85 protein-coding genes and 2 pseudogenes (1 of these 87 only partly in view) are annotated in these 99,551 nt (G+C 69.5%); 61 read left to right on the plus strand and 26 right to left on the minus strand.

From position 1 onward, the window contains the following. The 5 genes in view from ACWD02_RS37760 to ACWD02_RS37780 are tightly spaced (at most 9 nt apart) and all read left to right on the plus strand, a layout consistent with a single transcriptional unit that may run on beyond the window. Positions 1-93 carry the 3' portion of an ABC transporter substrate-binding protein gene (locus ACWD02_RS37760; RefSeq protein WP_451219796.1) on the plus strand. Its footprint begins 1,563 nt before the window's first position, so the window shows 93 of its 1,656 coding nt (coding positions 1,564-1,656); its start codon lies beyond the left edge, outside the window; it ends in the stop codon at positions 91-93. 9 nt (positions 94-102) lie between these two features. Beyond that, positions 103-1,050: an ABC transporter permease gene (locus tag ACWD02_RS37765; protein WP_451219799.1), complete on the plus strand. Its 948-nt coding sequence runs from the start codon at positions 103-105 to the stop codon at positions 1,048-1,050. Beyond that, complete coding sequence (locus ACWD02_RS37770) at positions 1,050-1,898, plus strand: ABC transporter permease (RefSeq protein WP_451219801.1); 849 nt, start codon at positions 1,050-1,052, stop codon at positions 1,896-1,898. Before ACWD02_RS37765 ends, ACWD02_RS37770 begins: the two co-directional genes overlap by 1 nt. 3 nt (positions 1,899-1,901) lie before the next feature. Further along, on the plus strand, positions 1,902-2,861 hold the full coding sequence (locus ACWD02_RS37775; protein WP_451219804.1) for an ABC transporter ATP-binding protein: 960 nt from the start codon (positions 1,902-1,904) through the stop codon (positions 2,859-2,861). Next, positions 2,862-3,659, plus strand: a complete 798-nt coding sequence (locus ACWD02_RS37780; RefSeq protein WP_451219807.1) for an ABC transporter ATP-binding protein — start codon at positions 2,862-2,864, stop codon at positions 3,657-3,659. It abuts the gene before it with no gap. Between the two features lie 231 nt (positions 3,660-3,890). Here the strand turns inward: ACWD02_RS37780 and ACWD02_RS37785 are convergent, their stop codons facing one another. Continuing rightward, entirely contained in the window at positions 3,891-4,094 is a 204-nt protein-coding gene (locus ACWD02_RS37785; protein ID WP_006138897.1) for a cold-shock protein, read from the minus strand. A gap of 312 nt (positions 4,095-4,406) precedes the next feature. Here ACWD02_RS37785 and ACWD02_RS37790 point away from each other — a divergent pair, with 312 nt between their 5' ends. Both ACWD02_RS37790 and ACWD02_RS37795 read left to right on the plus strand, forming a co-directional pair. Beyond that, complete coding sequence (locus tag ACWD02_RS37790) at positions 4,407-5,315, plus strand: menaquinone biosynthetic enzyme MqnA/MqnD family protein (protein ID WP_451219811.1); 909 nt, start codon at positions 4,407-4,409, stop codon at positions 5,313-5,315. A gap of 147 nt (positions 5,316-5,462) precedes the next feature. Continuing rightward, the gene (locus ACWD02_RS37795) at positions 5,463-7,175 is read left to right on the plus strand and encodes a serine/threonine-protein kinase (RefSeq protein WP_451219814.1); all 1,713 of its coding nucleotides are present in this window, start codon (positions 5,463-5,465) and stop codon (positions 7,173-7,175) included. A gap of 24 nt (positions 7,176-7,199) precedes the next feature. On the opposite strand, the gene ACWD02_RS37800 is transcribed toward ACWD02_RS37795, so the two are convergent. Further along, complete coding sequence (locus ACWD02_RS37800; RefSeq protein ID WP_451219817.1) at positions 7,200-11,909, minus strand: FtsK/SpoIIIE domain-containing protein; 4,710 nt, start codon at positions 11,907-11,909, stop codon at positions 7,200-7,202. Between the two features lie 309 nt (positions 11,910-12,218). Here ACWD02_RS37800 and ACWD02_RS37805 point away from each other — a divergent pair, with 309 nt between their 5' ends. The 6 genes from ACWD02_RS37805 to ACWD02_RS37830 all read left to right on the plus strand — a co-directional run bounded on the left by ACWD02_RS37805 (position 12,219) and on the right by ACWD02_RS37830 (position 16,399). Then, on the plus strand, positions 12,219-12,521 hold the full coding sequence (locus ACWD02_RS37805) for a WXG100 family type VII secretion target (RefSeq protein WP_365823753.1): 303 nt from the start codon (positions 12,219-12,221) through the stop codon (positions 12,519-12,521). 141 nt (positions 12,522-12,662) lie between these two features. Then, positions 12,663-12,986: a hypothetical protein gene (locus ACWD02_RS37810; protein ID WP_451219820.1), complete on the plus strand. Its 324-nt coding sequence runs from the start codon at positions 12,663-12,665 to the stop codon at positions 12,984-12,986. 3 nt (positions 12,987-12,989) lie between these two features. Beyond that, entirely contained in the window at positions 12,990-14,378 is a 1,389-nt protein-coding gene (locus tag ACWD02_RS37815) for a hypothetical protein (protein WP_451219823.1), read from the plus strand. A 23-nt stretch (positions 14,379-14,401) separates the two neighbouring features. Further along, entirely contained in the window at positions 14,402-15,100 is a 699-nt protein-coding gene (locus tag ACWD02_RS37820) for a hypothetical protein (RefSeq protein ID WP_451219826.1), read from the plus strand. 19 nt (positions 15,101-15,119) lie between these two features. After that, positions 15,120-15,746: a hypothetical protein gene (locus tag ACWD02_RS37825; RefSeq protein ID WP_451219829.1), complete on the plus strand. Its 627-nt coding sequence runs from the start codon at positions 15,120-15,122 to the stop codon at positions 15,744-15,746. 2 nt (positions 15,747-15,748) lie between these two features. Continuing rightward, a complete protein-coding gene (locus tag ACWD02_RS37830; protein WP_451219832.1) occupies positions 15,749-16,399 on the plus strand; it encodes a hypothetical protein in 651 nt (216 codons plus the stop codon). A 28-nt stretch (positions 16,400-16,427) separates the two neighbouring features. Here the strand turns inward: ACWD02_RS37830 and ACWD02_RS37835 are convergent, their stop codons facing one another. The 3 genes from ACWD02_RS37835 to ACWD02_RS37845 all read right to left on the minus strand — a co-directional run bounded on the left by ACWD02_RS37835 (position 16,428) and on the right by ACWD02_RS37845 (position 20,949). Beyond that, positions 16,428-17,948, minus strand: a complete 1,521-nt coding sequence (locus tag ACWD02_RS37835) for a hypothetical protein (RefSeq protein ID WP_451219834.1) — start codon at positions 17,946-17,948, stop codon at positions 16,428-16,430. Beyond that, entirely contained in the window at positions 17,938-20,259 is a 2,322-nt protein-coding gene (locus ACWD02_RS37840; protein WP_451219837.1) for a hypothetical protein, read from the minus strand. Before ACWD02_RS37840 ends, ACWD02_RS37835 begins: the two co-directional genes overlap by 11 nt. A gap of 429 nt (positions 20,260-20,688) precedes the next feature. Then, positions 20,689-20,949, minus strand: a complete 261-nt coding sequence (locus tag ACWD02_RS37845) for a hypothetical protein (protein WP_451219838.1) — start codon at positions 20,947-20,949, stop codon at positions 20,689-20,691. A gap of 271 nt (positions 20,950-21,220) precedes the next feature. Between ACWD02_RS37845 and ACWD02_RS37850 the strand changes: the two genes are divergently transcribed. Continuing rightward, a complete protein-coding gene (locus ACWD02_RS37850; protein WP_451219841.1) occupies positions 21,221-22,036 on the plus strand; it encodes a hypothetical protein in 816 nt (271 codons plus the stop codon). Here ACWD02_RS37850 and ACWD02_RS37855 read toward each other — a convergent pair. After that, on the minus strand, positions 22,026-23,054 hold the full coding sequence (locus tag ACWD02_RS37855; RefSeq protein ID WP_451219844.1) for a hypothetical protein: 1,029 nt from the start codon (positions 23,052-23,054) through the stop codon (positions 22,026-22,028). The two genes, ACWD02_RS37850 and ACWD02_RS37855, sit on opposite strands and share 11 nt — an antisense overlap. Beyond that, positions 23,054-23,737 carry a hypothetical protein gene (locus ACWD02_RS37860; RefSeq protein WP_451219847.1) on the minus strand — a complete coding sequence of 228 codons (684 nt, stop codon included), beginning with the start codon at positions 23,735-23,737 and terminating at the stop codon, positions 23,054-23,056. The genes ACWD02_RS37855 and ACWD02_RS37860 overlap by 1 nt, the downstream gene beginning before the upstream one ends. 190 nt (positions 23,738-23,927) lie before the next feature. Between ACWD02_RS37860 and ACWD02_RS37865 the strand changes: the two genes are divergently transcribed. The 4 genes from ACWD02_RS37865 to ACWD02_RS37880 all read left to right on the plus strand — a co-directional run bounded on the left by ACWD02_RS37865 (position 23,928) and on the right by ACWD02_RS37880 (position 30,463). Continuing rightward, positions 23,928-24,410 (plus strand): hypothetical protein, encoded by a 483-nt coding sequence (locus ACWD02_RS37865; protein ID WP_451219850.1) that lies wholly within the window; start codon positions 23,928-23,930, stop codon positions 24,408-24,410. A 238-nt stretch (positions 24,411-24,648) separates the two neighbouring features. Then, positions 24,649-25,290 carry a hypothetical protein gene (locus tag ACWD02_RS37870; RefSeq protein ID WP_451219853.1) on the plus strand — a complete coding sequence of 214 codons (642 nt, stop codon included), beginning with the start codon at positions 24,649-24,651 and terminating at the stop codon, positions 25,288-25,290. A 114-nt stretch (positions 25,291-25,404) separates the two neighbouring features. Further along, positions 25,405-29,928, plus strand: coding sequence for a DUF6531 domain-containing protein (locus ACWD02_RS37875; RefSeq protein ID WP_451219855.1), 4,524 nt, complete (start codon positions 25,405-25,407; stop codon positions 29,926-29,928). 40 nt (positions 29,929-29,968) lie between these two features. Beyond that, positions 29,969-30,463: an immunity 26/phosphotriesterase HocA family protein gene (locus ACWD02_RS37880; protein WP_451219858.1), complete on the plus strand. Its 495-nt coding sequence runs from the start codon at positions 29,969-29,971 to the stop codon at positions 30,461-30,463. A gap of 365 nt (positions 30,464-30,828) precedes the next feature. Here ACWD02_RS37880 and ACWD02_RS37885 read toward each other — a convergent pair whose 3' ends face one another. Beyond that, positions 30,829-31,701 carry a S1 family peptidase gene (locus tag ACWD02_RS37885; protein ID WP_451219860.1) on the minus strand — a complete coding sequence of 291 codons (873 nt, stop codon included), beginning with the start codon at positions 31,699-31,701 and terminating at the stop codon, positions 30,829-30,831. Between the two features lie 1,001 nt (positions 31,702-32,702). Between ACWD02_RS37885 and ACWD02_RS37890 the strand changes: the two genes are divergently transcribed. From ACWD02_RS37890 to ACWD02_RS37930, 9 genes are all read left to right on the plus strand, one after another. Next, complete coding sequence (locus ACWD02_RS37890; RefSeq protein ID WP_451219863.1) at positions 32,703-33,443, plus strand: RcpC/CpaB family pilus assembly protein; 741 nt, start codon at positions 32,703-32,705, stop codon at positions 33,441-33,443. Positions 33,444-33,460: 17 nt separating this feature from the next. Then, positions 33,461-34,297: a hypothetical protein gene (locus ACWD02_RS37895; RefSeq protein WP_451219866.1), complete on the plus strand. Its 837-nt coding sequence runs from the start codon at positions 33,461-33,463 to the stop codon at positions 34,295-34,297. Then, a complete protein-coding gene (locus tag ACWD02_RS37900; protein WP_451219869.1) occupies positions 34,294-35,604 on the plus strand; it encodes a CpaF family protein in 1,311 nt (436 codons plus the stop codon). Before ACWD02_RS37895 ends, ACWD02_RS37900 begins: the two co-directional genes overlap by 4 nt. 7 nt (positions 35,605-35,611) lie before the next feature. Further along, positions 35,612-36,652 (plus strand): type II secretion system F family protein, encoded by a 1,041-nt coding sequence (locus tag ACWD02_RS37905; protein ID WP_451219872.1) that lies wholly within the window; start codon positions 35,612-35,614, stop codon positions 36,650-36,652. Continuing rightward, positions 36,649-37,581, plus strand: a complete 933-nt coding sequence (locus ACWD02_RS37910) for a type II secretion system F family protein (protein ID WP_451219875.1) — start codon at positions 36,649-36,651, stop codon at positions 37,579-37,581. Before ACWD02_RS37905 ends, ACWD02_RS37910 begins: the two co-directional genes overlap by 4 nt. Before the next feature lie 79 nt (positions 37,582-37,660). After that, positions 37,661-37,912: a hypothetical protein gene (locus ACWD02_RS37915; protein WP_363212777.1), complete on the plus strand. Its 252-nt coding sequence runs from the start codon at positions 37,661-37,663 to the stop codon at positions 37,910-37,912. 103 nt (positions 37,913-38,015) lie between these two features. After that, positions 38,016-38,399, plus strand: a complete 384-nt coding sequence (locus ACWD02_RS37920) for a TadE family protein (protein ID WP_451219878.1) — start codon at positions 38,016-38,018, stop codon at positions 38,397-38,399. Then, on the plus strand, positions 38,399-38,905 hold the full coding sequence (locus ACWD02_RS37925; protein ID WP_451219881.1) for a TadE/TadG family type IV pilus assembly protein: 507 nt from the start codon (positions 38,399-38,401) through the stop codon (positions 38,903-38,905). Before ACWD02_RS37920 ends, ACWD02_RS37925 begins: the two co-directional genes overlap by 1 nt. Then, complete coding sequence (locus ACWD02_RS37930) at positions 38,902-39,363, plus strand: pilus assembly protein TadG-related protein (protein ID WP_451219884.1); 462 nt, start codon at positions 38,902-38,904, stop codon at positions 39,361-39,363. Before ACWD02_RS37925 ends, ACWD02_RS37930 begins: the two co-directional genes overlap by 4 nt. Before the next feature lie 290 nt (positions 39,364-39,653). Here ACWD02_RS37930 and ACWD02_RS37935 read toward each other — a convergent pair whose 3' ends face one another. From ACWD02_RS37935 to ACWD02_RS37950, 4 genes are read right to left on the minus strand one after another with little or no spacing between them, the layout of a single operon-like run. Then, positions 39,654-39,998 carry a hypothetical protein gene (locus tag ACWD02_RS37935; protein ID WP_365823695.1) on the minus strand — a complete coding sequence of 115 codons (345 nt, stop codon included), beginning with the start codon at positions 39,996-39,998 and terminating at the stop codon, positions 39,654-39,656. A gap of 33 nt (positions 39,999-40,031) precedes the next feature. Then, positions 40,032-40,646 carry a barstar family protein gene (locus ACWD02_RS37940; RefSeq protein ID WP_451219886.1) on the minus strand — a complete coding sequence of 205 codons (615 nt, stop codon included), beginning with the start codon at positions 40,644-40,646 and terminating at the stop codon, positions 40,032-40,034. 47 nt (positions 40,647-40,693) lie between these two features. Then, positions 40,694-41,791 carry a hypothetical protein gene (locus ACWD02_RS37945; protein ID WP_451219889.1) on the minus strand — a complete coding sequence of 366 codons (1,098 nt, stop codon included), beginning with the start codon at positions 41,789-41,791 and terminating at the stop codon, positions 40,694-40,696. Continuing rightward, positions 41,779-42,411: a hypothetical protein gene (locus tag ACWD02_RS37950; protein ID WP_451219892.1), complete on the minus strand. Its 633-nt coding sequence runs from the start codon at positions 42,409-42,411 to the stop codon at positions 41,779-41,781. Before ACWD02_RS37950 ends, ACWD02_RS37945 begins: the two co-directional genes overlap by 13 nt. 477 nt (positions 42,412-42,888) lie before the next feature. Here ACWD02_RS37950 and ACWD02_RS37955 point away from each other — a divergent pair, with 477 nt between their 5' ends. From ACWD02_RS37955 to ACWD02_RS37985, 7 genes and pseudogenes are all read left to right on the plus strand, one after another. Beyond that, positions 42,889-45,864 carry a BTAD domain-containing putative transcriptional regulator gene (locus ACWD02_RS37955; protein WP_451219895.1) on the plus strand — a complete coding sequence of 992 codons (2,976 nt, stop codon included), beginning with the start codon at positions 42,889-42,891 and terminating at the stop codon, positions 45,862-45,864. A 16-nt stretch (positions 45,865-45,880) separates the two neighbouring features. After that, the gene (locus tag ACWD02_RS37960; RefSeq protein ID WP_451219898.1) at positions 45,881-46,600 is read left to right on the plus strand and encodes a prepilin peptidase; all 720 of its coding nucleotides are present in this window, start codon (positions 45,881-45,883) and stop codon (positions 46,598-46,600) included. A gap of 71 nt (positions 46,601-46,671) precedes the next feature. Then, the gene (gene mqnC / locus ACWD02_RS37965) at positions 46,672-47,871 is read left to right on the plus strand and encodes a cyclic dehypoxanthinyl futalosine synthase (RefSeq protein ID WP_451219901.1); all 1,200 of its coding nucleotides are present in this window, start codon (positions 46,672-46,674) and stop codon (positions 47,869-47,871) included. A gap of 7 nt (positions 47,872-47,878) precedes the next feature. Next, the gene (locus tag ACWD02_RS37970; RefSeq protein WP_451219904.1) at positions 47,879-48,478 is read left to right on the plus strand and encodes an imidazolonepropionase-like domain-containing protein; all 600 of its coding nucleotides are present in this window, start codon (positions 47,879-47,881) and stop codon (positions 48,476-48,478) included. A 162-nt stretch (positions 48,479-48,640) separates the two neighbouring features. Beyond that, complete coding sequence (locus tag ACWD02_RS37975; protein ID WP_451219907.1) at positions 48,641-49,333, plus strand: demethylmenaquinone methyltransferase; 693 nt, start codon at positions 48,641-48,643, stop codon at positions 49,331-49,333. A 195-nt stretch (positions 49,334-49,528) separates the two neighbouring features. Further along, positions 49,529-49,597: pseudogene (locus tag ACWD02_RS37980) on the plus strand (zinc-ribbon domain-containing protein); the annotation flags it as partial. A gap of 306 nt (positions 49,598-49,903) precedes the next feature. Next, positions 49,904-52,204 (plus strand): hypothetical protein, encoded by a 2,301-nt coding sequence (locus tag ACWD02_RS37985; protein ID WP_451220039.1) that lies wholly within the window; start codon positions 49,904-49,906, stop codon positions 52,202-52,204. Between the two features lie 75 nt (positions 52,205-52,279). Here ACWD02_RS37985 and ACWD02_RS37990 read toward each other — a convergent pair whose 3' ends face one another. After that, the gene (locus ACWD02_RS37990; protein ID WP_451220022.1) at positions 52,280-52,777 is read right to left on the minus strand and encodes a GNAT family N-acetyltransferase; all 498 of its coding nucleotides are present in this window, start codon (positions 52,775-52,777) and stop codon (positions 52,280-52,282) included. A 127-nt stretch (positions 52,778-52,904) separates the two neighbouring features. Between ACWD02_RS37990 and ACWD02_RS37995 the strand changes: the two genes are divergently transcribed. Both ACWD02_RS37995 and ACWD02_RS38000 read left to right on the plus strand, forming a co-directional pair. Further along, complete coding sequence (locus tag ACWD02_RS37995) at positions 52,905-54,194, plus strand: geranylgeranyl reductase family protein (protein WP_451219910.1); 1,290 nt, start codon at positions 52,905-52,907, stop codon at positions 54,192-54,194. Positions 54,195-54,243: 49 nt separating this feature from the next. Beyond that, positions 54,244-54,570: a putative quinol monooxygenase gene (locus ACWD02_RS38000; protein WP_451219913.1), complete on the plus strand. Its 327-nt coding sequence runs from the start codon at positions 54,244-54,246 to the stop codon at positions 54,568-54,570. Between the two features lie 79 nt (positions 54,571-54,649). Here ACWD02_RS38000 and ACWD02_RS38005 read toward each other — a convergent pair whose 3' ends face one another. Then, entirely contained in the window at positions 54,650-55,465 is an 816-nt protein-coding gene (locus ACWD02_RS38005; RefSeq protein ID WP_451219916.1) for a C40 family peptidase, read from the minus strand. Between the two features lie 865 nt (positions 55,466-56,330). Between ACWD02_RS38005 and ACWD02_RS38010 the strand changes: the two genes are divergently transcribed. From ACWD02_RS38010 to recQ, 15 genes are all read left to right on the plus strand, one after another. After that, positions 56,331-56,690: an NADH-quinone oxidoreductase subunit A gene (locus ACWD02_RS38010; RefSeq protein ID WP_003992243.1), complete on the plus strand. Its 360-nt coding sequence runs from the start codon at positions 56,331-56,333 to the stop codon at positions 56,688-56,690. Between the two features lie 21 nt (positions 56,691-56,711). Next, entirely contained in the window at positions 56,712-57,266 is a 555-nt protein-coding gene (locus tag ACWD02_RS38015; RefSeq protein ID WP_160506582.1) for a NuoB/complex I 20 kDa subunit family protein, read from the plus strand. A gap of 29 nt (positions 57,267-57,295) precedes the next feature. Then, entirely contained in the window at positions 57,296-57,994 is a 699-nt protein-coding gene (locus ACWD02_RS38020) for an NADH-quinone oxidoreductase subunit C (protein WP_451220024.1), read from the plus strand. Further along, on the plus strand, positions 57,994-59,316 hold the full coding sequence (locus tag ACWD02_RS38025; RefSeq protein ID WP_451219920.1) for an NADH-quinone oxidoreductase subunit D: 1,323 nt from the start codon (positions 57,994-57,996) through the stop codon (positions 59,314-59,316). Before ACWD02_RS38020 ends, ACWD02_RS38025 begins: the two co-directional genes overlap by 1 nt. A gap of 38 nt (positions 59,317-59,354) precedes the next feature. Next, complete coding sequence (nuoE, locus tag ACWD02_RS38030) at positions 59,355-60,161, plus strand: NADH-quinone oxidoreductase subunit NuoE (RefSeq protein ID WP_451220027.1); 807 nt, start codon at positions 59,355-59,357, stop codon at positions 60,159-60,161. After that, positions 60,161-61,522: an NADH-quinone oxidoreductase subunit NuoF gene (gene nuoF, locus ACWD02_RS38035; RefSeq protein WP_365823666.1), complete on the plus strand. Its 1,362-nt coding sequence runs from the start codon at positions 60,161-60,163 to the stop codon at positions 61,520-61,522. The genes nuoE and nuoF overlap by 1 nt, the downstream gene beginning before the upstream one ends. Further along, entirely contained in the window at positions 61,519-64,032 is a 2,514-nt protein-coding gene (locus ACWD02_RS38040) for an NADH-quinone oxidoreductase subunit G (protein WP_451219923.1), read from the plus strand. Before nuoF ends, ACWD02_RS38040 begins: the two co-directional genes overlap by 4 nt. After that, positions 64,032-65,414, plus strand: a complete 1,383-nt coding sequence (gene nuoH, locus ACWD02_RS38045; RefSeq protein ID WP_451220030.1) for an NADH-quinone oxidoreductase subunit NuoH — start codon at positions 64,032-64,034, stop codon at positions 65,412-65,414. Before ACWD02_RS38040 ends, nuoH begins: the two co-directional genes overlap by 1 nt. Continuing rightward, positions 65,407-66,081, plus strand: coding sequence for an NADH-quinone oxidoreductase subunit NuoI (gene nuoI, locus ACWD02_RS38050; RefSeq protein WP_451219926.1), 675 nt, complete (start codon positions 65,407-65,409; stop codon positions 66,079-66,081). The genes nuoH and nuoI overlap by 8 nt, the downstream gene beginning before the upstream one ends. Then, entirely contained in the window at positions 66,078-66,893 is an 816-nt protein-coding gene (locus tag ACWD02_RS38055) for an NADH-quinone oxidoreductase subunit J (protein WP_451219929.1), read from the plus strand. The genes nuoI and ACWD02_RS38055 overlap by 4 nt, the downstream gene beginning before the upstream one ends. Beyond that, positions 66,890-67,189 (plus strand): NADH-quinone oxidoreductase subunit NuoK, encoded by a 300-nt coding sequence (gene nuoK / locus ACWD02_RS38060; RefSeq protein WP_016640174.1) that lies wholly within the window; start codon positions 66,890-66,892, stop codon positions 67,187-67,189. Before ACWD02_RS38055 ends, nuoK begins: the two co-directional genes overlap by 4 nt. A 14-nt stretch (positions 67,190-67,203) precedes the next feature. Beyond that, entirely contained in the window at positions 67,204-69,099 is a 1,896-nt protein-coding gene (gene nuoL / locus ACWD02_RS38065) for an NADH-quinone oxidoreductase subunit L (protein WP_451219932.1), read from the plus strand. 5 nt (positions 69,100-69,104) lie between these two features. Beyond that, positions 69,105-70,676 (plus strand): NADH-quinone oxidoreductase subunit M, encoded by a 1,572-nt coding sequence (locus tag ACWD02_RS38070; RefSeq protein ID WP_451219935.1) that lies wholly within the window; start codon positions 69,105-69,107, stop codon positions 70,674-70,676. Next, positions 70,673-72,337, plus strand: a complete 1,665-nt coding sequence (gene nuoN / locus ACWD02_RS38075) for an NADH-quinone oxidoreductase subunit NuoN (RefSeq protein WP_451219938.1) — start codon at positions 70,673-70,675, stop codon at positions 72,335-72,337. The genes ACWD02_RS38070 and nuoN overlap by 4 nt, the downstream gene beginning before the upstream one ends. A gap of 167 nt (positions 72,338-72,504) precedes the next feature. Beyond that, positions 72,505-74,481 carry a DNA helicase RecQ gene (gene recQ, locus ACWD02_RS38080; RefSeq protein ID WP_451219941.1) on the plus strand — a complete coding sequence of 659 codons (1,977 nt, stop codon included), beginning with the start codon at positions 72,505-72,507 and terminating at the stop codon, positions 74,479-74,481. 120 nt (positions 74,482-74,601) lie between these two features. On the opposite strand, the gene fahA is transcribed toward recQ, so the two are convergent. Next, complete coding sequence (gene fahA / locus ACWD02_RS38085) at positions 74,602-75,906, minus strand: fumarylacetoacetase (RefSeq protein WP_451219944.1); 1,305 nt, start codon at positions 75,904-75,906, stop codon at positions 74,602-74,604. A gap of 194 nt (positions 75,907-76,100) precedes the next feature. Here fahA and ACWD02_RS38090 point away from each other — a divergent pair, with 194 nt between their 5' ends. Together ACWD02_RS38090 and ACWD02_RS38095 are read left to right on the plus strand one after the other, a co-directional pair. Continuing rightward, on the plus strand, positions 76,101-77,366 hold the full coding sequence (locus ACWD02_RS38090) for a carboxylate--amine ligase (protein ID WP_451219947.1): 1,266 nt from the start codon (positions 76,101-76,103) through the stop codon (positions 77,364-77,366). Between the two features lie 50 nt (positions 77,367-77,416). Then, positions 77,417-78,619 (plus strand): FAD-dependent oxidoreductase, encoded by a 1,203-nt coding sequence (locus ACWD02_RS38095; protein WP_451219950.1) that lies wholly within the window; start codon positions 77,417-77,419, stop codon positions 78,617-78,619. A gap of 27 nt (positions 78,620-78,646) precedes the next feature. On the opposite strand, the gene ACWD02_RS38100 is transcribed toward ACWD02_RS38095, so the two are convergent. Beyond that, positions 78,647-78,994, minus strand: a complete 348-nt coding sequence (locus ACWD02_RS38100; protein ID WP_451219953.1) for a hypothetical protein — start codon at positions 78,992-78,994, stop codon at positions 78,647-78,649. 358 nt (positions 78,995-79,352) lie between these two features. Here ACWD02_RS38100 and ACWD02_RS38105 point away from each other — a divergent pair, with 358 nt between their 5' ends. Further along, a complete protein-coding gene (locus tag ACWD02_RS38105) occupies positions 79,353-80,171 on the plus strand; it encodes an HAD family hydrolase (RefSeq protein WP_451219956.1) in 819 nt (272 codons plus the stop codon). On the opposite strand, the gene ACWD02_RS38110 is transcribed toward ACWD02_RS38105, so the two are convergent. Both ACWD02_RS38110 and ACWD02_RS38115 read right to left on the minus strand, forming a co-directional pair. Further along, positions 80,168-82,156 (minus strand): CocE/NonD family hydrolase, encoded by a 1,989-nt coding sequence (locus ACWD02_RS38110; RefSeq protein ID WP_451220033.1) that lies wholly within the window; start codon positions 82,154-82,156, stop codon positions 80,168-80,170. The two genes, ACWD02_RS38105 and ACWD02_RS38110, sit on opposite strands and share 4 nt — an antisense overlap. 28 nt (positions 82,157-82,184) lie before the next feature. Further along, a complete protein-coding gene (locus tag ACWD02_RS38115) occupies positions 82,185-83,699 on the minus strand; it encodes a peptide MFS transporter (RefSeq protein ID WP_451219959.1) in 1,515 nt (504 codons plus the stop codon). A 253-nt stretch (positions 83,700-83,952) separates the two neighbouring features. On the opposite strand from ACWD02_RS38115, the gene ACWD02_RS38120 reads away from it, so the two are divergent. The 5 genes from ACWD02_RS38120 (at position 83,953) to ACWD02_RS38140 (ending at position 89,597) form a co-directional block, all read left to right on the plus strand. Further along, positions 83,953-84,963, plus strand: coding sequence for a polyprenyl synthetase family protein (locus ACWD02_RS38120; RefSeq protein WP_451219962.1), 1,011 nt, complete (start codon positions 83,953-83,955; stop codon positions 84,961-84,963). Between the two features lie 168 nt (positions 84,964-85,131). Further along, the gene (locus tag ACWD02_RS38125) at positions 85,132-86,082 is read left to right on the plus strand and encodes a CHRD domain-containing protein (protein WP_451219965.1); all 951 of its coding nucleotides are present in this window, start codon (positions 85,132-85,134) and stop codon (positions 86,080-86,082) included. Positions 86,083-86,331: 249 nt separating this feature from the next. Further along, the gene (locus ACWD02_RS38130) at positions 86,332-87,606 is read left to right on the plus strand and encodes a LolA family protein (protein WP_451219968.1); all 1,275 of its coding nucleotides are present in this window, start codon (positions 86,332-86,334) and stop codon (positions 87,604-87,606) included. Positions 87,607-87,697: 91 nt separating this feature from the next. Continuing rightward, positions 87,698-88,687, plus strand: a complete 990-nt coding sequence (locus ACWD02_RS38135; RefSeq protein ID WP_451219971.1) for an ABC transporter ATP-binding protein — start codon at positions 87,698-87,700, stop codon at positions 88,685-88,687. After that, on the plus strand, positions 88,674-89,597 hold the full coding sequence (locus ACWD02_RS38140) for an ABC transporter permease (RefSeq protein WP_451219974.1): 924 nt from the start codon (positions 88,674-88,676) through the stop codon (positions 89,595-89,597). The genes ACWD02_RS38135 and ACWD02_RS38140 overlap by 14 nt, the downstream gene beginning before the upstream one ends. A gap of 16 nt (positions 89,598-89,613) precedes the next feature. On the opposite strand, the gene ACWD02_RS38145 is transcribed toward ACWD02_RS38140, so the two are convergent. The 4 genes from ACWD02_RS38145 to ACWD02_RS38160 all read right to left on the minus strand — a co-directional run bounded on the left by ACWD02_RS38145 (position 89,614) and on the right by ACWD02_RS38160 (position 94,151). Beyond that, entirely contained in the window at positions 89,614-90,207 is a 594-nt protein-coding gene (locus ACWD02_RS38145; protein ID WP_451219977.1) for a flavodoxin family protein, read from the minus strand. A gap of 170 nt (positions 90,208-90,377) precedes the next feature. Beyond that, positions 90,378-91,319: a M28 family metallopeptidase gene (locus tag ACWD02_RS38150; protein ID WP_451219980.1), complete on the minus strand. Its 942-nt coding sequence runs from the start codon at positions 91,317-91,319 to the stop codon at positions 90,378-90,380. A 145-nt stretch (positions 91,320-91,464) separates the two neighbouring features. After that, positions 91,465-93,048: a hypothetical protein gene (locus ACWD02_RS38155; RefSeq protein WP_451219983.1), complete on the minus strand. Its 1,584-nt coding sequence runs from the start codon at positions 93,046-93,048 to the stop codon at positions 91,465-91,467. Between the two features lie 233 nt (positions 93,049-93,281). Beyond that, positions 93,282-94,151, minus strand: a complete 870-nt coding sequence (locus tag ACWD02_RS38160; RefSeq protein WP_451219986.1) for an AraC family transcriptional regulator — start codon at positions 94,149-94,151, stop codon at positions 93,282-93,284. 100 nt (positions 94,152-94,251) lie between these two features. On the opposite strand from ACWD02_RS38160, the gene ACWD02_RS38165 reads away from it, so the two are divergent. After that, positions 94,252-95,157, plus strand: coding sequence for an NAD(P)H-binding protein (locus ACWD02_RS38165; protein ID WP_451219989.1), 906 nt, complete (start codon positions 94,252-94,254; stop codon positions 95,155-95,157). A 14-nt stretch (positions 95,158-95,171) separates the two neighbouring features. Here the strand turns inward: ACWD02_RS38165 and rarD are convergent, their stop codons facing one another. Both rarD and ACWD02_RS38175 read right to left on the minus strand, forming a co-directional pair. Beyond that, positions 95,172-96,182 carry an EamA family transporter RarD gene (gene rarD / locus ACWD02_RS38170; protein ID WP_451219992.1) on the minus strand — a complete coding sequence of 337 codons (1,011 nt, stop codon included), beginning with the start codon at positions 96,180-96,182 and terminating at the stop codon, positions 95,172-95,174. A gap of 124 nt (positions 96,183-96,306) precedes the next feature. Then, on the minus strand, positions 96,307-97,167 hold the full coding sequence (locus ACWD02_RS38175; protein ID WP_451219995.1) for an NAD(P)H-binding protein: 861 nt from the start codon (positions 97,165-97,167) through the stop codon (positions 96,307-96,309). A gap of 159 nt (positions 97,168-97,326) precedes the next feature. On the opposite strand from ACWD02_RS38175, the gene ACWD02_RS38180 reads away from it, so the two are divergent. Next, on the plus strand, positions 97,327-97,641 hold the full coding sequence (locus ACWD02_RS38180; RefSeq protein WP_451220036.1) for a winged helix-turn-helix transcriptional regulator: 315 nt from the start codon (positions 97,327-97,329) through the stop codon (positions 97,639-97,641). A 46-nt stretch (positions 97,642-97,687) separates the two neighbouring features. Here the strand turns inward: ACWD02_RS38180 and ACWD02_RS38185 are convergent, their stop codons facing one another. Both ACWD02_RS38185 and ACWD02_RS38190 read right to left on the minus strand, forming a co-directional pair. Further along, positions 97,688-98,785 carry a 2-oxoacid:ferredoxin oxidoreductase subunit beta gene (locus tag ACWD02_RS38185; protein ID WP_451219998.1) on the minus strand — a complete coding sequence of 366 codons (1,098 nt, stop codon included), beginning with the start codon at positions 98,783-98,785 and terminating at the stop codon, positions 97,688-97,690. Continuing rightward, positions 98,778-99,551: pseudogene (locus ACWD02_RS38190) on the minus strand (2-oxoacid:acceptor oxidoreductase subunit alpha); the annotation flags it as partial. The gene ACWD02_RS38185 and the pseudogene ACWD02_RS38190, both read right to left, overlap by 8 nt.

The following is a 99,551-nucleotide window of genomic DNA, read 5'->3' on the forward strand; positions in this document are numbered from 1 at the left end:
CTCGTCGTCAGCGACAAGCTGACGGGCCCGCCCGCCTCACAGGCCTACCTCTACTACCCGTGGGCCGCCGAACTCGGCCTGAAGAAGGGCTAGGTGAGAGACGTGCTCGCTCGGATCTCACGTCGGCTCGCGGGTCTCGTCGCGACCCTCTTCGCCGCCTCGTTCGTCATCTTCGCCGCCGTGTACGCGGCGCCGGGTGATCCCGCGGTGTTCCTCGCGGGCGGCCGGGACAAGCTGACACCGGAGCGCCTGGCGCAGGTGCGCGCGCAGTACCACCTAGACGAGCCGCTGGTCGTCCAGTACGGCCGGTGGCTGTGGGACTGCGTCCACTTCGACCTGGGCCGCTCCTTCAAGTACAGCGACCAGGTGGCCGACCTGGTGACGGCCCGCTTCCCCACGACCCTGCAACTCGTCGCCTACGCCACGGTGTTGTTCGTCGTCCTGGGCGTCGGCGCCGGCATCCTGGCCGCGGTCAAGCGGTCCACGTGGGTGGACTCGGCGGTGGTCGGGGGCACGACACTCGCGGCCTCGGTGCCGTCCTTCGTGGCGGCCATCGCCCTGGTCTCCCTCTTCGGCGTACAGCTGGGGTGGTTCCCGGTCTCCGGCTCGGGAGAGGGCTTCGGCGGCACACTGCACCATCTGACGCTGCCCGCACTGTCGTTGGCGCTCGGTGCCCTCGCCATCATCAGCCGGGTCACCCGGCAGGCGATGGCGGACGCCTCCGCGTCCGACCACGTGGAGGCGGCCCGCGCATCCGGCGTGCCCGAAAGGGACATCATCCGGCGGCACGTCCTGCGCAACGCGCTCGGGCCGATCATCACGATGTGCGGACTCGTCATGGCGGGCATGCTCGCGGGCACGGTGGTCGTGGAGACGGCGTTCGGCATCAGCGGAATCGGCTCACTCCTCGTGGGCGCGATCAACACGCACGACTTCCCGGTGGCGCAAGCGGTCCTGCTGCTCATGGTCACCGGCTACATCGTGGTGACGACGCTGGTGGACGTGGTCCACCCGCTGCTCGACCCGCGCGTGAAGGAGGCACGGTCCTGATGGCTTCCACCGCAGCTGTGGGGCTCGCGCCCCTGGTCGTACGACGCCGACGCCCCGTAGGGGTGATGGTGGCCGCGGCCCTGCTCGGCCTGGTCGTCCTGGCAGCGGTGTTCGCACCGCTCCTGGCGCCCTACGCCCCCGACGCGATCGACCTCTCCGCATCCCTGGCCGGAACATCGGGCGACCACCTCCTGGGAACCGACTCATCCGGCCAGGACCTCCTGTCCCGCGCGCTGTACGGCACCCGCACGAGCCTGATCGCCCCGATCCTGCTCCTCGCCGTCGCGGCCGTGCTCGGTGTCACGCTGGGCGTGCTCGCCGCGTGGCGCGGGGGATGGGTGGACGCGCTGGTCTCGCGGATCACGGACGTGATGTACGCGTTCCCGGGCCTGCTGTTCACCGTCCTGATCATCGCCGTCTTCGGCGCGGGCATGACGACGTCCGTACTGGCCCTGGGCCTCGCCTTCACCCCCACGATCGCCAAGTACGTGCGCTCACTGGCCCTTTCGGAGGCCCGCAAGCCGTACGTGGACGCCTACCGGGTGCAGGGGATGGGCGGCGCGCGCATCTGCGTCGCGCACCTGGTCCCGAACCTGGGCCGCGCGATCCTCGGCTACCTGGTCGTCCTCTTCGGCGAAGCACTCATGTCGCTTGCGACCCTCTCCTACCTGGGCTTCGGCGCCCAGCCCCCGTCGTCCGACTGGGGCTTGATGGTGCAGGAGGGGCAGGCGGCCGTGGTCCAGGGCGCGCTGCTCCCGGCGCTCGTCCCCGGCACGGCCATCGCCCTGGTCGTCGTGTCCTTCAACGTGGTCGGGGTCTGGGCCGCCGACCGGCTAGGGAGGCAGTGACCCATGCTGCTCGATGTCGAAGACCTCACCCTGCGGGTGCCCGGAGCGGCCAGACCGCTCCTCGAATCGGTGTCGCTCACCGTCCGGCCCGGCGAAGTCGTCGGCCTGGTCGGCGAGTCGGGCTCCGGCAAGTCGACCACGGCGAAGGCGGCGCTCGGCCTCCTTCCGGCGGGCGCGACGACCTCGGGCTCCGTCCGGGTGAACGGCGCCGAAGTCCTCACCCTCAAGGGCGAGGCCCTGCGAACCCACCGGGCGCGGACCGTGGCCATGGTCCACCAGGACCCCCGCGCCGCCCTCAACCCGGTGCGCCGCATCGGTGACTTCCTGACCGAGCGCGGGGCGACCCGCGAGCAGGCGGTCGAACTGCTCGGCACCGTCGGCCTCTCGGACCCCGCACACCGTGTACGCCAGCGCCCGCACGAGCTCTCCGGCGGCATGCTGCAACGCGTGGTCATCGCGGGCGCGCTTGCCGCGGAGCCGAGCCTGCTCCTCGCGGACGAGGCGACCAGCGCCCTGGACGTCACGACGCAGGCGGAGATCCTCGCCCTCCTGCGCGATCTGCGGGCCACCCGGGACCTGGGCCTCCTCTTCATCACCCACGACCTGCACCTGGCGGCCGCGTACTGCGACCGCGTGTACGTCATGTACGCGGGCCGGGTGGTGGAACAGCGTTCGGCGAAGGCCCTGTTCGACACCCCGGCGCACCCCTACACACGGGGTCTGCTCGCCTGCTCGCCCACCCTGGGTGAGACGGCCCACACCCTCCGCCCGATCCCGGGCCGCCCGCCGTCCCTCTCGGACACGTTCCCGGGCTGCCCGTTCGTGGCGCGCTGCGGGGACGCGGAGGAGGCGTGCGAGACGTGGACTCCGGAACAGTTCCGGCTGGACGACGACGGGACGGTGGCCTGCGCGGTGGAGGCCATGCGTGCGACGAGCACCGATGCGACCGAGGTGAGCCGTTAAATGAGCACCGACCTGCTGACGGTGAACAGCCTCAGCAAGAGCTACCCCCTGCCGGGCGGCGGACGCCACCAGGCGGCCGACAACGTGACGTTCACCGTCGGGCCGGGCGGCTCCACGGGCATCGTGGGCGAATCGGGCTCCGGCAAGACCACGGTCGCCCGCATGCTGGTGGGCCTGGCACGCCAGGACTCCGGCACGGTGACGGTGCTGGGCCGCCCCCGCGAGGCCCGTACGCCCCGGAAGCGAGCCGCACGCCTGGCCAGGGCCAGGGAGATCCAGATGGTCTTCCAGGACCCCTACCTCTCCCTCGACCCCCGCCTCACCTCCGCCCAGTGCCTGCGCACGGCCCTGCGCCTGCACGGCAGGGACGAGGCCCTGGCGGCGGGGCTCCTGGACCAGGTGGGCCTCGGCACCCGCGAGGCCGGCGCCCGCCCCCGCGAACTCTCCGGCGGCCAGCGCCAACGCCTGGCCATCGCGCGGGCCCTGGCGGTGGACCCCCAAGTCCTCGTCCTGGACGAGGCGGTGGCGGCACTCGACGTGTCGATCCAGGCCCAGATCCTCCAGCTCCTCGGCGAGATCCGCCGGGACACCGGGGTGGCCCTGGTCTTCGTCAGCCACGACCTGGCAGTCGTCCAGCACATCACGGACGAGGTCCTGGTGATGCGCAGAGGCAGGGTGGTGGAACAGGGCCCCACGAACCGGGTGCTCACAGCACCGAAGGCCCCGTACACGACGAGGCTCCTGGCATCGGTCCCAAGGAAGGACTGGAACCCCGAGGAAGCACTGAGCGCCCCGTAAGGGGCGCGGGGAACTGCGCACCCAGCGCCCACCCCGTAAGGGGCGCGGGGAACTGCGCGCCCAGCCACAACCGGACCGGCAGAAAAAGGGGAGCCCAAGGCCCAGGGGCCAGAAAAAGGCAGGGGCCCCGCCTTCCGCTCGCGCGGGAGGCAGGGCCCCTTGGGTACTGCTATCCATGTCCGGATCAAGTCACCGGAACTGTCACACGCCCCACTCGCATGGGGCGCCCCACTACATGGGGGTGACGTTCTCCGCCTGCGGACCCTTCGGGCCCTGCGTGACGTCGAAGCTCACGGCCTGGTTCTCCTCAAGGGAGCGGAAGCCGTTTGCGTTGATCGCGGAGTAGTGGACGAAGACGTCGGGGCCTCCGCCTTCCTGGGCGATGAATCCAAAGCCCTTTTCGGCGTTGAACCACTTCACGGTTCCGGTAGCCATAAGCCCTCCTTGGGCCAAAGGGTTGCCCTGCTCCAGAACCTGCGATTGTTGAAACAACTGCATAAGTCTGAAAACGACGAGAGCCCGCGGGTCACATGCTCCGCAGGCTCTGTACTGCAAGGGAAACCAAACTGCAACTTGCGGCGAGCTTAGCACGCAGGCAGCCGAATGCAATAGGGGGCAAGATCACGTCACCCGGATGTTTGACGGACCCCCCAGAGGGGTTGACGGGCCAGGTCGAAAGCTCTTGACAAGTACGGGATCGGGGCCCCGCTTTCTGCACCGTACCGCAAGGGGGCTAGCCTCCCCGATGTGGACAATTCTCCCGTTGACGCCATCGCCGGGGAGGGCTCAGATCAGCTCCCCGGTCACCGCCGCACCCCCCGGCCGCGTGTCGGTCACATTCAGTTCCTGAACTGCATGCCTCTGTACTGGGGGCTCGCGCGGACCGGCACGCTGCTCGACTTCGAGCTCACGAAGGACACCCCCGAGAAGCTCAGCGAGCAGTTGGTGCGGGGCGATCTCGATATCGCGCCCGTGACTCTCGTCGAGTTCCTCAAGAACGCCGACGACCTCGTCGCTTTCCCCGATCTCGCGGTCGGCTGCGACGGCCCGGTGATGTCCTGCGTGATCGTCTCGCAGGTGCCTCTCGACCAGCTGGACGGCGCCAGGGTCGCGCTCGGCTCGACCTCGCGCACCTCCGTGCGCCTGGCGCAGCTGCTGCTCGCCGAGCGCCACGGTGTGCGCCCCGACTACTACACGTGCCCGCCCGACCTCGGCGTGATGATGCAGGAGGCGGACGCCGCCGTGCTGATCGGGGACGCGGCGCTGCGGGCCAACCTGATCGACGCCCCGCGGCTCGGCCTGGACGTATACGACCTGGGCCAGATGTGGAAGGACTGGACGGGACTGCCTTTCGTCTTCGCGGTCTGGGCGGCGCGCAAGGACTACGCGGCGCGCGAGCCGGCCGTGGTGAGCGCGGTGCACAAGGCGTTCCTGTCCTCGCGTGACCTCTCGCTCGAAGAGGTCGGCAAGGTCTCCGAGCAGGCCGCGCGCTGGGAGGCCTTCGACGCGGGGGTCCTGGAGAAGTACTTCACGACGCTCGACTTCCGGTTCGGCAGCGCGCAGTTGGAGGGCGTCGCGGAGTTCGCGCGCCGGGTGGGCGACACGACCGGGTTCCCGGCGGACGTGCGGGTGGAGCTGCTGGGGGCCCAGCGGTAGCAGGCGGGTTCCGCGGCAGGCGGCCCGCGCAGGACGCGGTGGGATTGCCGGGGCCGCCCGGCGTGCCCGCGGACTACCCTGAGCTGCAGACAATGCGCGCGGCTCGGTGGCCGCGGCCGTGCGGCGCGTCCGGGGGAGGCCTTCGTCATGCATCCGCTCGATCCCGGTGAACCGACCGTCATCGGGCCCTACCGACTGCTCGGGCGCCTCGGCTCGGGCGGCATGGGCCGGGTCTACCTGGGTCGCAGCTCGGGCGGCCGTACGGTCGCGGTGAAGGTCGTCCACCCGCACTTCGCGCTCGACGAGGAGTTCCGCGCCCGCTTCCGGCGCGAGGTGGAGGCGGCGCGGCGAGTGGGCGGCGACTGGACCGCGCCGGTCCTGGACGCCGATCCGGAAGGGGCGGTCCCGTGGGTGGCCACGGGGTACGCGGCGGGTCCCTCGCTCACGGAGGCCGTACGCGACCGGTCCCCGCTCCCCGCCCATTCCGTACGCGTACTGGTGGCGGGCCTGTCCGAGGCGCTCGCCCACGTGCACGGTCTCGGCCTCGTCCACCGTGACGTGAAGCCGTCGAACGTCATGCTCACGATGGACGGGCCCCGGCTCATCGATTTCGGCATCGCACGGGCTACGGACGGCACCGCCTCGCTCACGTCGACGGGAGTCTCCGTCGGCTCGCCCGGCTACATGTCGCCGGAGCAGATCCTCGGCAAGGGCGTGGCCGGGGCGGCGGACGTCTTCTCGCTCGGGGCGGTCCTGGTGTTCGCGGCGACGGGGGCGTCACCGTTCCCGGGCGACTCGTCCGCCTCGCTGCTCTACAAGGTCGTGCACGAGGAGCCGGAACTCGGGCCGCTGGAAGGGGAGCTGCGGGACGTCGCCCGGCAGTGCCTGGCCAAGGACCCGGCAGCACGCCCCGCGCCGAAGGAGATCGCACGGCGACTCGCGCCCTCGGGTGTGACCGGCCTGGTCGCGGCCGGCTGGCTGCCGGGCCCGCTGGTCGAACGGGTCAGCAGGAGCGCGGTGCGGCTCCTCGACCTGGAGACGGAGGGGGCCGGCGTCGCGGAACAGCAGTCGGGCCCCGTGCCGTTCGGCCCGCCGAGCGCACACGCCCCGGCGCACGAGGCACAGCGGAGCAACACGTTCGGCCCCCCGGACCCCTCCTACGCCCAGTTCCCCAGCCCCTCCACAGCCGCCCCCTCCACACCCACCCCCGCCCCTCCCGCGTACGTCCCCACACAGACGTCAGCGCCCTCGGGGACGCCCGGCAGGGTGAGCGTCTCGGTCGCCGCGACGTCCACGCCGGGCGGTGCCGACGGGCTTGGCCGCAAGGTCAGTTGCACGCTGGTCCTGGGGGTGGCGGGCGCGCTCGCCGCGGTGACGGTCGGGTCGGTCTTCGTCTTCGGCCTGCTCCCGGACAACGAGAACGACCGAGCGGGCGACGCGGGAGACCGGCCCCCGGCCGCGACCGCGAGCGAGCAGCCCGGAGGCGACGGCGCGGACCAGGGCGGCGACGAGGTCCCCGCCTCCTACCGCGGCACCTGGGAAGGCCAGGCGACCGCGGCGAACGGCGCCGTCCCGATGGGCACGTTCAGCCTCAAGGTCGAGCGCGGCAAGGTCGGCGAGCGCTTCGCCGTCATGACGCAGACCGACCAACTGGGCGGGAAATGCGCGGTGGACCTGACCCTGAAGTCGGTGACGGACAAGGAGATCGTGGCCGAGGGGAAGGGCCAGGCGAAGAGCGCCGCACAGTGCACGAAGAACACCCACACCGTGCGCCTGCGCCCGAGGGCCGACGATCTCCTGTACCTCTCCGAGAACGCGGAGTCGGGGAATCCCGAGGCCCGGATGTCCCGCGTGAAGTGAGATCTCCGGGCCCCGCCCGCTCCCTCACATCGGCGTGGTGACCGTGACCGGTTCCCCGCTGCCCGTGTGCAGGAGGCCCTTGCCCGGGGCGATGGGGCCGCCGACCATGCTCCGGGTCGTCCGGATGCCGATCAGTTCGCCGCTCGACGAATCCTGCGGGGAGAGCAGGATGCCCCGGCGGCCCTTCTTCGCCTCCACCTGCCAGCCGGAGAAGCCGCCGCAGACCTCCTCCTCGTCGCCGCCGATGATGAGGCCGAGGCCCCGCTCGGAGCCGCGCTGGACCAGGCGCTTGAACTCGCGCTCGGCGTCGCAGTCCTCCAGGACCTCGCCGTCGTCGATGATCCAGATGATCGGGTCCTCGGGCGACGCGTCCTCGACGACCTCCTTGAAGTCGTCGCTCTCGATGTCGTCGTCCTTGAAGACCTTCAGGATGCCTTCCTGGCCTTCCAGTTCGCGCAGCGGCGAGGGGCGAGGTGCGGCGATGACGAGGCGTACGCCCTGCGTCATGTACGAACGCGCCAGGTTCATCAGGGTCGTGCTGCGGCCCGACTTGGCCGGACCCGCGACGACGAACGTCGGCACGCCCTGCGCGAGGTCGGGACCGAAGCCCATGATGTCGTCGCCGCCGATGCCCGCGAGCGCCCAGAGCTTGGAGCGCGAGGCGTCCGGGTCCCGCATCTCCCACGCGTCGGCGAAACCGATGCGGCTCGGCAGGCTGTCCACGCGGAACGGCTTGCGGGCGCGCGGCACGTCCGCGTCCCGCACGGCCGCCGCCTCGCCGATCTCGGTGAGCGCCGCGGCCTGGCCCTGGCCCGTGGAGTCCTCGGAGAGGAGGGCGAACTGCGTCTCCGTGCCGTGCTCGTTCTTGAAGCCGCGGCCCGGCGGGATCTCCTCCGGCACCTTGCGCGCGTTCATGCCGAGCATCGAGAAGTCGGAGCGGTCGGCGAGCCGCAGGCCGTACTTGTCCTCGGTGAGCGAGGCCATGCGGCCGATGAGGACCTGGCGGTCACCGGTGATGACCAGGTGGATGCCGACGCTCGCGCCCTCGCGCATCATCGCCTGCAGTTCGTCGGTCAGCTCACCGTGGTCGTACTCGCCGAGGGTGGGCAGCCAGCCCTCCCAGCGGTCGAGGAGCACGACGATGTGCGCGAGCCGTTCCTCGTCGGGCACCGCGGCCCGCTGCTCGCCGATGTCGGCGAAGCCCTTGTCGGCAAGGAGGTCCTGGCGGCGGGTGACCTCACCCTTGAGCCGGGTGATGAGCCGCACCGCACGCTCGGTCTGGTTACGGCTGACGACGGCGCCGCAGTGCGGAAGCCGCGTCAGCGCGTTGAGCGCGCCGTTGCCGCAGTCGATGCCGTAGAGGTGGACGTCGGCGGACGAGTGCGTACGGGCGATGGAGCCCGCGATCGTCCGCAGGATCTGCGAGCGGCCACTGCGCGGGGCGCCGCCGATGAGCAGGTGCCCGAACGTGTCGAAGTTGACCGCGACCGGGCGGCGCGCCTGGTCGGAGGGGATGTCCTCGAGGCCGAACGGCGCGGGTGCGAGCGCGCCCGGCTTGTCGCTCGCGGCGGGCCGCGGGATCTCGTCGAGCTGGAGCGTCTCGGAGAGCGCGGGCAGCCACGGGCTGTGCTGCGCGGGGATCCCCATCGTCGCGTTCGCGTCGCGCACGGCGTCCACGAGGACCTTGAGGTCGGTGATCTCCTCCTCCTCGCGCGCCTCGGCCTTGGGCTTCACGAGTGCGGCACGGCCGAGGTCCTCCCACCCGAGCGAACCCGCCCACGGCGCGAGCAGCGCGGGGTCGGTGGCGCCGGGCCTGCGGCCACCGACACGCCCCGACTGGAAGGGGACGAGCGAGGCGTGCCCGAGGCGGACGTAGGCGCGGCCGGGCGTGCTCTTGGCGATGTGTCCCGCCGCCGGGTCGTCGATGACGTCGGCGGACTCGGCGCCGTCCGTCACGCGCAGGGCGATGCGGAGGTTGGTGTTGGCGCGGATCTCGGGCGACACGACACCGGAGGGCCGCTGCGTGGCGAGCAGCAGGTGGATGCCGAGCGAACGGCCACGCTGGGCGATGTTGACCAGACCCGTCACGAAGTCGGGCAGGTCACGCACCATGGAGGCGAACTCGTCGATGACGATGAGGAGCCGGGGCACGGGCGGGTGCGAGGGATCGCGGCGCACCAGATCCTGGTAGTCCTCGATGTCCTTGGCGTCGGCGGCGGCCAGGATGTGCTCGCGCCGCTTGAGCTCGGCGCCGAGCGACTCCAGGGCGCGCTCCACGAGGTGCGCGTCGAGGTCGGTGACCATGCCCACCGTGTGCGGCAGCTTCACGCAGTCCTTGAACGCGGAGCCACCCTTGTAGTCCACGAGGACGAAGGTCATGTTCTCGGGCGTATTGGCGACGGCCAGCGCCGCCACGATGGTCTGCAGCAGCTCCGACTTACCGGAACCGGTCGTACCGGCGATCAGGCCGTGCGGCCCGTCGCGCCGCATGTCGATGCCGAAGGGCCCGTCGTACGACTCACCGATGACGGCCATCGTCGACTGGCCGCTCACCTGCCAGCGCGCGGTGATCTGATCGGCCGTCGGCGGCTCCAGCTGGAGCACGTCGAGAAGCCGGCTCGACCCCGGCAGCGCCGAGTCCTCGGTCTCGCCGCTGATGTCGCGCAGCGGCGAGAGCGCACGGGCGAGGCGTCCGCACCAGGCGGGGGAGACGAAGTCGGGGCGTACGTCACGGATGCGGGCGGCGTCGGTCCGCTCGACGCGCAGCCGCAGTTCGAGGGGCTTGTCGGCGCCCTGCTCGTTGTCGTCGGCACTCTGGTGCCAGGCCTGGAAGGAGGGGAAACCGCCGGGAGCCGCCGGGACCGGCTCGGGGGCCGACGCGGTGGGCCGGGCCGGCAGGCTGATCTCCTCCGGCCGAGGCTCGGCGATCACGACGGCCTGGCACTCGCCCGGCAGGAAGCGCTCCTCGTCGTCGAGGCAGAGCGCGTACATTGAAACGGCGGGGCCCTCGCGCAGCAGCTTCACCACACCGGGCATGGACCGCAGCCGCCGGGACCCGTCCCACACCACGACGATGTCGGGGTCTCCGAAGGAGGCCGCGCCGCCCCGGTTGTTCTCCTTGGCGGCCTTCTGGCGGGCGGCGAGTATCTGGGTCAGCTCACCGATGCGCGAGCCGACGGTCTCGGCGTCCGTCCCGATCAGCACGTTGGCGTCCTGCGATCCGGAGGGCCGCGAGTGCGGCAGCCAGCGCGTCCAGTCCCAGGTCTCGCGTGCGGAGTTCTCGGTCAGGACGTAGAACTGGACGTCGAGCGGGCTGTGCAGGACCGCGCTCTGCGCGACCGCCCAGCGGCCGAGCGCCTGCGCGGAGTCGCCGGGTCCGGCCATGCCGATCACGCCGAGGTCGCGCAGCGAGAGCGCGACGGGCGCGTCCTCGATCTTCCAGGTGACCTCGCGCTTGTGGTCGTCCTGCTCGGGGTCGTCGAGGACGACCTCGGAGTCGATCCGCCCGGTGCCGACGCGGATCAGCAGATGGTCCCCGTCGGTCCGCCGCCGCTCCCACAGGCGCGTACGGGGACCGGTGCTGAGGGAGAGGATGCCCGCCGGGCTGAGGATGGCCTGCCGCTTGTCGAGCCGCTCGGCGACGAGGGCTTCCTGGGCGTCCCTCTCGATCCGCTCCTTGTGTTCGTTGTACTCCTTGACCTGCTTGGCATGGGACTTGCGCCCGTGCTTCTTGTCCATGAAGTAGTTGCCGAACAGGATCAGCGGGCTGAGCAGCGCCATGATCAGGTAGTACCAGCGCCCGAAGATCATCACGGATACGACGGCACCGACGAGCGGCGTGAGCGCCATCAGCCAGGGCAGCGGGCGCGCCTCGAAGTCGCGTACCGGACTCGGCAGCCTGAATTTCGTCTGACGCTCGGGGGGACGGAGTCGGGGCGGCCGGTTGTAATCAAGTCCGGCGCCGTCCTCCGACCATTTCAGCGCGGCATTGGGTGCCGTATAACGGTCGAGTTCGAAAAGGGTGTTGCCGACCGCGATCTGCGCACCGAGCGGCCATTCCCCTTTCTTCCACGTATTCCCGCCCGAATTGCTCTCGCGGTCACCATCGGCCGAGTCGAGCTCGTCATTCTTCTTCCTCTTCTTGCCCGGTTTGCTGCCCTTCTCGTTCTTCTCGGCCTCTGCTTCGAGTTCGTCGTACCTCTTGCCGTCGAGGGTCACGCCGCCTTTGTCACCATGTACGGCGACTTGGCAGGTGCCATCGGTTGCAACTGACAACGTCAGGGCGCGAGAGGGCAGTTCCGGGTCATCGACGCGGATGTACGAGGCGGGCCCGCTGCCGATGTCGTAGCGCCCGATCCCGAGCCGGTGCACCGCGCCGGCCGCGGGGCCGCCCGCGACGCGTAGTTCGACCAGACCGGTGGGCTCGCCGGGCAGGCAGCCCGCCGGATCGTGCAGGCTGACGACGGCGCCCTCGCGCAGCGGGGAGGTCCCGATCGTCGCGGCGGCGTCGACGGGATAGCCGTCCACGAAGACGATCGGCGCGCCGCCCTGGCCGGTGCCGGGCTGGAGTTGATGCCCGCCGATGGGGATGATCTGGGCGTCGCCGCCGCCGTACCCCACCTGTGCGGCCAGCTCCTTGGCGATGTCCCCCACGGAGGACTCAGGATCGGCGTCGAGCACGACGTCGGCGTTCGCGCCGCCGAGCGGATCGACGACGGTCAGAGTCAGGCGCACGATCGTCCTCCCCTTGAGCCCCTTTTGACCGCTTCCGGAACGCGGTCACAGCGGCTGGTCCACAGTGCCTGTGAGGCTGTCCACAGTGCCTGTGACGATAGCCGCTCCACCCTTCCCGCAGGCAACGGGCTGTGCACCAGCTCATAGCAGAGCTGTGACTCAACCGGGGTGTGCTCACTTCTGCCCCACCCGTAAGCTGCTGCACCAAGAGCGGAAGATCGCATGAACGGCCGGACGGCCTTCGCGCGGCCCGCACGGAGGAGCCAAGGGGGATGGCCCTGCGGCGAGTTGGATTGGATGTGAAGCCACATGGCCAAAGACGCCGATATCACCTATGAGGAGATGCGGACCGCGGCGGGCAAGCTGAACGACGCCAAGGACAAGATCGACGAGAAGCTCGACGCTCTCGAGCGTTTCGTCGAGAACCTGGTGAAGAACGGCTACACGACTCGCAAGGGTTCGCAGGCCTTCGAGGACTCCTTCAAGGAGTTCAAGAAGGGCGCCAAGGACACCATCGAGGGCCTCACGGGCATGGGCAAGTTCCTGACCAGCGCCGCGAAGGCGTACGAGGACCTGGACGACGACCTCGCCAAGGGCGTCAAGGGCAAGTGATCCTGCCCTGGGGCGCGTGAGGTGACCCCAGGACGAGTGATCCGGCCCTCGGGCAGGGAGCAACCCGGTGCGATGGACCGCCGCTTTCCACGGCGGCCCATCGCACCGGTCGTATGTCGTGGTGCGATACATGGGGGCGCTGTGGGTGGCGGTGGCGACCGGGCCAAGCTGGACCTTGACGTGATCAAGGGCATGGGTACCGGGCTCAACAACGTGAAGAAGGCCTTCGACGGCCTGGAAGATCTCGGTGGTCAGTACGAGGACGACTTCGGGAACGGCGATCTCGCCGACAAGTTCGGGGACTTCGCCGACAACTGGAAGTTGAGCCGCAAGAGGCTGACGGACGAGGTCGACGCGCTCGCGCAGATCGCCAAGGCCGCCGCCGAAGCGTACGAGGACATCGACCATCAGCTGGCCGAGGCGATCCGCGGCGCGGACGACCCCAAGTCGAAGAAGAAGGGCTGACCCATGGCCGGACGCCCACGCGATTGGCACCCGGTCGCGGACAGCGACCCCATCCCCGGCGACGCCGACCGGGTCGCGAACCTGGGGAAGAAGCTCCGCAAGACCGCCGACGAGCTCGAGAAGCAGATCAGGAACATCAAGGCGGTCTCCGAGGTGGAGGCCTGGGACAGCAAGGCCGGCAAGGAGTTCCGCGAGAAGGCCCAGGGCAACGTAAAGAAGCTGGAAGCCGCCTTCAAGCGCTACGACACGGCGGCGGACGCCTTCGGCAGCGAGGTCACCGAGGTCGGCGGCAGGTTCGACGACAAGCTGCACGCCAAGCCGAAGAACTACGCGTCGGACCTCAACCGGGCCCAGGAGATGGCGGACCTGGCGCTCAAGGAGGCCCAGGACGCGGACGAGCGCAAGAGCGCGAGTCAGAAGAGCCTGGACGGCCTGTCCGACAAGGACAAGGACAAGGGCGGCGGGGACGGGAAGGACGACAAGAAGAAGCTGGAGGAGGCGCGGGACGCCGCGGGCGACGAGATCGAGGCCGCCAGAAACAAGATCGCCCAGGCCAGGAAGGTCCGCGACGACGCGGCGAAGCGGGCACGTGACGCGATCGAGGATGTCATCGCGGACGACTCGTTGAAGGACGGGTTCTGGGAGACCCTCGTCGACGACATCAAGTCGGTGACGGAGCTGATCTCCACCGTCTGCGGAATCCTTTCGCTGGTGGTCGGCTGGATTCCCGTCATCGGGCAGGCGTTGGCCGGTGTGCTGGGCGCGATAGCCATGATCGCCACGCTGATCACCACGATCTGCACCATCATCCAGGTCTTCCAGGGCAACGCGGACTGGATGGACGTGGGTCTGGCGGCGGTCGGCTTCCTGCTGATGGGCGTGGGCAAGGCCTTCTCGAAGGTGGCGGGAAAGTTCGCCAAGAACGCGCTCGGCAAGATGGGCCGGGCCGGAAAGGCGCGGACCACGAAGCAGGTCACCAGGGCGAACAAGAACCTGCGCAAGCTCTCAGGCAAGAAGTTCAAGCTGGAGAAGGGCGAGGGCTGGAAGTCCCTCAAGGAGCCTTTCACCGAGCCGTTCTCGAAGGCCGCCTGGAGCAAGAATCTCAAGACCCTCAAGCCCGGCAGCGGAAACTTCGCGGCCGCCAGGAACGAGCTGGCGGAGCGGGGCGGCGGAAGTGCTTTCAAGGGCATCGGAAAGTCGTTCTCCATGGCCGACCCCGGTGTCGCGTCCGACCTGAAGGCCATCAAGTCGGGAGCGGCCGGACTCGGCAACTTCGACGTCAATGCCGTGAGCCAGATCTCGAAGACGGCCACGCGTCTGGGGGTCACCGGAGCAGGCATCACGCTGGCCGGCCTCGGCCTTGACGGTAATCTCAACCCGCTCGTGGCCTGAGCCCAGACCGAAGAAGGAACGCAGTGAACACACCTGACGACGACGTCCCGGCGCTGTCCGAGGACTTCGCGGTCCGCATCGACCTCCAGCCCGGCTGGGTCGACCTGACGCTGCGCGAGGCCTCGAAGGCCGAGGCGAAGGCGCTCGCCACGAAGACCGTCAACGAGCTCAACCCGCTCTCCCTGGAGATCGAGAAGAGCGCGGTCTTCGACGACATGGCCGAGCGGGCGCTCAACCTCAATGAGGACGCTCCGGCGCTGGCGGCCGCGTACTACTCCGAGAGCGGCGAGGGCCTGATCAGCCTCATGGTCGACTCGTACGGCGACGAGGGCGTGCCGCGTCCCACGGCGGACGAGGTGCTGCCCCTGCTCCTGGAGTGGGAGAACGGCGAGGTCGTGGGGGAGCCGGAGGTGACCCGCCTGGAGCTGGCGGCGGGCCCCGCGATGCGGGTCCAGGCGACGCTGAAGATCAAGCGGATGCTCGGCCTGGGCCGCCGCATCACCGAGTTCGTGAAGTACGCGGTGTTCCCGCCCGGCATGCAGAGCCTCGTCGTGGTGACGGCGACGTGGGAGAAGATCCAGCTGACGGAGGAGAACGCGCAGCGGGTCGACGAGATCGTCCCGACGCTGAGGCTGGGCCTGGTGGACGAGAACGGAAACGAGATCGGTGGCGGGACCGGAAACGAGACCGGCCCGAAGCCGGAATCCGGACACCCTGAGTGAATTCGAGAGCCAGAACCCGATGAAGAACGCCAGCGAATTCACTTCGCCGCCCTCCGACTACAACGTCATCGTCCCCGACGGCTGGTTCCAGTTGCCGCTCGCGCCCGAGCAGCGCGACCAGGGCATCATGGCGCTCGCGGACCAGCAGTTCCGGGGCGTGGACAACGCCCCGCACATCAAGAAGCAGTTCATGCGGGAGATGCAGCGAAAGGCCAAGGGTGCCTACGGCATCGGCGGCACGGAGCTCTACATCTCCACCCTGGCGGTGGGGCAGCTCCCGCTGGCCTCCTCGCTCCTCATCAGCATCCCCGGCCCCGACGAGTGGCCGAAGATCTCGGACCCCGAGGAGCTGGCGGAGCACCTGGCGAGCAAGGACGGTTCCGACGAGCCGGAGGACGAGACCGCCGAGCTGGGTGTGGTGACCCTGGCGGCGGCGGGACGCGCCGTGCGCCAGCGCCGCAGGGAACTGTCGGACGCGTCCGCCCAGTTGGGCAGCACCCTGCCGAACACGCTCGTCACGTACTACGTGCCGATCCCCGCCACCAAGAGCTGGCTGCTCCTGAGCTTCTCCACCCCCGTGGACCCGCTCGCCGACCAGATGGTGGAGCTGTTCGACGTGGTGGCCGGCACGCTGCACTGGGACTGACGATGACGCCCACCGACGGCACCCGCCGCTCCCGGACCCGCGACGGCTTCGGCATCGCGGCCTTCGTCGTCGTGCTCGCCGCCCTGGTCGTCGGCTTCCTCTGGGCGAAGGGTGCCTGGCGCGCGGTGATCCGCGAGGCCCCGGACCTGATCGCGGACTGGCCCGGCGGCCCCTGGGTCTTCGGCGCCGTGGCCGGGGCACTGGCGGTGGCCGGCGCGTACGGAGGCCTGGCACTGTCCGACCCCGCGCGGGTCACCGGCAGGGGCACGGTCACGGTCACGGGCACGGGCACGGGCACGGTCACCGGCACCGGCACCGGCACGGAAGCCCCGCGCCGAGTCGCCCGCCGCACGGCCACCGCGGTGTGCTGGGCCGTGCCGCTGCTCCTGACGCTGTACATCCTCTCGGCGCTCCCCGGCCGCAACTGCCGCTCCTCGTCCACCACTTGCCAGCAGGTCGAGGGCGCATTCCCCGCCCTCCTCGCGTACGCCGTCACGGCTGCGGCCGCGGCCTGGGCGACGCACCGCGTACGGGCCGGCCGCGCCGAACAGCGCCGAGCGGCCCAGCAGGCAAGGCTGCGCAAGCTGCGCAAAAAGGGCAAGGGGAAGAGCAGGGGAGCCGGGGCGGCAAGGGGAGCCAGGGGAGCCCGATAGGGGGCAGCGCCCGAGCGGTCAGCCTCTCCTAGGGTGACCCGCCCCCTCGCCCTCGGGGAAACTCCCCTCGCCCCACCCGAGCCGCCAGCCCCTCGTGTTCCGTGTCCCGGAGCAGGGATCCGTATCCCGTGGCTGCCCACAGGCTCTGCTCGGGTGGCACCTCGAAGTACGGGAGCGAACGGCCCTCGTGGATGTCGGTGAGCACCTCCGGGGCCCGGCGGGAGCGGACTGCCGTCGCGCATTCCTCGCACGCCGCCACGTGCAGGTGATCGCGGCGCCCCAGGGGGCGCCAGCGGAGGCGGAGATCCGCGCGCCCGTGCAGGGGGTTGAAGAAGCAGAGAGGGAGCGGCGAGCGAGCCGCGCCGTCCGCCGGGGCCAGCGCGTCCCGGCCCTCCGCGACCAGAGCGAGTACGCCCGCCAGGTCCGGCAGCCCGCGCGCCGAGTCCAGGACCTTGCTCGCGGCCGCGTAGGCGTCAAGTGCGCCCTGTAGTCCAGGTGTTGAGGCCGGGGCCGACTCCGCTGCCGCCTCACCCAGTGCGGTGACCTCCGCCTCCGTCCGGCGGCGCAACGCACCCTCGTCCGCCGTACGCGCCGCCGCGAACACCGCCTGGGGGAAGGCGAAGGGGGAGCCGGTCGCGCTCGGGTACCGGTTCGACCTGCCGCGCCCCCGACGGCGTACGCCCACGAAGAAGAGCCCTCCGGCGGCGAGCACCACCGCGAGTGCGAGTGCGAGTGCGATGGCGGTCGGCAGCGGCCAAGAACCGTCCTCCTCCTTCGCGGCCTCCGGGCTGCTGCCGCTCCCACTGCTGTCGCTCCCGCTGCTGGTCGCGTCGTCCAGGTCGGCCGTCGCCTCCTCGTACGCCTTCGTGCCGTCGCCCCGCGCGATCAGCTCGATCGCCTTCTCCGTCTGCTCGGCGAGCCCCGCGTCCTTCATCTCGGCCAGGAAACCGACGGTGCTCACCGCGTCGCGGGCCTGCTGTTTCTCCTCCGGCCACTCGAAACCGTGCAGATCGCCGGTCCACTTGTCGCCACCCGTGACGAGGATGAGCTCGCGCTGCGCGAGGCGGTCCCGTACGACCTCGGCGAAGGCATCGGACTCACCGTCGTACGCGTCGCCCTGGACCAGCGGCACCAGGGCCACCTTGATCGGCAGGCCGGTCTTCTCGATCTGCCGGACGAGCTGCTTCCGGCGGGCGGGTGGAACGGAGTCGGCGTACGCGGCGTCGACGTACACCGGTGACGTGCGCAGGGCGGCGGCGACTTTCTGGCCGGGGCTGGGGCTGGGGGCGTCCGGTGCTTGGGCGGCGGGGGTGGTCGGCGCCTGGGCGACGGAGGGCGTGACCGTGGCCAGCAGCGTGGCGAGGGAGAGGGCCATCACCGCCGCGAAGCGCGCCACCATGCCCGTGCCCGTGCCCGTGCCCGTGCCCGTGCCCATGCCCGTGCCCAGGCCGATGCCCGCGCCCGCACCCGCACCCGCGCTTACGCCCGCGCCAACGCCCCCTCGGCCGCCGATCGCGCCCTTCCGGCCCCTCGCCCGCTCACTGAACACCGGCGTACTCCCGTACCTCGCGGATGAGTTGAGGAACTCCGTTGACTATGGCGGGCAACGGCCCCGCCGCCTCCTCGTACGGCACACGCCCCGAGCGGCTCGCCCCCGGCAGCGTCAGCCGGAGTGTCCAGGCGAGGCGTGGCTGCACGCCGACCCTGACGCGGCACTCCGCGCAGACCGGGATGGTGCGCAGGCGCTGTTCGTCCGGCGAGTACTGCGCGTCGCGCCACCCCGAGGCCGGGCCGTGCAGCGGATTGAGCGCACAGCAAGGCTTGTCCGCACCGACGAGCGCGCCCCGGCCGACCCGCGCCAGGACGATCGCGGCGGCGAGGTCGGCGGGCGCGGTGTCGTCGTCGACGTGGCCGTCGGGGTCACGGTCGGCGAGGAGCGTCGCGGTGTCGAGGCAGTCCCAGACGCGGGTCCGGACGGCGGCCCGGAGCGTGGCTTCTGCGTCGAACTCGCGCGCCAGCGCGTCGAGTTCGTCACGAGCCGTCTGGCGCAGGTATCCGAGGGAGGGATTCGGCGGCGCCGTGAAGGTGAGGACTCCATCGGGCGAAACGGTGCTGACCGGCGCCTGCCTGAGCCCCGGCACCGCAAGGCGCAGCAGCCCGAGCACCGAGGCGACGACTACGAAGAGCAACGCCGCGGCGAACGCGCCGACGAGGAGACCCGGCCAGAAATCACCGGAGAAGAGCGGCGAGAGTGTTTCCTCCTCGACGGGCTCGGGGGCGTCGTCCATGCCGAGGGAGGAGGTCTCCGGGTGGGCGGTACGCGGCGCCTTGTCCAGGAAGGTGATCAGGTCGTCGAGCCGCTCGCCGAGCCGGTGATCGGTGGAGCGGTCGTCGTCATCGCCGTAACGGATGGAGTCGGGGATGTCGAAGGCGACGAGGTTCGCGTCGATGCGTACGTCGTAGGTGACGACGTCGATGGACCCGCCGAGAGGATCCGCGACGACGTACACGCCGTGGTCGCCCTTCGCTCCCAGCTTCTGCCGCACGGCCTCCACGAAGATCTCGGTCTCGCCCCCGGACTCGTCCTCGCTGAGCTGCGGCGCGAGGACGACGTGGACGGGCCCGCGGCCGAACTCGCTGATCCGGCCCCGTAGTTCACTCCGCTGCTTGGAGTCGAGGAGGTGCGGGCTCTCGGGATCGCTGTAGATCGGCCCGCCCTGCTTCAGCCCGGCGGCGACCCGCTCGACGCGGCTCGACAGGTCGGAGGCGATGGGCCTCGGCGAGGAGCCGGCCGTGTCCTGGTGGAAGGCGAGGAACGCGGAGAGGGCGACGGCCCCGGCGGCGAGTACGGCTACGCCGATTTCGACGCGGAAGGGCGTGAAGTAGCGCCGCGAAGCACCGAGTTGCTCACTGCCGCTGCCACTGCCACTGCCGCTGCCACGCCCATCGCCGCTCTCGGGGCCCGAGTGGTGGTGATGGTGCTGCTGCTGTCGGCTGCGCGATCGGCGTACGTAGCGCCGAATGTACGGGCTGAGGGCGAGGATCAGCAGCGGTACGCCGGTGAGGGCGATGCCTGTGGCGAAGGACTGGTTGTCGCGGTCGGTGGGGCCGATGTGCATCTTGTCGACTTCTTCACCGTTGTCGCCGCTGTACTTCTCGCGGGCGGCCTCCGCACGCTCGGCGGCCTTCTTGCTGCCGAGCGCGATGACGTCGGTGAACCGCTCGAAGCTGAGCAAGGGGCCGGCGTCGTAAGGGAGTTCATAGAGTGCCACGGTGGACGCGTCATCGGCGGGCGCCCGCACCCCGAAGGCGGCGGCGTCGGCGACGCCCATGTCGTCGACGAGCACATAGAGCCCGTCCCGCCCGAGCCGGTCATGCACGGCCGCGAGCAGCCGGTCACCGCCGTTGTTCTGGCTGGGCAGCACAAGAACGTAGGTGGGGACCTTGGTCCGCTTGGCCAGCTTCTTGAACTCGGGGGCGGTGGAGCGGGGAATCTCGCGGGGGAGTTGGTCGGTGACGTGGACGGGGTCGGAGCGGAGGAGGCCGGCGAGGGCGGCGGCTTGGGTGGGGGCGGTGCCGTCCTTCTCGGCGGGAGCCGCGAGCGCAGGTGCTGCCCCGCCGAGAAGGAGAAGGAGAAGGAGGGAGAGGGTGCAGAGGGTGGTGAGCAACGCGAAGAAACGGCCCCGCTGCGGCCGCCCCCGCCCGGCAACGTCGGCCGCCAGGCAGCCGACCCCGCCCACAGGTCTCACCTGTGCGACTCGCACCCGCGCCACGCTCGCCCGCGCCACTCGCACCCGCGCCACTCGCACCCGCGCCACGCTCGCCTGAGCCACTCTCCGCTGTGCCACCCCGTTGCTCATTGGCCGCACTTTACTGTCGCGACGGGAGCGTTTCCATGGGGGCTCTGTTACGGGAGGGGGCGAGGGAGCCGGCCGCGTATGGCTCCTTGATCTCCTCACCACCCGCTCCCGTGACCATGCTCTGCAAGCCCTCGCAGAGTCCTTGGGACGGGCTGACAACATCCGAGGACCGAATCGTGACGACGAAATCGCCGTCGGGGCCCCGCGTGACGAGGGGCGTACCGGCAGCGGAATGTGCGGCGGCGAAGGCCATGACCGTCATCCGCTGGGCGGTGGTGCGGGCCTCAGGATCGTGAAGACGACTCCTTGGCGGATCAGGCCGCGGAGCCGGGTGCCGCAGGGGCCGAGGTCGGGGAGCCCGGCGCCGGGAAGTCCTCCGGATCTCCTCTTCGTCCCCCACGAGTTCGTCCTCCACGGGTTCTGCGAAGCTCACCGTCCGGAGGACGGCCGCCATGATGTCGCAGAACTCGGTCCATTAGCGGCGCCGTACGTGTGCTTGCCGAGCTGCTTGACGCCGTAGCCCCACTCATCGGCGAACTCGTGCAGGTCCTCGACGAGCTTGCCCGCGCCGACGACGGAGCCATCCGTTCCACGGAGGGTGCGTCGGGCGGCGTCCATACGATCGCTGACCGTGGAAAACGTCTTCCGCAGCTCTTCGAAGATCGTGTCGTCGAGGCGTAGGTCGCTCACGTGGTGTCCCTCGGGTCCCGCTATTAGGCGGGCCGGGTGCTTGCTTGAGCGAAGGAGGGCTGAGGGAAGGTAATGCAACGCTGAATGTGAAGGGGCGGTGAACGGGCCTACGACTACTGGTCCTAGTGGGCCGCCCCCACCAGAACTTCTCCCCTCTCCCCTTGCCAACCTATGGCTTCCATTTACTTCAAGGTTTTCGGTATAGCTGTTGCTTACCGGAATAACGGCCCATCAGGCACCGGTAGCGGACGAACGAGGCATGCTCGGACCCATGGATATCCGCACAGTGGTGCACGGCTTCAAGAACGTGGCCCCCCTCCCCGGCCTGCCCGACGCATGGTCCTGGTCACCGGTACGCACCGTGAACTTCGCCGGTGCCCTCTCCGCCGACGGGCACCGCCTGCTGCAACTGAGCGGCCCCGACCCGTTCGACCATGAACTAGCCGCTGCCACCCTGCAGTTCGCAAGGGATCGTGAGCCGGAAATCTTCGCCCGCAACCCCCGTCTCGGCACGGCGAGCGGCTTCGCCCCGCCTATGGCTGCCGCGAGGGACGCCTTCGACGTGGTCGTTGGCGTAGCTCCCGAGGTCCATGGCTTTTACCGCGTGGAAAACCCCGACCTGACCCAGCACGTACGCCTCGTGTTTCCGGCGTACGCCCACGAGTTCTCCGGCACGGAGTCACTCCCCGAGTCGATCACGCGCTACCGCATGCTGCGGCTCGCGGACTTCGACCGCCGTAAACCGGTCCCGTACCTCAAGATGCGCTACGCCAACACCCGTACGCGGAGCCGGAGCACCAACCCGGGCCGGGGTTACAGCGAGGAGCACCGCCTAGCAGAGGAACTACGCCAACTGGAGAACGCCCCCGGCAGCTTCGTGGAGTTCGAGAATCGCCACGGGGAGGTGTGGCGGGCCGAGTGGCACGCCGGCCCGTGGCTCATCGCGGAGTGGGGCACATCAGCAGGCCCTCCGCCCGACCCTGACGCGGTCGACGCTGTCACGCCGCGCGAGATCGAACTGGAGGACCTGCTCGCGTTGGCGGGGGCACGGCTGCGCGCCGACCAGCCCCGTGTGATCAGCGGTTGACGGACTGCACTTCCTCGACGGTGACCGGCTGATCGTTACCGTACTCGCCGTCCGGGAGGTCACCTCCCGTACCGCCGGTGCCGGTCCAGGTGACGTCCCAGGTAGCGGTGGCCTGGAGGTTGAACGTCCCATTGCCGGACGAGCGCTGGTAGGTGACGCCGCAGGGCGGCTCCTCGTCCGCCTTGCCCTTCGCGTACGGCTCCCCGATGGAACCGTCGTCGTTCATCTCGCACTTCCCGGACGCGGGAATGCGGACGGCGTCTTCCGTACCCGGCTTGATGCTGAGCGCGGTCGGCTTCGCGGTCGTCGTGGCCTCGATGTGCAGACCGGGCACGTCGAGCGAGGCGGTGACGGACACGGGCTGGAAGTCCCCCTTGTCGAGCCACGCCCAGGTGGGGAGGTTCACCTTGGAGGGCCCGTCGGGGGCGAGGGTGACTTTGGTGCCGGGGACTTTGATCTGGTTGTAGGCGAGTTCGGCGAGGATCTCGGGCTTGATGGCCTGCGGCACATCGGGTGTCTCACCGTTCTCGACCCAGAACGGCTCCCTGTCGCAGGCGAACTGGTCAGCCATCGAGGCGTTGGGGTTCTGCTGGGCCCCCCACCACATGCCGTCCTTTTCTTTGTCGACGTTGTAGCCGTCCTTTGCGTACGCCTGGTTCTGGTCGGACATGTCGCCGAGCACGTCTCGTGGGGCGTCCGGGTCGTGCCGAGCGGTGAAGTAGAGCCGCTGGCGGTAGTCCCGGAACTCGCCGGCCTTCCACTCCGGCGCGTACCAGCAGGCAGGCGGCGTCCAGTTGGTGTCGACAGAAGTGATGGGACCGCCGCCCTTACCGCCGCCGGAGGACCTGTAGGTGATCTTCGCGAGGGCGGTCAGGGTGTCGCCCTCCTTCTTCGCCGAGGTGGTGCCGTTCGTGGGCCCGTCCTCACCGGCTGCCGCGGTGCCCGCGGGGCCGACCGCCACAAATATGAGCGATGTCGAGCAGGCTGCAACCAGCAGTGAAGCTCTGCGCGATGCCATCACCTGCACTCCTTCGCCTTGGTCGCCACCTCGACCTGCTTGGCCCGCCACAGTCCCTTGTTGCTGTCGGACGCGGTCATGAGGACCTGCCAGGAGTCGAAGTCACTGATGCTCTCCTCCGTGTGGTGCACCTTCTTGGTCTTGACTTCCTTGCTGTACAACTTGCTGCTGTCGCTGCAGAAGGAAACGACCGTCGACTTCTTGTCCTTGACCGGCTCGACCTTGATGTCGGTGAAGCGCATCTCTCCGGTGATCGTGAAGCCCGCGTCAACGCGCTGCTTGATCTGATCCTTGGCGTAGGTGAAGGCCGGGCTCTGGTACTCCGAGTAGAACTTGTACGCGGCGTCTTCCGTGTCCTGCTTCACGATCCCGTACCGGATTGCCTTCACGAAGTTCTCGGCGTCATTCGCGGCCGCGGTCTGGGCCGCGTCCGACACGTTGGCCTTCTCGAAGTTGAGGTCCACGCCGGAGGGGAACTTCATCTCAGGCCGATCGACGACGGCAGCCTCGTTCGTCTTGTCGCTGGGCGACGCAGACTTCTTCGAGCCCCCCTCATCTGCCCCGGCGATCTTGTCGTTGCCCGAGTCCTTGTCGTCACCGCCACCCCCGCATCCGGTCAGGAGCAGAGCGGTGGCAGCCGTCAGCGAGACGACGGCGGCGGGCAGGGCGCGACTGCGGTTCACGTATGACTCCCGGTGGGGCGACAGTTCTACAAGCCATCCGAAGGTACTGAAGTGGTCAATGCCTTCGCCAGGGTTAACTTTGCGGAGTAGTGAAAGTCTCGTGTTGCGAATGGCCGTACAAACCGGCCTAGTTCGGTCGTAGCCCGGACGTATGGCCCGCTCAGTCTTCCGGAATGGAAAGCTCCACCAAATGAAGTATATGCTGGCCGACTGGGACGACGAATGGCACGGCTTTCGAGTCGACCCACGTGAATACCTGGCGGTGCTGCCCACCCTCCGAGAAGCATTGCCCGATGGGGCATGGGCCTTTGCCTCCGACCCGGAGCACTACACCTTCTCCGGCCTCCGCTGCGTAAAGGACCTGGAGCTCACGAACATCACCCTCCCCGTGCAGACAACGCACGGCACGGGGGAGACGGCAGTACTCACATTCGCCCCAAACAAGTGGAAACACGACGAAGCCCTACGCATCGAATACACCGGCGTCACCCACTTCGCCATCGACTACGCGCGGTCGATCGACTGGACGCAGACAATCACCCTGCTACTGGACGAAGTCCTGCCGAGTGAGGCGGAGGACGGCGGCGTAACGCACGAACTGGAGCTGACGGACGCGACGATCACCATCCACTGTGCGGACCTGACGGCGACGTGGGAGGGCCCTCGCGGTTAACCCCGCCCCCGGCCCGCCGCGCGTGCACGGATTGCAGAAAAGTCCCAGCGAATCGCGGCGAACCGCTCCCCGCGGCGGGACTTTTCTGCAACGCACCCTTTCGCCGGGTCAGCCCCCGTAAGCCCCGGGCAGCGGAGCCTGATTCTGCCGCCTCGTACGCTGACGCCCAGAGCCGGCGGATGACAGAGACAGCCGACGCACGACAAAGACTGACGACAATGGGGACGGGGACAACAGCATGGCCCGCTACACCGAAGCTCAGACCATCGCCCGCGGCGGTTTCAGCATCAAGGTGCCCGAGACCTGGTGGGAGTTCGACGTCCGGCCGGAGTCGCGCGACGCCGGCATCCGGCAGATGATCAACGACCGCATACGCGAACGCCCCGAGCTCGAGCCGCACCGCAACACCTTCGAGGGCTTCCTGCGCAAGGCGTCCAAGGAGGCGTGGCAGTCCGGCGCCCTGTACTGCGGCTGCATGGCGGAGAGCTTCGGCGGCGACGTGCCGATCACCGGCTCGGTCACGGTCTCCCTGGTCGGCGCCCGTACGTCGAACGGTGACGTGATGCCGACCGACCCCGCCGCGATCGTGGCCCAGCTCGGCGTACGGGAGGCCAAGCGCGAGGGCGACACGTACCGCAAGGTGACGACGGTCGACATCCCGGGCGTGGGCCTCGCCGCGCGCACGTACGGCATCGAGGACGTCTCGGTCCCGGGCGACGACCGCACGATGCGCGTCGTACTGATGCAGACGTTCATCCCGGTGCCGGGCCAGGAGGGCAAGGTGGCACTGGTGGCGGGCAGCAGCCAAGTCCTGGACCTCGCCGACTCCTTCTTCGACATCTTCGACGCGGTGACCTCGACGTTCCGCTTTGCGGACTAGGCGCGCCAGGGGCCTGACGCTGCGGCCCTGCCGCCTTCCCGTATCCCGTACGCAGCTAGTAACTTCGCATGTGCGTACGGGTACTTGTGGGGCGGAAGCGGCGGGGGTTGAGGCATGGCGGGGAATCGTCCGGCGGATTGGCATGTCCTGGACCTGGACAAGGACCCAACTCCCGGCGATCCGCACCGCGTCCGCAACCTGGCGAAGAACCTGCACGACTTCGCCGATGACGTGTCGAAGGTTCTTCGCGACATCAAGGGGATGGCGGGTGAGGATGCGATCCTCACCTGGGCGGGCAAGACGGCGGAGTCCTTCACGGCGGAGTTCGAGGACGCGCCGGGCAAGCTGAAGAAGCTCAAGAAGAGCTACGAGATGGCGGGTGACGCCCTCTCCTCCTACTGGCCGGAGCTGGAACGCTCCCAGGCCCTGGCCGACAAAGCCCTCGCCCAAGGGCGCGAGGCGCAGACCAGCCTGAGCGCCGCCCAGTCCCGCCTGACCTCGGCCGACTCCTGGGTGGACCGGGCGGGCAAGGAAGCCGACAAGTACAAGGACGACGACGGCGGCAGCAAGGCCGGCAAGGACGTGCCCAAGCCCGACCCGGACAAGGTCAAGGCCGCCACCCGCAACGCCAACTCCGCCGAGAAGGCCCAGACCGCCGCCAAGTCGGACGTCTCCGCCGCCAAGAGCCACCTCGATGCCGCGAAGAAGATGGCCGAGGACGCCCGCAAGATGCGCGAGAACGCGGCCGGGACGGCGAAGAAGAAGCTCGAAGAGGCCTCCGACGCGGGCATCCAGAACCGCAAGTGGTGGGAAGAGGTCGGGGACTGGGTCACCGACAACTGGGACACCATCGTCGCCGTCTGCAAGGTCGTCGTCGCCGTACTCGGCGTCATCGCCATGATCATCGGCGGCCCGATCCTGGGCGCGATCGTCCTGATCGCGGCCCTGGTGGTCCTGGCCGACACCCTTCATAAATACGCGAATGGAGAAGCAGGCCTACTCGACGTCGCTTTCGCCGCCCTGGACTGCATCCCCGGCATGAAGGGCCTCACCAGCCTCCGCGGCCTCGCCAAGGGCATGAAGGGCTTGAAGAGCGGACTCAAGGGTCTGGCCCTCGGTGCCAAGGGGCTGGGGAAGGGCGCGCGGCAGGGTGCCCGGAGCATCAAGAAACTCTTCACTTGCGGTGACCCGGTGGACGTGTCCACCGGCGAGATGGTCATGTCCGCCACCGACGTCTCGCTGCCCGGCGTCTTGCCTCTCGTTCTCGAGAGGAACCATCGAAGCAGTCTTCGCTCCGGTCGCTTCTTCGGTCCGAGCTGGTCCTCGACGCTTGATCAACGCCTGTTGCTGGACGCGACCGGTGTCCGGTTCATAGCCGATGACGGAATGGTGTTGCACTATCCCGTACCTGATGCGGGCCTGCCGGTTCTGCCTGTGGAAGGCCCGCGATGGCCACTCGAATGGGATGGTTCTCAGGACGGCTGGATCACGGTGGGGCGCCCTGACACCGGGCTCACGCTTCGCTTCCGCCCGCTGAACGGCGGGGCGTCGGCCGAGCTTCCCCTGTCCGAGATCAGGGACCGCAACGACAACACCGTCAGGATCACGTACGACCGGGAAGGGATGCCCGTCGAGGTCACCCATCACGGCGGCTATCGGATCGGTGTGGCCACAGAAGCCGGACGCGTCACCGCGCTGACGCTGACCAGCGCCGCCGACCAGCCGACGCTGGTGCGCTACGCGTACGACGATCGAGGCAACCTCGCGGAGATCTACAACTCCTCCGGGGTGCCGCTCAGGTTCACCTATGACGCCCATCACCGCATCACGGGCTGGGACGACCGAATCGGCAGCTGGTACCGCTACACCTACGACGATGCCGGACGATGTGTCGCCTCGCGGGGAATCGATGGAATTCTCGACTACACATACGCCTACGACGAGGCGAATCGCACCACGACTGCCACCAACTCGCTTGGCCACCGCACTCGGTACAAGTTCAACGACGCATTTCAACTGGTCGAAGAGACGGACCCTCTTGGCCACCTCACGGCCAGAACTTGGGATCGGTACGACGCGCTCCTGACGCAGACCGACCCGCTGGGCCAGGTCACCGAGTTCGAGTACGACGACTTCGGCCGGACCACGTCGCTGCGTCTCCCGGACGGGTCGCTCACCGCGACCGAGTACGGGGCGCTCGGTCTGCCCGAGCGCATGGTGGAGGACGACGGCGCGGTATGGCTGCAGCGGTACGACGGTGGTGGCAACCTTGTCGAGGCGGTTGACCCGTCCGGGGCGGTCACCCACTTCACGTACAGCGAGCACGGGGGACTCTCGTCACACACCGATGCCGACGGCCATGTCCGCACCCTGACATCCGATCTCGCGGGCCTGCCACTGTCGTTGACCGACTCCCAGGGCGCCACCACCGCATGTGTGCGTGACGCTTTCGGCCGTGTCGCCGAGTTGGTGGACCCGTCCGGGCAACGTACGCGCATGGGCTTCACCATTGAGGGACGGCCGACCTTCCACGAGCACGCGGACGGCAGCCGTGAGACGTGGGAGTGGGACGCGGAGGGCAACGAACTCGCCCACCACGATCCCTTCCAGGGCACGACGCAACACGAGATCGGTGCCTTTGACCTGCCTGCGTCACGCCGGAACCCGGACGGCTCGGTACACCGGTACGTCTATGACACCGAACAGCGTCTGATTGCCGTGACCAGCCCGGGGGGACGTAGCTGGACATACGACTTCGATGCCGCGGGCCGGCTGGTCGCCGAATCGGATTTCGACGACGTCACCCGGAAGTACAGCTACGACGCGTCCGGCCGACTCACACGGCGGGAGAACGGGGCAGGCGAAGCCGTCGACTTCACCCTCGATGCCGTGGGGAACATCGTCGGACGCCACACACCGGACGGTGAGGTGTCCACATACCGTTACAACGCGGCCGGCCAGGTCACCTGGGCTCGGAACGCGAGCGCTGTAGTAGCCCTGGAGCGCGATCCGCTCGGCAGGATCATCAAGGAGACGGTCAACGGGCGGTCCGTTGTATCCCGGTACGACGCTCTGGGGCGCCGCACCGAACGCGGCACCCCGTCGGGGGCGGTATCCCGATGGGCGTACGACACGGAGAGCCGGCCCACCAGTTTGGCCGTCGGCCCCCACGCTCTGTTGTTCCGTTACGACAGCGTGGGCCGAGAGGTGGAACGCAGCCTGGGAACCGGGGCGCTCCTCGCTCAGAGTTGGCAGCCGGGCCATCACCTGAAGGAACAAAGCCTGCTCCGCACAGCCGGTCATGGTCACCTTACGAACGCTGGCGACCGCGGGGCCGATGTGCTCGAACGTCGGCGTTATGCCTACGCGTCTGGTGGCCTGCTCTCCTCAGTCGATGAACTGCGCACTGGTACGCGGGATTACACGCTTGACGGGGCGGGCCGTGTGACCGCCGTGGATGGTCCTTCGTGGCACGAGCGCTACGGCTATGACGCCATGGGAAACATCGCCGCCGCGGCGACGGGCACGTCCCCGGCCGTCGAACCGGACGTCCGGGAAACGCGGGGCACGCTGGTCAAGCGAACAGGCCGCTCGACATACGAGCACGACGCCGAGGGGCGGGTCGTCAGGCGCATCCGCCGCACTCTGTCGGGACTGCGGAAGATCTGGTCGTACGGGTGGAATGCCGAGAACCGGCTCGTGGCTGTCGAAACACCGGAGGGGGAGCACTGGACCTATGAGTACGACCCACTCGGCCGTCGTATCGCCAAACGGAATACCTCCGGGGGTGAAAACCCGGATGATCACGTCCTCTTTGTCTGGGACGGCGAGAACCTGGCCGAGGAGTCGTCCGCCATCAGCGGGGAGACCCGAACCTGGGAGTATGAGCCGGACTCGCACACGGCGGTCTTCCAGATTGATCAGAACCCCTCGCAGGACGCGTATGACGAAGAGTTCTATGCGATCGTCGCCAATTCGGTCGGGACGCCGACGGAGTTGGTTTCGCCGAACGGGGAGATACGTTGGCGGAACAATACTTACTTGTGGGGCGGGCCGGCAGGAACAGCACCCGCAGAGGTTTCATGTCCCTTGCGTTTCCCGGGGCAGTATCTCGACGCGGAGACGCAGTGGCATTACAATTTCGCGCGCTACTACGACCCTGAGTCAGTTCAGTACACGTCCCCCGATCCGCTGGGTCTGACACCCCAGGACAACAATCACGGGTTCGTCCTCAACCCGCTGGCATGGCTCGACGTACTGGGCCTTGCCCCCTGTGCGAAGACTTTGGCGCGCAAGGCCTGGCAGTTGCGCAACAGTCAGGGTGGATACCTCGTCTACCATGGACTTGACGCCAACCAGAACATCATCTACGCCGGCATCACCAACAACCTGGCCCGTCGAGAGGCCCAGCACATAGCCAAGAACTATGGGATCACGCAGCTCGTTCAGGTCCCCGGAGCCGCCGGCCTCAAGAAGTGGCAGGCCAGAGCGATCGAGCAGGGCCTCATTCACGATGTCCGTGCATCGGGGTTCAGCAGGAGCAAGAACGGTGTACCCATCGGGCAGATCAACTCCATATCGCCGAAGAGGTCGCATTTCAATGCGGCTCTGAGGTGGGGAAGAATATTCATGTCGTGACGTCTTCGGGCGTCATGGATGAACGACAAGGATGTAGCTAATGGCATTGAAGAAGATGAAGGGTCAGCGCAGGCAGCACGCGGCGGGTGACGTGTTCGTCCTCCAGTTGGAGGACGAGAGCTACCGTTTCGGCCGCATCGTCAAGGTCGGGGAGAGCACTCCTCAGGCGCGGTTCCCCGGTGGAATCCTCGCGTATGTCTATGACGTTCCGTCGGCCGATCAAAATCCCGACCTGACACAACTCACTCCGGACCGCCTGCTCATGCCGCCCTTCTTCACCATGGGCTGGGTTTGGTCCAAGGGGTACTTCCGGACGGTCACGCATGCGGAACTGACTCCGGATGATCTCCTGAAGCAGCACTGTTTCTATGACGCGTACTACAAGGACTACGTCGACGAGAACGATCGCCGCATCTCTGAACGTGCCGACCCTTGCGGAGTTTTCGCTCTCTCCAACTTCGAGTACTTCCAGCACGAAGTTGACGAAGCGCTCGCGGGTAATCCCGTGGTGGGACGTCACCGGGAAGAAAAGTAGGCCCCTGAACAGGTGGCGGTTGGCCCGCACCGCACCGGTCCGACGAGGTACTCCTGGATTCAAGTGGGCGAAAATTCCCGCATGGTGATGGCACGGCCCTGGTACGCATCGGCCCCCGTCGTGGCCGGGCTGCCCGGCGGATGCCGGTGACGCCCTGGAGCGGCCGCACGACAGGTCGGTCCGACCGGAGTTCACCGTGCCGCTGCCTGGCGGCTTCGCGCTTCTCGTGCGCTACGACAGCGGCGAAGACTTCACGACCACAGACATCGCGCTCACCGGTGGCGGCGGGCGGCAGCCGACGTAGGGGCTGGTGAGTCGGAGCTCGGCCCGACGGCAGCGCCGCCGGGCCGAGCCCGCAGCCGGCTCTAGCGGCGGTTCATCCCCCGCTTCACCTTCTTCCCCGCAGCCGACTCATCCAGCGTCTTCCACAGCTTCGACGAGCTCACCGACGTGTAGACGCCCGGGGCTCCCTGTGCCCCGCATCCGTCTCCGTACGACACGACGCCCACCTGAATGGGGGCCCTGCGGCCGGGGACGTTGCGGAAGATGGGGCCGCCGCTGTCGCCCTGGCAGGAGTCCTTGGTCTCGACTCCCGCGCAGAAGTTGACCTTTGAGTTGTACTCGGCGTAGCTCGTGCCGCATTCCGCGTGGGAGAGGATCGGGACCTTTACCTCGCGCAGGCGGTCCGGGGTGTTGGGGAGTTCCGTGTCCGTGTTGCCCCAGCCCGCGACCGTCGCCTTCTGGCCCGGGCGGATCAGGGCGTCCGTGCCCTGGGTGGGGAGGGCGATCGGGGAGATCCCGCGCACCGGCTTGCTGAGCTGGATGAACGCCACGTCGTACGCCTCCTGGCCCTTGAGGTAGCGCGGGTGTACGACCACGCCGTCCTTGGCGACGTTGCGTATCTGGCCCTGGCCGGACTTGGAGAGGACCGTGCGGCCCACTGCTACCTGGAGCTTCTTCGGCTTCAGGGGCTTGCCCGCGTCGTTCACCAGGCAGTGTGCCGCCGTCATGATCGTGTCCGCCGTCACGAGGCTGCCGCCGCAGAATTGGCGGTCGAGTGCGCTGCCGGACCCCTTGTCCATGACGGCCGCCATGAAGGGGTACGCGTCGTTGGATACCTCGGTGCCGCCGATGATCGCGTGCGCCGGCGTTGCCGTGGCGATCAGGGCCAGTGCCGCGCCCGCCGTGGCCGCGGCCGCGGCCGCTGAGGTGGAGGCGGAGGTGGACGCGGACTTCATCCGACGCTTCTTGGAAACTGAGTGAAAGGAAAGTCTCATGGGGGTTGAATTTCTCTTCCGTGTTGCGCAGAGCAGGAGTTCTTGGTTGTTCTGCACGTGAGACGGGTGATCGCGGGTGGGGGTTCATCGGGGGCCGGGCTTGTCGAGAGAAGAGGGGACGGCCGCGCCGTCTGAGCTGCCTGAGCCGCCTGTGCCGCCTGGGCCGACTGAGCCGACTGAGGCGGAGTTCGAGGCCCGGTTCGGGTATCCGCCCGGCTGCAACTCGATCGCCATCGCAAGAGGGTCGGAGGAACGGGAACCTGAGCGCCTTGAAATCGCGGAGGAGCGCTCTTCGCGCTCAGTCGGACCGACGGCGTGACCGTGTATCACCTGCCCCCAGGCCGAGTTGACGGGCAGACGTACCACTCGGCGCCCCCGTCCCCCGTGCCGGTCGAAGTCCTGGCCCCGAGCTTGCGGGCCTCCCTCACCTACGTCGAAGACCAGCTGCGGCAGCAGAGGAGCTGAACCCCGCAGCACCCCAGCGGTGCGTCACACATGGCCGAAGTCCAGGCACGTGGCCGAAGTCCAGGACATGGCCGAAGTCCCGACACATGGCCGAAGTCCAGCCAACCAAGACCCCCGGGAACCACTCCCGCCCCTCCACGCGTCATCCGTGCGGCTGATGGATCAGCTCCCCATCGGTCGCACAGTCCGTGGTGTTCCTCATCACCGCGCCCACCACCGCCCGTTGCGCAAACAATCGATATTCGCGTACGCACATCCTCCTCTCCGCCCGCGAACCCGGAATGCGTGGGAACCATGGAGTACGGATTGCGCGTGGATAACGATGAGGGGGACGGGCCGCAGCAGTCTTAACGCGCCTTGAGGGGCTTATGTGCTGCTGATACGGTGCGATGACTTGACACTGTGCCTGGGGCTGAATAGCCCGCCCGAGGCGGGCGAAGAGAGTCGCGAGTGTCTGAAAATGACCGAATCTTCTTGGGCGTGCGGGGAGCAGTTGCGTGAAGATCCAAGAGCGTACGGGGGCGGGCAACAGCCGTTCCGCCGCGCCGGTTCAGCAAGCGGTCGGTGAGCGCCTTCCCGCGCCGCCTCGCGAGCGCAAACCGGCACTCGCCGCCCTGGCCGTTCTGCTCATCCTCGTCGGCGCCCTCGGCGCCACCGTCCTCGTGCTGCGCGCGGGGGACCGGATCGAGGTCGTCAAGGTGACGGCGGAGATCCCCGCGGGGGAGTCCGTCGTGCGCGACAAGAACGTCACGTCCGTGATGGTCGCCGAGGACTCGGGCGTCAACTACGTCAAGTGGTCCCAGGTCGACAAGCTGGCGAAGCTCAAGGCCACCAACACGATCCCCAAGGGCGCCGTCGCCGTCGGCGAGATGTTCTCCAGCAAGAGCGGCCTGCCCGCGGGCAAGTCGGCCGTCGGTGTCTCCCTCAAGGAGGGGCAGTACCCCGCGGACGGCCTGAAGGCCGGCGACAGCGTGGACGTCTACCAGGTCGGCGACGACGCTTCCGGAGGAAGCTCCGGCGACAAGAGCACCGGCGGCTCCGCCGGATCGAGCGCGAGTGACTCGCCGATCGTCTCGGCCGCCCGTGTCAGCTCCGTCGCGGACAAGAGCGACGCCACCGTGAGCACCGGTGCCCTCGGCATCACGCTCCTGGTGGACAGCGCCGACGCCGCCGCCGTGACCAGGGCCGCGTCCGCCGGTGCCGTCTCGCTCGTCCAAGTGTCTCCCAACGGCAACTAGAGGCGAGTAGAAGAGACATGGCGCTCATTGCTCTCGCCGCGGACAAGGGTTCTCCCGGAGTCACCACCGCAGCCGTCGCGCTCGCAGCCGTCTGGCCGCGCCGCGTGCTCGTCGCGGAGACCGACCCCGCCGGTGGCGACCTGGTCTACCGCAGTGCCGCCGCGCACGGCGGCCCGCTCAACCCCAACACCGGGATGCTCAGCATCGCGGCCACCGCCCGTCGTGGGCTTGTTCCTGACCAACTCTGGGATCACACACAGCCGTTGAGCGGTGGGCTGGAGGTTCTCGTCGGGCTCGGAATCGCCGAACAGGCCGCCGGTCTCGCCGGGCTCTGGCCGACGCTCGGCCGCGCCTTCTCACAGCTCGCCGACTCCCCGAACGCGCCCGCCGACGTGATAGCTGACTGTGGTCGCATCAGTGGGGACACCCCGGCCGTCGAACTCTTCCCGCAGGCAGCCCTCGTGCTGCTCGTCTCGCGGACCGAGCCCGAGGCCATCGCGCGCGTACGCGACCGTGCCGCGGCCCTCGCCGCCAAGCTGCACGGCGGTTCGCGCGGGGCCGCGTCGCTGGCCACTCCGCTCATCGGCGTACTCCTGATCGCCGACCCCTCGACGTCCGCCAAGCTCGTGCACCAGGTCAACGACATGCTGATGGCCGCGCAGACCGGCGCCCGCGTCGTCGGCACCCTCGCCGAAGACCCGGCGGGAGCCGCGCAGTTGGCGGGCCGCAAGCGCGGACGCCTCGACAAGTCGATGCTGATCCGCTCGGCCCGCAAGGTCACCGTCGACCTCTACCAGCAGTACGGCGCCGCATGGGCCAACCCGACCGCGGGCACGCGCGGGGCCGGCCGATGAGCGTTCCCGTCGATCACCAGCTCGTGAAGCGGTTCCGGCAGGACGCCGGTGACCGCATCGCCGAGCAGCGCCGCCTGGACCAGGTCTCCGGCGTCACCCCCATGTCGGGCGAGGACGAGCGGCAGTACGCCCGCGCGGTCATCGCCCAGATCCTGGAGGAGTACGCCCGGATAGAGATCAACGCCGGGCGGACCCCGCTGGACGCCGAGACCGAGGAGAAGTACGCGGCCGCGGTGCACGCGGCGCTCTTCGGCGTAGGACGGCTCCAGCCGCTGCTCGACGACCCCGAGGTCGAGAACATCGACATCAACGGGTGCGACCAGGTCTTCGTCGGATACGCCAACGGCCGTGAGACCAAAGCCGATCCGGTCGCCGAGACCGACGAGGAGCTCATCGAGCTCATCCAGATCCTCGGCGCCTACTCCGGTCTCTCCTCGCGCCCCTTCGACTCCGCGAACCCGCAGCTCGACCTCCGGCTCCCCGACGGCTCACGTCTGTCGGCCGTCATGGACGTCACGCGGCGCCCCGCGCTCTCCATCCGACGTGCCCGCATGGGCAAGGTCTTCATGTCGGACCTGGTGGGCAATGGCACGGTGACCCCCGAGGTCGCGCACTTCATGGCGTGCGCGGTGAGGGCCCGCAAGAACATCATGATCGCGGGCGCGACGAACGCCGGAAAGACCACTCTGCTGAGGGCCCTCGCCAACGAGATCCCGCCGCACGAGCGTCTGGTGACCGTCGAACGAGCCCTTGAGCTCGGCCTCGACCAGTACGCCGACCTGCACCCGAACGTCGTCGCCTTCGAGGAGCGCCTGCCCAACTCCGAGGGCCAGGGCATGATCTCGATGGCGGAACTCGTGCGCAGGTCGCTCCGTATGAACCCCTCCCGCGTCATCGTCGGTGAGGTACTCGGCGACGAGATCGTGACGATGCTGAACGCGATGTCGCAGGGCAACGACGGCTCGCTCTCCACGATCCACGCCAACAGTTCGAGTGAGGTCTTCAACCGCATCTCGACGTACGCACTCCAGGCCACCGAGCGGCTGCCCATCGAGGCCAGCCAGATGCTCGTGGCCGGAGCCGTCAACTTCGTCGTCTTCATCCAGCGGCGCAACAACTACCAGACCGGCGGCAAGCTCCAGCGCATGGTGACCTCGGTCCGCGAGGTCAACGGCGTCGACGGCCGCGTCCTGTCCAGCGAGGTCTTCGCAGAAGCCGCGAACGGGCAGGTCGTCGCGCACGCGCCGATCGCCTGCATGGACGACCTGGCCGCGTTCGGCTACCGCCCCGCCGGGCAATGGGGGTGAGCACGACATGAACTCACTCGGCTCGATGGGCGGCCTCTTCTCGCTGCCCGTCCTGTACGCACTGGGCTGCGGCATCGCCGTCGGCGGCGGCCTCGCGGTCCTCGCTCTCGCGCTGCGCGGGCTGCCGGTGAAACCGGAGCACGAGAAGCAGAAGGCCAGCCAACGGATGAGCGAACTCATCCGGTTCGCGGGCCAACGCGGCTCGCTCGCCATCGGCGTGGGCCTGGTGGTGCTTCTCCTCACCCGGTGGGCGGTCGCGGGCATCGCGTCCGGCATCCTCGTCTTCTTCTGGGACAAGCTGTTCGGCGGCGCGGCGGAGGAGCGGTCGCAGATGCGCCGCGTCGAGGCCCTCGCCGCCTGGACGGAGTCCCTGCGCGACACCATCGCGGGCGCGGTCGGCCTGGAGCAGGCGATCCCGGCCTCGGCGCGGGCGGCGGCGCCCGTCCTCCGTCCCCACCTGGACGCCCTGGTGGACCGGCTGCGTGCGCGTACGCCGCTTCCCGAGGCCCTTCAGATACTGGCCGATGAGATCGACGACGCGTCGGCCGACATCATCGTGGCGGCGCTGATCCTGAACGCGAAGCTGCGCGGTCCCGGCCTGCGCCAAGTGCTCGGCGCGCTCGCCAAGTCGGCGCGCGAAGAGGTCGACATGCGCCAGCGCGTGATGTCGCAGCGCGCGTCGACGCGGCGCTCGGTGCAGATCGTGGTCGCGGTGTCGATCGCGTTCGTGCTGGGCCTCTCGATCTTCAACCGCGACTTCGTCTCGCCGTACGGCACGGCGGTCGGCCAGCTCGTACTCGCCTGTGTCTGCGGCCTGTTCGCGCTCGGCTTCTGGTGGCTGCGCAAGCTCTCGACGGTGGAGACGCCGGACCGCTTCCTGGTCCGGGACGAGCCCGGCGTGCAGTTCGTGCGGCCGCGGGGGGCTGGTGCGGGCGCGGTTCCCGGCGCAGGTGACCAGGCGCCCCTGCCGGGCCACGCCGGTCCGTACGGGCAGCCGGGTCAGCCCGGCCACACCGGCCATGCGAATCCCGAGGGGGTACGTCGATGAGCCTGACGATGCCGATAGTGATCGGCGCCATCATGGGCCTGGGCATCTATGCCCTCGTACGTGCCCTGATGCCCTCCAAGCGGAGTGCGGTCGCCACGGTCGCGCGGATCGACGCCATGCGGGCCAGGGGCGCGGCGTACGAATCACATCGCGCGTCCGCCGACAGCAAGGACGACTCGGGCCGGCTGGGTACGGCCCGGGCCCGCGTGGGTGCGAGGGTCGCCGACTTCTACCTGCAGCAGGGCTGGGAACAGCGCTCGCTGCGGGCCGATCTGGCGGTGCTCGACCGCAGCTGGGAGAAGTTCCTGGCGACGAAGACGCTGCTCGCGGCCGCGGGTGTCTTCTTCGGACCGTTCCTGTTCGCCGTCATCTGGTCGCTGGGCGTCGGCAACAGCCCGATCATCCCGGTCTGGCTGGCCCTGATGTTCGGCGCTCTCTTCTTCTTCCTGCCCGACCTCGAAGTGCGCCGGGACGCCGCCGACAAGCGGCGCGACCTGCGCCGCGTCATCGGCGCCTATCTCGACCTGGTGTCGATGAGCCTGGCGGGCGGCCGAGGACTCCCCGAAGCCCTGATGGCGGCGGCGGAGATCTCGGACGGCTGGGCGACGCAACGCATCCGGAACGCGTTGGCCGATGCCCGGATCACCGGCATCAGCCAGTGGCAGGCGCTCGGTGCCCTCGGCGAGGAACTGGGCATCGAAGAGCTCAAGGACCTGTCGGCCTCGCTCGCACTGGTGGCGGACGACGGAGCGAAGGTGCGCGAGTCGCTCGCCTCCCGCGCGGAGACGATGCGGCACCGCGAAATGGCCGAGATCGAGGGCAGCGCGGGCGAGAAGTCCCAGTCGATGCTCGTCGCCCAGCTGCTCCTCTGCGCGGGCTTCCTGGTCTTCCTCATCTTCCCGGCGGCGATGCGCGTGTTCCAGGTCTAGCGATCTTTACGGCGAAGGACGGGCCGGCCGACGGGGACGGCCCGACAGTCTCCCCCCACTCCTGAGAGGACAACTCACCATGAACGGACGGAACTTCAGTACCGGCATCCCGGCTGTCGACTTCCTGGTCACCTTCCTGCGGGGCCGCGTCGAGCGTGCCCGCTCCGGCGAGCTCGACCGCGGCGCGTCCGCGGTCGAGTGGGTCATCATCTCGGCGGTCGTCGTGGCGATCGTCGGCGTGGTGGCCGCGATCATCAACACCGCGCTCAAGGGCGGGGCCGACAAGGTCGGGGACTGCATCGAGGGCGCGGACGCCGGCAAGACCTGCTGATCGATCGGCTGACGGGGAGCGAAGGCGGGGACGAGTGCGCGGGTGCGTGAAGCGATGGGTACGCCGCAGGGTGGAGGCAGCCTCCGCCCGCGGTGAATCCGGCATGACCGCGATCGAGTTCGTGCTGCTCACCCCGGTGCTCTTCTTCATGATCTTCGCGACGGTGCAGTTCGCGCTGTACTTCTTCGCGGATCACGTCGCGCAGGCCGCGGCCCAGGCGGGCGCGCGCAAGGCCCGTGCGACGGCGGACGAGAACCCGGGCGGCTGGCGCGGCGACGCGCGCGACGTGGTCGACGCCTACATCCAGCAGCTGGGCCCGCAGTTGGTGATCAGCCCCGACGTGAAGACGATGGAGCCGAAGGCGAACACGGTCGGGGTGGAGATCACCGCGAGCGTTCCCTCGGTCTTCCCGGGCCTCGACCTGACGGTGCACGCGCAGTCGGCGGGGCCGGTGGAGCGGTTCGTCGAGGAGGGGGAGGGCGGCTGATGAGGAACGCATGGGCGGCTGCCCTGCGCCGCCGACGCGACGCGCTCGGCCGCGGGACGGACAGGGGCTTCGGGACGGACCGGGGCTTCGGGACGGACAGGGGCTTCAGGACGGACCGGGGCCTCTCCACCATCGAGGTGGTCATCCTCGCCCCGGTGATGATCCTCTTCATCTTGGTCCTGGTGGCCTTCGGCCAGCTCGTCGACGGCCGGGGGGCCATCGACGGAGCGGCGCGGGACGCGGCGCGTGCGGGATCGATCCAGAAGGATCTGGGCACGGCGATGGCGGAGGCGAAGGCGGCCGCGGAGGCGGACCTCGCGGACATCTGCTCGGGCCCGATCAGCGTCAACAAGACCAGCAACGGCTTCCAGGCCGAGGTCGACCCCTTCTTCACGGTGGAAGTGAGCTGCAAGGTGCGGGGCTTGGACATGATCGGCCTCGACGTGCCGACGACGCTGACGGCCAGCTTCAGCTCCTCGCTCGACCCGTACCGGAGGTCGGTGTGAGTACCTCTCGCGTGCTCGGGTGGGTCTCGTCCCGCCGGGAACGCCTCGACGACCGTGGCTCGGGCGCGGGCGCCGTCATCATCTTCGCGATCGTCTTCCTCTCGCTCTCGGCCTTCGTCATCGACGGCGGCCTGTCCATCTCCAAGCGGGAGAGGGCCGCGGACATCGCGGAACAGGCGGCTCGGTACGCGGCGCAGGACGTCGACCGCGAGGGCATCTACGAAGGCGCCAAGGGCGCCCCCATCAACTACGAGAACTGCGGCGCCCGAGCCCAGGCGTACGCCCGCTCGACGGACATGACCGCCGCGGACATCGCGGCAACCCACTGCGTGACGGCCAACGCGAACCAGGTGGAGGTCGAGGTCCAACTGACGTACAGCCCGGTGTTCACCGGCCTGTTCTACGGCGGTGATGTGACGGTGCGAGGGAGTGCGGTTGCGGAGAATGAGGTGGGTTGAGGGGCCTGAGGTGGGGTGCGGGCCCTGAGGTGGGGTGAGGGCCCTGAGGCGGGCTGAGTGGGCTGGCCTGAGGCCGTCCGCGTCCGCGTCCACATCCGCTTCCACGTCCACCCGGAGGGTCATCGGACTCATCCGACTTTCACTCCGCCGGTCGTCGCTCCTGCGGTGACTTCCGCCGGGTACGCGGGGTTTACCGCCTGTTCCCCTTCGGGGAGATACGGGAGCGGTCGGGGCGGGAAAGGTGGGCGGCGGGCTGCAGTTCCGGCAGTTCCGGTGCACGCCCGGCCCTGCTAGTCGCCCTCTCCCTTGCCCTTCCCCTTGCCGCCCTTCTCCTTCACGCCCTCCGAGACGTCCTTCGCCAGCTTGTCGTCCAGCTTCTTGAACTCCCGTACGACGGCGTCGGACATGTCCGCGAGCGCGGTCAGCTGCTGGGTGATGTCCTCGCGGCCGTCTTCCCAGTTGGACTCGAAGTCCTCGAGCGCGTCGTACACACCGCCGTCGCCGATGTCGTCCTTGTACGACTCGAAGGTCTTCTTCGTACGGTTCATACGGTCCTTCACGGACCGCAACCGGCTCCCGTAGTCCTCCAGATCGCTGAGCGGAAGTGCGAGGTCGCTCTTGCCCTTGCCTGCCATCCCGTGTCCCCCTCAGTCCGGCTCCGAAGACGATTATGACCTGTTCCGTGGTTCCGGGGCCGGGACAGCCTTTCCGGCTTCGGGCCAGTCCCCGCCGGTCAATGTCGCCGTCAGACGCCCCTCGTCGCGTTGCACCTCTACGTCCATGCCGCTCGCAGCGGCCTCGGCGAAGGCGGTGGGTGGGGTGGTGTCGCAGACGAAGACGAAGTGCAGGGTGTGGGGCGGGGTGTCGTGGTCGGGTACTCCGTCGGCGTCCAGTCGCAGGTTGGCCTGCCAGGCCGCCTGGCAGAGGACCGAGACGAACAGCCCGAGGAAGTCGGCCTTCGACAGGCCGTCGGCGTGGTCGATCAGGACCGCGACGTCCTTCGTCCCGCCGCCGTGGCCGTGGCCGTGGCCGTGGCCGTGCCAGTCGTGGAGGCAGTCCACGAGGGCGTCCCAGTTGTGGCCGAAGCAGGCAGGGAAGGAGAGCTGCCGGGCGAAGGCGGCGAACAGGGCCGGTGGCTCCCGCAGTTCCCTGCCGTCCAGGCGGATCACTCGGCCGCCCAGCTTCTGGAACTCGGCGGTCTCCGCGCCCAGCCATGGGTCGCCGTGCCGTGCGAAGACGACCCATGGTGCGCGTCGCCGGGTGAGGGTGGCGCCGGTGTCCATGGCGTTGCGGTCCTGGTCCTGGTGGAGGCGTGGAGGCCCCTGGGAGGTCAGCGGTTGATCGACTGGATTTCCTGCACGTCCATGTCCTGGGTCGTCTCGAAGGTGCCCTCCGGCAGCATGTGCTTGCCGTCGTTGTCGGAGCCCTCCCAGCTGATTTCCCAGGTGATCGACGCCTTGAGCTCGTACGGCTTTCCGTCCGTGGCGCGGAGGTAGTTGATGCCGCACGGCGGGTCCTGCTTCGACTTGCCCTTCGTGTAGGGCGTGCCGATGCTGCCGTCTTCGTTGATCTCGCATTCGCCGGACGCGGGGAAGGTTTCCGCGTCGGCCGTGCCGGGTTCGAGGTGCAGGCTCTTCGGCTTGGCCGTGGTCTCCGCCCAGAGGGGGGTGTTGGGAAGCTCCGCGCGGACCTTGACGTCCTTGAAGGCGCCCTTGTCCAACCACGCCCAAGTCGGCAGGTTCACGGTCGACTTGGCCTCCGGCTTCAGCTCGATCTTTGTGTCCGGGACCTTCACCTTGTCGTAGGCGTACTCGGCCAGCATCTTGGGGGTCGGTGCGTTCGGGTCGTTCGGGATCTCGCCCGCGTCCACCCAGAACATGATGCGGCCGCAGTCCCAGGACTTGGGGTCGGTGTCGTCAGGTGCCACTCCTCGCCAGAAGCGGCCGTCCTTGCCCTCGTTGTAGTCCTTGTAGCCGTCGGCAGAGCTGTTCGTCGGCTTGTTCATGTCGAAGTTGTCGGCCGGTTTGCCGTCACGGTAGTGGTCGGTCCACAGCCCCTTGCCCCACCAGGACTCGTGGATGCCGACATCGCCGCCGCCGTCCGTGTCGACGAACTTCTTCAGCTCGGCAGAGGTGAACGCGGGCTCGTACCAGCAGGCCGGGGGCTCCCAATTGGGGTCGATCGGGGCGAGGTTGCCCTTCTTGCCGCCGCCACCTCCACCGCTGGGGTACGAGAGCTGAATCGAGGAGACGCCGGCCGAGAGGGTTCCGTTCTTGTCGGAGTCGCCGGTCGGCTCCTGGGCCGGAGGCTGGGTGGTGCCGCCGGGCAGGTCGTCGGCGTGGGCGGTTCCCGCAGCCCCAAGGATCAGCGCTGTCGCGCCGACCGTGAGGCACCGCCACGCGCGAAGGCTCTTCGTCATCCTCGGCATTCCTTCACCCTCCCCTGGACCTCGATCTTCTGGGCCTTCCAGATCTTGTCCTCGCCCCTGGGCGGGCTCATCAGAAGGCTGAACTTCTGGTAGCTGTCGAGGGATTCCTTGCCGTAGTGGATCTTGCCGCCCTTGATGTCCTTGCTGAAGGACTTGGCCTGATTGCGGCAGAAGGTGACGAGTACGGCTTTCCCGCCGCTCAGCTCGGTGGCCTCGGACTCGTAGTAGCGGTCCGTCCCGGTGGGCACCCAGCCGCCGTCGATCCACGCCTTGATCTGGGTCTTCGCGTATCGGGACGCCTGCGCGCCCGAGTAGTACCGGTAGGCCGGGTCGTTCACGTCCTGCTGGACGATGCCGTGCTTGAGGGCCCGGACGTAATTGGCCGCGTTGTCGACGGCCTTCGCCTGCTTCGGGTCCGACGGTTTGGCGAAGTCGAAGACGAGCTTCAGGTCCTTCGGGACGCTGAGGTCCGGCCCCTTGCCGTCGGCCGACGCCGAAGCCGACGGTTTGGCCGACCCCTGCCCCGCCCCCTCGATCTTGTCCGAGGAGTCATCACCCCCGCCGCCACAAGCGGTAAGCAGCAGGGTTGCGCTCGCCACCAGCGTGGCAACGACGGGCATGGTGCGACGGGCCACGATGGCAGTCCCCCAGGTTCGGCAGTGTGCGACATGTGTGCAGCAGAGAATGGAGCCGATCGACGCTACCAGGCGTGGGTGACCGGCATTAGTGGGCCTTGTGAAGGTTCTCGCGGCCGGTGAGATGACGGAAGCGAACGGTCCCCAAGTGCTACGGGGGCGCAGCGAAGCCGTGCCGCAACTGTGACGCGCGGTGGTGAATGTCCCTTCTGGGCGGGCAGGCGAGGGCCGGGAGTGGGCCAGATCGGGCGTGAAGCGCTCAGGGGGAGTTGGATATATGGAGCAACTCGGGCCCAAACGGGCAGTCGGTGAAGTCCCTTACGTCCCCTCGAGAGCCGCTGCCCCTGTCTGACCTCCGGCCCCTTCCGTACCATCGCCTCAGTACGCTCGGCCCATCGCGGCACAGACCGCTGGCCGCTGATCCCTAACCGCTCCCTCTCAGAGGACAACAGGACACCCGCCATGGCGCGCACCACTTCAAGTTCGACAGGCGGCCCGTCGGCTCCACGGAACCGGACGCCGCAGCCGCTGCCCCGGCGTCGACGTACGTTCGGGGACTTCGTCAAGGCGTTCCTCGCCTTTGTCGCGTTGGCCGCGCTCGTCTTCGGCGTGCCTGGCGCCCTCGCGATCGCCGTGGGGTGGCCGCTTCCGGGCGGTGCGCCCTCGCTGGACTGGTTGCAGCAGGAGATCACGGTCGGGACGTTCATCAACGTACTGACCGTCGTCGTCTGGCTCGCCTGGGCCCAGTTCACCGCCTGCGTGCTGGTGGAGGTCAAGGCCGCGCTCTCCGGTGTGGGGATGCCGGGTCGCATTCCCGGCGCCGGCGGCAGCCAGCTCCTGGCCCGTCAACTCGTCGCCGCCCTGCTCCTGGTGGGCGCCACCGCCGCCAGCTTCGCGCCGGGGCTCTCGCAGTTCGGGCAGTCCCTGGAGGGGAACCAGAAGCCCGCCTCCGCCGCTTCCGCCCAGCAGACCCCCGGTGGTCTCTTCGGGCAGGAGCAGGCCGGCAGCGCCGCCAGTGCCGTCGCCGAGCAGGCCGAGCAGGCTGCTGACCGGGCGGGCAGCAGCGCCAAGGACGGGGACACGAAGTACTACCGGATCCAGCCGCCCGAGGGCCGTCACCACGACTCCATGTGGGAGATCGCCGAGCGGCACCTCGGGGACGGGCGGCGGTACAAGGAGATCTACCAGCTCAACAAGGACCGGGAGCAGCCCGACGGGTCCCGCCTGTCCGAGGCCAGCCTCATCCGGCCCGGCTGGATCATGGAGATGCCCGCGGACGCGCACGGCGGCGAGCTCGTCGAGATGCCCGACGAGGCGCCCAAGGTCTCGCAGGACGTGAAGGAGCAGATCTCCGACTACGCCAAGTCCGGGGAGCACCGGCAGGGTGGCGGCGCCCAGGAGCAGGGCGGCGGTCAGCAGGGCGACCGCGACACGGCGCACATCACCATCCCCGAGCAGCGCCCCTCCGAAGGCGCCGGCAAGGGCAAGCAGGAAGTCCCCGTCGTCAGCAGCGGCAGCGAATCCGAGGGGTTCTCCTTCGGGCTGCCCGAGGCACTCATCGGTGCGCCGCTCCTCGCCGCCGGGCTGCTCGGCGCGCTCGGACGCCGTCGCCGTCACGCGCTGTGGCAGTCGGCCATGGGTGCCGTCGGCGGGCGTCGCGGCATGGAGCCGCCGACCCCGACCGGGGGCGCGGCCGATGTGCAGGACGCGCTGCTCGTGGGGGCCGACCCCGAGGGCGTACGGCTGCTCGATCTGTCGCTCCGGGGCCTCGCCGCCGCCCTCGCCGAGGAGTCGCGGGCCCTGCCGACCGTCTACGCGGCCTGGCTCAGCAACGGCGACCTGCACCTCCAGCTCGCCCAGCCGGCCGGACGGCCGCCCGCCCCTTGGCAGTTGGGGCAGGACCAGACGTTCTGGATGCTGGCGCGGACCGATGCCGAGCGGTACGAGGATGTGGACACCGCCGCTCCCTATCCGGGGCTCGTCAGCCTGGGAACGCTCGACGACTCGCGGCTCCTGCTCAATCTCGAAGCCGTGCCCGGTGTCGTGTCGCTGAGCGGGCGCGAGGCCGACCGTGCCGCCGTCTTCGCCTCCGTGGCCGCCGAGCTCGCCACCAACGGGTGGTCCGACCGCATGACCATCACCCTCGTGGGCTTCGGGCAGGACCTGACGCCGCTCGCGCCCAACCGGCTGCGGCACCTCGACGACATCGAGGCGCTCATCGAGACGATGGAGGCCGAGACGCGGCAGCGGCGGGGCGCGCTGGGTGCCGCCGGGCACGACTCGGTCCTCACCGGCCGTACGGGGCCCGCCCAGCACACCCGCTGGGCGCCGCATCTGGTGCTGCTCGCCGCGGAGCCCGAAGGGGACGACGCCGTGAAGCTCGCCGAACTGGCCGCCGACGCGAGCCGGTTGGGCATCGGGTACCTCGTCGGCACCGAGTCCGGTGACCTGCCGGGCGCCGCGTGGGAGATGGAGATCACCCCCGAGGGCAAGCTCCTCGCCCCGCTGCTCGGCCTCGAGCTTGAGGCGCAGGCGCTGCCCGAGGCCCAGCAGCGTGCCGTGGTCGAGCTCTTCGTCGACGCCGACCCCGGCGAGGGCGAAGGCGGTGGTTCCGGTTCCGGTCGTACGGGCGCCGCTCCGCCGTTCCTCGTCGACGTCACCGAGCAGGGGCGGCCGGCGGTCTACGCACGCCTCGTCGGCACGTACGAGATCATCGGCCTCGACACGCCGGACGGCGAGCGCAGCCCGCTGATGCACGAGGCGCTCGCGCTGCTCCTGCTGCACCGCGAGGGCGTGCACCCGCGGGTGCTCTCCTCCGCGCTGTGGCCGCGCGGCGCCACCGAGGACGTACGGGACGCGCTCATCGAGCGGCTGCGGGAGTGGCTCGGCACCGAGCCGGACGGGACGCCGCGGCTGAAGGCGGACCGGAGCGGGCGGCTCACGCTCGCCAAGTCCGTGGTCTCCGACCTGGACGTGCTGCGGTCGCTGTACCACGAGGCCACTCAGGGGCGCGGGGCAAACAGCCGGGCCGTGCGTGGGCGGATGCTCACCGACGCGCTGGTGCTCGTACGCGGGCCGCTGCTCTCGGACCGGCCGCAGGGGCGGTACGGGTGGCTCACGCACGAGATCATCGACGCGCAGCTGCCGCTGCTGGTGGCCGACATCGGGCTCGCCCTCTCCGAGTTCCACCTGGAGAAGGGGCGCGCGGAGAAGGCCATCGAGGCGCTGAACGCCTCGCTGAATTCCGCACCCGGGGACGAGCGGCTCTGGAACGAGTTGCTGCGGGGCACCCACGCGGTGGGTGATCCCGCCCGGCTTCAGGCCGTCGCCGCCGATCTCGTTGCCCGGAGCGGGGCGCGGGGCGTGCCGCCGCGGACCGAGGCCCTGCTGGACGAGCTGCTGCCCGCCTGGCGCAGTGGCCTCACCGCGGTCAGCTGACGGGGAGTCGGCCCTCTTGTTGCTGATCATCGTTCTCGGCGGCGCCCTCTGGGGCGCCGCCGCCGGACTCTTCGTGCCCCGTGCCGCCTACCGGCTCTCCGTGGCGCCCGACGAGGACTGGCGTGCCGAATGTCCCGACGGGCATCCCCTCGGCGGCTGGATCGGGCTCGCGCGGTGCGGGGAGGGCACCCGCATCGGGCCGCGCGCCCTTACGGTCGCCCTCTCCACCGCCGTCGTCTGTGCCGCCCTCGCCGCCGCCACGGGCCCGCGGCCCGAGCTGGGGGCCTGGCTGCTCCTCGCGCCCTTCGGGGTGCTGCTCGCCGTCGTGGACTTCGGGGTGCACCGGCTGCCCGACGTGCTGACCCTGCCGCTCGCCGGGGCCGCGCTCGTGCTCCTCGGGGGCGCGGCGCTGCTCCCCGAGCACGCCGGGTCCTGGATCCACGCGCTGTACGGAGGGCTCGGGCTCGGCGCCGCGTACTTCGTGCTCTTCCTCATCAGCCCGAACGGCATGGGCTTCGGCGACGTGAAGCTGGCGCTGAGCCTGGGCGCCGTCCTCGGCTGGTACGGGTGGGGCGCGGTGCTGCTCGGCACCTTCGCCGGGTTCCTGCTGGCCGCGCTGTACGGGACGGTGCTCGTCGTCGCCCGCCGCGCCGGGCGCAAGACGGCCATCCCGTTCGGGCCCTTCCTGATCGGCGGGGCGTTCCTGGGGCTGCTCGCCGGGGCGTACGCCGCCTGACGTCGGGCGGCCGCAACCCCTGGCGTACGCTGAATCAGTCCGTCCAGAACCCTTACGAAAGGGACGCCCCGGTGACCGAGAAGGCCGACCTTCAGTCCGTCCTCGACCGTGCCGCCGCAGGTGGGCGGATCAGCGCCGAAGAGGCGCTCGACCTTTACCGCGATGCCCCGCTGCACGCGCTGGGCGCCGCCGCCGACGCCATCCGCCGCCGCCGGTACGCGGGTACGGAGCACATTGCGACGTACATCATCGAGCGGAACATCAACTACACCAACGTGTGTGTGACCGCCTGCAAGTTCTGCGCCTTCTACGCCGCCCCGAAGGACACCAAGAAGGGCTGGACGCGCGACCTCGACGACATCCTGCGGCGCTGCGCCGAGACCGTCGAGCTCGGTGGCACGCAGGTCATGTTCCAGGGCGGGCACCACCCGGACTTCGGCGTCGAGTACTACGAAGAGCACTTCTCGGCGATCAAGAAGAACTTCCCGCAGCTGGTCATCCACTCCCTCGGCGCCTCCGAGGTCGAGCACATGGCCCGCATCTCGAAGGTGTCCGCCGAGGAAGCGATCAAGCGGATCCACGCCGCCGGTCTCGACTCCTTCGCCGGTGCCGGCGCCGAGCTGCTTCCGGCCCGCCCGCGCAAGGCCATCGCCCCGCTCAAGGAGAGCGGCGAGCGCTGGCTGGAGATCATGGAGATCGCCCACAACCTCGGCGTCGAGTCGACGTCCACGATGCTCATGGGCACGGGCGAGACCAACGCCGAGCGCATCGAGCACCTGCGGATGATCCGCGACCTGCAGGACAGGACCGGAGGCTTCCGGGCCTTCATCCCGTACACGTACCAGCCCGAGAACAACCACCTCAAGGGGCGGACGCAGGCCAGCATCTTCGAGTACATCCGCATGATCGCGATCTCGCGGATCTTCCTCGACAACGTGGCCCACATCCAGGGTTCCTGGCTGACCACCGGCAAGGAAGCGGGCCAGCTCACCCTGCACTACGGCGCGGACGACCTCGGCTCGGTGATGCTGGAGGAGAACGTCGTCTCCTCCGCCGGTGCCAAGCACCGCAACAACCTGCGCGACATGATCGACATGATCCGCACCGCGGACCGCGTCCCGGCCCAGCGCGCCACGACGTACGAGCACCTCGTCGTGCACGACGACCCGGCGAACGACCCGACCGACGACCGCGTCGCCTCGCACATCTCGTCCACGGCGATCGAGGGTGGCACGGCTCACCCCGAGCTGAAGCTCCTCGCCAGCAACTGAGGCCGCCTTGCGCACACTTCATGTCGCCGACGGCACACCGGAGACGGCGGTCCTGGTCGACGGGGCGAGCGTCGCCGCCGTCGGCCCGTTCGAGGAGCTGGCCGCCGCGCACCCGGCTGCCCGCGTCCGCCGCTGGCCCGGCATCCTCACGCCGGGCCTGCTCAACCCCTACGGACCCGAACTCCTCGAAGCCACCTACCACCCCGACCCGCGCGAGGCCGGCCACCTCGGCACCGAGCCCATCGGCGGGGAGCGGGCGCGGGCCCTGTTCCGCATCGACCCGTCCCGCGTGGGCGCCAGCGCCCGCCGGGGCGTGCAGCGGCTCTTCGCGCACGGCACGGTGGCCATCGCGGGCGAACTGCGGGCCCGGCCCGTCGTCGACACCGTCCGCAGGGCGGGCCTGGCGATCGGACACCGCCCGCAGCGGCTGCCGGGCCCGGCGTCCCTGTCGCCGACCCCGCTGGTCCTCCTGCCGCCCCTGACACAGGGCGGCCCGGCCCGCTTCGCGATCTTCGACGTGCCCGACCGCGCCGAGCTGGTGCTCCAGGGCGCGGGAACGTGCGTGGCGACGGTGGTCGGCGGACGCATGGTGTACCGAGCCCGCTGAGGCAGCCCCGCAGGGGCGCATCAGGGGCGCGGGGAACCGCGCGAGCAACCACGACCAACCCGCACTCGCCAACCCGCACTCGCCAGGCAGCCCGCACCAGGCAGACACGACAGCGAAACGCCCGCCGCGGGCGAGCCGGCCGCGGCCTGCCACAATGGCCGGGTGACCCGAGCCACCTTGGACAAGCAGCCGCACGAAGTCGCCTCGATGTTCGACGACGTGGCGGAACGGTACGACCTCACGAACGACGTGCTGTCGCTCGGGCAGGCCAGGCTGTGGCGCAAGGGGGTCGCGAAGGCGGTCGACGCGCGGCCCGCGCAGAAGGTGCTGGACCTGGCCGCGGGCACCGCCACCTCCTCGCAGCCCTTCGCGCAGGCCGGCGCGTATGTCGTGCCCTGTGACTTCTCGCTCGGCATGCTGCAGGTCGGCAAGGCCCGCCACCCCTGGATGCCGTTCACGGCGGGGGACGCGACGAAGCTGCCGTTCAAGGACGACACGTTCGACGCCGTCACGATCTCCTTCGGCCTGCGCAACGTCAACGAGACGGTCCAGGCGCTGCGGGAGATGTACCGCGTGACGAAGCCGGGCGGCCGGGTCGTCATCTGCGAGTTCTCGCACGCGACGTGGGCGCCGTTCCGCACGGTCTACGAGGAGTACCTGATGCGGGCGCTGCCGCCGGTGGCGCGCACGGTCTCCTCCAACCCCGACGCGTACGTCTATCTCGCGGAGTCCATCCGCTCCTGGCCCGACCAGCCGACGCTCGCCGCGCGGTTGCAGGAGGCGGGCTGGTCGAAGGTGGCGTGGCGGAATCTGACGGGCGGCGTCGTGGCGCTGCACCGCGGGTTCAAGGCCTAGCCTTCGGACGGAGATTCCCGCGCCGTGAACCGAGTTGACGGGAACCAGCCACCGGGCAAGATGTGTCCGTTGTGATACGACTCCCCGCCGACGCGGCGGTGTCGACGCGAAGCCGCTCTTTCGCGTCGGGGCGCCGCGGGACCGTTCGGCGCGGGTCGGTCTTTCTGGTCATCTCCCCAATGACGGAGCGTTCCCATGGCGTCGCATTGCCCTCACTGCGGGGCACCCACCCCTGATGAGGCCCGCTTCTGCATGAAGTGCGGGCGAGAGCGTCCGCGTGACACGACGGTGGACGCGGGGCCCGCGGATCTGCCCGCGGCGGAGCTTGGGGTGCCGACCTCCGCGGACGCGGCGCCGGTGGAGCCTGAGGCCGGTGAAGGTGCCGGTGAACCCGCCGGTGAGCAAGCCCGTGAAGCCGCCGGTGAACCCGCCCGTGAATCCGCCCGTGAATCCGCAGTCGCGGCGTCGGGGCGTACGCCTGAAGGCACCCCCGAGGGGCCCGGGTTCACCGCAACTTCCCTTCCCGCGCCCGCACTTCCGCCGCCCCCGTCCCCACCCCCGCCCGCCTATGTGCCCGCGCCACCCGCAGGCCCCTCTCCGCTCGGTGCCTTCCTCGGGCGGGCCTTCCGCGGGGACTGGGCCGGGGCCGCGCAGGCCGCGCTGTGGCCGGTCGGTCTCGTGCTCGTCGCGGCCGTCGCACTGGCCGTTCCCTCCTACGGGCAGGGGGACGGTGACGTCGTCGTCGGATTCACCGACCGGCTCCGGATCGCCCTCGCGACGCTGCTCCAGGCCGTGGGCGGCGGCTTCGAGATCTCCGGGAGCGAGCGGCAGCAGTCGTCCCTCTTCGGCGGCGAGAGTTCGAGCGTCGACGTGGCCTTCGACGGCAGTGCCTCGCTGCACCTCATTCCGCTGACCGCCACCGCCCTGTGGATCGGGGCCCTCTACATCGGCGTACGCCTCCTGCGCACCCGAGTGCTGATGCGCACCGGGGGCCTCGGCGGCGGCACGGCCGGGCTTGAGGCCGCCGTACGCGTCACCCTGCTGGTGACCGCGGGCACGCTGACGCTCGGCCTCTTCGCGCAGCCCGAGATCGAGGGCGTCGAGCTCTCCTCGTCCCCGGTGCTCGCCGCGCTCGGCGCGCTCGTACTGGCGCCGGCCGTCTCCTGCGGTGTGCTGCACCGCGACGACCTGGCTCCGTGGCTCGCCCAACGCCCCAGCTGGCAGGCGGCGTTCCGCGCCACCGGCACCGCGCTGCGGGCGCTCGCGATCGTCCTCGTCGTCTGCTCGCTCGTCGCGTTCATCAGCCTCGCCCAGATCGACGACCTCGAAGGTCTCGCCGACCTCGACGACACCGATGTGTCCCCCCTGCTCATCGCCCTGCTCCTGCTGCCGAACCTCGGCATCGCCGCCCTCGGCCTCGGCTGGGGAGCACCGCTCGGCGCCTCGGTGGAGGGGAGCAGTTCGGCGTACGGCGGCGGCCGCGAGAGCGAGTCCTTCGGGCTCTCCGAGCTGGGGGACGTCACCAACGACTGGGCCGTCGTCGGGGCGCTGGCGCTCGGCCTCGTGTGCGCGCTGGTCCTCGGCCTGCTCGCCGCGCGGCGTTCCGCGCACCGGGGTGAGCAACTCCTCGCCGCCGGGATCTTCTTCGGGCTCTTCCTGCTCCTCGCCGGGATCGGCGGATTCGGCATCGACGCGACCGGCAGCGCCTCGTCGGAGTTCGGCGGCGGCGGAAGCGGGAGCGGCTCGGGCAACGGCAGCTTCGAGGCGGGCGTGAGCGTGCCGGACGCGCTGCTGTTCGGGCTGCTCTGGGTGTTCGCCGCCGCGCTCGTCGCGCCGTTCCTGCTGCAACTCGCGGGTCAGCGGCCGGGGGCCGGCGCGGTGCCGATGCCGCGGGTCCCGCCGATGCCGAGTGGCCTTGCGGGCGCGTCCGGCGCCCCCGACGCTCCCGGTTCCGTGGCCACCGCGCCCACCGAGAGCGCCATCGGTGTGGTGGGTCCGGTCTCAGGGGACGCGTCGACGCCGGGAGTTGCCCCGATTCCCGGAGCCACCCCCCAGCCCGCGTACGACCCGGCCGCGAACCCCGCCTACGCCCCCACGGCCTACGACCCCCACGCCTTCCAGCTGCACCAGCAGCCGCCCGCCCAGCCCGAGCCCCGGCGCACCGCCCTCTGGGTCGCCACGCTCACCGCCGCCTTCGTCATCGGCAGCGGCATCGCGGCCGGCGTCCTGCTCTGGCAGGACAACAACGACGGCTCCGCCGACAAGGCGGGCGGCAAGGACGACAAGCCCGCCGTCAGCCGCAGCCAGGACCCCACGCCGGCGCCGTCCCCCTCGGACACCCCGACGGACAGCACGGAGGACCCGGAGGTGGAGCCGAGCGCGAGCCCGGACACCGTGGACGACGCCCCCGGAGCACCCGCGGGCTTCGACCTGGTGTCCGACGTGAGCGGCTTCGAGTTCGCCGTGCCCGACGGCTGGTCCCGGCAGGGCGAGGAGCGCCCCGGCCAGATCGTGTACGCCGGGTCGACCGGCCCGGAGCAGTACATCGTCGGCGTGGTCCCGAACGCCCCGTACACCTCGTACGAGAACTTCACGACCATCGAGAAGGACGCGAAGAAGGACCCGAAGAAGTCGGACTACCAGCGGCTCAGGCTTGAGCCGAACACTTTCCAGGGGCGCAGCGGTGCGATCTGGGAGTACACGTACACCGACAGGGCGGGCCGCGAGATCCATGCGCTGAACCAGAGTTACGTCGCGGACAACGGCACCGAGTACGCCATCCTGCTTTCCTGGCGGGCCGACTTCTGGCCCGCGGGGGAGGGCGAGAAGAACCACCGGATCGCCCTCGAGAACTGGCGGCTCAACGGCTGAGTCCCCCGGGCCCCTGGCGTACGCCCGCACCGCCCTCGCGGAACCTCGTCCGTCCCGTCAGTCCTGGGCGCCCCGCTACAGCGCGAGCCGGAAGCAGTGTGCCTCCCGCTTCGTCAGCGGTGACACGAAGGTCTCGGCCGGCTTCATGCCGAGCCGCCGGGTCACCGCCACGGACCGTTCGTTGAGGGGGTCGACCATCGCGACCACGTCCGGTACGCCCGCCGCCCGCACCCGTTCCAGGGTGGCGTGCGCGGCGGCGGTCGCGTACCCCTTCCCCCAGGCGGCCCTGCCGAGCCGCCAGCCGATCTCGATCTCGCCCGTGGGCCCCCAGTCGCGCGGCCAGGGCTGCGCTCCGGCGAAGCCGATGGGCCGGCCGTCCGCGTCGAGCAACGTCCACAGGCAGTAGCCCAGTTCGGCGTCGTGTCTGCGCTGCCGGGCGGTCAGCTCCTCGTACACGGAGAGCTCGGCCGACGTGCCGGTGCCGAAGAACTCCATGACCTCCGGGTCGTCGAAGAGCCGGTGCCAGGCGAACGCGTCCTCGTGTGTGGGAACACGCAGCTGTACGGCGGGCATGGTCTTGGTCGGCGGTGCCTGCTTTGTCACGGGTGGCCCTTCGGCTGGCTGATCGGTACCGCTGCATAGACTGCCCATAACCCGTGCCCGTCGGCACACAGATTTCGAGCCTTGGGGAGAACCCGCCGTGACCGAACCCCAGCCCCTCACCGAACACACCGCTGATGTGATCGTCGTCGGGGCCGGGCCAGCCGGTTCCACGACCGCCTATTACCTGGCGAAGGCCGGACTCGACGTTCTGCTCCTGGAGAAGACCGCGTTCCCCAGGGAGAAGGTCTGCGGCGACGGCCTGACGCCGCGCGCCACCAAACAGCTGGTGTCCATGGGGATCGACATCTCCGAGGAGGCGGGCTGGCTGCGGAACAAGGGCCTGCGCATCATCGGCGGCGGTGTACGGCTCCAGCTCGATTGGCCGGAACTCGCCGCCTACCCCAACTACGGCCTGGTCCGTAAGCGCGACGACTTCGACGAGCAGCTCGCCAACCAGGCGCAGAAGGCGGGCGCCCGCCTGTACCAGCGCTGCAACGTCGGCGCCCCGATCGTCGACGACCGCACGGGCCGCATCACCGGCGTGCACGCCAAGCTCGGCGAGGAGAAGACCCCGGTCACCTTCCACGCCCCGCTGGTGGTCGCCGCCGACGGCAACTCGACGCGGCTCTCCCTCGCGATGGGCCTGCACCGCCGCGAGGACCGTCCGATGGGCGTCGCCGTCCGTACGTACTTCACCTCGCCCCGCCACGACGACGACTACCTGGAGTCCTGGCTGGAGCTGTGGGACCGGCGCGGCGCCGAGGACCGGCTCCTTCCCGGCTACGGCTGGGTCTTCGGCATGGGTGACGGCACGTCGAACGTCGGGCTCGGCATCCTCGACTCCTCCTCCGCCTACAAGGAGCTGGACTGGCGCGAGGTGCTGAAGGCCTGGTGCGCCTCGATGCCGGAGGAGTGGGGCTACACCCCGGACAACATGACGATGCCGATCCGCGGCGCCGCCCTGCCGATGGCCTTCAACCGCCAGCCGCACTACACCAAGGGCCTGCTCCTGGTGGGCGACGCGGGCGGCATGGTGAACCCCTTCAACGGCGAGGGCATCGCGTACGCCATGGAGTCGGGGCAGATCGCGGCGGACGTCATCGTCCAGGCGCACGCCCGTCAGACTCCCGCCCAGCGGGAGTTGGCGCTGCAGCGCTACCCGAAGGTCCTCAAGGACACCTACGGCGGCTACTACACGCTGGGCCGTGCCTTCGTGAAGCTCATCGGCAACCCGAAGGTCATGAAGATCGCCACGCAGCGCGGTCTGACGCACCCGATGCTGATGCGCTTCACGCTGAAGATGCTGGCCAACCTCACCGACCCGACGGGCGGCGACGCGATGGACCGCATCATCAACGGCCTGAGCAAGGTGGCGCCGAAGGCGTGAGCATCTGTCCGATTTGCCCTCACCCCGTGGGTGGTACGAGGCTGGTCGCATGATTTTCATCGCAGTCAAGTTCACCGTCCGCCCCGAGTACGCCGACAGCTGGCTGGAGCGGACCGCCGAGTTCACGCGGGCCACGCGCGCGGAGGAGGGCAACCTCTTCTACGACTGGTCCCGCAGCGTCGACGACCCCAACCAGTTCGTCCTCCTGGAGGGCTTCGCCTCCCAGGAGGCGGGCGCGGCGCACGTCGGCTCCGACCACTTCAAGGCCGGCATGGAGACGATGTCCGGGCTGATCGCCTCGACCCCCGAGATCATCCACACCGAGATCCCGGGCGGCAGTTGGTCCGAGATGGGCGAGTTGTCACCGAAGGGCTGAGGCGCACGCGCTGAGCGCACAGAAGGGCCGGGAACCCCACTGGGGGGTTCCCGGCCCTTCCGAGTGTCTGTGAGGGCCCTCAGAGGACGCGCACGGCACCGTCGGCGGGGTAGCCCGACAGGTCCTGGATGACAACGCCCTTGCCGGGGTTGGCGGCGTCGAGGTACTGGCCGTTACCGATGTACACACCCACGTGGTACGCGGAGCCCGCGCCACCCCAGTAAAGGATGTCGCCCACCTGGACGTTGGAGAGCGAGACCGGCGTACCGGAGACCGACTGGTCCTGCGAGACGCGCGGAAGGTCCACGCCCGCCTGCTTGAACGCGGCCTGGACGAGGCTGGAGCAGTCCCACGCGTTGGGTCCGGAGGCACCCATGACGTACGCGTCGCCGAGCTGGGCCTTCAGGAAGCTGATGACCGTGCCGACGCTGCCGCTGGCCGGAGCGGGCGTGTCGGCGGTGGATGCGCTGGAGCCGCCGGCGGCGCTGAGCGTGGTGCGCTCGGCGGAACGCGAGGCGCGCTCCTCCTCCGCCTTCTTCTTGGCGGCGGCCTCGGCCTTCGCCTTGGCCGCTGCCTTCTTCTCGGCGGCGGCCTGGTCTTCCTTGGCCTGCTTGGCGGCCTTCACGGCGGCCGCGTCCTGCTCGGCGCGGAGCTCGTAGCTGTCGGCGGTCTGCTGGGTGGCCTCAGCGGACTGCGCGATCTGCGTGGAGAGATCCGCGGTGAGCGTGGGCATTTCGATGGTCTCGGTCACCGGCTCGGCGGCGTTCGCCGTGCCGGCGGCCGCGGCCACTGCCAGGGTGCTGAGGACGCCACCGGCAACTCCGGCGCGCAGGGCCTGCTTCGTGGCGCTACGACGGGGCTTCCGGTGGCTGGGTATGTGAGCGGTGTGGGACATGAGAACAACCGCTATCAGGGAGTCAGGGTTCCCTTCAAGAAACGTGGGCTGCGCCACAGTTGCCGTTCTCGGCCCCGAATCCCGGGCGTGTCACTTCTTATTGACGCCGTAACGGGCAATGCGGACAACGGCGATCACGCCTGTGATCATGGGTTTTCTGCGATACGCCCGAATTGCCCGCGGACTACCACCGGTTGAGCCGGTTGGCCAAGCCCGGTTTCTTTGCCGTGCATTGGTGTGTGGCGCAGGTCACAGGTGTAGCCCTAGGGGATCTCCCTGAGATCGCGCCGAGACCTTCCTGAGATCTCCCGAAGAATTCAGGGGTGTTGCCCGTATGGGGGACCGGTGATGGATCGATGACGGATCGACGACGGGTCCGTGCCGACGGGGTGCCGATTCGTCTCTCCGTGACTCCCGCGTGGCGGACGCTCCGGCCGCTCGTGAATCTGTGCACGCGTCAGCGGCTGTCCACCTTCATCCACACCACTCCCGCCAAAGTGTGAATGAGCCGCCACTATCAAGCCAGGGCGTCCAGCGCCAATTTGCTTGCGGCGGCCATCGCTTGATAGGGCGACCCCCTCCCGACCAGCGGTAACTCGCTGAGATGTCACCTCTGGTGATCACTCAGGCGCTTCGCGTATGAAGATCACCGCTCATCCGACTTCATGATCCTTCGTCAGGTGGTGGAGATCACAAAGCCGTTGTCGCACCCCGTGTCGCAGATCACAGACCGGCGGGCATAAGATGCGGGGCAGTTGGGCTTGTGACCTGCTTCACATGTAAGCGATCTTCGTGGGTCGTGGTGGGTGGGTCGCGGTCCGATGCAACCGCCAACAGTCAGTGCCGACTGAGAGGAGCGAGGAGCGTGAACGCCTATGCGCCCATCCTCGTGCTGGGAGCCCTCGGGGCAGGCTTTGCGATCTTCTCCGTGGTCATGGCCACGCTTATCGGTCCAAAGCGGTACAACCGCGCCAAGCTCGAGGCGTATGAGTGCGGTATCGAGCCGACGCCGACTCCGGCCGGCGGCGGGCGATTTCCCATCAAGTACTACCTGACGGCGATGCTCTTCATCGTCTTCGACATCGAGATCGTCTTCCTTTACCCCTGGGCCGTCACCTTCGACGCCCTCGGGATTTTCGGGCTCGTGGAGATGCTGCTCTTCGTGCTCACCGTCTTCGTCGCGTACGCGTACGTATGGCGGCGTGGCGGCCTGGAATGGGACTAAAGGTCTGAGGGGCCAAAGAGCATGGGACTCGAAGAGAAACTGCCGAGCGGTTTTCTGCTGACCACCGTCGAACAAGCCGCGGGCTGGGTGCGCAAGTCATCCGTCTTCCCCGCGACCTTCGGCCTCGCGTGCTGCGCCATCGAGATGATGACGACGGGAGCCGGGCGTTATGACCTGGCTCGCTTCGGCATGGAGGTCTTCCGCGGTTCGCCGCGGCAGGCCGATCTGATGATCGTGGCCGGGCGTGTGAGCCAGAAGATGGCGCCGGTCCTGCGGCAGGTCTATGACCAGATGCCCAACCCCAAGTGGGTCATTTCCATGGGGGTTTGCGCTTCGTCGGGCGGGATGTTCAACAATTACGCGATTGTGCAGGGCGTGGACCACATTGTCCCTGTTGACATCTATTTGCCCGGCTGTCCGCCGCGGCCCGAGATGCTGATGGACGCGATCCTCAAGCTCCACCAGAAGATCCAGGGCGGCAAGCTCGGGGTCAACGCCGAGGAAGCGGCCCGCGAGGCGGAGGAGGCGGCCCTCAAGGCCCTCCCCACCATCGAGATGAAGGGGCTGCTGCGGTGAGCGACGCCCACGACGAACACGACGAGCACCTGAACGGGAACGGCGTCCCCGCTCCCCGCGACGAGGCCGGCAAGGTCATCGGCGTCCGCAGGGGCATGTTCGGCGCCAACAACGGCGGCGACACGTCCGGTTACGGCGGCCTGGTGCGCACGGTCACCCTGCCCGGCGCCTCCGCTCGCCCGTACGGCGGCTGGTTCGACGAAGTCGCGGACGAGCTGGAAGGAGCCCTGGAAGAGCAGGGGCTCCTCCCGGAGAACGCGATCGAGAAGACGGTCGTCGACCGTGACGAGCTCACCTTCCACATCGCGCGCGAGCACCTCGTGCGGGTCGCCCAGACCCTGCGCGACGACCCCGCCCTGCGCTTCGAGCTCTGTACGGGTGTCTCGGGGGTGCACTTCCTCGAGGACAAGGGCCGCGAGCTGCACGCCGTCTACCACCTGCGCTCGATCACCCACAACCGCCTGATCCGGCTCGAAGTCAGCGCCCCTGACGCCGATCCGCACGTCCCCTCGCTGGTCGCCGTCTATCCGACGAACGACTGGCACGAGCGCGAGGCGTACGACTTCTTCGGCCTGATCTTCGACGGTCATCCGGCGCTGACGCGGATCATGATGCCGGACGACTGGCAGGGCTTCCCGCAGCGCAAGGACTACCCCCTCGGCGGCATCCCCGTCGAGTACAAGGGCGCCCAGATCCCGGCTCCGGACCAGCGGAGGTCGTACAGCTGATGTCCACTTCACACGCCTCCGCCCGCGAGACGACCGAGGGGACCGTATATACGGTCACCGGCGGCGACTGGGACGAAGTCGTCCAGTCCGCCGCCCGGTCGGACGACGAGCGCATCATCGTCAACATGGGTCCGCAGCACCCCTCCACCCACGGTGTGCTCCGGCTCATCCTGGAGATCGAGGGCGAGACCGTCTCCGAGGCCCGCTGCGGCATCGGCTATCTGCACACGGGCATCGAGAAGAACCTCGAGTACCGCACGTGGACGCAGGGCACGACGTTCGTCACGCGCATGGACTATCTGACGCCGTTCTTCAACGAGGCGGCGTACTGCCTCGGCGTCGAGAAGCTTCTCGGCATCGAGGACCAGATCCCGGACCGCGCCTCGATCATCCGCGTGCTCCTGATGGAGCTCAACCGCCTCTCCTCGCACCTGGTGTGCATCGCCACCGGCGGCATGGAGCTGGGCGCGACGACGATCATGATCTACGGCTTCCGCGATCGTGAACTCGTTCTCGACATCTTCGAGCTGATCACCGGCCTGCGCATGAACCACGCGTACATCCGGCCCGGCGGACTCGCCCAGGACCTGCCCCCGGGCGCGGTGGACCAGATCCGCGAGTTCGTGAAGAAGATGAGCAAGAACCTCGGCGAGTACGACAAGCTCGCCACCGGGAACCCCATCTTCAAGGCCCGTATGCAGGACGTCGGCTACCTCGACCTCGCCGGCTGCATGGCGCTCGGCGCCACGGGACCCGTCCTGCGCTCGGCCGGTCTGCCGCACGACCTGCGCAAGGCGCAGCCCTACTGCGGCTACGAGAACTACGAGTTCGACGTGCCGACCGCCGACACCTGCGACTCCTACGGACGCTTCCTGATTCGTCTGGAGGAGATGCGCCAGTCGCTGCGCATCGTCGAGCAGTGCCTGGACCGGCTCGCGCCGGGACCGGTCATGGTTGGTGACAAGAAGATCGCCTGGCCCGCGCAACTGGCGCTGGGCCCCGACGGCCTCGGCAACTCGCTCGATCACATCAAGAAGATCATGGGCACCTCCATGGAGGCCCTGATCCACCACTTCAAGCTGGTGACCGAGGGCTTCAGGGTCCCGGCCGGGCAGGCGTACACCGCGGTCGAGTCGCCCAAGGGCGAGCTCGGGGTGCATGTCGTCTCCGACGGCGGCACCCGCCCCTACCGGGTCCACTTCCGTGACCCGTCCTTCACCAACCTGCAGGCCATGGCGGCGATGTGTGAGGGCGGCCAGGTCGCCGACGTCATCGTCGCCGTCGCGTCCATCGACCCCGTGATGGGAGGCGTCGACCGGTGACCACCACCCCTTCCCAGGGCGCGGGCGTCAGCCTGGGCATGCCCCAACTCCCCGCCCCCGACTTCCCGGCAGACGTACGGGCCAGGCTCGACGCGGACGCCAAGGAGGTCATCTCCCGCTACCCGGACTCCCGGTCCGCGCTGCTCCCGCTGCTGCACCTCGTGCAGTCGGAGGAGGGCCACGTCACGCGCACGGGCATGGCCTTCTGCGCGGAGGTGCTCGGCCTGACCACCGCCGAGGTCACCGCGGTCGCGACCTTCTACACGATGTACCGGCGCAAGCCCTCCGGTGACTATCAGGTCGGCGTCTGTACGAACACGTTGTGTGCCGTCATGGGCGGCGACGCGATCTTCGAGTCGCTCCAGGCGCACCTGGGCGTCGGCAACGAAGGCACCACGGAGGACGGCAAGGTCACGCTGGAGCACATCGAGTGCAACGCGGCCTGCGACTTTGCCCCCGTCGTGATGGTCAACTGGGAGTTCTTCGACAACCAGACTCCCGAGACCGCCAAGCGGCTCGTCGACGACCTGCGCGCGGGCGTGCAGGTCGAGCCGACCCGCGGCGCCCCCTTGTGCACGTACAAGGAGACGGCCCGGATCCTCGCGGGCTTCCCCGACGAGCGGGCCGGCGCCGTCGAGGCGAGCGGCGGCGCGGGCCCTGCCTCGCTGATCGGCCTTCGCCTGGCCAAGGGCGAGTTGCCGCAGCCACGGGTGGTCCACCCACGCGCGGGCGGCCCGCAGGACGAGGCGCCTGCCGAGCACCTCAGCTCGCACGACGCACCGCAGGAGACCTCGGCATCCGACCCGGCCCACCCGGCCGGACCGACCGCCGAGGAGGGGGAGTGATGACCTTGGCAGCCGAGATCGACAACGAGACGAGCCCCGAGAAGCTGCTCGCGCCGGTGCTCTCGGCGTTCTGGGACGAGGAGAAGTCCTGGACGCTGGAGACCTACCGACGGCACGAGGGGTACGAAGGCCTGCGCAAGGCCCTGGCCATGGCGCCGGACGACCTCATCGCGTACGTGAAGGACTCCGGTCTGCGCGGCAGGGGCGGCGCCGGATTCCCCACCGGAATGAAATGGCAGTTCATTCCGCAGGGCGATGGAAAGCCGCACTATCTAGTTGTCAACGCCGACGAATCGGAGCCCGGGACCTGCAAGGACATCCCGCTCCTCTTCGCCAATCCGCATAGCCTCATCGAGGGCATTGTGATCGCCTGTTACGCGATCCGTTCGTCGCATGCCTTCATCTACCTGCGCGGTGAAGTCGTCCCCGTGCTCAGGCGGTTGCACGAGGCCGTGCGTGAGGCGAAAGAGGCGGGATTCCTGGGCGAGAACATCCTGGGCAGCGGACTCGACCTCGAACTCACCGTGCACGCGGGCGCGGGCGCGTACATCTGTGGTGAGGAGACCGCGCTGCTCGACTCGCTCGAAGGCCGCCGTGGCCAGCCGCGACTGCGTCCCCCTTTCCCGGCCGTCGCGGGCCTCTACGCATGCCCCACTGTTGTCAATAACGTCGAGTCCATCGCGTCGGTTCCCGCGATCCTGAATCGCGGAAAAGACTGGTTCAAGTCGATGGGAAGCGAGAAGTCCCCCGGCTTCACGCTCTATTCGCTGAGCGGCCACGTCACGAGCCCCGGCCAGTACGAGGCCCCGCTCGGCATCACCCTGCGCCAACTCCTCGAGATGAGCGGCGGGATCAGGGCGGGCCACCGGCTCAAGTTCTGGACGCCGGGCGGCTCATCGACGCCGATGTTCACCGACGAACACCTCGACGTCCCGCTGGACTACGAGGGAGTGGGCGCCGCCGGCTCGATGCTCGGCACGAAGGCGCTCCAGTGCTTCGACGAGACGACGTGCGTGGTGCGCGCGGTCACCCGCTGGACCGAGTTCTACGCCCACGAGTCCTGCGGCAAGTGCACGCCCTGCCGCGAAGGAACGTACTGGCTGGTGCAGTTGCTCCGCGACATCGAGGCCGGCAAGGGCGTCATGTCCGACCTGGACAAGCTCAACGACATCGCCGACAACATCAACGGCAAGTCCTTCTGTGCCCTCGGTGACGGTGCGGCCTCGCCGATCTTCTCCTCGCTCAAGTACTTCCGCGAGGAGTACGAGCAGCACATCACCGGCAAGGGCTGCCCCTTCGACCCGGCCAAGTCGACGCTCTGGGCCGACCGGCCCGCCGCACATTCGGAGGTGAACGCATGACAGTGACCACTAATAGCGCTCCCTCCGGGGGCGGCGAGGCGGCGGTTCCGCCGGAAGATCTCGTGTCGCTGACGATCGACGGCGCCGAGATCAGCGTCCCGAAGGGGACGCTGGTGATCCGGGCCGCCGAGCTCCTCGGCATCGAGATCCCGAGGTTCTGCGACCACCCGCTGCTCGACCCGGCGGGCGCCTGCCGCCAGTGCATCGTCGAGGTGGAGGGCCAGCGCAAGCCGATGGCCTCCTGCACCATCACCTGCACCGACGGCATGGTCGTGAAGTCGCAGCTCTCCTCGCCGGTCGCCGAGAAGGCCCAGCGCGGGGTGATGGAGCTGCTCCTCATCAACCACCCGCTGGACTGCCCGGTCTGCGACAAGGGCGGCGAGTGCCCGCTGCAGAACCAGGCGATGCAGGTCGGCGACCCGGACTCCCGCTTCGAGGGCAAGAAGCGGACGTACGAGAAGCCGGTGCCGATCTCCACGCAGGTGCTTCTCGACCGTGAGCGGTGCGTGCTGTGCGCGCGCTGCACCCGGTTCTCGAACCAGATCGCTGGCGACCCGATGATCGAGCTGATCGAGCGCGGCGCGCTCCAGCAGGTCGGCACGGGCGAGGGCGATCCCTTCGAGTCGTACTTCTCCGGGAACACGATCCAGATCTGTCCGGTCGGGGCGCTGACCTCGGCGGCGTATCGCTTCCGCTCCCGGCCCTTCGACCTGGTGTCGTCGCCTTCGGTCTGCGAGCACTGCGCGGGCGGCTGCGCGACCCGTACCGACCACCGGCGCGGCAAGGTCATGCGGCGCCTCGCGGCGGACGACCCCGAGGTCAACGAGGAGTGGCTGTGCGACAAGGGGCGCTTCGGCTTCCGTTACGCGCAGAAGCCGGACCGGCTCACCACGCCGCTGGTGCGCAACGCGGAGACGGGTGAGCTGGAGACCGCCAGCTGGCCCGAGGCCCTCGAAGCCGCGGCCAACGGTCTCGCCGCCGCGCGTGGCCGTGCCGGTGTACTGACCGGCGGGCGCCTCACCGTCGAGGACGCGTACGCGTACAGCAAGTACGCGCGCGTGGCGCTCGACACGAACGACATCGACTTCCGCGCGCGCGTCCACAGCAGCGAGGAGGCCGACTTCCTGGCCGCCCGTGTCGCGGGCCGCGGCCGGGATCTCGACGGTGCCGGAGTCACGTACGCGGAGGTGGAGAAGGCGCCCGCGGTCCTGCTCGTCGGCTTCGAGGCCGAGGAGGAGGCGCCCGGGGTCTTCCTGCGCCTGCGCAAGGCCTGGCGCAAGCACGGCCAGCGGACGTTCTCCCTCGCCACGCACCAGACCCGGGGCCTGGAGAAGGCGGGCGGCACGCTGCTGCCCGCGGCTCCCGGCACCGAGACGGAGTGGCTCGACGCGCTCTCCGGAGAGGCCGGCCTCGAGGGCGACGGTGCGAAGGCCGCCGAGGCGCTGCGCGCTCCGGGCGCGGTGATCGTGGTCGGTGAGCGCCTCGCGGCCGTGCCGGGCGGGCTCACCGCCGCCGTACGGGCCGCTTCCGCGACCGGTGCGCGGCTGGTGTGGATTCCTCGCCGGGCGGGGGAGCGCGGCGCCGTCGAGGCCGGTGCGCTGCCCTCGCTGCTTCCCGGTGGGCGTCCGTCCACTGACCCGCGCGCGCGGGACGAGGTCGCTGCCGTCTGGCGCGTCGCCGAACTCCCGCACCGCTACGGCCGCGACACCGGCCAGATCATCGAGGCGGCGGCGACCGGCGAACTGGGCGCGCTCCTGGTGGCGGGCGTGGAGGTCGCGGACCTTCCTGACCCGGCACGCGCGCGTGAAGCACTCTCCGAGGTCGGGTTCCTGGTCTCCCTGGAGCTGCGGCCCAGTGAGGTCACCGAGCACGCCGACGTCGTGCTTCCCGTGGCCGCGGTCGCGGAGAAGCCCGGCACCTTCCTCAACTGGGAGGGCAGGGCGCGGATGTTCGAGGCCTCGCTCAAGCCCGACCACATGACGCGCACGCTGGCCCCGACGGACGCGCGTGTGCTGCACATGCTGGCCGACGCCGGGGACGTCCATCTGGCCCTTCCCGATCTGGCGAGCGTCCGGCGCGAGCTTGACCGGCTCGGCGGCTGGGACGGGACGCATGCCACGGAGCCCCTGGAGACGGGCGCCCAGCCGCCGCGGCCCGCCTCCGGAGAGGCCGTTCTCGCGGGGCACCGGCTGCTGCTCGACCAGGGCCGCCTCCAGGAGGGCGACGAGGCGCTTGCCGGCACGCGGCACGCCGCGGTCGCCCGGCTCTCGGCGGCCACCGCGGCCGAGGCGGGGGTCAAGGACGGCGACGTCCTGGCCGTCTCCGGCTCCGCGGGGGCGACCGAACTGCCGCTCCAGGTGACCGAGATGCCCGACCGTGTGGTGTGGCTGCCGCTGAACTCGACCGGGGGAGGCGTCACTTCCGACACCGGCGCCCGCCCCGGCGACCTCGTCCGCATCGGCCCGGCGCTCCTGCCGGAGCCCTCTGAGGCCCCGGAGGTGACGTCGTGATGCACCACATGGTGCCGCTTGCGGCGGAAGACCTGTCCATGTTCGGCCGTGACCCGTGGTGGCTCGTCGCGATCAAGGCGGTGTTCTGCTTCGCGTTCCTGATGGTGACGGTGCTCTTCTCCATCGTGTGGGAGCGCAAGGTCGTCGCCTGGATGCAGCTGCGCATCGGGCCCAACCGGCACGGCCCCTGGGGCATGCTGCAGTCCCTCGCGGACGGCATCAAGCTGATGCTCAAGGAAGACCTGATCGTCAAGCGCGCGGACAAGGTGGTGTACATCCTCGCGCCGATCGTCGCGGCCATCCCGGCGTTCATGGCGATCGCGGTGATCCCCTTCGGTCCCGCGGGCAACGAGATCTCGATCTTCGGCCAGCGCACGACGATGCAGCTCACCGACCTGCCGATCGCGATGCTCTACATCCTCGCGGTCGCCTCGGTCGGCATCTACGGCATCGTGCTCGCGGGCTGGAGCTCCGGGTCCACGTATCCGCTCCTCGGCGGTCTGCGCTCCTGCGCGCAGATGATCTCGTACGAGATCGCGATGGGCGCCGCGTTCGCCTCGGTGTTCCTCTACTCCGGGTCGATGTCGACCTCGGCGATCGTGGAGGCGCAGGCGGACCGCTGGTACGTGCTGCTGCTCCCGGTGTCGTTCCTGATCTACATCGTGACGATGATCGGCGAGACGAACCGCGCTCCGTTCGACATGCCGGAGTCCGAGGGCGACCTCGTCGGCGGCTTCAACACCGAGTACTCGTCGATCAAGTTCGCGCTGTTCATGCTCGCCGAGTACGTCAACATGGTCACCGTCTCGGCGGTCTCGGTCACCCTCTTCCTGGGCGGCTGGCGGGCCCCGTACCCGATCAGCACCTTCTGGGAGGGCGCGAACCACGGCTGGTGGCCGATGCTCTGGTTCGTGATCAAGGTCCAGCTGCTGCTGTTCTTCTTCATCTGGCTGCGCGGCACGCTGCCACGCGTCCGCTACGACCAGCTGATGAAGCTCGGCTGGAAGGTCCTGATCCCGGTCTCGGTCGTCTGGCTGATGCTCGTGGCGACGGTCAGGGCGATGCGGAACGAGGAGTACGACTTCACCTCGATCGCGCTCTATGTGGGCGGCGGAGTCATCGCGCTCCTGTTGCTCTCCGTGGTCGTCGACATCTTCCGCGACAAGCGCGAGAAGGAAGCGGCGGCACGATCCGAGAGCGACGAGCCGGTCGCCTTCGACCCGATGGCGGGCGGATTCCCGGTGCCGCCGCTGCCCGGACAGAGCCTGCCGCCCGTACCGCGACGACGCCCGCGCCAGGAGCGCGAGTTGATTGTCAGTGGTGGCCCGGATACTCAAAGTGACGGAACTCGAAGTGACGGAAAGGAGGCGTCCGATGGCTGAGTCGAAGAAAGAGCCGCAGCACGAGCCACACCACGAGTCGAACCAATCGAAGCAGGGGTTCCAGAACCCCGTCGCGGGCTTCGGCGTGACCTTCAAGGCCATGTTCAAGAAGCGGCTGACCGAGCAGTATCCGGAGCAGGAGAAGATCACCGCTCCCCGCTTCCACGGCAGGCACCAGCTCAACCGCCATCCGGACGGCCTGGAGAAGTGCGTCGGCTGTGAGCTCTGCGCCTGGGCCTGCCCCGCGGACGCGATCTACGTGGAGGGCGCGGACAACACCGAGGAGGAGCGCTACTCCCCGGGCGAGCGGTACGGCCGCGTCTACCAGATCAACTACGCCCGCTGCATCCTGTGCGGTCTGTGCATCGAGGCGTGTCCCACGCGCGCGTTGACGATGACGAACGAGTTCGAGCTGGCCGACAGCAGCCGCGAGAAGCTCATCTTCACCAAGGAGCAGCTGCTCGCCGGCCTGGAGGAGGGCATGGTCGATTCACCGCACTCGATCTTCCCCGGCACGGACGAGCAGGACTACTACCGCGGTCTGGTGACCGAGGCCGCTCCGGGCACGGTGCCTCAAGTGGCCCTCTCCAAGGGGGAGACGCCCCAGGAGGCCGCTTCCACCTTCGGGGACTCCGAACCCGCGTCGGGGGAGGTGATCAACCGATGACGCAGCTCGCCGCCTACACCACGTCCACCGGTGAGGCCGTCCAGTTCTGGGTGCTCGGAACGGTCGCCGTGATCGGCGCCCTGTGCACGATCCTCATGAAGAAGGCCGTGCACAGCGCGCTCTGCCTCGCCGGGACCATGATCATCCTGGCGGTCTTCTACCTCGCCAACGGGGCGTACTTCCTGGGCATCGTCCAGGTCGTCGTCTACACCGGCGCCATCATGATGCTCTTCCTCTTCGTGGTCATGCTCGTCGGTGTCACCGCCGCCGACTCCCTGAAGGAGACCATCAAGGGGCAGCGCTGGCTGGCCGGCCTCTGTGGCTTCGGCTTCGCCATCCTGCTCTTCGCCGGCATCGGGAACGCCTCGGTGAACGACTTCACCGGGCTCGGCAAGGCGAACGCGGGCGGCAACGTGGAGGGCCTCGCCGAGGCCATCTTCACGAAGTACGTCTTCGCCTTCGAGATCACCGGCGCCCTGCTCATCACCGCCACCGTCGGCGCGATGGTGCTCACCCACCGCGAGCGCACGGAGCGAGCCAAGACGCAGCGCGAGATGTCCGAGGAGCGCGTGCGCGGCAAGCACCTCCCGCCGCTGCCCGCCCCCGGTGTCTACGCCCGGCACAACGCCGTGGACGTCGCGGGTCTCCTGCCCGACGGCACCCCCTCCGAGCTCACGGTCAACAAGACGCTGCGTGAGCGCGGCCAGATCCGCGATGTGTCGGACGAGGCACTGGACGATCTGCGGGCCCTCGAACAGCGCTCCACGGAGCGTCTGGAGCGGTCGACCAAGACCGAGGAGGCGTCGAAGTGAATCCGGTCAACTACCTGTATCTCGCGGCGCTGTTGTTCGCGATCGGCGCCACCGGCGTGCTGATCAGGCGGAACGCGATCGTGGTGTTCATGTGTATCGAGCTGATGCTCAACGCGTGCAACCTCGCCTTCGTGGCCTTCTCCCGGCTGCACGGCAATCTCGACGGCCAGATCATCGCCTTCTTCACGATGGTCGTCGCCGCGGCGGAAGTCGTGGTCGGCCTCGCGATCATCGTGTCGCTGTTCCGCTCCCGTCACTCGGCCTCGGTCGACGACGCCAGCCTGATGAAGCTGTAAGGGGTCGCTGAAAAGTGGAGAACCTGATCGCGCTGCTCGTAGCGGCGCCTCTGCTCGGAGCGGCCGTACTGCTGTGCGGCGGGCGGCGGTTGGACCGTGTGGGCCACTGGCTCGGCACGCTGCTCGCGGCCGCCTCCTTCGTCATCGGTGTGATGCTCTTCGCCGACATGCTGGGCAAGGGCGCGGAGGAGCGCTCCCTGTCGCAGCACGTGTTCAGCTGGATCCCCGTCGAGGGTTTCCAGGCGGACGTCGCCTTCCAGCTCGACCAGCTGTCGATGACGTTCGTCCTGCTGATCACCGGTGTGGGCACCCTGATCCACATCTACTCCATCGGGTACATGGAGCACGACGAGCGGCGCCGCCGCTTCTTCGGCTATCTGAACCTGTTCCTCGCGGCGATGCTCATCCTCGTCCTCGCCGACAACTACCTCCTCCTGTACGTCGGATGGGAGGGCGTCGGCCTTGCCTCGTACCTCCTGATCGGCTTCTGGCAGCACAAGCCCAGCGCGGCCACCGCCGCGAAGAAGGCCTTCCTGGTCAACAGGGTCGGCGACATGGGTCTTTCGATCGCCATCATGCTGATGTTCACCACCTTCGGGACGTTCGCCTTCGGGCCTGTCCTGGAGGCCACGGGTGAGACGTCGGAGGGCAAGCTGACGGCCATCGGCCTGATGCTGCTGCTCGCGGCGTGCGGCAAGTCGGCCCAGGTGCCGCTGCAGTCATGGCTCGGCGACGCGATGGAGGGCCCGACCCCGGTCTCGGCCCTCATCCACGCGGCGACGATGGTGACCGCCGGCGTGTACTTGATCGTCCGCTCCGGCGCGATCTTCAACGGCGCCCCGGACGCGCAGCTCGTCGTCACCGTCGTGGGCGCGGTCACGCTCCTCTTCGGTGCGATCGTCGGTTGCGCGAAGGACGACATCAAGAAGGCCCTCGCCGGGTCGACGATGTCCCAGATCGGGTACATGATCCTGGCCGCGGGCCTCGGCCCCATCGGCTACGTCTTCGCGATCATGCACCTGGTGACGCACGGCTTCTTCAAGGCCGGGCTCTTCCTCGGGGCCGGTTCGGTCATGCACGGCATGAACGACGAGGTCGACATGAGGAAGTACGGCGGCCTCCGGAAGTACATGCCGGTCACCTTCGTCACCTTCGGGCTCGGCTATCTCGCGATCATCGGCTTCCCCGGCCTGTCCGGCTTCTTCTCCAAGGACAAGATCATCGAGGCGGCGTTCGCCAAGGGCGGCACGGAGGGCTGGATCCTCGGCTCGGTCGCGCTGCTCGGCGCCGCGATCACCGCGTTCTACATGACGCGCGTGATGATCATGACGTTCTTCGGCGAGAAGCGCTGGCAGCCGGATGCGGAAGGCAACGAACCGCACCCGCACGAGTCGCCCAGGTCCATGACGATCCCGATGATCGTGCTGGCCTTCGGGTCGGTCTTCGCGGGCGGGTTCTTCAGCATCGGCGACCGCTTCATGCACTGGCTGGAGCCGGTCACCCGGCACGACCACGGCCACTCGCCGCTGAGCGCCGCCACGGTCACGGGCGCCACCATGGTGGTCCTGATCATCGGTGTGGCCCTCGCCTACTTCCAGTACGGCCGCCGTCCCGTCCCGGTCACCGCCCCGCGCGGTTCGCTGCTCACCCGGGCGGCCCGGCGCGACCTCCTCCAGGACGACTTCAACCACGTCGTCCTGGTCCGCGGCGGAGAGCACCTGACCCGCTCCCTGGTCTACGTCGACCACACCCTGGTCGACGGAGTCGTCAACGGCACGGCGGCCTCGGTCGGCGGGCTCTCCGGGCGGCTGCGCAAGATGCAGAACGGCTATGCCCGCTCCTACGCGGTCTCGATGTTCGGCGGCGTTGCGGTACTCATCGCCGCGACCCTGCTGATGAGGGCGGTCTGATACCGATGTCCTTTCCCCTCCTGACAGCGACGGCGGTCCTGCCCGCGGTCGGCGCGATCGCCACGGCAGCCGTTCCGGCCGCCCGGCGCACCGCCGCCAAGTGGCTCGCGCTGCTCGTGTCGCTCGCCACGCTCGCGCTCGCCGTGACCGTGCTCGTGCGGTTCGACCCCGACGGGGCCCGCTATCAACTGACCGAGTCGCGTTCCTGGATCGCGGAGTTCGGGGTGCGCTACGAGCTGGGTGTGGACGGCATCGGTGTCGCCCTCATCGCCCTCACCGCGCTCCTGCTGCCCTTCATCATCCTGGCGGGCTGGCACGACGCCGACCCCCTGGAGACGAAGTCCTCGCGCTGGCGGCCGACCCAGGGCTTCTTCGCCCTGATCCTCGCCGTCGAGGCGATGGTGATCATCTCCTTCGCGGCCACCGACGTCTTCCTCTTCTACATCTTCTTCGAAGCCATGCTCATCCCGATGTACTTCCTCATCGGCGGCTTCGGGGACCGGGCCCACTCGGGCACCGACGAGAACGCCTCGGCGCAGCGCTCGTACGCGGCCGTGAAGTTCCTGCTCTACAACCTGGCCGGCGGCCTCATCATGCTGGCCGCGGTGATCGGTCTCTACGTAGTGGCCGGGAACTTCTCGCTCCAGGAGATCACCGAGGCGCGGGCCAACGGTTCGCTGGAGATGGCGACCAGCACCGAGCGCTGGCTGTTCCTCGGCTTCTTCTTCGCGTTCGCGGTCAAGGCTCCGCTGTGGCCGCTGCACACCTGGCTGCCGAACGCGATGGGCGAGTCCACGGCCCCGGTCGCCGTGCTGATCACGGCGGTCGTCGACAAGGTCGGCACCTTCGCGATGCTGCGGTTCTGCCTCGGGCTCTTCCCCGAGGCGAGCAAGTGGGCGACACCGGTCATCCTCGTGCTCGCGCTGATCAGCATCGTCTACGGCGCGCTGCTCGCCGTCGGCCAGCGCGACATCAAGCGCCTGGTGGCGTACGCGTCGATCTCGCACTTCGGGTTCATCATTCTCGGCATCTTCGCGATGACCTCGCAGGGCCAGTCCGGCGCGACGCTGTACATGGTCAACCACGGGCTCTCGACGGCCGCGCTGATGCTGGTGGCCGGCTTCCTGATCTCGCGGCGCGGTTCGCGGCTCATCGCGGACTACGGAGGGGTGCAGAAGGTCGCACCGGTGCTCGCGGGCACCTTCCTGATCGGTGGTCTCGCGACGCTCTCACTGCCGGGGCTCGCGCCCTTCGTGAGTGAATTCCTGGTCCTCGTGGGCGCGTTCGCGCGCTACCCGGTGGTCGGGATCATCGCCACCATCGGCATCGTTCTCGCCGCGCTCTACACCCTCGTCCTCTATCAGCGGACGATGACGGGCCCGGTGAAGCCGGAGGTCTCGGCCATGCCGGACCTGCGGGCGCGTGAACTCCTGGTCGTCGCGCCGCTGATCGCGCTCCTGATCGGCCTCGGGGTCTACCCGAAGCCGCTCACCGACCTGGTCAACCCGGCGGTCAAGCACACCATGTCCGACGTACAGCAGAAGGACCCGAAGCCCGACGTGGAGGCGGCCAAGTGAGCGCATCGGCTGTCCACAGCCTGTGGACAATGGCGTCGGCCGCGGCGCCCCAGGACGCGATCGACAAGATCGACACTCCCACCATCGAGTACGCGCAGCTGTCACCGACGTTGATCGTCATCGGCGCGGCGGTCCTCGGGATCCTCATCGAAGCCTTCGTTCCGCGCAAAACGCGGTACTACGCGCAGGTGTTCGTGGCGGTCGTCGCCCTCACCGCGGCCTTCGCCGCGGTGGTCGGGCTCGCGGCCACCGGGTACGGCACGACGAAGGCGCACATCGCGGCGATGGGCGCGATCGCGGTCGACGGACCGGCGCTCTTCCTTCAGGGCACGATCCTCCTCGCGGGCCTCGTCGCGATCTTCACCTTCGCGGAGCGGCGACTCGACCCGGTGGCGCACGGCAAGCGGGTCGACTCGTTCGCCGCGCAGGCCGGTTCCGTGCCGGGCAGTGAGGGTGAACAGGCCGCCACCAAGGCCGGGTTCACCACCACCGAGGTGTTCCCGCTCGCGCTCTTCGCGATCGGCGGGATGCTCGTCTTCCCGTCGGCGAACGACCTCCTGACGCTCTTCATCGCCCTTGAGGTCTTCTCGCTGCCGCTCTACCTGCTGTGCGCGCTCGCCCGCCGCAAGCGTCTGATGTCGCAGGAAGCCGCCGTCAAGTACTTCCTGCTCGGCTCGTTCTCCTCGGCGTTCCTGCTCTTCGGGATCGCCCTGCTCTACGGGTACGCGGGCTCGGTCTCGTACGGCACGATCGCCAAGGTCATCGACGGCAGCGTCCAGGAGGTCAACCCGGCGCTCGCCGACACCATGGGCAACGACGCGCTGCTCCTGATCGGTGCCGCGATGATCGTCATGGGGCTGCTCTTCAAGGTCGGCGCGGTGCCGTTCCACATGTGGACCCCGGATGTGTACGAAGGCGCGCCCACCCCCGTCACCGGCTTCATGGCCGCGGCGACGAAGGTGGCCGCCTTCGGCGCGCTGCTCCGGCTCCTGTACGTGGTGCTGCCGGGGCTGCGCTGGGACTGGCGGCCCGTGATGTGGGGCGTCGTGATCCTCACGATGCTGGCCGGCGCGATCGTCGCTATCACCCAGACCGACATCAAGCGCCTGCTCGCCTACTCCTCGATCGCCCACGCGGGCTTCATCCTCGCCGGTGTCATCGCCATGACCCCGGACGGCATCTCGTCGGTCCTCTTCTACCTGGGGGCCTACTCCTTCGTGACGATCGGCGCGTTCGCGGTGGTCACGCTGGTGCGGGACGCGGGCGGCGAGGCCACGCACCTGTCGAAGTGGGCGGGGCTCGGCCGGCGCTCGCCGTTGGTCGCCGCGGTCTTCGCGGTGTTCCTGCTCGCCTTCGCCGGCATTCCGCTGACCTCCGGGTTCTCCGGGAAGTTCGCGGTGTTCAAGGCAGCGGCGGAGGGCGGCGCGGGCGCACTGGTCGTGGTCGGTGTGATCTCGTCCGCGATCGCGGCCTTCTTCTACATCCGCGTGATCGTGCTCATGTTCTTCAGCGAGCCGAAGGCGGACGGCCCGACGGTCGCCGTGCCCTCGCCGCTGACCATGACCGCGATCGGCGTGGGCGTCGCGGTGACGCTGGTCCTGGGCGTGGCCCCGCAGTACTTCCTGGATCTGGCGAACCAGGCGGGGGTCTTCGTCCGGTAGTCCACTGGTCCACCTGTTCTACTCACCGCCGCCCGGCACCCCGTCCGACAGGGGTGCCGGGCGGCGGCCTGTGGATAACTTCCTGAGGTGTCGGTCCGGAGCCCTATCGTGGAGTCTGTGGTCGAAGCGCGACGTACGGGGGCAGGGCGATGGATGGGATCGATGGCATGAGTGAGGTGGCCGTAACGAGCGCGGTGGCGGAAGGCGGCGTGGTGGCGGAGAGTGACGCGCTGCGGACCCTGCACCGCGTCTTCGGGTATGACGCGTTCCGCGGCGAGCAGGAAGCGATCATCGACCACGTGGTCGCGGGCGGGGACTCCGTCGTGCTGATGCCCACCGGTGGCGGCAAGTCGCTCTGCTATCAGATCCCGGCCCTGGTGAGGCCCGGCACCGGCGTCGTCATCTCCCCCCTCATCGCGCTCATGCAGGACCAGGTGGACGCGCTGCGGGCACTCGGCGTGCGGGCCGGATTCATCAACTCCACACAGGACTTCGACGAGCGGCGCGTGATGGAGGCCGAGTTCCTCGCGGGGGAGCTCGACGTGCTGTATCTGGCGCCGGAGCGGCTGCGCCTCGAGGGGACGCTCGACCTGCTCTCCCGCGCCAAGATCTCCGTCTTCGCGATCGACGAGGCGCACTGCGTCGCGCAGTGGGGCCACGACTTCCGCCCGGACTATCTGGCGCTCTCCCTCCTCGGCGAGCGCTGGCCGGACGTGCCGCGCATCGCGCTGACGGCGACGGCGACGCACGCCACGCACCGCGAGATCACCGAGCGGCTCGGCATGCCGGACGCCAAGCACTTCGTGGCGAGCTTCGACCGGCCCAACATTCAGTACCGCATCGTGCCGAAGGCCGAGCCGAAGAAGCAGCTCCTGGCCTTCCTCAAGGAGGAGCACGCGGGCGACGCGGGCATCGTGTACTGCCTGTCGCGCAATTCGGTGGAGAAGACCGCCGAGTTTTTGTGCAAGAACGGCATCGAGGCCGTTCCGTACCACGCGGGTCTCGACGGCCGGATGCGAGCCGCCCACCAGTCCCGCTTCCTGCGCGAGGAGGGCCTGGTCGTCTGCGCCACGATCGCCTTCGGCATGGGCATCGACAAGCCGGACGTCCGTTTCGTCGCCCACCTCGACCTGCCGAAATCGGTCGAGGGGTACTACCAGGAGACGGGCCGCGCGGGCCGCGACGGACTCCCCTCCACGGCCTGGATGGCGTACGGCCTGCAGGACGTCGTCCAGCAGCGGAAGATGATCCAGGGCAGCGAGGGCGACGAGGCGTTCCGCCGACGGGCGGCGTCGCATCTGGACTCGATGCTGGCCCTGTGCGAGACGGCCCAGTGCCGCAGGGCCCAGCTCCTCACGTACTTCGGCCAGGAGGCGGACGCCCCGTCCTGCGGCAACTGCGACACGTGCCTGACGCCCCCGGAGACCTGGGACGGCACGGTCCCGGCGCAGAAGGTCCTCTCCACGATCGTGCGGCTCCAGCGCGAGCGCGGCCAGAAGTTCGGCGCGGGCCAGATCATCGACATCCTGCTCGGCAAGAAGACCGCCAAGGTCATCCAGTTCGACCACGACCAGCTCTCGGTCTTCGGCATCGGTGAGGAGCTCGCGGAGGCCGAGTGGCGGGGCGTGGTGCGGCAGTTGCTGGCCCAGGGGCTGCTCGCGGTCGAGGGGGAGTACGGCACGTTGGTCCTGACCGAGGAGAGCGGTTCGGTCCTCGGCCGGGAGCGGGAGGTGCGGTTGCGCAAGGAGCCGAAGAGGCCGGCCGCGGCGAAGGCCCCCAAGGGGGAGCGCAAGGCGAAGGCCGCGGCCGCGGTCGCGGAGCTGCCCCAGGAAGCGGTGCCGGTGTTCGAGGCGCTGCGGGCGTGGCGCGGTGCGCAGGCCAAGGAGCTGGGCCTGCCGGCGTACGTGATCTTCCACGACGCCACGCTGCGGGAGATCGCCGTGCTGCGGCCTTCGTCCCTGTCGGAGCTCGGCGGCATCAGCGGGCTCGGCGAGAAGAAGCTGGCGACGTACGGGGAGGGCGTGCTGGGGGTCCTCGCGGAACTGGGGGGCGAGGCTCCTCCGGCGCCCCCGCAGGCCGCAGTGCCCCCGCAGGCATCGGAGCCCCCGGAGGAGGAGTGGCCGGAGCCCCCGGAGGACTTCTGAGCGGCCCGAGCTGGGGGCGCCCCGCAGGGGCGCGGGGAACTGCGCGACCGGCCACGACGGTGGCCGCGGACGAACCGCGAGGTGGGTGGCCGGGGGTGACTCCACCCCCGGCCGGCAACCTTACCGAGCCGAGGCGACCCTGCCAGAAACCTCGCCGAGACCCACCCGGGTCCCATCCGGCCCCGGGGCCCACGCAGCCAGCGTGACCTCGTCACCATCCTCCAGGAACGTCCGCTTCCCGTCCGGAAGGACAAGAGCGTCGCGGCCGTTCCAGGTGATCTCGATCAGGGAGCCGTACTGCCCCTCGGAGGGCCCGCTCACGGTGCCCGAGCCGTACAGGTCGCCCGTGCGCAGGGACGCGCCGTTCGCCGTCATGTGCGCCAGCTGCTGGGCCGCCGTCCAGTAGACGGTGGAGAAGGGCGGCTCGGAGATGACGTGGCCGTTCAGGGTCACGGTGATGCGCAGGTCGTAGCCGCCGGGTTCGTCGGCGACGGACTCCGCCGAGTCGTCCAGGTAGGGCAAAAGCTCGTGCGTGCGCTCCGGAGGGGCGACCCGTGCCGCGTCCAGGGCCTCGAGGGGGGTGATCCACGCCGAGACCGAGGTGCAGAAGGACTTGCCGAGGAACGGCCCGAGCGGGACGTACTCCCACGCCTGGATGTCGCGCGCCGACCAGTCGTTGAGGAGGGTCAGCCCGAAGACGTGCTCCCGGAAGTCCGCGAGCGGCACCGGCGTGCCCAGGTCCGACGGCGTACCCACGACGAAGCCGACCTCGGCCTCGATGTCGAGGCGGACGGACGGCCCGAAGACCGGGGCCGTCTCCGCGGGGGCCTTGCGCTGCCCCGAGGGGCGTACCACCTCGGTGCCGGAGACCACAACGGTGCCCGACCGGCCGTGGTAACCGATGGGGAGATGCTTCCAGTTGGGGGTCAGCGGGGACGGCGCGTCCGGACGGAAGATCTGGCCCAGGTGTGTCGCGTGGTGCTCGGAGGCGTAGAAATCCACGTAGTCGGCGACCTCGAAGGGGAGGTGCAGCGTGACCTCGGACAGGGGGTACATGAGGGGGCGCACGACTTCGCGGTGCGCCGGGATCGTCACCCAGGCAGTGAGCGCGCGCCGCACGTCGGACCAGGCCGTGCGGCCAGCGGCGAGCAGCGGGTTGAGCGTGGGTCCGGCGAGCAGCGAGACATAGGGCGAGCCGAGCGCGGCGGCCGCCGCGGCCGTGTCGAGGACGTGATCGCCGAGCCGTACGCCGACGCGGCGCTCTCCTGCTCCGGAGGTGCCCTCGGGCCCCGTGGCCAGGGAGAACACGCCGTACGGGAGGTTGTGCGGCCCGAAGGGATCACCCTCCGCGAGAGCGAAGGGGTCGCCTACGGAGCGGACGGAAGGGTCGCTCCCGGCCGGATCGAGCGGGGTGTGCTCGGACATGCGTACCTGCCTCGCTTTCCATATGGGTGTGCCACACGTTACGTGGGAACCCCCGGTTGGGGCAGTGTCTAAAGAGTTCGCAATGTCCGAATAAACCTTGCTGGAGTGGTCAGTTCCGGCTTAGCGTCCTTTGGGGGGACACGGACGGGGTGGGTCCGGGTCATACGGAGGGACACGTGGGGGGACCCGTGGCCATGAGGAATGACAGCGTGCCCTTCGCGGTGGACCGTGAGGTGCCCGGCCTGATCGTGAAGTTCGGAAACTATCCGCTGCACCACGGCGGCGTCGGCGCGATCCGCAGCCTCGGACGACTCGGCGTGCCCATGTACGCGATCACGGAGGACCGTTACACACCGGCGGCGGCCTCCCGCCATCTGACCGGCGCGTTTCCCTGGCCGACCACCGGGGTGGAGGAGCCGCAGCGGCTCGTCGAGGGGATGCTGCGCATCGCGCGCCGGATCGGCAGACCCACGGTCCTGATCCCGACCGACGAGGAAGCGGCCGTCCTCATCGCCGAGCACCAGGAACCGCTGGCCGCGGCGGGGTTCCTCTTCCCGCGCGTGGAACCGCGGTTGCCCCGCCGCCTCGCCAGCAAGCAGGGCCTGCACGAGCTGTGCGTGGAGCACGGCATCGCCTCGCCCGCCGCGTCCTTCCCCGAGTGCTATGGGGACATCGAGGAGTTCGCCGCCGGGGCGATCTTCCCGGTGGTCGCCAAGAACCGCGAGGCGTTCACGCGCCGCTCCCGGCCCGCGGTGAACGGGACGACGCGCATAGCGACCCCGGAGGGCCTGCTCTGCCTCGCCCGTGGCTGGGGCGAGCGGCCCGGAGTGATCCTCCAGGAGTATCTGCCGCGGGAGCAGGCCGAGGACTGGATCGTGCACGCGTACTTCGACGCGGACTCGGCGCCGCGCGCGATGTTCACAGGCGTCAAGGTGCGCTCCTGGCCGCCGCACGCGGGAATGACGGCGAACGCGTACGTCGTCGACAATCCGGAACTCGCGGACCTCGCCGCACGTTTCATCAAACAGATCGGCTTCACCGGCGTCATCGACCTCGACCTCCGCTTCGACCGGCGCGACGGTCAGTACAAACTGCTCGACTTCAACCCCCGTATGGGTGCGCAATTCCGGCTCTTCGAGAGCGAGTCCGGGATCGATGTGGTCCGCGCCATGCATCTGCACCTGACGGGGCGCCCGGTTCCCAAGGGGGAACAGCGCGCCGGGCACCGGTATGTCGTGGAGAACATCGACCTGCCCGCCCTCCTCGCCTACCGCCGCAGTGGCTACACGACTCCGCACGCGCCTCCACGCGCGAACGGCACGGAACTGGCGTGGCTCGCGGCGGACGACATGAAGCCGTTCTTCACGATGCTCGCGCGTTTCGTGCGACCCGGGGCGAAGCATCTCTATCAACTGTGGCGGACCAACCGCCGCGGCAGCAGCCCACCACCCACGAAGTAGGCATACGGCACACGGCACACGCGGCAAGTGACGTCCTGGGGAGGGACTTCGTGATCCATCCGGTAGCAGTCATCGGGGCGGGGCCGTACGGCCTTTCCACCGCTGCCCATCTGCGGGCCAGAGGCATTCCCGTACGGATCTTCGGTGATCCGATGGTGAGTTGGCGCGCGCACATGCCCGCGGGGATGCTCCTGAAGTCGACCCCCGTGGCCTCGAACATCGACGCGCCGCAGCGCGGCCACAACCTCGTCGACTACTGCGACGCGGCGGGGATACCGCGCCTGGTCACCGACGAGGACATCGTCCCGATCGAGACGTTCATCGCTTACGGGGAGTGGTTCCAGCAGAAGCTCGTGCCCGAACTGGAGCAGGTGCGGGTGGTGTCGGTCGAGCGACGCGGCACGGCGGGCTTCGAGCTGAAGCTGGACTCGGGGGAGCAGTTCACGGCGCGTGCGGTCGTCGTCGCGACCGGCCTGTCCGGACTCGCCCATGTCCCGCGCGAACTCGCCTCGGTCGCACCGGACGGGCCGACCCCCACAGGGCCCGTCTCGCACAGCTCTCAGCACCACGACCTCTCACGTTTCTCCGGCCGTGAGCTGATCGTCGTCGGCGCCGGGCAGTCCGCGCTCGAAACGGCGGCGCTGGCGGCGGAGGCGGGGGCGCAGGTGCGTGTCGTGGCACGGGGGAGGGGCGCGGTGGACTTCGGCGACCCGCCGTGGAAGCAGCCGAAGCTGCGTCCGGAGTCACCGTTCGGCCGCGCCTGGTCGTTGTACGCGATCAGCTATCACGCCGATCCGTACCGCCATCTGCCCCCACAGGCCCGCCACTTCCTGGTCCGCCGCATCCTGGGCCCTCTCGGCGCGTGGTGGCTCCGGGACCGCTACGAGGGCAAGGTGGAGACGCGGGAGGTACGCAGGATCATCAAGTCCGAGGTGCGGGAGGACCGTTCGCTACTTCGGGTGGAGACGCCCGGCGGCCGTATCCGGGAGCTCAGCGCGGACCACGTGATAGCGGCGACGGGCTACCGCGTCGACATCGCCGCGATGGACTTCCTGGGCCCCGCACTCCGAGCCCGCCTGGCCACGAGCCGCGGCACCCCGAGGCTGGGCGCGGGTTATGCCTCGTCGATCCCCGGCCTGTACTTCACGGGCATGCTGGGCGGCTCGTCGTACGGCCCGATCATGCGGTTCGTCTGCGGCACGGAGTTCGCTTCGCCGCGGGTGGCTCGGCATGTGGCGCGGGTGCACGGCTGAGTCGGCGGGGCAGTGACGCCTCGGCCGTCAGGTGTCCCGACGGCCGAGGCGTGTGGGGCGCTCAAGGAACTCTCCGAGCGCCCCCACCGACATCTCCAGGTCCTGCCGCGCCACATCCTGCGCGGGAAGCTGCTCACGGTGCCGCAGGAGAAGACTCTCCGCCGCCTCGAAGGCCGCGGCGAGGACGTCCTCGGCCGGTGACGCGTCGACGAGCCGCTCCCCGCCACCCCGTGTGGTGATCAAGCTGTCCTTGCCGAGAGCGAAGTCCAGCAGGAAGGACGAGTCGGAGCCGATGAAGCGGAAGCTCTTCCGCTTGTGCTCCACGAGGGCCCGCAGGCCGTCGAGCAGCTCACTCACCGCCACGAAGATCATCATTGACTGGTCCGGGGTATGCCCGCGCGAGGTAACCACCCCCTCGCTGCCTCGGAGCTGCCTCGGACCTCCATGTCGCCGAGCGCGAACCCCTCTGACGGCGGCCCGAGTTCGGAGGCGTCCACCTGGAACGAGAAGCTGATCACGAATAACTCTTCCGACCGGGAAGAACGCGGTGATGTCGCGGGCGTCGAGGTGAATCCAGCCCTCCAGTACTACCTCAGGGACGGTTCGCGGAGACACGTCCCGGTGAATCCTGCGAGCAACCCGTGAGCGCCGGTTGTGCGACCAGCGCACTTCGCGCGTCACAGCTCTTGTGACGTTGCTATCGGCAGCGCCCGGGATCCGTATTCTCTGGATCATGGCTGCACCCCTCGCATATTCACTCATCGCCACTGACCTGGACGGAACGCTGCTGCGCGGCGACGACACCGTCTCCGACCGGTCGTTGGCCGCGCTGTCGGCGATCACTGAGGCGGGGGCGCACCACCTGGTGGTGACCGGCCGACCCGCGCCCCGGGTGAAGCCGCTTCTCGACGATCTGGGCGGCGGTGGACTCGCCGTCTGCGGGCAGGGGGCGCAGTTGTACGACGCCGGCGCCGACCGCCTGATCTGGTCCGTGACGCTCGACCGGGAGCTGGCCGAGGCCGCGCTCGGGAAGATCGAGGCGGAGGTCGGGCAGGTCTACGCCGCCGTCGACCAGGACGGGGTGGACGGGCTCACCCTCATCGAGCCGGGGTATCTGATGCCGCACCCCACGCTGCCCGCCGTGCGCGTCCACAAGCGTGACGCGCTCTGGGCCGAGCCCATCAGCAAGGTGCTCCTGCGCCATCCCGAGCTGACCGACGACGAGTTGGCCGCCGTCGCCCGCGATGCCGTCGGGCCCCTCGCCACCGTCACCATGTCGGGGCCCGGCACCGTCGAGCTCCAGCCGCGCGGGGTGACCAAGGCGACCGGGCTTGCCCTGGCCGCCGAGCGGCTCGGGAAGTCCTCCGAGGACACCATCGCCTTCGGGGACATGCCCAACGACGTGCCGATGTTCGTGTGGGCGGCCCGCGGCGTCGCCATGGCCAACGCCCACCCCGACCTCAAGTCGGCCGCCGATGAGGTGACTTCGTCCAACGAGGACGATGGGGTGGCTGTCGTCCTTGAGCGGTTCCTCGCCGCGGGGACGCGCTAGCCCGCCGTCCTCGGGATCCGCTTCTCCCACGTCCGGTGGAACACCACCTCGTCCCCCTCCTTGCACACCACCTCGTTCGACGTGATGAAGTCCGTCGCGTCGCAGGTGATCTCGGAGCGGGAGGTGATCGACACGTCCCATGCCAGCTCGGGGCGGTGCAGCCGGATGAACCAGTCGGAGCGGGTGCGGGCGGAGAGCGGGTCGGACTCGTTGATCGTGTACGTCTCCACCGCGTCCTCGGTGAATTCCAGGCCGTCCGGGTAGACCCGCGTACCGCCGTAGCGCGGGTCCACCTCCAGCCGCCATTCGCCCTTCGCCACATCGCGTACGACCAGGCGCTCGGGACGCGGCTCGTCGAGTGTCGCGGGGTACACGACCCCGAGCGGCTCCGACTGCTCGGGAGCGGAGAAGGTGATCGACGGGTCCAGATCCCCCTCCCGGACCGGGAGTTCGAGCGCGCTGCCCGCCGGGTCGAGGACGAAGCCCGCCGAGTCCGCCTGCGGCCAGATCCACGGCCAGTACGCGGACGACACCGCGAGGCGGATCTTGTGGCCCGGCGGGAACGTGTGGCCGATCGCGTTCAGTTCGAAGGTGACGTCTTCCGTCTCTCCCACCGGCCACGGGTCCACGCGGTCACGGCCGTTGCGGGCCGAGAGGTTCAGTACGCCGCGCGTGACCAGGGTCGACGAACCGTCCGGCGCCACGTCGCAGACCCGTGCGATGGCCTGGCCGGACGGAGTGTCCATCGTCAGGCGCAGCTTCACCTTGGGGCGGCCCAGAATGCGTACGGCCGAGGGGACCTCGAACTCGAAGCACGCCGACTTCGCGTCCTCGTCCCGCTGGTCCGGCGGCAGGTCCGCGTCGTTGCCGAAGGGGAAGTACCGGCCCGCGTCCAGGCCCGTGTGCTGGGGCGAGTTGACGATCATCGGGGCGCCCTGGAGGGCGTACGGGGTCGGCGTGACGTTCGGCGATGGCCAGGAGGGGTCGCCGACCCAGCCGCCCGGCAGCTCGGCGTACACCGTCGCCGGCGGGTGTGAGTCGCTGATCCAGGAGCGGAGCCTCGGCTCCGCCATGACGCCCGTGTCGATGCCCTTGAGGTGGTGGTCCCACCACCTGAGCGTCTCCTGGAGGAAGCCGATCGCCGGGCCGGGCGGTAGGCCCCGGTCCGGGTACTGGTGCGACCACGGGCCGATCAACCCCCGCACGTCACCGTGCAGATGCTCCACCAGACGCAGGACGGTGTCCCGGTAGGGGTCGTGGAAGCCGCCGACCGCGAGGACCGCCGCGCCGATCGCCGAGTAGTCCTCGCAGACGCTGCCGTGCTGCCAGTAGGCGTCCCGGGTCTGGTGGTCGAGCCAGGTGTGGATGAAGGGGTCCACGGCTTCGAGGCGGCTCAGCCACATCTCCCGCCAGCGGTCGCCGACGAACAGCGGGTCCGGGGGCCGGGAGACGAAGGCGAGCATGGTCGCCGCCCACGCGTGCATGTCCACCGCGAGGACGGAACCACCCATGTAGTGCACGTCGTTGTCATAGCGGTCGTCCGCGGAGCAGACCGTGACGATCGCCTTGAGCGGCTCGGGCGCGAGGGCCGCGATCTGCAGGGAGTTGAAGCCGCCCCAGGAGATGCCGAACATGCCGACCTTGCCGGAGCACCAGGGCTGCTCCGCGAGCCAGTTGACGACCGCCACCCCGTCGGCCAGTTCGACCGGGGAGTACTCGTCGCCCGGCATGCCCTCCGAGTTGCCGTGCCCCCGCACGTCCACGCGCACGGAGGCGTAGCCGTGGCCCGCGTACCAGGGGTGGCGCTGGAAGTCGCGCGGCGCCGTCCAGTCGCTCAGCCGGTAGGGGAGGTACTCCAGGAGCGCGGGGACGGGTTCGTCCGTCACCGGGCGCCAGATGCGCGCGTACAGCTTGGTCCCGTCCGGGAGGGGTACCTGGACGTCCTCGCGGGTGGTCTCGTACGGGAAGGACTGGCGAATCTGCATGGTCTGCATGGGGGGAACCTCTGTGTCCTCAGTGGACGGGGTGCATGGTGCGGCGGAGCCACGGGGCGAGCAGGATGACGGCGACACCGGCGGCCACCGCGATGGCGCCGTTCACGCCGAAGTACGCCGGGTTGGAGACCTCTCCGTACAACTTCACGACCTGCGCCTGGATGCCGTTGGCAAGGGCGAGCGAGAGGAACCAGAGGGCCATGGTCTGACTGGCGAAGGCCTGGGGTGCGAGCTTCGTGGTGGCCGACATGCCGGAGGTCTCCACGAGGATGTCGCCGAGGCCGAGCAGCAAATACGAGCCGACGATCCACCAGACCGCCATCTTGTAGGTGTCGTCGCCGTGCCCGGAGGTGGGGAGCACCATCAGGAGGAACGACAGGCCGCCCAGGATCACGCCGAACGCGATCTTGTTGGAGGCGTGCGGCTGGCGGTGACCCATCCGGGCCCAGACCGTGGCGACGACGGGGGCGAGCGCGACCTCGAAGGCGCCGAGCGCGGAGGCGTACCAGCTGGCGGGGAAGGTGAAGCCGAGGATCGACGTCTCGGCGTTCGTCGACGCGAGCAGGATCATCGTCGAGTAGGCCTGGAAGAGGATGAAGTTGAAGACGACCGAGGCGAGGAAGAGCACCACGTACGGCCTGAGGCGGCCGCGTTCCTCGGACGTCACCCGCGGGCTGCGGAACATGACCGCGAAGTAGACGATCGGCGCGATCACCGAGACGACGGTGAGCAGGTCGACGAAGCGGTCCATCGTCAGCCAGCCGACGGCGGCGAGCACACCCGCGACGGCGGCGAACGCGAGGATGCCCACGACGATCAGGACGACCGCGCGGCGCATCGCGTCCTTGGGCAGTGCGTATTCCGCCGACGCCTTGCGTCCGGCGAGGTGACGGCGCCCGAGCACGTACTGGATCAGGCCGAAGGTCATGCCGATCGCCGCCGCCGAGAAGCCCCAGTGCCAGCCCTTGTGGTCGCCGAGCCAGCCGGTGATCAGGGGGCCCGCGAAGGCGCCGATGTTGATGCCCATGTAGTACAGCGCGAAGCCCGCGTCGCGCCGGTCGTCGTCGGTGCGGTAGAGCTTGCCGACCATCGAGGCGACGTTCGGCTTGAGCAGGCCGGTGCCCGCGCTGATCAGACCGAGTCCGACCCAGGTCATCGTCGCCGTCGGCACGGCCATCGAGTAGTGGCCGCAGGCGATGAGGATGCCGCCCCACAGGACCGCGCGGTACGAGCCGAGGATGCGGTCGGCGAGCCAGCCGCCGGCCACCGAGACGAGGTAGACGAGTGTTCCGTACGCCGCCGACACCGAGGCGGCGGTCCCGGAATCCATGCCCATTCCGTCGTTCGCGACGGAGTCCGCGAAGTACAGGACGAGGATGGCCTGCATGCCGAGGAACGAGAAACGCTCCCAGACCTCGAGACCCGAGAGGGTGAGCAGTCCGCGCGGCTGCCCGAAGAAGGCGTGGTCGTCGCCGGGCGGCGGCTCCGTCGGCGGCTCCGCGGGCGGTTCGGTGTCGGGCTCAGTGCGGGACAAAGGTTCTGCTCCGGGTTGTTCTGGTGCGTATCAGCTGATCAAGAACATACCGGCGGTCACCGCACGCCGCCTGGGCGGCATTGCACAGGCGGGTGCCCACTGTGATCGAAAGGCGACCGGATACGCTGACTTGTGTGATGGCAGCGACACATCGACAAACCGTGTCATCGACGCGATCATCACGCAAAGACCGACCGAGTGATGATCGACCGAGTGACCGACTTGTGATCGTCAGCAGACAGGAGAACCCCTCGTGACCGTCGTCGGGCCCTTCGGCCTCAGCGTGCGGGACCAGGCTCTCGAAGCCGATGTCCAGGCCGGATTGGCGGCCGTCGAGGAAGGTCTGCTCGACGCCACCAAAAGCGGGGTCCCCTTCATCACGGAGGCCGCGCAGCATCTGGTGCGCGCGGGCGGCAAGCGGTTCAGGCCGCTCCTCGTGATGCTCGCCTCCCAGTTCGGCGATCCGTACGCGCCGGGCGTCGTGCCCTCCGCCGTCGTCGTCGAGCTCACGCACCTCGCGACGCTCTACCACGACGACGTGATGGACGAGGCGGACGTGCGCCGTGGCGTCGAGAGCGCCAACCAGCGCTGGGGCAACTCCGTCGCCGTCCTCACGGGTGACTTCCTCTTCGCCCGCGCCTCGTACATCCTGGCCGACCTCGGCCCGGACGCCGTCCGCATCCAGGCGGAGGCCTTCGAACGCCTGGTCACCGGCCAGATCCTGGAGACGGCGGGGCCCACCGAGGGCCGTGACCCGATCGACCACTACCTCGACGTGCTCGGCGGCAAGACCGGCTCGCTCGTCGCCGTGGCGTGCCGGTTCGGCGCCATGATGTCCGGCGCCGACGAGACCGTCGTGGACGTCCTGACCCAGTACGGGGAGCGGCTCGGCGTCGCCTTCCAGCTCGCCGACGACGTACTGGACATCGCCTCCGACTCGCACGAGTCCGGCAAGACGCCCGGCACCGACCTGCGCGAGGGCATCCCCACCCTTCCGGTCCTGCGTCTGCGCGAGCGGGTGGAGAAGCTCGGTCTCCCCGAGGACATCGCCCTGTCGGAGCTCCTGGACACGGACCTGACGGACGACGCGCGGCACGCCGAGGCGCTGGCCAGGCTGCGGGTCCACCCGGCCCTGGAGCAGGCGCGCAAGGACACCGTGCGCTACGCGGAGGAGGCGCGGGACACCCTCGCGCCGCTGCGGGACTGCGACGCGAAGACGTCCCTCGTCGAGCTCTGCGATCTGGTGGTGCACCGGGCGGGCTGAGCCTCCCGGCGCGCGCGATGTGCGTGACCTAGGTCACATTCTCCGGCCGGTCCTGGATTGAGTCCGGGATCGGATCCAATCCGTACCTATGCCCGGAAGCTGACGCAGTGGGGCGTCGGCTCAGGTACGGGGAGATTTCTGGCCATGGGTACTTTTGGTACTTCCGGCATGTTCGCGCACCGTCGCCGGGCTCTGCTCGCCGCCGGTGTCGCCGTCGCCGCGGCGGGAGGCGTGGCGGTCGCGGCACCGCCCGCGGCAGCGCACGACAGCAGCGGCGCCGGTGGCGGCACCCGCAGCACGGCATCCGTCTTCGTGGCGAGCATGAACGGCGCGAACGAGGTACCGGTGCAGGGCGGCCCCGCGGTGGGCGACAAGGACGGCCGGGCGCTCGAATTCGTCAAGGTGGAGGGCGACAAGGTGTCCGTCAGCGTCAAGTGGCGCGGAACGGACAAGCCGACGGCCCTCCACATCCACCAGGGAGCCAAGGGCGCCAACGGCGGCGTGAAGATCGACTTCACCGAGCTGCTCGGCAAGAGCAAGGGCCATCGCGTGACGGGCAAGGTCAAGGTCCACGACGCGGCGCTCCTTGAGCAGTTGAAGGCCGCTCCGAACAGCTTCTACGCCAACCTGCACACCGCCGAGTTCCCCGGCGGCGCGGTCCGCGGACAGCTCCACAAGGTCACCACGGCCTTCGACTTCCGTGACGCGGCGGCCAACTTCCAGGCCTCGGTGCTCAAGGGCAAGCAGATCTACGAGTGCAAGAAGGCCGAGGACGGTTCCGGCACGTTCGCCTTCGCGCAGCGTGACGTGCGCGCGAGGCTCGGCGGCGGCATCGCGCACGACTTCGTCGCCCCCAACTCGGGCACCCCGCGCTGGACCGCCCCCGACCGCAGCCAGGTCACCGCCAAGCTGATCTCCAGGACCCCTAATGGCGAGAAGAACATCCCCGAACTCGACCTGGCGGCCACGCAGACGGGCAAGCCGCGCGGGCTGCTCGCCGGCACCGCGGAGATCCTGCGCCTGAACACGGTGGGCGGGGTCGCGCCCGCGGGTGACTGCGAGCAGGGTGCCGTCGCGGAGGTTCCGTACCAGGCGGACTACGTGTTCGTGCAGCGCTGAACCCTGACTGCCCGGGCGGCGCTTCCCCTACTGGTCGGGGGAGGCGCCGCCGCTTTTTGTCATCCCACAGCAGTACATGGAGTTGCTCCCGGGGTCTGACGCTTCTCGCTGGCCGATTTGGTCGTATGGAGACAAGCAAGGTCCGGCAAGAACAACCACTCCTGACCTGTTCGGGTGAGAATGGCGGCGAGGAGTGGACGCACGCACGTACTGGGAAGGCCGCCGCCGACCACGGAGGTAGGGCACACAATGGCACCGTACGAACCGGAGCAGAACACCAGCGAGAGCGGGGAGCTGCGCGCGGGCCGTCGCAAGGCGGCGCGTTACGTGGTCCCCGTCGCGGTGGCGGGGGTGGCGGCGGCGACCATCGGGCTCGTCCCGGCGCTCGCCACGTCGGGCGACCCCAAGCTGCCCGACGTCACCGCCCAGGAACTCATCGAGAAGATCGCGGCGTCCGACACGGAGCAGCTCTCGGGCACCGTGAAGATCAGCACCGACCTCGGCCTCCCGTCCCTCGGCGGCGACATGGCCGGTGGCTTCGCCCCGGGCGGCGGCTCGGGCGGCGACTCCGGCGGGGACGGCGAGGGCTCGGCCGCGGACCCGCAGGCGAAGCTGATGGAGCTGGCCACCGGCACGCACACGCTGCGCGTCGCCGCCGACGGCCCCGACAAGCAGAAGCTGTCGATCCTGGACGACGCCGCCGAGTACAGCCTGATCCACAACGGCGACGACGTGTGGGCCTACGACAGCAAGTCGAACGAGGCGTACCACTCCAAGTCGGCGGGCAAGGGGAACGCCGGCGAGAAGGACGCCCCCAAGGACCTCCCCAAGAACGTCCCCTCCACGCCCAAGGAACTGGCGGAGGAAGCGCTGAAGGCGGTCGACGACACGACGTCGGTGAAGGTGGACGGCACCGCGCAGGTGGCAGGCCGAGACGCCTATCGCCTGGTCATCGAGCCCAAGCAGTCCGGCTCGACGATCGGCCGGATCACGGTCGCCGTCGACTCCGAGACGGGCACGCCGCTGAAGTTCACGCTCACCCCGTCCGGCGGTGGCAGCGCGGTCGTCGACGCGGGCTTCACCAAGGTCGACTTCGGCAAGCCGGCCGCTTCGACCTTCGACTTCACGCCGCCCAAGGGCGCGAAGGTCACCGAAGGCGACGACGCCGCGGCCGAGAAGCACGGCTTCAAGGACGGCGGCAAGGAGTTCAAGGGCGACAAGGGCAAGGAGTTCAAGGGCGGCGAGGACCTGAACGGTCTGAACGTCATCGGCGAGGGCTGGACCTCCATCGCCGAGCTCGAACTGCCGGGCGGCCAGGGCCTCCCGACGGGCGCATCCGGCGACGTTCCGCCGGACGCGCAGAACTTCCTCGACTCGCTCGGCGACAAGGTGTCGGGCGACTTCGGCTCGGGCACGGTCTTCAAGACGCGTCTGGTCAACGCCCTCATCACCGAGGACGGCAAGGTCTACGCGGGCGCGGTCACGAAGGAAGCGCTGGTGAAGGCGGCGAACGCTGCCAAGTAGCGTGCTGCGGCAAGGCGATTGAGCGGCGGGTCCGAGGTGCCGGGCAGGTGCCTCGGACCCGCCGTCACGACTTCGAGCGGGGGAGGGCGAGGTGCCGGGCAGCAGCGGCGGTGCGGCGGAAAGTGTCATCGAGACGTCCGGGCTGACCAAGCGCTACGGCAGGCAACTGGCCGTGGACCGGCTGAGCCTCACCGTCCCGGCCGGAAGCGTCTTCGGGTTCCTCGGGCCGAACGGCTCGGGCAAGACGACCACCATCCGGATGCTGATGGGCCTGATCGAGCCGACCTCCGGCCGGGCCAGGGTTCTTGGCCGCCCGATGCCGCGCGAGACACGCACCGTGCTCCCGCACGTGGGCGCGCTCATCGAGGGCCCCGCGCTCTACGGCTTCCTCTCGGGCCGCGACAACCTCCTGCGGTACGACGCCGCCGACCCGACCGCCGATCCGCGCACCCGCCGTGCCCGCGCCGATGCGGCCCTGGACCGGGTGGGTCTGACGGCTGCCGCGGGCAAGAAGGCGAAGGCGTACTCACTCGGGATGAAGCAGCGCCTCGGGCTCGCCGCCGCGCTGCTCCAGCCGCGCAGGCTCCTCGTGCTCGACGAGCCGACGAACGGCCTCGATCCGCAGGGCATGCGCGAGATCCGGGCGCTGGTAAGGGAATTGGCGTCGGAGGGCACGACCGTGTTCCTCTCCTCGCACCTCCTGGACGAGATCGAGCAGGTCTGCACGCATGCCGCGGTGATGGCGCAGGGCCGTCTTATCACCCAGGGCCCGGTCGCCGAACTGGCCGCGGGCGCGCGAGGGCGCCTGGTCGTCACGACGCCGGACACGGGTGACGCGGTGCGCGTCCTGAAGGAGCTCGGCGTGACGGATCTCGTCGTGGCGGAGGACCGCGTGACGGGCGAACCGCCGGGCGTGGGAGCAGGCACGCAGGCAGGCACGGAGGCAGGCACGGACCTCGCCGACCTGAACGCCGCGCTGGTCGGGGCAGGCGTACGAGTGCGGGGCTTCGGCGTCGAACGGGCCTCGCTGGAGGACGCGTTCGTGGCGCTGACGGGGGAGGGCTTCGATGTCGCGGGCTGAGACCGACGGCGTACGGGACGGCGTACGGGACGACGTGCAAGAGGTGACGGGCCCACCGGCGGTGCGGCGGATCTGGACCTTCGGGCTCTTCCGCAGCGAGCTCGGCATCACCTTCCGCCGCTGGCGGACCCTCGCGCTGCTCGGCGTGCTCGCCGCCGTGCCGATCCTCGTGGGCGTGGCCGTCAGGATCGAGACGAGCGACGGCTCGACGCTCGGCGGGGGCGGCGGCGAGGCGGGGGGCCCGGCATTCATCGCGCAGGTGACCAACAACGGCCTGTTCCTGGTCTTCACCGCGCTCGCAGCGACCCTCCCCTTCTTCCTGCCCATGGCGGTCGGTGTCGTCGCGGGTGACTCCATCGCGGGCGAGTCCAGCGCGGGGACGCTGCGCTATCTGCTCGTCGCCCCTGCGGGACGGACGCGCCTGCTGCTCGCCAAGTACGCGACAGCGATGACGTTCTGCCTGGTCGCGACCCTCGTCGTGGCTGTCTCCGCGCTTGCCGTCGGGGCGCTGCTCTTCCCGGTCGGCGAGGTCACCACGATCTCCGGCACCCGGATCGGCTTCGGCGAAGGGCTGCTGCGTGCCCTGCTCATCGCCCTCGTGGTCGCCGCGTCACTGATCGGTGTTGCGGCGCTCGGTCTCTTCGTGTCGACGCTGACCAGCAGCGGCATCGCGGCGATGGCGACGACGGTCGGCCTGCTGATCACCATCCAGATCCTCGACCAGATACCTCAACTGCACGCCATCCAGCCGTACTTCTTCTCGCACTACTGGCTGTCCTTCGCGGACCTGATGCGTGAGCCCGTCTACTGGGACGAGCTGGTCAAGAACCTCGGTCTCCAGGGCCTTTACGCGGCCCTGTTCGGCTCGGCGGCGTGGGCGAGGTTCGGGGCGAAGGACATCACGGCGTAGAGCCGCGGGGCGCGCGTCAGCTCTCGTACGGGTAGCGGGCGAGCGGCGGTTCCTGTGCGAAGAACGTCTTGGCGCGGGCGAGGGCCTCGGTGTCGTCGAGGACGTTGCCCGGCCGCGACCCGTTGCCGAGCAGGACGCCGCCGAAGTGCAGGGGGAAGAAGGCGGCCACGTGGTTCAGCGTGCCGATCAGCGGGTCCGCGACCTCCTCCTCGCTGTGGGCGAGCGCCGTCACGCCCCACAAGGTGCGGCCCTTCATGGTGTTCTTGAAGTCGACCTCCGGGACCTCCAGCCACGCGTCCCAGTAGTCCAGGTAGCGCTTGGTGGTGGCCGAGAGGGAGTACCAGTACAAGGGCGACACGATGACGATGTCCGTGGCGTCGAGGGTGGCGTCCAGGAGCAGCGCCTCGTTGTCGCCGGAGGGCCGGGGGCGGGCACGCGGGCGTGTGCTGTCGTGGCGCAGGTCCTCGAAGTCGGGCAGCGGGTGGTCGGCGAGGTTCAGCCAGCGCTGCTCGACGTCGGCCGGGAGCTGTTCGGCGGCCTTGCGGGCCAGTGTCTCCGTGTTGCCCTCGGGGCGGGCGCTGCCGAGGACGAAGAGGAACTTGCGGGTCATGGTGGGCCCCCTGGGTGTGTGGCGTGGCGGCGCACGGCCACGAGGACCGTGCAATTACCTGCGCTTGCACTATATGCATGCGCAGGTAATTGCGTCCAGGGGTACTCGGCTCAAGCGGCCGGGTCGGGGTGGGGGTGGGGGCCAGGGCCGGGCCCGGGGCCGGCCCTGGGTCAGGCGGAAAGCCCCCACACCGCGTACGCCACCGCGTCGCTGTTGTGGTCGAGGGCGGTTCCGTCGATGTTCGACTCCGTGTCGCAGGCGGAGTGGTAGCACTTGTCGAACGGCTCACCGGCCGTGCCGCCCCAGTTCTGGGCCTGCTCGGCGGTCTTCTTGTAGTCGGCGCCGCTGAACAGGCCGCCGACCGGCACGCCCGCGTCCTTGAAGGGGGCGTGGTCCGAGCGGCCGTCGCCCTCCTCGTCGGGCTCCGTGGCCAGGTCGAGGCCGCCGTAGAAGTCCTTGAAGGTCTTCTCGATGGTGGGGTCGTCGTCGTAGACGAAGTAACCCGGGTTCGGGGAGCCGATCATGTCGAAGTTCAGATAGCCCTTGATCTTCGAGCGCTCGTCCGCGGGCAGCTTGTCGACGTAGTGCGAGGAGCCGACGAGCCCCAGCTCCTCGGCGCCCCACCAGGCGAACCGCAGGTGCTTGGCCGGCTTGTACTGCTCGCGCGCCACGGTGAGCGCGGTCTCCAGGATCGCGGCCGAACCGGAGCCGTTGTCGTTGATGCCGGGGCCCGAGTCGACGCTGTCGAGGTGCGAGCCCGCCATGACGACCTGGTCGGCGTCGCCGCCGGGCCAGTCCGCGACCAGGTTGTAGCCGGTCTTGCCGTTGGAGGTGAACTCCTGGAGCGAGGTGGTGAATCCGGCCTCGTCCAGCTTGCCCTTCACGTAGTCGATCGAGGCCTTGTAGCCCGCGCTGCCGTGGGCGCGGTTGCCGCCGTTGGAGGAGGCGATGTTCTGCAGCTGCGAGAGATGGGCCTGGACGTTGGCCACGGAGATGTCCGGGGCTGCCGCCGTGGGGGCGGGGGCCGCGGAGGATATCGCGTTGGTGGTGAGGAGTCCGGCGACGGCTATGACGGCGGCTGCCGCGGCACGTCCGGGAACGGAGAGCTTCATGTGGGGGGCTCCGTGTTCTGTTGGGTTGTCGCGTGGGGGGTGCGGTGTTGCGTGGGGGTGTGCGGGGGGCGTGCGTGGGTGCGCCAATTCCGTTCGGTGTTCACGGAATTGGCGTGCTGATGGTGCGGGTGAGCTTGACCGTGCGTCAAGAGCGCATATCGGTCGCCGTGTTCCGCAAGGCGGTCGAAGCCGGCGGCACGAGCACCGTCCAGCCGGGGGCGTAGGTGTCCGGCACGGGGTGCCGCCGCCAGTCGCGGGCCCAGCGCGGGGGCTGCTTCTCGCGCAGGACCAGGGCGGCGGGCTGGCGCCGGTCGTCCTGCCGGGCGGCCGAGCACCCGGAGACGTACGCGATGGGGATCACCGAAGTGCTGCCCTTCAGTACGCACGGAGCGCGGACCCCTTGCTCGTGCAGGACGCCTGTGACGCGCACCCAGTCGTCGCGGGCGCCCGCCTGGATACGGGCGTTCCCGAAGGCGAGCGGAAGCTGCGCCCCCAGGTGGACGACGAGGGCGGCGGCGAGGACGACGGTGACCGCGCGCCGCGCCCGGCCGAAGAGGGCGAGGAGCCCGACGGCCGCGGGGACGGCGAGGAGGGCGTGGGCGGGGAGGAGGAAGCGGGGGGCGCCGTAGGGGACGAGGAGGAGATAGGGCAGAGCGACACACACGGCGACGACCACGGCCAGCCGGAGCGCGAGGCGGATCGTCTGCGGGGTGCCGTCGGTCTTCCTCGCGGTGCCGACGGTCTTCCTCGCGGTGCCGACGGTCTTCCTCGCGGTGCCGTACGTGTCGCGCGCCCCGCCCCTCCTGGTGGCCCACAGCCCGGCGGCCACGAGCACCGGCAGGAGGAGCCACCACTCCGCGGCCACGATCCTGAGCTGGTCGGCGGTGCACGGGCGGCAGAGCAGAGGACCGTCCAGGGCGGTGAACTGAGCCTCGACGGCGGCCAGGGGGCGCAGCCCGCCCTGCACCTCGCTCGCCGCGGCAAGGCGTTCGCGTACGCCGCCGAAGCGGACGTACGCCTCGACGGCCCACGGCAGCAGACCGGCCAGGAGGCCGCCCCCCACGGCAAGGGCGCGCCCCCTTGTCCGCCAGGCGGGCACGAGCAGGGCGGCGGCGAGCAGCGGAACGGCCGCGGCGGCACCGTCGTTCGGGCGCATCAGGGTGGCCAGGGCGAGCCCCGCCGCGATCCCCGCGTGGGCGAGAGGCCCGGGGCAGCGGGCCCCGAGGAACAGTCCGACCGCGGCCGTGACCCCCATGGCGGTGTAGTGGTTCGGCATCGCGGCGTTCGCGTAGAACAGCGCGAACCAGAGGCTTCCGTAGAGCCCGGCAGCCACGCCGACCACGGCGGGACGGCCGGCGATGACGCGCAGCCAGGGCCTGAAGCCCAGATAGAGGGCGGCGGTCGAGAGCAGCGTCAGCCAGACCCTGAGCAGGACGGTCGAATCGCTCCAGGCCGCGACGGGGGAGATGAGCACGGGTACGCCACGGGTGCGGGGAGCGCTGAAGGGGGTGGCGGGCTCGTACGGCGGGAAGCGGCTCGCGTAGACGATCTCGTCCCAGCCGAGGGACAGGGTGAGCGGGACGAGAGCGAGGGAGAGCGCGGCGAAGGCGGCACAGGCGGCGAGGAGGGGGAGGTCTTCGCGTCCGGAGAGGCGGCTGCCCGGGAGGAGGCTGCCGGTAGAGGGTGCCGCCCCCGGCGCGGGCACGGTCTGGGGTGCGCTTTCGGGCACGAGGGTCTCGACCTCCCGCCAGGCTCGGTCAGACGATGTCGCTTTCGATCACTTCTGGTCCCTTATGGGGGAAGGTAGCGACGATGGCGTCCGAAACGCAGGAGGTGGGGCCGACGTATTTCGCCCGCCGCCGACTCGTCACGGCGTACGGCGTACGGCGCACGGCCTGCGGCCTGCGGGGCCGCAGAGGCCGGCCGGCCTCTGCGGTAGGCGTGGGCGCGCGGTGCCGTCGGTCAGCCCGCGGCCAAGAGGGGGCGGGGGTCCGTCCGGGCGGTGGCCAGTGAGGCACGGTAGGTGCTGGGGGCGATGCCCCGGATCCGCTTGAAGGCGTCGCTGAAACCGAAGCCGTCCGCGTAGCCGACCTGACCGGCCACGGAGGCCACCGTCGCGCCCGGTTCGGCGAGCAGTTCGGAGGCGAGCGTCATCCGCCACTCGGTGAGGTACGCCATCGGGGGCCTGCCCACCAGCTCGGCGAAGTGCCGGGCGAACGCGGCGCGCGACACCTGGCCGCGCGCGGCGAGCGACGCCACCGTCCAGGGCCGCGCGGGCTCGTCGTGCATGGCGTGCAGGGCGGGGCCGACCACTTCGTCGCCCAGCGCGCGGTACCAGGCGGGCGGGCAGGCGTCCGGCAGGTCGAACCACTCGCGCAGGGTGCAGGCCAGCATCCAGTCGAGCATCCGGTCCATCACGTACTGGCGCCCCGGCCGGTCGGCGGCCACCTCGGCGGCGATCAGCTCCACGATCGGCATGCACTCCTCGCCCGACGGGACCACGAGGAGCGGCGGCAGCATGCTGACGAGACGGCGCCCCACCGCTCCGTCCAGTCGGTAGGCCCCGGTGATGAGTTCGGTCCCGGCGCCGGCGGCCTCCGCGGAGGCGAGCGTGAACGGCGCCGTCGTGCAGACCACGGCGGCGCCTCCCTCCCGCAGGAGGCGTGGTTCGCCCGACGCGGCGGAGATCCGGGCGGCGCCGCGCACCACCGTGACCAGCGTCAGGGCGGCCCCCTCGCTGTGCCGCCTCTCCCAAGGCCCGGTCAGCACGGCCCGGTCGAACAGCGCGCCGTCGGCACGTACCCCTCGCAGCAGATCCCCCAGAGCGTCCATGCCCCCACCGTAGACGGCGTCCCGCGCACGTGGACGTACTCCCATGGAGGCGAGACGAGCGCCCATGTGCCCGGCTCACGCGGGGGAGTTGGCTGTACCCATGACCGACGACGCGAAGAACACGCAGACGACCACGACCACGCAGACGACTGCGAAGACCACCGCCCCGACGAACACGCAGGCGTCCGACGCCCTCATCCTCGTCCTCGGGGCCACCGGCAAGACGGGCCGCCGTGTGGTGGCCCGGCTGCGGGACCAGGGCAGGAACGTACGCGCGGCGTCCCGCTCCGGCGAGACCCGCTTCGACTGGAACGACCGTGCGACCTGGGCCCCGGTCCTCGCGGGCGTGTCCGCCCTCTACCTGGTCGGCCCGCCCGAGCCGGAGCCGATCGCCGACTTCGTGGACCAGGCAGCCGCGGCCGGCGTACGCCGCTTCGTGGTCCTGTCCGGGCGGGGCGTCGAGGTGTTCGGCGACTCCTTCGAGCCGTCCATGGCGGAGGCCGAGCGCGTGGTGCGTGCGGCGGGCGTGGACTGGACGGTGATCCGCCCGAACAACTTCTCGCAGAACTTCGACGAGGACATCTACGCGGCATCTCTGGCCGAGGGCCGCCTGGCACTGCCGGTTGGCGACGCGCCGGAGCCGTTCATCGACGTGGAGGACATCGCGGACGTGGTGGCGGCACTGCTCACCGAGGACGGGCACACGGGCCGCACGTACGAGCTGTCGGGCCCCAGGGCACTGAGCTTCGCCGAGGCGGTCGCCGAGCTGGCGGAGGCGTGGGGGCGGCCGATGCGCTTCGAGCACATCACGGCGGACGCGTACGTGGCGGAGCTGGCCGGTCAGGGAGTCCCCGAGGAGATCGCCCGTCCCCTCGCGGACGTACTCGCCTGGCTGCCCGAGGGCCACAACGCGAAGCCGACGCCGGACGTGCAGACCATCCTCGGCCGAGCCCCCCGAGATTTCGCCACCTACGCAAAGGTGACGGCCCCGGAACCCCAGGCGTAGACGGACGAGACGGGTCAGACCGCGGACTCCTCGCGACCCGCGGCGGGAGTCATCGGCTCGGTCTCCCGCCCCGCGACAGGGGCAGCGGCGGATTCCTGCCGGGCCGCGGCAAGACGAACCGCGTTACGCCGCGCGGCGCGCACCGCGTCCCAGGTCAGCAGAGTCAACGCCAGCCACACAAGCCCGAACCCGGCCCACCGCTCCGGCGGCATCGCCTCATGGAAGTACAGGATGCCGAGCAGGAACTGGAAGACGGGCGCGAGGTACTGCAGCATCCCCAGCGTCGCGAGCGGCACCCGAATCGCGGCCGCCCCGAAGCAGACCAGGGGGATGGCGGTGACCAGGCCGGTCGCCGCGAGGAGTGCCGCGTGCCCGAAGCCCTCCGCGCCGAAGGTGGCGTCGCCCCGCGCCCCGAGCCACACCAGGAACCCGACCGCGGGCAGGAACTGGATCGCGGTCTCGGCGGTCAGCGACTCGAGGCCGCTGAGACCGACCTTCTTCTTCGCCAGGCCGTACGTGGCGAAGGAGAAGGCGAGGCAGAGCGAGATCCACGGCGGCTGCCCGTACCCGAAGGCGAGCACGAGGACCGCCGCGAGGCCGACGGCGACGGCCGTCCACTGCACGGGGCGCAGCCGTTCGCCGAGGAGCAGGACGCCCATCGCGATGGTGACCAGGGGGTTGATGAAGTAGCCGAGGGAGGCCTCCACGACGTGGCCGGAGTTCACGGCCCAGATGTAGACACCCCAGTTGATGGTGATGACCGCCGCGGCGATCGTCACCAGGCCCAGCTTGCGCGGCTGACGGATCAGCTCGCCGGCCCACGCCCAGCGCCGGACGACGAGCAGCGCGATGCCGACCACGACGAGCGACCACGCCATCCGGTGCGCGAGGATCTCGCCCGCGCCGGACGGCTTGAGCAGGGGCCAGAAAAGGGGGACGAGGCCCCACATCCCGTAGGCCGCGAAGCCGTTCAGCAGCCCTATGCGCTGCTCGCTCTTCGACTGTTCGGCTGCGGCGGCGTCCACGGCCCCTCCTTGGTGCAAGGCAGCCCCACGCTGCCCTCAGAAGGTAGCGGCCCGGACACCCCCGTGTCATGCCCGTCTCACGAAAACGGTCATGACCTCCGTCTCGCCCGCCTCCGGCCCGGCCTCAGCCCTTGAGCGCGGCCGAGATCGCGTCCGCGACAGGCGTCGTGGGACGCCCGATGAGCCGGGCCAGATCGCCGCTCGTACCGGCGAGCAGCCCCCGCTCGATCGCCGAGTCCACGTCGACGAGGATCGCGGCGAACTGCTCGGGGAGGCCCGCGCCGGTCAGGATCGCGAGGTTCTGCTCGGCGGGGACGTTCGCGTACGAGATGTCCTTGCCGCTCTGCCGGGCGACCTCGGCGGCGTACTCGGCGAGACTCCACGCGACATCGCCGCTCAGCTCGTACGCCTTGCCCTCGTGGCCCTCGCCCGTCAGCACGGCGACGGCGGCCGCCGCGTAGTCGGCGCGCGAGGCGGAGGCGACCCTGCCCTCGCCCGCGGAGGCGACGACGGCGCCGTGCTCCAGGACGGGGGCGAGGTTGGCCGTGTAGTTCTCGTGGTACCAGCCGTTGCGCAGGAACGTGTGCGGAAGCCCGGATTCGAGGATGAGCCGCTCGGTCTCCTTGTGCTCGGCCGCGAGGTCGAAGTCGGCGTCGGGCCCGCCGAGGACCCCGGTGTACGCGAGGAGCGCGACGCCCGCCGCACGGGCCGCGTCGATCACCGCCGCGTGCTGCGGCACGCGCTGCCCGACCTCGCTGCCGGAGATCAGCAGCACCTTGTCGCCCGCGGCGAAGACGCCGGCGAGGGTCTCGGGCGCGCTGTAGTCCGCGATGCGCAGGTCGACGCCGTGCGCGGCGAGGTCGGCGGCCTTCTCCTTGTCACGGACGACGGCGGCTATGTGCCCGGCGGGCACCTGCGCGGCGAGCAGCCCGTCGATGACGAGACGGCCGAGGTGTCCGGTGGCTCCGGTGACGACGATGCTCATGTCTGGAATCTCCCTGTGGGCGTGGTTCTGTGAGGTTCTGACAGTGAGCCTACGTTGGGCGCTAACTATTGGAAAGTACCCACTTTGAAGTAAGGTACTGGCATGGCAGTAAGCAACTGGAACCTCGGGGACGAGGGAATGTGCCCGTAGCGCCTCGTCCTGGAGCACGTCACGAGCCGCTGGGGCGTGCTCGTCCTGATCGCCCTGGACGAGCGCTCGTACCGCTTCAGCGAGCTGCGCCGGGCGCTCGGCCGGGTCAGCGAGAAGATGCTGACGCAGACCCTGCAGACCCTGGAGCGCGACGGCCTCGTGCACCGCGACGCCAAGCCGGTCATCCCGCCGCGCGTCGACTACTCGCTCACCGACCTGGGGCGCGAGGTCGGCACGCAGGTCAGGGCGCTCGCCGAGTGGACCGAGCGGCGCCTGGCGGACGTACAGGAAGCGCGTCAGGCGTACGACGAAGCCCGGTCCTGAGAGTCGATGTGACCCCAGGGCCGGGCTTCGGTTCGGGCGAGTCGAGCTAGCCGACGACGGTCCACGTGTCGCCGCCCGCGAGCAGTGCGGCCAGGTCGCCCTTGCCGTTCTGCTCGATGGCGGTGTCGAGCTGGTCGGACATCAGGGTGTCGTAGACGGGGCGTTCGACGCTGCGGAAGACGCCGATCGGGGTGTGGTGCAGGGTGTCCGGATCGGCGAGGCGGGAGAGCGCGAAGGCCAGCGTCGGCGAGGTCGAGTGCGCGTCGTGGACCAGAATCCGAGACTCGGTCTCAGAGGTGACCGGGACAACTTTGAGATCGCCGGTCGCCGGGTCGCGTACGACGCCCTTGGAGCCGAGGCCGCTTTCCAGCGGGGCCCCGAAGCGGATCGGCTGCCCGTCCTCCAGGCGGATCACCGCCTCCTCGGCCTGCTGCTTGTCCTTGAGGACTTCGAAGGCGCCGTCGTTGAAGATGTTGCAGTTCTGGTAGATCTCCACCAGCGCGGTGCCGGGGTGCTCGGCGGCCTCGCGCAGCACGGAGGTGAGGTGTTTGCGGTCGGAGTCCACGGTCCGCGCCACGAAGCTGGCCTCCGCGCCGATGGCCAGGGAGACGGGGTTGAAGGGCGCGTCCAGTGAGCCCATCGGCGTCGACTTGGTGATCTTGCCGACTTCGGAGGTGGGGGAGTACTGGCCCTTGGTGAGGCCGTAGATGCGGTTGTTGAACAGCAGGATCTTCAGGTTGACGTTGCGGCGCAGGGCGTGGATGAGGTGGTTGCCGCCGATGGACAGCGCGTCGCCGTCACCGGTGACCACCCACACGGACAGGTCCCGCCGCGAGGAGGCGAGGCCGGTGGCGATGGCCGGGGCGCGGCCGTGGATGGAGTGCATCCCGTAGGTGTTCATGTAGTACGGGAAGCGGGAGCTGCAGCCGATGCCGGAGACGAAGACGATGTTCTCCTTGGCCAGGCCGAGTTCGGGCATGAAGCCCTGCACGGCGGCCAGGACGGCGTAGTCACCGCAGCCGGGGCACCAGCGCACCTCCTGATCGGACTTGAAGTCCTTCATGGATTGCTTGGCCTCGGCCTTGGGCACCAGGGAAAGCGCTTCGATCGTGCTCCCGGTGCCTTCGGTCTTCGTGTCAGCCATTGATGGCCTCCTTGAGAGCCGTGGCGAGCTGCTCGGCCTTGAACGGCATTCCATTGACCTGGTTGTACGAGACCGCGTCCACGAGGTACTTGGCGCGGAGGAGCGTGGCGAGCTGCCCGAGGTTCATCTCGGGAATCACCACCTTGTCGTAACGCTTCAGGACCTCGCCCAGATTCCGGGGGAAGGGGTTGAGGTGGCGCAGATGGGCCTGCGCCACGCTCTCGCCGACCGCCCGCAGCCGGCGTACCGCCGCGGTGATGGGCCCGTAGGTCGAACCCCAGCCCAGCACGAGCAACTTGGCGTCGCCGGTCGCGTCGTCGACTTCGAGGTCGGGCACCTCGATGCCGTCGATCTTGGCCTGGCGGGTGCGGACCATGAAGTCGTGGTTGGCGGGGTCGTAGGAGATGTTGCCGGTGCCGTCCTGCTTCTCGATGCCGCCGATGCGGTGTTCGAGACCGGGCGTGCCCGGGATCGCCCAGGGGCGGGCCAGGGACTGCGGGTCGCGCTTGTAGGGCCAGAAGACCTCGGTGCCGTCGTCCTCGGTGTGATTGGGCCCCGAGGCGAACTGCACCCGCAGATCCGGGAGTTCGTCGGTGTCGGGAATCCGCCACGGCTCGGAGCCGTTGGCCAGATAGCCGTCGCTCAGCAAGAACACCGGCGTGCGGTAGGTTACCGCGATCCGCGCCGCCTCGATGGCCGCGTCGAAGCAGTCCGCCGGCGTCTTGGGCGCCACGATCGGCACCGGCGCCTCGCCGTTGCGCCCGAA

The organism is Streptomyces sp. NPDC002853 (assembly GCF_053591915.1).

What these genes read in the sequence shown, in the direction of transcription:
- ACWD02_RS37770 (WP_451219801.1), top strand. Translation starts at nt 1,050, where the DNA reads ATGGCTTCCACCGCAGCTGTGGGGCTCGCGCCCCTGGTCGTACGACGC.
- ACWD02_RS37775 (WP_451219804.1), top strand. Translation starts at nt 1,902, where the DNA reads ATGCTGCTCGATGTCGAAGACCTCACCCTGCGGGTGCCCGGAGCGGCC.
- ACWD02_RS37780 (WP_451219807.1), top strand. Translation starts at nt 2,862, where the DNA reads ATGAGCACCGACCTGCTGACGGTGAACAGCCTCAGCAAGAGCTACCCC.
- ACWD02_RS37785 (WP_006138897.1), bottom strand. Translation starts at nt 4,094, where the DNA reads ATGGCTACCGGAACCGTGAAGTGGTTCAACGCCGAAAAGGGCTTTGGA.
- ACWD02_RS37795 (WP_451219814.1), top strand. Translation starts at nt 5,463, where the DNA reads ATGCATCCGCTCGATCCCGGTGAACCGACCGTCATCGGGCCCTACCGA.
- ACWD02_RS37805 (WP_365823753.1), top strand. Translation starts at nt 12,219, where the DNA reads ATGGCCAAAGACGCCGATATCACCTATGAGGAGATGCGGACCGCGGCG.
- ACWD02_RS37815 (WP_451219823.1), top strand. Translation starts at nt 12,990, where the DNA reads ATGGCCGGACGCCCACGCGATTGGCACCCGGTCGCGGACAGCGACCCC.
- ACWD02_RS37825 (WP_451219829.1), top strand. Translation starts at nt 15,120, where the DNA reads ATGAAGAACGCCAGCGAATTCACTTCGCCGCCCTCCGACTACAACGTC.
- ACWD02_RS37830 (WP_451219832.1), top strand. Translation starts at nt 15,749, where the DNA reads ATGACGCCCACCGACGGCACCCGCCGCTCCCGGACCCGCGACGGCTTC.
- ACWD02_RS37840 (WP_451219837.1), bottom strand. Translation starts at nt 20,259, where the DNA reads ATGAGCAACGGGGTGGCACAGCGGAGAGTGGCTCAGGCGAGCGTGGCG.
- ACWD02_RS37850 (WP_451219841.1), top strand. Translation starts at nt 21,221, where the DNA reads ATGGATATCCGCACAGTGGTGCACGGCTTCAAGAACGTGGCCCCCCTC.
- ACWD02_RS37855 (WP_451219844.1), bottom strand. Translation starts at nt 23,054, where the DNA reads ATGGCATCGCGCAGAGCTTCACTGCTGGTTGCAGCCTGCTCGACATCG.
- ACWD02_RS37865 (WP_451219850.1), top strand. Translation starts at nt 23,928, where the DNA reads ATGAAGTATATGCTGGCCGACTGGGACGACGAATGGCACGGCTTTCGA.
- ACWD02_RS37870 (WP_451219853.1), top strand. Translation starts at nt 24,649, where the DNA reads ATGGCCCGCTACACCGAAGCTCAGACCATCGCCCGCGGCGGTTTCAGC.
- ACWD02_RS37875 (WP_451219855.1), top strand. Translation starts at nt 25,405, where the DNA reads ATGGCGGGGAATCGTCCGGCGGATTGGCATGTCCTGGACCTGGACAAG.
- ACWD02_RS37880 (WP_451219858.1), top strand. Translation starts at nt 29,969, where the DNA reads ATGGCATTGAAGAAGATGAAGGGTCAGCGCAGGCAGCACGCGGCGGGT.
- ACWD02_RS37885 (WP_451219860.1), bottom strand. Translation starts at nt 31,701, where the DNA reads ATGAAGTCCGCGTCCACCTCCGCCTCCACCTCAGCGGCCGCGGCCGCG.
- ACWD02_RS37895 (WP_451219866.1), top strand. Translation starts at nt 33,461, where the DNA reads ATGGCGCTCATTGCTCTCGCCGCGGACAAGGGTTCTCCCGGAGTCACC.
- ACWD02_RS37900 (WP_451219869.1), top strand. Translation starts at nt 34,294, where the DNA reads ATGAGCGTTCCCGTCGATCACCAGCTCGTGAAGCGGTTCCGGCAGGAC.
- ACWD02_RS37905 (WP_451219872.1), top strand. Translation starts at nt 35,612, where the DNA reads ATGAACTCACTCGGCTCGATGGGCGGCCTCTTCTCGCTGCCCGTCCTG.
- ACWD02_RS37910 (WP_451219875.1), top strand. Translation starts at nt 36,649, where the DNA reads ATGAGCCTGACGATGCCGATAGTGATCGGCGCCATCATGGGCCTGGGC.
- ACWD02_RS37915 (WP_363212777.1), top strand. Translation starts at nt 37,661, where the DNA reads ATGAACGGACGGAACTTCAGTACCGGCATCCCGGCTGTCGACTTCCTG.
- ACWD02_RS37920 (WP_451219878.1), top strand. Translation starts at nt 38,016, where the DNA reads ATGACCGCGATCGAGTTCGTGCTGCTCACCCCGGTGCTCTTCTTCATG.
- ACWD02_RS37925 (WP_451219881.1), top strand. Translation starts at nt 38,399, where the DNA reads ATGAGGAACGCATGGGCGGCTGCCCTGCGCCGCCGACGCGACGCGCTC.
- ACWD02_RS37935 (WP_365823695.1), bottom strand. Translation starts at nt 39,998, where the DNA reads ATGGCAGGCAAGGGCAAGAGCGACCTCGCACTTCCGCTCAGCGATCTG.
- ACWD02_RS37940 (WP_451219886.1), bottom strand. Translation starts at nt 40,646, where the DNA reads ATGGACACCGGCGCCACCCTCACCCGGCGACGCGCACCATGGGTCGTC.
- ACWD02_RS37945 (WP_451219889.1), bottom strand. Translation starts at nt 41,791, where the DNA reads ATGCCGAGGATGACGAAGAGCCTTCGCGCGTGGCGGTGCCTCACGGTC.
- ACWD02_RS37950 (WP_451219892.1), bottom strand. Translation starts at nt 42,411, where the DNA reads ATGCCCGTCGTTGCCACGCTGGTGGCGAGCGCAACCCTGCTGCTTACC.
- ACWD02_RS37955 (WP_451219895.1), top strand. Translation starts at nt 42,889, where the DNA reads ATGGCGCGCACCACTTCAAGTTCGACAGGCGGCCCGTCGGCTCCACGG.
- ACWD02_RS37990 (WP_451220022.1), bottom strand. Translation starts at nt 52,777, where the DNA reads ATGCCCGCCGTACAGCTGCGTGTTCCCACACACGAGGACGCGTTCGCC.
- ACWD02_RS38000 (WP_451219913.1), top strand. Translation starts at nt 54,244, where the DNA reads ATGATTTTCATCGCAGTCAAGTTCACCGTCCGCCCCGAGTACGCCGAC.
- ACWD02_RS38005 (WP_451219916.1), bottom strand. Translation starts at nt 55,465, where the DNA reads ATGTCCCACACCGCTCACATACCCAGCCACCGGAAGCCCCGTCGTAGC.
- ACWD02_RS38015 (WP_160506582.1), top strand. Translation starts at nt 56,712, where the DNA reads ATGGGACTCGAAGAGAAACTGCCGAGCGGTTTTCTGCTGACCACCGTC.
- ACWD02_RS38025 (WP_451219920.1), top strand. Translation starts at nt 57,994, where the DNA reads ATGTCCACTTCACACGCCTCCGCCCGCGAGACGACCGAGGGGACCGTA.
- nuoE (WP_451220027.1), top strand. Translation starts at nt 59,355, where the DNA reads ATGCCCCAACTCCCCGCCCCCGACTTCCCGGCAGACGTACGGGCCAGG.
- nuoF (WP_365823666.1), top strand. Translation starts at nt 60,161, where the DNA reads ATGACCTTGGCAGCCGAGATCGACAACGAGACGAGCCCCGAGAAGCTG.
- ACWD02_RS38040 (WP_451219923.1), top strand. Translation starts at nt 61,519, where the DNA reads ATGACAGTGACCACTAATAGCGCTCCCTCCGGGGGCGGCGAGGCGGCG.
- nuoH (WP_451220030.1), top strand. Translation starts at nt 64,032, where the DNA reads ATGCACCACATGGTGCCGCTTGCGGCGGAAGACCTGTCCATGTTCGGC.
- nuoI (WP_451219926.1), top strand. Translation starts at nt 65,407, where the DNA reads ATGGCTGAGTCGAAGAAAGAGCCGCAGCACGAGCCACACCACGAGTCG.
- ACWD02_RS38055 (WP_451219929.1), top strand. Translation starts at nt 66,078, where the DNA reads ATGACGCAGCTCGCCGCCTACACCACGTCCACCGGTGAGGCCGTCCAG.
- ACWD02_RS38070 (WP_451219935.1), top strand. Translation starts at nt 69,105, where the DNA reads ATGTCCTTTCCCCTCCTGACAGCGACGGCGGTCCTGCCCGCGGTCGGC.
- recQ (WP_451219941.1), top strand. Translation starts at nt 72,505, where the DNA reads ATGAGTGAGGTGGCCGTAACGAGCGCGGTGGCGGAAGGCGGCGTGGTG.
- fahA (WP_451219944.1), bottom strand. Translation starts at nt 75,906, where the DNA reads ATGTCCGAGCACACCCCGCTCGATCCGGCCGGGAGCGACCCTTCCGTC.
- ACWD02_RS38090 (WP_451219947.1), top strand. Translation starts at nt 76,101, where the DNA reads ATGAGGAATGACAGCGTGCCCTTCGCGGTGGACCGTGAGGTGCCCGGC.
- ACWD02_RS38100 (WP_451219953.1), bottom strand. Translation starts at nt 78,994, where the DNA reads ATGATGATCTTCGTGGCGGTGAGTGAGCTGCTCGACGGCCTGCGGGCC.
- ACWD02_RS38105 (WP_451219956.1), top strand. Translation starts at nt 79,353, where the DNA reads ATGGCTGCACCCCTCGCATATTCACTCATCGCCACTGACCTGGACGGA.
- ACWD02_RS38110 (WP_451220033.1), bottom strand. Translation starts at nt 82,156, where the DNA reads ATGCAGATTCGCCAGTCCTTCCCGTACGAGACCACCCGCGAGGACGTC.
- ACWD02_RS38125 (WP_451219965.1), top strand. Translation starts at nt 85,132, where the DNA reads ATGTTCGCGCACCGTCGCCGGGCTCTGCTCGCCGCCGGTGTCGCCGTC.
- ACWD02_RS38130 (WP_451219968.1), top strand. Translation starts at nt 86,332, where the DNA reads ATGGCACCGTACGAACCGGAGCAGAACACCAGCGAGAGCGGGGAGCTG.
- ACWD02_RS38140 (WP_451219974.1), top strand. Translation starts at nt 88,674, where the DNA reads ATGTCGCGGGCTGAGACCGACGGCGTACGGGACGGCGTACGGGACGAC.
- ACWD02_RS38145 (WP_451219977.1), bottom strand. Translation starts at nt 90,207, where the DNA reads ATGACCCGCAAGTTCCTCTTCGTCCTCGGCAGCGCCCGCCCCGAGGGC.
- ACWD02_RS38150 (WP_451219980.1), bottom strand. Translation starts at nt 91,319, where the DNA reads ATGAAGCTCTCCGTTCCCGGACGTGCCGCGGCAGCCGCCGTCATAGCC.
- ACWD02_RS38160 (WP_451219986.1), bottom strand. Translation starts at nt 94,151, where the DNA reads ATGGACGCTCTGGGGGATCTGCTGCGAGGGGTACGTGCCGACGGCGCG.
- ACWD02_RS38165 (WP_451219989.1), top strand. Translation starts at nt 94,252, where the DNA reads ATGACCGACGACGCGAAGAACACGCAGACGACCACGACCACGCAGACG.
- ACWD02_RS38175 (WP_451219995.1), bottom strand. Translation starts at nt 97,167, where the DNA reads ATGAGCATCGTCGTCACCGGAGCCACCGGACACCTCGGCCGTCTCGTC.
- ACWD02_RS38185 (WP_451219998.1), bottom strand. Translation starts at nt 98,785, where the DNA reads ATGGCTGACACGAAGACCGAAGGCACCGGGAGCACGATCGAAGCGCTT.